Here is a 113,551-nt window from a genome sequence, read left to right as displayed (position 1 = left end):
GAGCAGGTAAATCCAGTCGATGCGAGCCCGTACAGCATCGGCCGCACGGCGGTCGGACGGATGCTCGGAGAACTGCAGCAGCGTGATCAGCGCCAGCCGCCAGGGGCAGGCCGCGGGCTGTCCGACGCGTGCGAACAAGCCAGCGAACTGGATAGCCGGTCAGCCGCTCGAACAGGATGCGCTGTGCCTCGACACCACGGGCAGGCTCGCTCACCACCATCAGAACCCCGCAGTAGTCCACCCGCAGGGTGCCGTGCTCCGGATGCACCGCGAACGGCTCAGGTGCCGTCCGGCCGAGCCGGTGGGCCTCGGCACCGAACTTCTCGCAGAAGGCTATGGCGTTCGTCCGGAGCGCCACCCATCGAGCCGGTAGGAGATACCGGCACAGCGAGGCATGCTCGGACAGATCCTTAAGCGCGCTGCGCCACAGGGCGGCGGCGTCGGGGAGCATGGTGGGTGCCAAACTGGAAGCCATCCCATGGGCTACGGCAAGCTTGACTGCCGGGCTATGCGGCCAGAAGCGAGGTTGCCCAACGTGGATTGGGACGGTTCAGGCGCGCTCCTTGCCCTCTGATCGCTCCGCTTCCTGGCGCGCTACGCTGAGGACCCGGCGACGCCCCTGTGTGTCCGGTATCGAGGACCAAAGGCGCACAAGAGTCAGCAGATCTCCTGCCTCGCCCTCTGCTGGCGCCCGGAGGAACGCCTCAACTGGGACGTTAAGCTCTCGGGCGAGCTGTTTCAGCGTCGCGATGGTGCGAGCGGAGCGACTGGGAATGGCCATGCTTGATAACGCATGGCCCACCGCAGCATTCCAAGCTGCATACATAATTCAGAAGAGGCGTCAGTGTCGGCCTATATCCGGGCTCACGACGCTGAAGCTGTTCCCAGCGACATGCCTAAATAAATCTGCGGCTAAGCTGCAACGCGCGTCGAATGGGCGCATTCCCGATCTATGTCAGGATCGCGCCCCCTCGCCGTGCTCGCCGACGATGACGAATTCACCCGTCTCGTCACTGCTGACATATTGTCTGCGATGGGTTTCGAAGTGCTCGAAGCCGAGCATGCTCAGGGCGCAATCCAGCACATGGAGGCGCACGCAGATGTCGCACTCCTTTACACCGACGTGAACATGCCCGGTGCGATGGACGGCTGTGATCTTGCCCATGCTGCTGGCATGCGATGGCCTGAGACGAAGATAATCGTCTGCTCAGGGTGCAGTCGCGAGGAAGCAGCACTCTTGCCGAACGCCGCCCATTTCATTGCGAAACCGTGCGGAGAAAGGCTGGTGCGTAGGGCGCTGCAGGCTCTGCGATTACATTGAGACGGGGCACCTTAGAAAGGCACAGATCACCCGTCTGACGCGGCTATAGCCACCCTTCAAGCGCAGTCCGTCACGGCTGCTTATCTGCGACATATCGATCAACGAAGGCGCCGCTCAGAACGGCGAGCATGCCTTGTACCTCTAGAACTCGGATGCGTTGGCCTCGTGCGGCCGCCAATAGGTCCTGTTGCGCAACAGGGTCGTTCGAATGCGAAGCACACCGGACCACCTCATCGGCCAATTGGTCTAGTGACTTTGCGCAGATCGACAAGGCGACGATCAACTCGGTCACGGCATCAGGTGACGGAACCGGAAGCCCCTCACCATCACCATCTGCTCTGGAGAAAACGCGCCGGTCCACGTGCAACCCTTTGATGCTTCGCTGGACCGCATCATGATCCGTATCGGTTGCGTACAACCTAGATCAATGGCGCGCGATTTTGGCGTCAGCCCGCGCGATCGTGAGGATGGTGTGCACCGTCGCTTACTCTCGTTCGGCAAGCGGCCTCGGAACGAGCGGTGGCAACGGCGCTTTACCATACGCCGAAGCTTGAGGGTCCGATGATGAAGGTGTTCCAGATCCGTCAGGCCACGACGGGTGCAATCCTCTGGACCGGCTCGGCGTCCGACCCGATCGCCGCTCTCGACGCCATGGCCCACGAGGCCGGGTACTACGACCACGGTGACATCCCTGATCACCTGCGGGCCGGTGGCCTGTCCGCGGAAGAGATCCGCGTCTGACGGCGTAGAGCATGCCGGTGGATGAGCCGCTCACCTGCGAGGTGAAGGTCGACGGGTTATGGCAAGCCGTCAGCTTGAACGAAGCCGCGGTCGCCCACTCTGCCGCGCTGAAGCGCTGCCCCGCCTGTCACGGCCGGGTGATGATCCTGGGCACCTACAGCAGGCCTGATGTTCGCCGGTCGATGTCCCATCGGAAATCGCACGGGGGCTGTCCGCTAAAGCCGGACACCGACACCGGCACGCCGTCGCCGCATCCGCAGGCGCTCACCTGAGGTGGGTAGGACTCGTCCATTGATATGACGATAGAAGTCCGCCCTGGTGTTCCAGGTGCGGGCTTGATGCGACTGCGCCGACGAGGCCGCACCGCAAGACCGTACATCCGGGTCTTGGTGCTGCTCTGCCGACGCTCAACCCCCCAGCCGGTCGCTGGTAGCGACCTCGGCCGTTATGGTTAACAGAAGGTTGCCGAAGCACCTTGGCTTTCGGCCGCAGCGGGATCTGGGTAGCCGCTGAAACTATCGAGCCGACACATCCGTTCTGCGGTGGCGCAGCCGTCTCCGGCGGCGCGATCTCCGGAGCAGTCTGTGGCACGTACCCCGACCCTGATCCTCGCTGCTGGCCTGACGGCAGGCGCCTTCCTCCCAGCGGATGCCGCGACGAAGAAGGTGCAGGTACCGAACCAGTTCGATGGCTCCTGGACCATCGTTGCGACCACGACTGAGGGCCCCTGCTCGGCCAGCACGAGCTACAAGGTGCAGATCAAGGATAGCGACGCGTCGATCCCCGGGGAGGAAGTCGACATCGATGGCGGTGTCTCGGCGGCCGGCGCCGTACAAGCCACAATCACCCAAGCCTCGAACAAGGTGCCGATCGCCGGCAATCTGACCGCGAAGGGCAGCGGCAGCGGCACTTGGCGCACGTCTGGCGGCTTGGTCGAGTGCAGCGGTAGCTGGAGCGCGAAGCGGGCAAGTTGAAGCGCCGCGTCGCCCAATCTAATCACAGGGTGATGCTGGGTTTTGGTCCCTAGTTGTGCGTGGCTTGGCTAGCGCTGCTCTCGGTGCCGGGCGGCGGCAGCCTGTTCTTCACGAGGTACTTCACGCCGTGATCAAATGAGGTGTCGTTGTCGCCTCGGATGTCGACGCTGTAGGCCCGCTCAGGCGTCTTCGACCGTAGGTCCTTCACGTAGACGTTGATGTTGAGGATCAGGTTGGAGACCTTCTGGATCTCTCCCGTGATCGCCACTTCCGCGCCGAGCTTGTGGGCGAAGTCATTGGCGCAGCCGCCGCACGCTCGAAGATCAGCCTTGGCGACATCGGCCTTCACGGGAGCGGTCGAAGCGATCTCGTAGCGGCCGGTATCCTTGAGCTGCTGGCGGAGCAGGTCGCTGATCGGGCCGAGGCGCGCCACGTCAGCTTTTGTAGGCCCTGGGCTCCCAGGTTGGCGAGCTGGAAGTTGAAGACGGCAGCCTTCGGCGGCTCGGCATGCGCGACCGGCGCGAAGCACGACATCGCGACGGCGATCGGCATCCATCGGGCGTAGAGCTTCATGGGTGTTCCTTCCCTGATTGATCAGGCAACCCACGAGCGCTCGCCCTGTCACCGAGCGGCCTGCGCCAGTTGGCAATCTCAGTCCGTCCAAGCAGAAATTGGACGGACCGGCACTCCCCATCGTTCTACATCCTGGCACGTCGGCCGGGAGCCGCAGCATCCTGCTCGAGCAGCCGAGGGATGACGGGCTCAGAGGCGAGGGGCGGTAGCGGCCCATCGTCCAGCCGCACCTGGTCGTGCCTCCGCTGCCAGTCCACGCAGTGGGTTATGCCGCTGATCTCGATCGCGCCCATCGAGAACGCGAGAGCGCCAGTGCCAATGACGGCGCCCACAGCACCGAGCAGGAGCCCTTCGAGAACCGCCTCCCTTCGTACGGAGACGCGCTCCCACTGCGCGGGCACGAACGCCTGCTCGGCGATGAGGATCAGGCAGGACCAAAGCATGGCACTGACCTAAACGCCCGCCGCGGAGCTCGGCACACCATATCGCTAGCTCGTGATCGCCCTGTCCATATCCGGCAACATGACCGCCACAACCAGACGGCAAGGTCGGCGGTATGACCTTGCCAACAGCTCAAGCCCTCGGCGTCATGGCCTGCGCCGTGATCGCATCGGCCATCTACCTGGCGACTCTCGTGCACGGCGTCAGATCCGAGAATAGCGGCCCACGCTAGGCAAGCGCGACTGCGACGGCGAGGCCGCACAAGAGCCGGGACGAGATCGCGCCCTGGCGCTGCTCTGCCGACGCTCGGAGGTCGCGCTCCGGCCGTAGGCGCAACCTGCGACGCGGTGGTGAACAGAGTCTTGCCGTCTGGCTCTTGCCAATACCCTACTCGAGTATACGCTGCTACGCAGTTCGCCACGGGGGGGCGACATGATCCGTATCCGCGTGACTGACGACGGCACGTACACGGTGTACCGGGACGATGCCATTCTGGTGACGGGCTTGACCCGAGATCAGGCGAGCGCGGTTGCTCAGTCCCTGAAGACTACTATTGGCGGTTGAGGGTATGTTTAGGGCACCAGCCCCGTAAGCCCGCAAGCCGCAAAGATCGTCACGAGGGCAGTGAAGGCCGCCAGTGAGCTTGTGCACCCAACGTCCCGCTTGGCCGGGAACATCAGGAGTTGCGCGGCCATGCCGGCAAGATCAGGACGCACCGGCCGGCTGAAGGTCGCCGCACAACTTAGCCGGATGATGCCCCCACTTGTTGGCTCGTTCGCCGGGATGTCGGTCGATTTCTTAGGACGTCGTTTGACAGCACCGATCCAACGGACGGTCCAGTGTTCGCGCCCGCGGCGCGAGGCCGGCGACTGCTCCGGCTTGGACCAGCGTCGAAATGAGCGGCCATTGTCGCGCGGGGCGGAAGACATGCTGTGATGCCCTCGATGCAGCTTCGAGGCACTATCTATAGCGTGGCTGCAAGCTGAGCCGCATCCCCTGTTCCGGGGACGCCGAGAGGCTTATGGGACTGGATTTTAGCTTGGCCCCGTCGCCCGATCTGATCATGGGGCTGGCGAGGCTTGGTGCCTTTTCTGATGGGCAGGCGATCACACCATTGCATGACCGTGACGAAGTTCGCCACGCGCTTCAGAACAAAAGAGGCCACCCCCAAAGGAGTGGCCCGAGTCTAGGGAGGAAACGCCCAAGAAGGGCTACAACTTGGCGACGCTGGCGCTATCGCTCTGCTGCGCCGCAGTAACGAGTGCTGCGCTGCGTTGTTCCGTCCCGCTGAGCTGCTCGATGCCTGAGCCCCACCGGCCCAGCCTATGATTGGGGGGCCATCCGGACCGGGCCGATGGGTGTCCCTTGGGAGGACAACCTATGGTGCAATGCGGCGAACAAAGGGTCAAATTTTGGTTCAACGAGGCGGGCTTCACGACGTTCAAGGCGAGCCTGCGTTTCGACTGCGCGATATGCGGGAACTGGCAAGGTGCCGATGCGGCCGCTCGCCGGGCCCTCGCGCGCGCAAGCTGCGCCATCGTGGTTAACGAGTGGTTAACGGGTCCTACTCTGTTCCCATATGCCCGTGACGGAGGGGCTGACCCACCTGACGTTCTCGATCATCCGCCTAGCTATGTTCGCGCCCCGTTCTATCTGCTCACCGTGCGGGCGGAGCGGCAGAATGGCGAGACGGGGCGTCTTCGTGCGGGCCGAGGAGGTCGCCTTCCTGGAGGAGGCGCGGCGCTGGTGGCAGCGATGCGTCTTGATCCTCACGAGGGCCAAGCCGCAGGGCCCGCTCTACAACGCGACCTCGAAGGTGATCGACGCGATCGACGACGTTGCCGAGGTGGTGACCGGCGACCGGCGGACCTTCTACCAGAGGGATGCGACCACACCGGGCGAGAACCTACCGCCCATGAAGTGGCGCACGGTGGAGTAGAGCAGCGTCGGCTCCGCCTACGTCCGTACGGAGGCTGGCCGGCTAGGCGAGCCGCGACGAGGGTGCTTATTGGGCTTCCGCAAGGGCGTGACGCGCGGGGCCCGCTCGACTGGCGCCGTGACCTCAACATCAGCGAACCGAGCATCAAACCGGCGTGCTGAGATCCACGCGACCGCGAGTCCGACAAGGCCGAAAGCGACCCCGAAGGCGGGCAGTCCGTAGCTGATCCAGAGGTTCGGGTCGGTCACGATCGATCCTCGCTGCGCAGGAAGCGGTAGGCTGCGAGAGCCACGAAGAATAGGACGAGGAAGGCCGCAGGACCAGCCCACCATGAGTGCAGGGCGGGGGATGGGCTGCCGGGCGCTTGGCCGAAGTTCGGGATGATCGTCGCTGCGGCTAACGGGAGGCGCATGGACCACGCGGGGGCTGGTGCGGGCCATGGAGGACGGCGAGATCACCATGGCCGAGTTCGCTCGGCTGCAGCCTAACGCCAGCGAGCGCGAGTTGCGCCTTGCCGAGATCGCGCACGAGCTGCGCAGCGGGGAGCTGTTCGCCCTGGCTCATGCAGATGAGTACCCCGTGGCGTCGGACGAGGACGCACTGGCTCTTCGCACTCCGGATCCTGTTCTCGCGGCCATCGCCGCCAGCCAGAGCGCCGAGGCTGCGATGACGGACTTTGCTGCAACCGTTACCGGTCGCTGCCTGACGGATGCCGAGCGGATCCAAGAGGATGCCATCGAGCAGGATCAGCGGGCCACCCGCGCGGCGGTCTGGGCCGCCGTGCCGACCACTGCCGAGGGCCGTGCCGCGCTCGTCCGGTATGCGGCTTTCCAGGCGGAACTCACCTTCGGCGCAAACTGGCGAGCCAAGGCCAAGCAGGAGTTCTGTGGCGACTTCCTCTTGGCTTCGCTCGCCGCAGTCGAGGCCGAGACGGAGAACGAAGGGGCCTGACCCCTCCACCTCCTTGCGTACCGCGTCCCGCACCGGCCGGGCCTGCCGGCGGACTACCGGTCCCACCAACAACAACCGAGACACCCATGAGCAAAATTGTCCCGTTCCCGCCCCACGGCCGTCAGAAGCTGCCCGCCGCCCATCCGATCCCGCGTGAGGAGTTCGAGCGCCTTGCCGAACTGGCGCTCGATATCGTCGACCGCATCGTGTCCATTCTGGACGAAGGCGACGGCGATCCAGACCGCGAGGACGGAGGTGACGCGGAGCCGAGCCTCGGAGCGCCGGAGAACCATCACGGCAGCCAGGTCGTCTGGCTTCGCGGCTCCGACCGCGACCTTGAGGCATAGCCGTGCCGACGGGACTTCCGCGCCGCCTTCCGACCCCCTGGGGAGGGGTCTGGCTGACCCTCTTGGCGCCTGATCGGCCCCCACGAGGTGGTCCAAGGTCAAAGTTAGTGCAGTGTCGGTCGCTGGACCACGGCGAGCTTGGCCGGTGCAGCCGGCCAAGCGGCTATAGCTGGCACGAACACCTCTGGCGCGGGCGGCCGGTAGCCCAATGCGCCATGCGGCCGAACCGTATTGTAGTGCCGTCGCCAGCCCTCGATCATGATCTGCGCCTCCTTGAGCGTGTAAAAAATCTCGCCATTCAGCAGCTCGTTGCGTATCTGTGCGTTGAAGCTCTCGACATATCCGTTCTCCCACGGCGAGCCAGGGCTGATGTAGGCCGTCCTTACGCCAACGGCCGCAATCCAGGACTGGACCGACTTGGCGATGAACTCCGGACCATTGTCTGACCGAATGTGCGCCGGCACGCCGCGTAGGATGAACAGGTCGGACAGCACATCGATCACGTCGACCGCCTTGAGCTTGCGATCCACCCGGATCGCCAAGCATTCGCGGGTGAACTCGTCGAGGACGTTGAGCATCCGGAACTTGCGCCCGTCGTGGGTGCGCGCCTCGACGAAGTCGTAGGACCAGACGTGATTGCGGTGCTCCGGGCGCAGCCGCATACAGGAACCATCCCCGTCCCACAGCCGTGCGCGCTTGGGCTGCTTGGCCGGGACCTTCAGCCCCTCCTGCCGCCACAGCCGCTCGACCCGCTTGTCGTTGACCAGCCAGCCGGCCGCCTGCAGTAGGGCGGCGACCTTCCGATAGCCGTAGCGCCCGTAGCAACGGGCAAGCTCGATCAGCTCGGCGACGAGCGCCGCCTCGTCATCTTTGCCCCGCGGCGCCTTGCGCTGTGTCGAGCGATGCTGCCCAAGTGCCTTGCAGGCCCGACGCTCGGAGACCTTCAGCACGGTCCGGACATGCTCGATGCAGGCGCGTCGGCGCGCGGGGCTGATCAGTTTCCCCGGGCCGCCTCCTGCAGGATCAACTTGTCCAGGGTGAGATCCGCGATGGCTTTTCTGAGCCGCTGGTTCTCCGTCTCCAGATCCTTCATCCGCCGGACCTGATCCGACTTCAGGCCGCCGTACTCACGCCGCCAGCGGTAGTACGTCACCTCGCTCACGCCGATCGCGCGGATCGCCTCCGCCACGCTCTGGCCTTGGCCGACCAGCACGTCCGCCTGCCGCAGCTTTGCGACAATCTCCTCAGGCTTGGGTCGCTTCCTCGACATCGATCCGTCCTCCAGGCTCGAAAGCCATACCAAAGGGCGGACCACTTCATTGGGGGCGGATCAAGGTGAATAATGGTCAGAATAATCGGTGCCATACAGCTGCCCTTGCTAAATATATGGCGGTCGTCGCTTTGATGGTGCTCTTTATGGGCCGGATGTCCGCTTACCGGAAGGGGCACGGATCATGAGAATGACTTACATGGGTCGCGTGCAGAAGGGCCGTTCAGGGTGGATTTCGGCTGGCTCGCTCTCAGAGTAGCGATCTAGAAGATCAGTCGTCTATCTCTGTAAGTGAACGTGCCAATGTACCCTCCCAATAACGTAAGCAAGACGAGCTTGGCAGGACGTTGGGTTTGATCAAGGGGCACCGACAGCGCCCCGCATTGTGGTGCGACCGAGATCACGCTTCGGCGAGCGGGCCACAATCAGAGCATCTTCTTCGTGATCCTGTACTGCGCCGAGATAGTCATGTACCGTTCGACCGTCAGCGCGAACACGGTCGTGCAATATAAAATTGCATATTTCGTGAATCCATACTCGGCGTCCCATGCGATAGTACCAGCGGATCGCATGCCGTATTTTCGGATCGGCATGCCAGACCCACCGCATGAGCGCCCTCGGACGAAGCTGCGCAGCTGCCTCGATCAGTTTGACCCAAACGAAGAGACGGATTGGTGACATCCGAGTCATGCCTAAGACTTGGTGTTTGTAATCCCACTTAGTTGCATCTTGCTGTACAACGAGGCGGCCTTCGGCGAGCCTGTAGTACGGTGTCCAACGATGGGGAGTTACATACAATGCCTGGATCTGGTCCGCATCGTATGAGATAAGCTGGCGAAGCCCGCGCAAGAGATCTGAGTCAGTCTGATCATCGAAGCCTGCGACCCACGTGGCCATCGAAAGGATGCCGTGCTGCCGCAGGAGGCGAATGGCCTCGCGGTCACTGGCAATAGCGCCACCCTTCCGAATCAATTTCAGTGTCGCCTCATCAGTATTTTCCATGCCCATGAGGAAGCGTTCAAAACCTGCCTTCTTATAGAGATGGAGAATATCGGCATCACGTACGATGTCGTCGGCGCGCGTAGACCCTACCAACGTGATAGAGATATTTTCTTCGATTAGAGCTTCGAGGAAGGCGCGCCAGGGCTTGCGACCGGCGCTTGGATTTTCATCGGCGAAATTGAAAACCTCGACATCATGCTCACGATGCAGGCGCGCAATTTCTTTTGCCAGACGCACAGGATCGCGATGACGCCAACGCGTCCAGAAGCCACGTTGACCGCAGTAGTTACATAGATGCGGGCAGCCGCGAGAAAACTGTATGACAACAGCGCGCTTGCCGCCCCAATAGCTATAATTCGCGTGGTCTATGAGCTCCCAACCGATCCGATAGGAGTCAAGATCGGCGATAATGCTCGCAGCACGGGTCGCGACGGGCTCTCCGTCGCGTATGTACGCGATGCCGTCGACATCATCCAAAACATGCCCGAGACTAATAGCTCTTACGAGACGTCTAATAGTCTCCTCGCCTTCTCCCCGTACGATTGCACGCACATGTGGCTCGCGCGCGAGGATCTCTCGCCAAAAATAGGTCGGATGAACGCCACCGTAGATGATTACGACATCGGGCATAGCTTTGGCAATCATCGCAGAAACTTGAGCAATGATAGGGTGGCCCGACGAGGAGCCTGAATGACCGAACAAGACCGCATCCGGTTTCCGCGCAATAATTTTCGCGGTGAGGTCCTCCAGGGCCATCGGACCCAGCTCCGCATCGATCAACTCGACAGCGTGGCCGTCATCAATCAGTGGGCCACCGACGCAGAGCAGGCCTAACGGGGGTAGCTGCTCCTTGGGGATGCGGCTGCCGATGGCCGGATGTGCCACGTTTGCCAGGACGATCTTCAAGCTCGGGCTCTTCAGCAGACTCGGTCGACCGACCATCGGCGATGCATTGGAAATAAAGGGCAAACGATCCGCGAGGGACACCTCTCAGCCCCGTTATAGGGAGAAGGCGAGCGGCTGCTTTCGGGTATTTCGACAGGCCTAATGTGCGTCCGACTTGGGTCGATAGAAGGCCGTCCGCTTTTCCTGCGTACCTCGTCGGAAGCAGCCATTCTGCTTTCGGCCAATTTAGGTCGGGTTGCCGATGCGCTCCAGGAGCAGCGCTTGGCCAGTCGTCTGACACAAATTGAAGCGGTCTCGGGCAGGATTTAACTTCACGCTGCCAGAGCCGGCATGGACCGCACGTCTGCTGCTGAGAACCGGTGCATGATGCGGGCTGCACGGTGTCTACGATGCGTCGGAAGCAGGCTTCCAGCGTGGGGCACCGGGCGTCAGATCTCGACGTCTGGCACTGCCCACCATTATTGGCGCACCTAGCGGTGCTTGAGGGGTGTAGTTGGCCTCCACCTTGGTAGTCCGCCCCAAGCGAAAGAGAGAGATGGAAAGCGTAACCGTTGTTCTGGCCTTGCTGCTGTCCGTTCTGGTGAGTGGTGCCCTCGGTCGCCTGCTTCCTCTGCCGCTCCCCTTGATCCAGATTGTCATCGGCGTGGCGCTCGCCCTCGGGCCGTTGCCGAGCACATCGCTGGATCCAGAAATTTTCTTCCTCGTCTTTCTGCCGCCGCTCCTATTCCTCGACGGATGGCGCATCCCGAAGCGGGACCTGTTCCGCGACGGCAAGGCCGTGCTGGCGCTGGCGCTCGGACTCGTCGTCCTGACGGTACTCGGCATCGGGACGCTGATTCACGGCATGATCCCCGGTATACCGCTCGCCGTGGCGTTCGCGCTGGCAGCGGTCCTGTCGCCGACCGATCCGATCGCCGTCTCATCGGTCGCAGCTCAGGCACCCGTACCGCGGCGCCTGATGCACATCCTTGAGGGCGAGGCGCTTCTGAACGACGCGACCGGCCTCGTCTGCCTGCGCTTCGCCATCGCCGCCGCCCTCACTGGGACCTTCTCGCTCCCGGAGGCCGCGACCACCTTCGTCTGGCTGGCCCTCGGAGGCCTCGGGATCGGTGCCCTGACGACCTTTGTGCTGATGGCGGCTCAGGACCTCCTGCGGCGGCGTACTGGCGAGGATCCGGGCCTGCAGATCCTGTTCAGCCTGCTCACGCCGTTCGGCGCCTATCTCGCCGCCGAGCACGTGCATGCCTCGGGCATTCTGGCCGCGGTCGCCGCGGGCATTGCCATGACCTATGTCGAGATCCAAGGGCGCAGCCTCGGCACCACCCGCGTCCGCCGGACCGCCGTGTGGGACACCGTCGCGCTCGCTGCCAACGGCTCAATCTTCGTCCTATTGGGAGAGCAGCTTCCGGAAGTGTTCGGCCACGCGGTGAAACAGGCCGACGTGCAGGGGGCGGGCTGGCTCATCGCCTGGACTCTGGTCATCACCGCGGGCCTTATGGCGATCCGGTTCGTCTGGGTTTGGGTCTCCCTCCAATTCACGCTCGTGAAGGCGCGCCGGCGCGGCGACAAGCGCGAGGGGCCGACCTGGCGCCTCGTGGCCGCCACGACCTTGGCCGGCGTGAAGGGCGCCATCACCCTGGCGGGTATCCTCACGCTGCCGTTGACCCTCAAGGACGGCATGCCGTTCCCCGCCCGGGATCTTGCGATCCTGCTGGCGATGGGCGTGATCTTGACCTCCCTCGTCCTGGCGAGCACGGTCCTGCCGCCGCTGCTCCGCGGGCTCCATCTGCCACCCGAGCCCAGCCACGATGCCGAGGAGGATGCGGCCCGCGCCGCGGCGCGCGACGATGCCGTCAAGGCCATCGAAGCACTGCAGCATCGCCTCGTGGAAGAGCAGGAGGATGCATCGATCGCCGTCGAGGCCGGCGCCCGAGCCATGGATCGGTACGAGGGTATCGAGGCGCCGACCTCGGAGCGGCGCAAAGATCTCAGCCGCTCCCGGCAGCTCGCGAATACCGAGAAGCGTTTGCGCCTCGCGGGCATTGAGGCTGAGCGCCAAGCGCTCTACCGCCTGCGGCGCTCGCAGGTCATCGATGACGTGCTCCTGCGTCGACTCGTCCGGGAAATCGACCTGATCGAAGTGCGGCTCGTAATGTAGCCGCCGACCTATAGAAGCGGGATGCGCCAAGTGATGCTGGATTATCCTGGTAGCGCGCCGGATGCTCGTCAGTCTTGGCAGAATTTCTGCTCCAAAGCAGTCATTCCGCTTCCGGCCAGATCCGGTTGCCAACGGTGCCGCCACGAAAGTCTCAGTCGGGTGGTTTTGATATGGTCTGGTTATGGCCTGAGACGCCGTAAAGCCGACATGCGGCGTTCGAAACGAACTGGCCGGATGCGATCTGTCCGCTTCTGGGCGCGGCCGGCGGGAGGCCAACACCCAAACGGCCGGTTCAACTACATCATCTTCCCCGCAGGCTCGTTTCCCCGAACCGGCAGGCGCACCGGGCGTTAGCGCACGCGACGGGAGGACGGACAACCCATGCAGCAGCGCTGGCCGAGCCGGTTGTGGATCGTGCGGCACGGCGAGAGCGCCGGCAACATCGCGGCCGACGCCGCCCACGGTGCGAGGTTGGCGCGGATCGACATCGCCGAACGGGATGTCGATGTGCCGCTCAGCGCACGCGGCGAGCAGCAGGCAGATGCCGTCGGGCGCTGGTTCGAGGACCTTCCTCCGGCCGAGCGCCCGGACACGGTGCTGACCTCACCCTACCTTCGGGCCAAACAGACCGCCGACCGCATCCGCGCTGCCGGAGGCCTGGCACAGGACGCGCAAGATGCGCTCGTCGACGAGCGGCTGCGCGAGAAGGAGCTTGGCATCCTCGACCGGCTGACGCGGATTGGCGTTGAGGAACTGCATCCCGAGCAGGCCGAGATGCGTCGGCGCTTGGGCAAGTTCTACCACCGCCCGCCGTCCGGCGAGAGCTGGTGCGACGTGATCCTGCGTCTCAGGAGCGCCCTGGACACGGTCTCGTTGCACCATGCCGAGAGACGGGTCCTCATCGTCGCGCATCAGGTCGTGGTGCTGTGTCTGCGCTACCTGATCGAGGAGATGTCGGAGGCGGAGATCCTGGCCGTCGACGCCGCTGGCGACGTCGCCAATTGCTCCGTCACCGAGTACGCTTTCCGGCCTGTGGAAGGCACCACAAGCAAGCTTTCGCTGGAGCGCTACAACTTCGTCGCGCCCGTGGTCGAGGCCGGGGCTCCGGTCACTTCCGAGCCCGATGCGGAAGAGGCCGCCAGATGACGCACGAGATCCTCACAGCGGACAGCCTGAAGGCATTCCCGCTTCCCATGCCGCGCGAGGGAAGCAAGGACGAGCGCGGGAGCGCGCTGGTGCTCGCGGGTGCGGCGTCCGTACCGGGCGCCGCCCTGCTCGCCGGAGTCGCGACCTTGCGTGCTGGCGCGGGCAAGCTGAAGATCGCGACGGTACAAAGCGCGGCTCTTGGCATGGGATTGGCCGTGCCCGAGGCGATGGTCGTCGGCCTGCCCGAGACCTCGGCGGGCGGCATGGACGCCGAACGTTCGGCGGAATGCCTGCTCAAGGTGACGAAGGGCTGCGACGCCTTGCTGGTCGGGCCGGGGCTGATCGAAGACGGCCCGACGACCGCGCTGGCAATGCGGCTGCTCAAGGCGCTGCCTGACGCGTCTTTCATCCTCGACGCGGCTGCGGTCTGCGGGCTCGCCCAACACGCTGCCGACGTCCGCCGGCATGGGGGCCGGGTGGTGATCACACCGCATGCCGGCGAGATGGCCCAGCTCCTGGACCGAAGCCGGGAGGCGGTGGAGGCGGACCCGCTCGATGCGGCGCTCGCGGCTACCGACTTGCTCGGGACGGTGGTGGTGATGAAGGGCGCCCAGACTTGGATCGTGGATCCGCGTGGCTCACGCTGGCTCTACGAAGGCGGCGGCGTCGGCTTGGCGACCTCGGGCTCGGGCGACGTCCTGGCGGGTCTCGTCGTCGGCTTACTCGCGCGCGGGCTGGCGCCGATGGCCGCCGCCCTGTGGGGCGTATTCCTGCACGGCGAGGCCGGCAAGCGCTTGGCCGCGTCCGTCGGCCCCGTCGGCTTCCTGGCCCGCGAGCTCTCAAACGAGGTGCCGCGACTGCTCCGCGAGACTGCTGCATAGGGCAGCCGCGCCTTCAGCGCGTTGCGTATCGCTTCCGAAAGCCGGCGAGAGAACTAAGATGCTGAGACTATGCTCCGCTCGGAGCCTCGCTCCCGTGCCGAACAAAAGCGAGAGCGGTCTTGGCGTCTCCGCGCCGGAGCACCCTGAACTCCTTGCCTGCGAGTTAGTTGTAGTGGCCGAAGAACGCCTCAACCTCGTCTAACATGCCCGGGCGCAGGTCATCGAGCCCGTGGACGTGCGCGTGGGTGCGGGCTCACGGCCACGCCGATCAGTCGGTCGTTGCGCTCCCAGGTGCCGTCGCGCTCCTGCTGCTCAGCCTCGATCATGCCCACCAAGCGCGCCTCCAACAGGCAGCCCGGGAAGGCAGGCGCATCCAGGAGAATGAGGATGTCGAGTGGGTCACCGTCGGCCCCCTTGGTGGAGGGGATCATGCCGAAGTCGTACGGGAAGCTCGTGCCCTCCGGCAGGACCATCTTGAACTGGAAAGTCCCGTGCGCCTCGGCGTAGGCGTACTTGTTCGGGCTGCCCTTCAGCGTTTCGACGACGACTTGGACGTGGCCGTCCTGGCCGAACGTCGGCAGTCGGCTTAGGGGCGGGACGGTTTGAGGCAAAATCAGGCTCCAGGGCGCTTCAGCGGCATCGCAGCATGGGCAACCCGGCATGAAACCGCGGGGTCCGTAGGAACGCTCGAGCTTTACCGGAGACTGCCTCTCCGGGGGTCCCATACCGAAGCCCTCCCGAGCTGGAAGCATGGGCAGTGGCTCGTGATGCTCGTTCCCCAGCCAGCCGGTCAGGTCAGGCCAGTCCGGTCCTGCAGCGGCAAGTGCGGCCGCGGTCAGCCATGCCGCTTTCGGCCAAGCTCGGTTGCGATAGGCCGATCAGATCGCCTTCAAGCGAATGTTCCCGAAATTCGCTTTAGGTCAATCTGAGATAACCGACCAAGCCGTATCGAGATTCCGCGTTCGATGCTTCGATCGCCACGAACAGACGAGCCACTTTCGGCCAGCATTGGTATCATCAGCCGGTGCTTGTGAACGACTGGGAAGGGTGGATTTTGGCGGGTCCGCTTCCTGTTCGATTGTCGAAAAAGCTGCCGTTTGCAGCCTTTTCAACGAGGGAGGGCGTCAGGAAGCCGCGGCACCTCACTGATACAAAGTTGCCGAACTAGGCCCGGGCCGGCCGATGGAGGCTCAATGTAGAGGCCCATATGCCCAGCGCGAGGATGCTGAATGCCGCTCCGAGCGCCGAGACCCCGAGCCAGCCGGCATGGGCGTAGGCCGTGGTCGCGCCAATTGCGCCTACGGCGCTGCCGACCGCGTAGAACACCATGTAGCCGCCCACGAGACGGCTGCGAGCCTCAGGGTGCCGGGCGAAGAGGAGGCTCTGATTTGTGACGTGCACCGCCTGCACCGCGAGGTCGAGCAGGACGACACCGACGAGAAGGAGAGGGATCGACTCCGCCAGCAATGCGATCGGCCCCCAAGAGCCCAGCAGGATCGCCAGAGCCAAGCCCGTCGTCCACTGACCAAGGCCGCGATCCGCGAGCCGGCCGGCGACGGTGGCGGCGAGCGCTCCGGCCATGCCGAAGAGGCCGAACAAGCCGATCTGCGTGTGGGAGTAGGCAAAGGGCGCAGCGCTGAGCGGTAGCACCAGCGCCGTCCAGAAGGTGCTGAAGGCCGCGAAGACGAGGAGCGCGAGGATGCCTCGCACGAGCAGGATCGGATCGCGCAAGAATAGGGCGGGTATGGAGCGGAGCGTGGCGGCGTAGCTACCCGCGCGGTCCTGAGCCGGATGCGGCGGCAGGGTGAGGGCAAGGAGACCGAGCATCATGAGCGTGAGCCCGGCGGAGGTCAGGTAGACGGCCCGCCACCCGCCGAGGTCCGCCACCGTCCCCGCCACGAAGCGGGCGGCGAGGATGCCGGTGACGACGCCGCTCGTCACGGTCCCGACCGCCCGACCCTGCTCGGCCGGCCTCGCCAACGTCGCAGCGTAGGCCACCAGCACCTGGACCACGACGGCCAGCAGGCCCACCGCTGCCATGCCGGCAAAGAGCATGACCTCCATCCCCGCCGTGGCCACCACGACCAGCGCGATCGCTGACAGTGCGCCTTGTACGAGAACGAGACGGCGGCGGTCGACGCGGTCGCCGAGCGGTACGATGAGGATCAGGCCCAGCCCGTAGCCGACCTGGGTCATTGTCACGACGAGACCGGCGGCACCGGGTGAAATCCTGAAATCCCGCGCCATCGAGTCGAGAAGGGGTTGGGCGTAGTAGACGTTTGCGACGCTGAGGCCGGCGGCCACCGCCAGGAGCAGCGTCGTGACTCGCGTCAGGCCGGTGTTCACCCGGTTCGGGTTTCGGCACTTATCCGCGTGCAGCATCAGTCCTGTCCTGCATGAGCCCGTTTTGGTTTCATGTTGAGACCACTTGTGCTCGCCATAATCTAGTTCTAATTTAGGACCAGTTTACTCGAGTGGGAGCGGGACGGATGGTTAAGCGGGTCAGCTTCGGCAGCGCGGCATGCCCGGTGGCTCGTGCCCTCGACGTCATCGGCGACTGGTGGTCGCTCCTCATTATCCGCGACGCCTTCGATGGTGTGCGGCGCTTCAGCGAGTTCCAGGCTGGCCTCGGCATCGCGAAGGGCATGCTGGCGGCCCGGCTTCGCGACCTCACGGAGCGCGGTGTCTTGGAGACTGCGGCGGCTTCGGACGGCAGCGCCTACCGCGAGTACGTTCTCACCGAGAAGGGCCGTGGCCTCTTCCTAGTCATAGTCGCCCTTCGGCAGTGGGGCGAGGATCACCTCTACCGTACCGACGAGAGCCGATCCGCCCTTGTGGACACGGCGACGGGCCTCCCAGTTGCGCGGATGGCGTTGCACTCGGCCAAGGGGCGTCCCCTGGCCTGGACCCAGGTGTGTGTGAGGAAGACGAGCGACGATAGAGTTGGAGCCGTACCGGCGAGGGGAGCCGGAACATCCACTTGCAGGTAAAAGGATAGACGCCGGTTTGCCGCGCAAGCCGAAGTTGCCAGCCGACCGATCAATGGCTGCTTTCTGGAAGCGCCGAAATCCGCCTGTACGGCTGGCATGGGGCGATAGGAGGGCGTCCGCTTTTCCCGCGGACCTTCTCCGAAACGGACCGGCGGCTTACGGCCAGCATCAACGGCTCGATCACCGCCCACTCCGCATCCGTCAGATCAAACCGCGCCATCAAGGCCCTCCTGCTCAGAGGGCTAACGACGCCGCGGTTCAACCGTGCCAGCCGTTATGGGTTCGCGACCTAGGCCGGACGACGGAGACAGCTGAGCGCCCGCGCAGCCTGGGTGCTTCGGAGATGGCCGCTCAGGCGGAGCGGTCGCGTCTCAGCCCGGAGCCAAGCCGAGCAGCGTGCCGAGCGGGACCGACAGGGTGAAGCCGCCGTAGAAGCCGTCCTTGGGGCGGCGCGCCGTGTAGGGATTGAAGTAGGAATTGCCGTTCACGAGGTACTGCACGACCGGCTCCACGACCACGCCGCCCGGCATGGCGAAGTGGGCGTTGAGCTCGAACACAAACTTGTCCCGGGAGAAGGGAGCGCCCGTCCCGCCCGAGATGAAGTTCGCGTCGGCGAGGAAGCGCGTGTAGTTCTCGTTGAGACGCTGCCAGTTGATCTTGATGCCGTAGGTGTCGAGGGGGCGGCTCTGATCCGGGGCCTGCAGGAGCAGTCCGACGAAGCTGTTGAAGCGGATCGGGATCGTCGGATCGAAGGCGTAGCCGGTCCCCGTATAGGCCGAGATCGCGGTCGGGTGCGGATTGACCTCGCGCCCGCCGTCGGCCCGCCAGAGGGTCTGCGTGCCGGTCAGCACGATGCCCGAGGTCCCGGATTTCTGGAGGACCGGCGTGCCGGGATTGAGCCCTTTGGACGTTCCGAAGACAGTCTTGAAGTTGTCGTCGTGATCGGCCGAGTTGAAGAAGCCCGTCAAGGAGGCGCGTCCGGGATAGGCTTCCTGCGTGTAATCGGTCACGCGGCCGACCTCGAACATGGCGAGGGCCCCGGACAGGCGCTCGTAGCCCCAGTCGTAGCCCGAGAGGACGTTGGTTCCGGGATTCACGCTGAAGGCGCCGGCCTGGATGTACGTGGTCGGCGAGATCTTGTAGGCGAAATTCGCCCCCCAGACCGCGTAGAGCGGCGAAGTCCAGCCGGCGTTGAGATACAGGATGTCCTGGAAACAGGAGTTGATCGAGTTGCAGGGCGGCAGGGCATAGTAGCGGCCCGGATGGGTGCGGCCGACCTCGATCACGAGGCGGTCGTCGAGCAGCTTCTGCTGATAGGTCAGGAGCGACAGGCGGTTGTCGTTCGGATTGTAGGGCGGCTGATACCCGACCGTCGTATCGCCGATGTCGCCGGCCATGTTGAGGTTGCGCACGAGGCCGAAGAGCGTCTCGGTGAAGTTGATGCTGCCGCCCGCGATGCCGGCGAGTTTCTGCATGTCCGCCGTCATCGACAGGACGAAGTACGCGGAATTCGATTGCTGCCCCGTGCGCAGGCCCGCGGACGGGTTGGCCTGATAGAAGTCGTACATGTTGATGTCGAAGGTGAAGCCGGCCGCGGCCATCTCCGTCGCCCACGGCGCGAGCGGACCGACGCGGACCGGGGACGCCGCCTTGGCGGCGATCTCCGGGTTCGTCCGCGCCTGCGTCTGATCGCTCAAGGTCTCGACCGGTGTCGCGGTCTGCGCGGCGGCCGGATGCGCGGTCAGTGCCGATCCGAGCACGAGCAGGCCCAGGACCGCGCCGGTCCCAGACGGTGAGGCGAAGCGCGACATGTCCCCGATCATCGTGATCTCCGTTCGGGGGCCCGGCCGGCGCGTGCCGGTGCGCGGGCCGGCCGCGGAGCGGCAGGCCGAGCGGCCGGGAGCCGTCGGAACCCATTCGGTGCCGGTGGTGTGACTGGTTCGGCGTTCTGCGCGCCTTCTCGATGACGGGCCGATCACGGTTCGGTCGTCAGCCGAATCCGGTCTCGCCGAAGGACACCGCTACTCTCGCGGGTCCGAACTCATCAATGCCTCAACGTGTCATGAGAGATTCCGCATCGTCAATGGGTCGTGCATGGTTTTTGTGTAGTCTGACCGAGTCGAGATTTTTCGGCCACAGTCGAGCGAGGTAGGGTGATCGGGGCGCGCAATGCTGAGACGGCGGTTTAATCCCACTACTTTTGTTTAAGACACCGAGAAAACATCCACTTCGCGTTGTATAAGTGCAAATTTGGGGCGCAGATTGCCTTGTCACACGGGATTGATGCCGCGTTTGCTCGCTGCACGAGCATCCTCGGCGCCGGGGAGTCGATAATTGGCAGTGCGGTTAGTTCGCGAGCATTGTGCCCGAACTTAGCGCATCCCAGTGCCGCGCGCGCGGCGACGAGCGCCGATTCCGTCCGCTCGCGCGGTTCATGACAGTGGCACGTGGTTTGCTGTGTGGTTTTTGACCGATGTGTGCTGTCGGTTCGAAGGTGGAGGGCGACGGGATGGATCGCAGGCGGTTCCTTCAGCGGCTCGGTGCGATCGCCGCGTGCGCGCAGATCAACCCCGACGTCCTGATCTCCTCGGCCTTCGCCCAGAGCGCGCGGCCTCTGGTCTTCCTGTCGGCGGAGAACATCACCGGGAACTGGGACCCGACGGCCCACACGACACTCTCGCAGAAGAACATCGAGGGGTTCGTGATGGGCTTCCTCACGCGCACACCGATGACGCTCGATGACCCGGGCAAGGTGGTCTACGAACTGGCTACCGACATCAGGCTTCTCGACCCGCACCGCCTGCAGATCACCCGGCGCGACGGGGTCACATTCCACGACGGGAAGCCGTTCAAGGCCGAGGACGTGAAGGCGACCTTCGAGTACGGCGCGCAGCCCGATCGACCGGCGCAATGGTATCCCGGACCGACCGACACGCTCGCGATCACGACGCCCGACGACCGCACGGTGATCGTCGACACGACGAAGGGCGGGTATCCGGCGCACCTCTTCGTCTTCCTGGCCTCGTTCCTGCCGATCATGTCGGCGAAAGACGTGGCCGAGGGGCCCGGCGGCATCCTCGCCAAGCGCCTCAACGGCACGGGCCCGTTCCGCTTCGTCGAGCAGCGCGGCAACACCACGGTACTCAAGGCGAACGAGGGTTACTTCAAGGGGAAGCCGGCGATCCCCGGCATCGACTTCACCTTCACGGCGGATTCGACCACCCGGATGCTCTCCCTGATGAACGGGCAGGCCTCCATCGTCGAGCGCCTGGAGCCCGAGCAGGTCGAGACCGTCAAGGGCAATCCGAAGATCGCCGTCAGCCGGATCGTCTCGGTCGAGAACAAGTACCTGTGGTTCCGGTGCTCCAAGCCGCCGTTCAACGACGTCCGGATGCGCCTCGCCGCCTGCCACGCGATCGACCGGAGCGTCATCCTCGATGTCCTCGGCTCGGCGGGCCACGCCTCGTCGAACTTCGTCTCGCCGGTGAAATTCGGCTACGTCGACCTGAAGAACTATCCCGCCTACGACCCGGACAAGACGCAGGCGCTGCTGGCGGAGGCCGGCTTCCCGAAAGGGAAGGGCTTGCCGCCGCTGGAATACATCACGTCGGTCGGCTTCTACCCGAAGACCAAGGAATACGGTGAGATCATCACCGCGATGCTGACCGAGCAGGGCTTCCCGGTCACCCTCACCGTGCTGGAACCCGCGGCCTGGAACGAGCGCCTCTACCACCGCCCCGGCGGCGGACCGGGCCACATGATCGATTGCGGCTGGTCGACCGGATCGCCCGAGCCCGACCTCGTGCTGCGCACGCATTTCCACGCGTCCTCGCACCGCATCACGGGTCTCGAGGATCCGGAGGTCGACGCGAGCCTCGACAAGGAGCGGAACGCGCCGACCCTGGAGGCGCGCAGGACGATCCTGCAGACCGAGACCATGCCGCTCCTGGCCGCCAAAGCGCCGGCCCTCTCGCTCTTCACCTCGGCGATGATCCACGCGATGCAGGCCGACCTGAAGGGCCTGTTCATCTACCCCGACGGCTCGATCGACGCCGCGCGCACGGCCTGACCGGAACCCACGCCCCGCCGCGTCCGGCGGCGCGCCATCCCATAACCCCATCGTCCGATGTTCGTGCTCAGCTTCCTCGCCCGGCGCCTCGCGCAGGGGGCGATCATCATCACCCTGGTCTCGCTCCTGATCTTCACGCTCCTGCGCGTCGTTCCGGGTGACCCGGTGCGCCTGATGGTCGGCGGGATGGCGCCGGATTCCCTCGTGGAGCAGATCGCCGAGCGGATGGGCCTGCGCGATCCGATCTTGGTCCAGTTCGGCCGCTACGCCGGGCAGGTGGTGCGCGGCGACCTCGGTCACAGCTTCGTGCGGCCCGCGAACGGCGCGGCCACGGGCGGGGCGAACTTCGACGACGCGACCCGGGCCGAGCGGGCGCCCGTCGCCGCCCTCATCGGCGAGGCGCTGCCGATGACGCTGCAGCTCGCGGCCCTGGCACTGACCATCGCCCTGGCCTTCTCGTCGCTCGTCGGCATCGCCGCGGGACTCAGACCGGGCGGACTCGCGGACCGGTTCGCGTTCGCGGTCTCGTCGATCTTCATCTCGCTGCCGAACTTCTGGTTGGCGATCGTGCTCGCGCTCCTGTTCTCGGTGAAGCTCGGCTGGCTCCCGGCGGTCGGCTACGGGGGCTTCTCCTACACGATCCTCCCGGCCATCGTGCTGGCGGTGGAGCTGTCCCCGGTGCTGATCCGGACCCTCTCGGGCGCCGTGGCCGCCCAGATGGGCGAGGCCTACGTCGCGGTCGGCCGCATCCGCGGTCTCACGGAGACGCGGATCGTCGCGGCGCACGTCCTGCGCAACGCCGCCGTGCCGCTGCTCAACCTCCTCGGCGTCCAGTTCTCCAGCCTGCTCGGCGGCGTGATCATCGTCGAGTACATCCTCGACTATCCCGGACTCGGCCTGCTCACCATCAACGCCGTGCTGCAGCGCGACTTCCCGCTGATCCAGGGCATCGCGATCGTCACCAGCGCGATCTTTGTCGTGATCAACATCCTCGTCGATCTGGCCGCCACGATCATCGATCCGAGGCTCGCGTACTGATGGGCGTCGAGACGAGCCTCACCCTCGGGGCCGCCCCGGTCGACACGGGAAGCGCCCGCTCGATCGGGCGCCGCATCCTCGGACGGGCGGCCCGGGCGACCGGCTTCCGCATCGGCCTCGGTCTGCTCGGGATCCTGGTCCTGGCCACGCTCCTCTATCCCGAGTTCAGCGGCCTCGATCCCGGCAAGATGGATGTCCGCGCCCGCCTGCTGCCGCCGCTCCTCGCCGGTCCGCACTGGCGCTGGGCGCACCCGCTCGGCACGGACCAGATCGGCCGCGACATGCTCGTCCGCTGCCTGATCGGCCTGCGCTACTCCTTCCTGATCGGCGTCGCCGCCACCGCGCTGACCCTCGTCATCGGCTGCGCGCTCGGGATGGTCGCGGGCTACCTCGGCGGCCGGACCGACGCGGTGATCATGCGCGTCACCGACGCGCAGCTCTCGATCCCGATGATCATCCTGGCGATCGCGGTGCTCGGCGTCTCCAGGCCGACGATCCCCGCCATCATCCTCGTGCTCGGGCTGTCGAACTGGCCGGTCTACGCCCGCGTGACGCGCTCCGTCGCGATGGCCGAGCGCGGTCGCGAGTACGTCCGGGCGGCGCAGGTCTCGGGCGCGAGCCATGCCCGGATCGTGCTGACGCTGCTGACGCCGCTCGTGGTGCCGCCGATCCTGTTCACGGCGGTGCTCGACATCGCCCGCATGATGATCTTCGAATCGACGCTCGGCTTCCTCGGTCTGGGCGTGCAGCCGCCGACGCCGACCTTCGGGAACATCATCGCGGATGGCCGGAAGTATCTGCTGAACGCGTGGTGGATCGCCACCATGCCGGGCGTGTTCCTCGGCCTCACGCTCGTCGGCCTCAACCTGATCGGCGCGGCGTGCGAGCGGGCGCGCAACGCGATCCACGGAGGCGCCTGATGGACACGCCGCCGGTCCTGTCCGTCCGCAACCTGAGCGTCGACCTCGCCGGGCCCGTCGCCGGGCGGCGGATCCTCGACGGCATCGCGTTCGACGTCGCGCCGCGGGAGATCGTCGGCGTGGTCGGCGCCACCGGCGCGGGCAAGACGGTCCTGGCGAAGGCCCTGGTCAACGGCCTGGAGCCGCCGCTCGCCGCCCGCGGGACGGTGCGCTTCCGCGGGCAGGACATCCTCGGCCTCGCCCCGCGCGCGATGCGGCCCCTGCGCCGGGAGATCGCCTATGTCGGCGCCAACCCGATGGGCGCCCTCGACCCGACGCTGCCCGTCGGCCACCAGATCGCCGAGAAGATGCGGGCCGTGAATTCCGCCGTCGCGGCGGCGGAGGCGCGCCGCCGGGTCGTCGCGCTGCTCGACGCGGTCCGGATACCCTCCGCCGCCCGGCGCTTCCACGATTACCCGTCGCAGTTCTCCGGCGGCATGATGCAGCGCGCGCTGCTGGTGGACGCGATGATCTCGGATCCGGCGCTCCTCGTCGCCGACAACGTCACTCAGCCCCTCGACGTGACCGTGGCCGCCCAGGTCATCCGCCTGATGCGCGAGCTCACAGAGCGCTTCCAGACGGCGATCCTGTTCGTCTCCTCGTCGCTCCCGGTCGCCCGGGAGGCCGCGTCGCGCACGCTCGTCATCGATGCGGGCCGCCTCGTCGAGGAGCAGCCGACCAACGCGCTGATCGCCCGGCCGCGGCACGCCTACACCCGCGACCTGGTCGCCCAGATCCCGACCATCTGGACCCGCTCCCCCGCGCTGCCGCGCACCGGCGAGCCCGCGCGCGACCACTCCGAAGCGCGCCCGGTCATCCGCCTGGAGGACGTGTCGCAGACCTACCGGGTACGGGAGCGGGGGACCTTCGCGGGGACGAGCGCGCTCCGCGCCGTGCGCAACGTGACCGTCGATATCCACAGGGGCGACAGCTTCGCGGTGGTCGGCGAGAGCGGCTGCGGCAAGTCCACTTTGATGCGCCTGCTCAGTCGCCTGGAGCGGCCCAGCGGCGGCCGGATCCTGTGCGACGGGCAGGACATCGCGCCGCTCGCGGGACCGGCGCTGCTCGGGTTCCGCCGCAAGCTCCAGCTCGTGCTGCAGGACCCGTTCAACTCGCTGCCCCCCCGCACCGGCATCGGCGCGATGCTCGAGGCGCCCCTGCGCACCCACGGATGGCGGGATGCCGCCCGCATCCGCGAGCGCGTCCGCGCGGTCATGAACGATGTCGGCCTCAGCACCGCCCTCTACGACGCGCTGCCCGTCGGCCTCTCCGCGGGGCAGCGCCAGCGCATCAACGTCGCCCGCGCAATGGTGCTCGAGCCCGAGATCCTTCTGATGGACGAGACGCTCTCGGCGCTCGACCAGACCGAGCAGTTCCGGCTGCTCGCGCTGTTCGAGAAGCTTCAGCGGGCACACGGCCTCACCTACATCTTCATCAGCCACGATCTCGCGATGGTGCGCAAAGCCTGCAACCGCGTCGCCGTCATGTACCTGGGCGAGGTCGTGGAACTCGCCGACAACGAGCGACTGTTCTTCGATCCGGGCCACCCCTACACGAAGGCCCTGCTGTCGGCGATGCCGACCCTGGAGGAGCGCCGCTACCGCCCCGAGGAGTGCCTCCTCGACGGCGAGCCGCCGAGCCCGATCGACCTTCCGGCCGGCTGCGCCTTCCGTTCGCGCTGTCCCCGGGCCTTCGCGCCCTGCGCGGCCGAGAGTCCGAACCTCGTGATGCGCGGCGCGGGCGCGCTCGCCGCCTGCCACCGCGTCACAGCTCCCGGCGCGCGGCCGGTCCACGTCGAGGCAGCAGGTTAACAGATGACGGAACCCGATGAATTGCGGCCCGTCGAGGACCGTGCCAACCCGTTCCTAGGTTGCGTCCCGTCGCGAGGGATTACAACCCTTGGGAGACGGACGCCGATGAGTATAACCGAGCCGCGCCTGCAACTGATCCTGACGGAGTTGCAGCGCGACGGTCGCGTATCGGTCAACGAGTTGGCGAGCCGCCTCGGAATCAGCACCGAGACGGTCCGGCGCGACCTGCGGGACCTCGAAATGCGCGGGCATGCTCGCCGGGTCTACGGCGGCGCCGTCATCGACCAGAAGAAGGACGATCAGCCCTTCGACGAGCGGGCGCGCGTCGGCATGCGCGAGAAGGCGCGTATCGCGTCGGCCGCCCTGGCCTTGGTGGAGGACGGCATGACCGTCTTCATCGACACCGGCACCACGACCCTGGCTTTCGCCCGGCAGCTGGTCGGCCGGCGAATCACCATCCACACCAACTCTATCGGCATCGCCACCTTGTTCGCCGACGATCCGCAGTCGCAGGTGACCGTGCTCGGCGGCGAGATGAAGCCGCATTACCGCGGGCTGTTCGGCCACCGCACCGTCGCGGCCGTGCGCGAGCACGTCTACGACCTCGCCGTCATGGGCATCGTGACCGTGCATCGCGAGCACGGCTTCATGGATCTCGGCCAAGAGGAGGCGGTCCTGCGCCGCGCCGCCGTCGAGCAGACCCGGCGCTCAGTGATCCTGGCCGACAGCTCGAAATTCGGGCGGCTCGGCACGATCCGGACCCTCGGTCTCGGCGACGTCGACACGCTCGTCACCAACGCGCCCCTGGCGAGCGACTTCGCCGACGCCTTCCGACACCTAAACGTGGATGTGCTCCATGCCTGAGATACCGTCGCCGTCCTCCGTGCAGATCGATGCCGCACGCCTCCACGGGATGATGGACGCCGTATCGCGCTTCGGTGGCGGCGGCGACGGGTCGATGACGCGCCTCGCGCTCTCGGCCCAGGACGGCGCCGCCCGCGACTGGCTCGGCGCCTGGTTCCGGGAGAACGGCTTCACGCCGCAGGTCGACCGAATCGGCAACCAGTTCGGCCGCGTCGACTTCGCCGGGGGCAACGCGCCGACCGTCATGGTCGGCTCTCACCTCGACAGCCAGCCCAACGGCGGCCGCTTCGACGGTGCCCTCGGCGTCGTCGCGGCCTGCGAGGCGATCCGTGCCGTGGGCGCGTCCCTCGCGGAGCGCGGGCTGAGGTCGGCCTGCAACTTCGTCGTGGCCAACTGGACCAACGAGGAGGGCGCCCGCTTCCAGCCGAGCCTCCTCGGCAGCAGCGTGTTCGCCGGCCAGGCCGAGCTGGCCTGGGCCCTGGACCGGCGCGACGGCGCCGGGATCGCGGTCGGCGACGCCCTGGAGGCGATCGGCTACGCCGGGACCGACACGGTCCCGGTCCCGGACGCGTTCATCGAGCTCCACATCGAGGGCGGCCCCGTGCTGGAGCGGGAGGGGAAGCGGTTCGGTGCCTTCACCCGCTACTGGGGAGCCACCAAGTATCGCCTCGCCTTCCTCGGCCGGCAGGCCCATACCGGCCCGACCCCGATGGCCGAGCGCCGCGATGCCCTGCTCGCGGCCGCCTACCTGATCGCCGACCTGAAGGACATGACCGGCGATTACGGGCTCGACCTGCACACCTCGGTCGGACGGCTGGAGGTGTTCCCGAACTCGCCCAACACCGTGCCGAGTGAGGCGGTGCTGTTCATCGAGCTGCGCTCCGGCGCGCCGGCGATCCTCGAGGAGGCCGAGGCCCGGCTCCGGACGTTCATCGCCGCGGCGGCGGCGCGGGCCGGCGTCGACTCGGAGGTCCGCGCCATCGATCTGCGGCCCGCGGGCGCCATGCATCCCGGCCTCGTCCGGCTCGCGGAGCGGGCCGGCGCCCGCAACGACGCGCCGCCGCGGCCCCTCGACACGATCGGCGGCCACGACGCGATCAGCCTCGCCGCCGTCTGCCCCGCGATCGTGCTGGCGGTGCCCTGCCGGGACGGGGTCATGCACCATCCGACCGAGTTCGCGGCCCCGGAGGATCGGGCCTTCGGCACCCAGGTCCTGGCCGACATGCTGATGCTGCTGGCGACGGAGGGGCTCGCGGCCCTCGGCACCGGGGGAGAGGGCCGTTGAAGGCGCCAGGCGCGCCCGACGGCGCTCACGAGCGGCTGGCCGAGGAGGCCCTCGCGGCGATCCCCCTCTTGGCGGACCGGCCGATTCGCTACGGCGTGGCCTGCCCAGGCGCGGCGTCGCCGTCGTACCACGGCGTCGAGTCGGCCACCTTCCTGGTGGCGACGGCGCCGGACGCGGATCCGGACTACTTCCTCAAGGTCACCGAGCCGGCCGCCGCCGCTCTCATCGACCCCGCCGCCTCGTTCGAGGCCGCGACGCGCGTCGCCGCGCTGGGGCTCGGCCCCGAGCCGCTGCATCTGGCGTGGGCGCAGGGGGCGATCCTGTTCCGGCGACTCGGCCCCGAGTGGCGCCCCGCGTCCCTCGACCGCCTGCGCCAGCCCGACGCCATGACGGCGGTGATCGGGGCCTTTGACCGCATCGCCGCCGGCGCGCCGTTCGGCCGCCGGTGGAGCGTCTTCGACGGCATCCGGACCCTGCGCGCGGCGCTCGGCGCCGAGGGCGAGACCCTGCCGGCGGACCTGCCGCCGGACGGGTGGTTCCTCTTCGACTGGGTCGACGCCATCGAGGCGGCGCTCGCCGCCGCCGGGACCGGGTGCCGGCCGGCCCACGCCGACCCGCACGCCTCCAACCTGCTGTTCGCGCCGGACGGCGCACTGCGCCTCGTCGACTTCGACATGGCCTGCGATACCGACCCGCACCATCAGCTCGGCGCCTTCCTCAACGAGGCCTGCCCGTTCGAGAGCGAGATGCGACTTGGCATCGAAATCGCTGAGGGGGCCTGCCGGGCGGACGTGTTCAGCCGCTGCCGCGCCTACGCTGCCGCCGACGACCTGTACTGGGGCCTGCGGGCGCTGACGATGGACCGCGCCTCGCCCCGGCGGAGCCTGGAGTTCCGGAAATATGCGAGCTGGCGCCTGCTGCGCTGCCGAGCGCGGGTCGGCCGCCCGGACTTCGAGGAAACCCTGAGGACGCTTTGAGGAGCGCGGCATGATCCCTCTCGGAGGCGGACGCACAGAGGCCGAGCGGGCCTTCGAGGCGACCCTTCACCGGGTCGCCCCGTGGCAGGGTCGGCCCATGCACTATCGGCCGGTGCTCGGCGGCATCAGCAACACGAACTGGCGCGTCGAGGTCGCCGGCGAGGCGCACCCGTACTTCGTGAAGATGCCCGGGCGCGGCACCGAGATGTTCATAGACCGGGCCGCCGCCCGCGCCGCGAGCCGGCAGGCGGAGGCGATCGGCCTCGGCCCGCGCACCTTCGACTATCTCGACGCGGAAGACGTGGAGATCGCGGAGTTCGTGGAGGGCCGCCGCCCCTCGACCAACCGCGACTTCGCCGACGCGGCCGTGCGCAACGAGGCGATCGCCCTCTATCGCCGCTTCCACGGCGCCCCCCTGCTGCCGCTCACCAAGACAGTGTTCGACATGATCGACGAGCACGACCGGCAGGCCGTCGATCTCGGCGCGCTGCTGCCGCCCGACCAGGCGTGGCTGACCCGTCAGACGCGCCTCGCCCGGGCCGCCCTGGAGGCGTCCGGCATCGACCTCGTGCCGTGTTTCAACGACCCGATGCCCGGCAACTTCCTGATCGGGGAGGACGGCTCGATCCTGCTGATAGACTTCGAGTACGCCTCCAACAACGATCGCCTCTACGATCTCGCGATCTGGAGCGGCGAGATGTTCTTCTCCGAGGACGTCGATCGCGCGATCATCGAGGCGTATTTCGGCCGGTACAGCGACCAGCTCTTCGCCCGGTTGATGGTGCACAAGGCCCTGGCCGACGTGAAATGGTCGACCTGGGCGATGGTGCAGAACCGCATCTCGGACCTCGACTTCGATTTCTACAAGTACGGCATCTGGAAGCACATGCGCGCCCGATCGATCATGAACGACACGCGGTGGCCGGCCTTCCTGAAAGCGCTCTGAGCGTGCCGGACATGCTTCCCCCCGCGGGCGAGATCCTGGCCTTCGCGACCGGCCTCGCCGACGCGGCCCGACCGGTGGCGATGCGCCACTTCCGCACGGACCTCGACATCGTCGCCAAGGCGGACGCGAGCCCCGTCACCCTGGCGGACCGGGCGATCGAGGCGCTGCTGCGCGAGCGGATCGCGGCGCGCTTCCCGGAGCACGGCATCGTCGGCGAGGAGATGGGCGTGACGCCGGGCCGGGGTCCGGTCTGGATCATCGACCCGATCGACGGCACCAAGAGCTTCGTGACCGGGCTGCCGCTGTTCGGAACCCTGATCGCCCTCCTCGACGGCGGACGGCCGACCATCGGCGTCATCGACATGCCGGCCCTCGGCGAGCGCTGGACGGGCATGCCGGGCGCGGCCACGTTCAACGGGGCGCCGGCCCGGGCCAGCGCCTGCCGGACCCTCGCCGCCGCACGGTTCTTCACGACCACGCCGGACGGCTTCTCCGGGGCGGACGCGGCGCGCTACCGACGCCTCGTCGACCGCGTCGGCATCCGGCGGTTCTGCGGCGACTGCTACGCCTACGGCCTGCTGGCTTCCGGCCACTGCGATCTGGTCGCGGAGACCGGCCTGCAGCCCTACGATTACCTCGCCCTCGTCCCGGTGATCGAGGCGGCCGGCGGCGTGATCACCGACTGGGCGGGCTCCGCGCTGACCCTCGACTCGGACGGGCGGGTGCTCGCCGCCGCCACACCCGACCTGCACGAGGCCGCCCTCGACATCCTGCAGGATCGGGTTCCCTGAGATCTGACAGCGCGCCGGGAGCGCCCGTATGGCCTACGCGACGACGATCGAAGGCACACGCTTCACCTTCCCCGACCTGCGCAGCCTGCTCGCCAAGGCCACGCCGGAGCGCTCGGGCGACCAGCTCNGACCAGCTCGCCGGGCTCTGCGCCGACGGGCCGGTCGAGCGCCTGGCCGCGCAGATCGCCCTCGCCGACCTGCCGCTCAAGACCTTCCTGGCCGAGGAACTGATCCCCTCGGACGAGGACGAGGTCTCCGACCTGATCGCCCGCCGGCACGACGCGCAAGCCTTCGCGCCGGTCGCCTCGCTCACGGTCGGCGCCTTCCGCGAGTGGCTGCTCGCCCCCGCCGCCGACGCCGACGCCCTCGCCGCCCTCGCGCCCGGCCTCACGCCCGAGATGGTCGCGGCGGTCTCCAAGATCTGCCGCCTGCAGGACCTCGTCGCGGTCGCCGCCAAGCGGCCGGTGGTGACCCGCTTCCGCTCGACCCTCGGCCTGCCCGGGCGCCTCGCCACCCGCAACCAGCCCAACCACCCGACCGACTCGTCCGAGGGCATCCTGATCTCGGCCCTCGACGGCCTGCTGATGGGCTCGGGCGACGCGGTCATCGGCGTCAACCCGGCGACCGATTCCCTGCCGGACTACATCCGCATCGTCGAGCTGCTCGAGACCCTGCGCTTGCGCCTCGACGTGCCGACCCAGCACTGCTGCCTCGGCCACGTCACCGTTGCGATCGAGGCCATGGCCCGCGGCGCGCCCGTCGACCTCGTGTTCCAATCGATAGCCGGCTCGCAGAAGGCCAATGCCGGCTTCGGCGTCGACCTCGCCGTCCTGCGCGAGGCCTCGGACGCGGCGCGCGCCCTCGGCCGCTGCCCGGCGGGCGGGCAGGTCATGTACTTCGAGACCGGCCAGGGCTCGGCGCTCTCGGCCGACGCCCACTGGGGCGTCGACCAGCAGACCATGGAGGCGCGCGCCTACGCGGTGGCGNCTCATGTACTTCGAGACCGGCCAGGGCTCGGCGCTCTCGGCCGACGCCCACTGGGGCGTCGACCAGCAGACCATGGAGGCGCGCGCCTACGCGGTGGCGCGGGAGTTCGACCCGCTGCTGGTCAACACGGTCGTGGGCTTCATCGGTCCCGAGTACCTCTACGACGGCAAGCAGATCATCCGCGCCGGGCTGGAGGACCACTTCTGCGGCAAGCTGCTCGGCCTGCCGATGGGCGTGGACGTCTGCTACACCAACCACGCCGATGCCGACGGCGAGGACATGGACGCGCTCCTGACCCTGCTGTGCGCGGCCGGGGTCAACTTCGTCATCACGGTGCCGGGGGCGGACGACGTGATGCTGAACTACCAGTCATTGTCGCACCACGACGCGGTCTACGCCCGCGAGACCCTGGGTCGCCGTCCGGCCCCGGAATTCGAGGCGTGGCTGCGGGCCGTGGGCATCACGGACGGGCAGGGCCGGCTGGCCAGCGCGACGGGCGCGCTGCCCCCGGCCCTGGCGGAGGCGTCCCGGCTCCTGCCCGGGCGGGCGGCGTGAGCGGCGAGCCGGCCGGGCCGGCCGGGCCGGCTCGTCCGGGCCCGCCGACGCTGCGCGACCTGCGCGGGCTGACCCAGGCGCGCGTCGCGCTGGGCGCGCACGGGGCCGGCCTGCCGACCGGCGCGGCGCTGGCCTTCGGGCTCGACCATGCCCGCGCCCGCGAGGCGGTGTGGACGCCCCTGGACGCGGCCGCGATCCGCGAAGGGCTGCGGGCGCAGGGCCTGGACTCGGTCGAGGTCCGCTCGGCCGCGTCCGACCGGGCCGAGTACCTGCGCCGTCCGGACCGGGGCCGCAGCCTCGATCCGGGGACCGCGTCCGCGCTCGACGGGCACGGCGGGCCGGGCTTCGACGTGGCGATCGTGATCGCGGACGGGCTGTCGGCGACGGCGGTCGCGCTGAACGCGGTGCCGGCGGCGGCGGCGCTGGCGGCGCGGGTGCGGCGGGCCGGCTGGAGTCTGGCGCCCGTGGTGGTCGCCAGCCAGGGGCGCGTGGCGATCGGCGACCCGATCGGGGCGCGGCTCGGGGCGCGCTGCGTGGTCGTGCTGATCGGGGAGCGCCCGGGCCTGTCGGCCTCGGACAGCCTGGGCTGCTACGTCACGTACGGCCCGGCGCCGGGTCTGCCCGACGCGCGGCGCAACTGCATCTCGAACATCCGGGAGGGCGGCCTGGCGGTCGAGGCGGCCGCCGGGCAGATGGAGGCGCTGCTTCGGGCGATGCTGGCCCAGGGCACCAGCGGCGTCGCGCTGCGCCGGGACGATCCCGCCGATCCGGAGGCTCTCCCGGACGGATAGCTCCCGCCGGGTTCGCGGCGGGAGCTATCGCTTCAAGCCCTGAGGTCGGGGGCCTGGCGGTAGCGGGTCGCCTGCTCGTAATCGTGGGCGAGCCCGAGGAGGTCAGCCTCGCTCCAGAGCGGTCCGACGAAGATCAGGCAAAAGGGCGAGCCCGAGGCGTAGCGGCCGGCTGGCACGACCACGCCCGGCAGCCCGGCGATGTTGATCTCGCACACGGTCGTCTCGTGGATCGTCTCCGACCCGTGCAGGGCCGGCACCGCGTCGCGGGTCTGCGGGAAGACCAGGGCGTCGAGACCGTGCTCCGCCATGACCGTCGTGAAGACGTCGAGATACCGCTCGCGTGCCGCCAGGAAATCCGAGAGATCCGGCGGGGCGAGGGGATCGGCGCGGCAGGCCGCGAAGGCCGGCACCTGATTCATCCAGTCGAGGACGCCGCCCGGTGCGAGGGGATCTTCCGCCTTCGTGGCGGCGTCGAATTCGGCGAGGGTCCGGTAGGCCGCCTGCGGACCGAGCCGTTGCAGATAGTGATGGAGGTCGTAGAGCACGCTCTCGATGCCCCGGGCATCGTAGTGATCGAGGCCGGCGACGGGCTGGCCGAGGTCCGCGAAGCCGCTTCCGGCGAAGGGGTCAGCCACCAGGGCGGCGCCCCGTTCGGCGATCTCGGCCTGGGCCCGGGCGTAGAGCTGGATCGTCTCCGCCGAGAGGGCCCGGTCGCGCCAGCCCGGCCCGTAGAGCCCGAGGCGTCTGCCCCGCAGGGCCGTGTCGGACAGCTTGGCGGCGTAGCCGCCCTTCGGACGGCGGCCGATCCCGGCCACGGTCTTCGGGTCGGCGGCAGTGTAGCCGGCCAGGGCATCGAGGGTCAGCGCGGCGTCGCGCACGCAGCGGGCGATCGGCCCGACCACGTCGCGCGTGCTGCCGGCGAGCGGGACCACCCCGGTGTTGGGCACGAGCGCGAAGGTGGGCTTGATGCCGACGAGCCCCTGCGCCGAGGCGGGATTCTGGATCGAGCCGCCGGTTTCCTCGGCGAGTCCGAGGACCGCGAGACTGGCCGCGACGGCCGTGGCGGTGCCGGCGCTCGACCCGCCGGGCAGGAGGTCGGGCGCCGCGGCGTTGAGCGTCGGACCGGCCCAGCTGTCGTTGGCGTGGCTGCCGGTGGCGCTCAGCACGGGCACGTTGGTCTTGCCGAGGACGACGCAGCCGGCCGCCCGCATGCGCTCCACTACGGGCGCGTCCGTGGCCGGCACGAGGTCCACTCCCCCGGCCTCGGCGCAGAGGAAGTGCCAGCCGGCCGTGGTGGGCAGGCCGGCAACGTCCATCGTGTCCTTGATCACGACCGGAACGCCCGCCAGCGGCCCGAGGGCTTCGCCGGCGGCCCTGCGGCGGTCGATCGCTCGCGCCTCGTCGAGGGCGTGCGGATTGAGGAAGATGATCGCGTTGTAGCGGGGATTGTAGGTCTCGATCCGCGCCAGGAAGGCTTCGATCAGCGCCACGGCCGTCACGCCGCGGGCGTAGGCGGCCTGGACGTCGGCGACGGTCATCTCGGTCAGCATCCCGGCAAGGTCGGGCGCGTCGATCGGGGCAGCATCCATGGGGAACTCCGGACTGGCGAAGGGGAGGGGATCCGGCGGCGGCTCAGGCCATGCCGACGAACTCGTCGATCAGCGACCGGTTGCGCGCGACCTCGGGCGGGACCTCGCGGGTGATGACGCCCTTCTGAAGGATCAGGATGCGTTCCGAGAGGCCGGTGATGCAGGTCAGGTTCTGCTCGACGAGGAGCAGCGCGATGCCGCGCTCGCGCCCGATCCGCAGGAGGCTCTCGATGATCTCCTCGATGATCGAGGGCTGGATGCCCTCCGTCGGCTCGTCCAGCAGGAGGATGGTCGGGCCGCCGCAGAGGCAGCGGGCCAGCGCCAGCAACTGCTGCTCGCCGCCCGACAGGGCACCCCCGGGCCGGTCGAGATAGGCCTTCAGCCGGGGGAAGGTGGCGAGGATGCCCCCGATGGTCTCGTCCTCGTCCCGCTTCGCGAGCAGGCAGCCCATGCGCAGATTCTCGCGCACGCTGAGCGCGGGGAAGATCTCACGCCCCTGGGGCACGTAGCCGAGGCCCATGCGCGCCCGGGCCGTCGGGCTGCGCCGGGTGATGTCGGTCCCGTCGAACCGGACCTGCCCGGCTGTGGCCGGCAGGTAGCCCATCAGGGTGCGCAGCAGCGTGGTCTTGCCCATGCCGTTGTGGCCGAGGATGCCGACGAACTCGCCGGGGCGCACCGCGAGGGCCACGCCGCCGAGGATCGGGATGCGGCCGTAGCCGGAATGCAGGCCCTCGACGGAGAGGAGCGGCGGGCTGGCAGGGTCGGTCATGTCAGGCGGCCTGCTTGCCGAGATAGACGTCGCGCACGCGGCTGTCGGCCAGGACGGCGTCCACCGTATCCTCCATGAGGATCCGGCCCTGGTTGAACACCGTCACGGTCTTGGCGATCATCCGGATGAACGGCATGTCGTGTTCCACCACGATCAGGGCGTGGGTGCGGTTGATCTCGCGGATCAGCGCGGCGGTGCGGTGGACCTCCTCGTGGGTCATGCCGGCGGCGGGCTCGTCGAGGAGGATCAGCTCGGGCTCCTGGGCGAGCACGGTGGCGATCTCGACCCATTGCCGCTGGCCGTGCGCGAGCTGGCCGACGATGCGTCCGGCGATCCCGGTGAGGTCGAGGCGCGTCAGGGTCTCGTCGACGATGGCGCGGGTGCGGGCGATGGACTTGCGCCGCCCGGCCGCCACGAACACGTTCTCGTGGACCGAGAGGCCGTTGAAGACGTTCGGCACCTGCGTCTTGATGCCGACGCCGAGCCGCGCGATGGCGTGGGGCTCGGCCCCGGTGATGTCCGTGTCGCGCAGGCGGATCCGGCCCTCGGTGGGCTTCAGCTGACCGGTCAGGATCTTGAAGAAGGTGCTCTTCCCGGCGCCGTTGGGCCCGATCAGGCAGCGCAGCTCGACCTCGCCGAGGGTGAAATCGACGTCGGCCACCGCCGTCACCCCGCCGAACCGCATGGTGACGCCGCGGGCCTCGACGAGCGGGCGCAGGGGCGCCCCGTGGGCGCCGGTGAGGGGGGTGGGAGCGTTCATCGCGCGCCTCCCGCGGCGAGCGCGTCCTTCGCCTTCCCGCCCGAGGCCCGGGGCGCCCGGGCCCGCTCCAGCAGGCGGAGGCCGAGGCCGCGGGCGACCGGGATCAGCCCCTGCGGCACGAGCAGGACGAAGCCGACGAGGACGACACCGAGCCCGAGGTTGGAATCGACCGCGCTCTGGCTGCCGGCGGCGATGATCAGCGCCTGGATCAGCACCGCGCCGAGCATCGGCCCGACGAGGGTGCCGAGGCCGCCGACCAGGACGTAGATGATGACCTGCGCCGACATCGGCAGCCCGAACACGGTCGGGCTGATGAAGCCGCCCCAGTTGGCGTAGAGACAGCCGGCGAGGCCCGCGACCCCCGCGGCGATCATGAAGGCGATGAGCTTGTAGAGGCGCGGGTCGTAGCCGATCAGCTGGGCCCGGGTCTCGTTCTCGCGGATCGCCACCACCACGCGGCCGAGGCGGCTCGCCAGGATCCCCCGCAGCAGCGCGTAGACGAGAATCAGGGCCCCCATCGCGGCGTACCAGATCCCCTCGATGTCCAGGGGCTCGTCGGGATGGCCGGGCGCGTTAAGGGCGGGGATCGCCGGGATGCCGTTGAAGCCGCCCAGCTCCGCCGCGCCGATCCGGTACTGGCTGCCGGAGGTGGCGTTGACGAGCTGGAACAGGATCACCGACACGGTCAGCGTGATGACGCCGATATAGGCGTCGCTGATCCGCCCGTAGAACATGAAGTAGCCGAGCAGGCCGGCGAAGAGCATCGGCACCAGGATCGACAGCAGGACGGGCACGGTGCTGTCGCCCATGTTGAGGACCGCGACGGCGTAGGCGTAGCCGCCGAGACCCAGGAAGGCGGCCTGCCCGAAGGACATCACCCCCGCGAAGCCCCAGACGAAGCCCTGCGAGAGGCCGAACATCGCGAGCGCCGCGAAGCCGGTGCACTGAACGAGGCCGAACGTGTCGAGGGCGTGCGGTGCCCCGAACAGGATGGCGAGGCCGAGGGCCAGCGTCGCCAGGAAGCCCGCGGCGGAGAGCCGGCGGGCGGGAGCTGCGGAGGTCATAGGCTGCGCCTCAGGTAGCGGCCGGTGATGCCTTGCGGGAGGACGCGGATCAGCAGGATCGCCGCGACGAGTAGGGCGACGTCGCCGATGACCGGCGTCGTCTTGAACGAGACGAGTTCGTTGATGACGCCGAACAGGCTGGAGGCCAGACCGGTGCCGGTGACGATGGCGGGGCCGCCGCCGAGAACCGTGATGAAGGCGCGGGCGATGTAGGCCGCGCCCATGGCCGGGGAGACGCCCGAGATCGGGGCCAGGACGCCGCCGGCGAGGCCCGCCAGGGCCGCGCCGAGGGCGAAGGTCGCCATGTAGACGCGGTTCGGCTGCACCCCCAGCGCCGCGGCCATGCGCGGGTTCTGCATGGTCGCGCGCAGGATCAGGCCGAACTTGGTGAAGCGCAGCACCAGGAACATCGCCGCCAGGGCGGTCAGCGCCGTCGCCACGATGACGAGGCTGTAGAGGCTCGCCCCGTAGCGCCCGATGTCGAAGCTGCCGACGGGCGTCGAGACGCCGCGCACGACGTTGCCGTAGAGCGTGGTGATCAGCCCGATCAAGCCCAGGCTGATGCCCCAGGTGGCGAGCATCGTGTCCATCATCCGCCCGTAGAGGAAGCGGATGACGGTGCGCTCCAGGATCAGCCCGATCACGCCGACCACCAGGGGCGGCAGGACGAGCATCGCGATCCAGATGTTGACCCCGGCCCCGCTCGCCATCACCGCCGTGTAGGCGCCGAGCATCATGAACTCGCCGTGGGCGAGGTTGATGATGCGCATCATCCCGTAGATCACCCCGAGGCCGAGGGTGATCAGGACCAGGGTGGCGATGCCGGTGACGACGTTGAAGGCGAGCAGCCCGGCGAGATCCATCGCCCTCAGCCCTTCAGGTCCGGCGTGAACTGCTTGTTGGTGCGCGGATTCTTGATCAGGTCGCAGGCACCGCCGGTGTCGGCCGGGAACGAGTTCGGGAAGGTGGCGAGGATCTCCCACTTCCGGTCCTTCGGGCGGGCCAGATAGGTGTTGCGGATGGTGTGGTGGGTGGCACCGTCCATGGTGACCGTGCCGGTCGGGGACTCGATGCTGAGGCCGCTCTCCAGGGCGGCGATGACCTTGTCGCGCTCGATCGAGCCGGCCTTCTTCACCGCCTCGGCCCAGAACAGGATGCCCTCGTAGGTGGCGGTGTCGAGCTCGCTGAGATCGGTGACGTCGGCGCCGAACTTCGCCTGCATGCCGGCGACGAAGGCCTTGCTCGCGGGCGTGTCGAGGTCGTTGTACCAGCCGTAGCAGGTGATGATCCCGTTCGTCGTGGAGGGATCCATCGTCGTCAGCTCGTCGCCGAGCCCGAACACGCTCGACCCGACCGGGATCTTGGACTTCATGCCCGCCGCGTCCCACTGGCGATAGAAGCCCGAATGGTTGGCGCCGACCAGCGCCGAGAGGACGAGATCGGGCTGCGCCTGCTGGATGCGGCTGATCGCGGACGAGAAGTTGGTGACGTCGAGGGGGAAGAAGTCGGTGCCGAGCACCGATCCGCCGCCATCCTTCATGAACTTCGTCATCCAGCTCGCGGTGATGTGCCCGTAATTGTAGTCTGCCGCGACGATGTAGGCCTTCTTGCCCCAGTTCTTGAGGGCGTAGTCGACGATGTGGTTGACGGTCTGCGCGGGGGTCGACCCGGTGCAGAACACGTTGCGGTCGCAGACGCCGCCCTCGTACTGCGTGTTGTAGAAGTAGAGGGTCCGCGCGCGGTCGAAGATGGGCCGGATCGCCTCGCGCGACGCCGAGGTGATGCCGCCCTGGATGACGTCGACCTTGTCCTTGAGGGCGAGCTGCTGGGCATACTGGGTGTAGAGCTGCATCGACGATTGCGTGTCGTAGGCGATGAGCTGGATCGGCCGCCCGAGGAGCCCGCCGGCCTTGTTGAGTTGCTCGACCGCGTACTCGGTGGTCTCGATCATCCGCTTGCCTTCGAGGCCCAGCGCGCCGGAGCCGTCGAGCAGGCTGCCGAGCTTGATCGGCTCGGCGGCGAGCCCCTTCCGCGCGACGAACGGCATCGCGACGGTGCCGGCCGCGGCCGCCATCGACAGTTTCAGCACCTTCCGGCGGTCCATTGCACCCATCCCCCGAACTCCTCTCCGCCTCGCGCTTCAGGTCCGGAGACCGGAAGCGGGTGAGCGAAGGGTTCGCAAAGTCGATGCCAACCAATCTCACAGATCGGTCAGAAATCGGAGCGGCGACCGGGAGTGCACCGAGCGTCAGCGGTACTGTCCGCCTGTCGCGGCCGTGGAAATGCCACACAACGATCACGAGTCAGCGACAGCGACCCGGCCGATGGCGCGCGAGAATCTCGGCATGTCGTGACCAGCTGCCTCCCGACCGGGCTGATCGAGAGGATCAGCCAAGCTCGAAGGGGTCGGTCATGCGGTGAGATCAGAAGAGGAGCGCGGAGTAGATCGTGCTGAAGTTGCACCAGATCGAGGTGCGGACGGCGCAAGGCGAGATTTTCGCGCTGCCATGCAAGAAGGCGGACGGCGGCCGTCCCATCGACCGGATGACGCGCTAGGAACCTGTCCGAGTAAGAGCGCACGCACTGGATAACCTGCAGAGTTCTGTAAGGGACATGTCCGAGTGCATATAGCGGATGAAGGTTGGTGTGCCGCTTTGAGCTGAAGTTGTCGAAGGGCGGAGGAACGGCCGCTTTGGAGAAGCTGCGACAGAGGTCTGAGCGTCCGAGTTGGGTCGCCAGCGGAACGTCCGCATATGCCCCCATCTTCAGAGCCTCGGTTCGGGTGTCTCCTCGCCTCGCTGGCATGAGCCGGCGAGGAGACAGATGATGGGACACTCTGCACACGATCCGGCCACGAAAGGGCGGCCAGCCTGGAACGCTGGCCGCAAGCTCGGGGCCAAACGAGCCCTCAAACCTCAGCAAGTCTGGGCCATCCGGTTCTGGCTCGATCGCGAGCGGCGCACACGCGACCGGGCGATGTTCGATCTCGCCATCGACAGCAAGCTGCGCGGCTGCGACATCGTCAAGCTCAAGATCGGCGACCTCGTCAGCGGGGGTCGGGTCCGTAGCCGGGCAATCGTCATCCAGCGCAAGACCGGTCGGCCGGTGCAGTTCAAACTGCTCGAACCTGCCCGCACCAGCATCCTCGCATGGCTTGAGGCCAGGGGTGGAACGATCGACGACTATGCCTTCCCGAGCCGGCTTGACGGCGTCACGCACATCAGTACCCGGCAGTATGCGCGCCTGGTCGATGAATGGGTCACGGGTATCGGGTTGCGCAGCGAGGACTACGGAACCCATTCCCTCCGCCGCACGAAGGCGTCGCTGATCTACAAGCGGACCGGCAACCTGCGTGCCGTCCAGATCCTACTCGGCCATACCAAGATCGAAAGCACGGTCAGATACCTCGGTGTGGACGTCGAAGATGCTCTGACCCTAGCCGAAGGTACTGAAATTTGAGCGCCTTGCCCCTCGGCTCCATTGTCGAGGGGCTTTCAAGCCAGCTCGGCAGCAAAGCGCCCAGTGCAGCCGTACGGTCGTCCGCGACCGCATCCACGAAGCGGACGTTAAGCGAAGACAGGCACTGGGCCCGATCACGCCATGGGCGGACCCCGGCCTCGGTCTGAGCAGCGTACGTCAGCGAGACGGGAGTCCCTCGTCCATCGCCGTAATGCTCGAACACGCGGACGCGGTGGGATCTCGCACCGCGGTTTTAATGAATAGCGAGGTTTACGCCATCGACCGTTCGATTCTCCGGGCGCCCCCGCGCGAGCCCTCGAGCCGGTCGTCCAAACTAGCGCGTCGGCCCGGCGGTTCTGCACCTCTTGGTCGCGGTCTCGAGCTGCATCCGGTCCCGACTTACGGCTGCCTCAGGATTTCCGATCCATAGGCTTCTGGAAATCGTGCTTGATGAGCGGGTGCGGCCATTTAGCCTTTCCTGTCGAGATACGCCTCCACTGACGGATAAACCGCCCCGCCAGCGACGGTGACAGGACCTCCTGCATGAGCGCGACGCAGAACCTTGATGGTGGCGCGAGGCGCGCCTCCGGAGAGGAGTGCCAGGGATAGACGCCAGTATTCCTAGCGACCGTTATCGAGGGGGGCTACGATGGCGGATTGATGTGGACAGATCGAAACAGCCTTTCGACAAAGAAAATCTCGATCGAGAGCTGAAAACGTATCCAAATCGAGACGACCTATTGGCATCAGATTTGCCTGACAGGCGAGACTACAGAGAAAGGAACTGTCGACGTGATGCGTCTCCTGACCCCGCTCCTTGCTGCCTCCGCCCTCATCGCATCCATCATTCCAGTACAGGCGGCCGAGAAGCTCGTCGTCAGCACCTGGGGCGGCAGCTTCCGCGATCTGATCGACGAGGCCATCGCCACTAAGTTCAAGGCGGAGACCGGTGCCGAGGTCGAGTACATCACCGGCGGTACCATCGATCGGCTCAACAAGGCCAAGCTCGCCAAGGACGCGCCCGAGAGCGATGTGACCTTCACGACTGCCCATGTCGGCTGGCTGTACGTCAACGACGGCCTGTTCGAGACGCTCGACCTGGCCAAAATCCCGAACGCGACGAACCTTGTCGAGCAGGCCCGGGTCAGCCCCGCGCATCTCGGCACGTGGGGCTACGTCTACACGATCGGCTATCGCGCAGACCTCGTGCCCAAGGGCATGACCTTCGGCTCCTGGGCCGATCTCTGGGACCCGAAGCTCAAGAACAGCCTCGCCGCGCCCGATTTCGACCCGAGCCACATCATCGCCGTCTCGGCGCTGCTCTCGGGCGGCGATCCGGCGACCTGGGAGAAGGGTCAGGCCAAGCTCGAGGCGCTGAAACCGAACTTCCGGGCATTCTATACCAACGACGCCAACAGCCAGCAGCTGATCGCCACCGGCGAGACGCCCGTTCAGGTCGTGCTGACCATGAACGCCTACTACATGAAGGGCCAGGACGTGCCGATCACCGTCGTGATCCCGAAGGAGGGTGGCGTTCTCGGCATCGACACGGTCGCGATCAACAAGGGGTCCAAGAAGGCAGAACTCGCTTATAAGTTCATCAATATCGCTCTCGACCCCGAGGTCCAGGCCAAGATCGCGCAGCTGAAGAAGGGCAGCCCGACCGTCACCAACGCCAAGGTCGATCCCGAGATCGCCAAGCTCCCGGGTGTGTTCACCTCCGCCGATCAGTGGAAGAGCCAGGCTATCAATATCGACCCGAAGCTCCGGGCCGAGAAGACCGCTCTCTGGCGCAAGTGGTTCGCAGAGAACATCATGGCACGCTAGGGCCCGCGTCATGCGCCTCGCTCGACCGGAAGCCTTATGACACCCGCGATCCGCCGCCGGCCCTTCCTGCCACTGTTCGTGACGCCGGCGGTGCTGATCGCCGCCGCGATCGTGGCCGCCATGGCGGCGATCCTACGCTACAGCCTGCACGCCTACGTGCCGGGCTCCCTCGACGTCGGCGGGCTCACGCTGGAAAACTTCTCCGATCTCAACCGCCCGATCGTGCTCCGGGCGCTGCGCGATACGGTGCTGATCTGCTTCGAGACGGCGCTGATCACCCTGGTCGTCGGCTACCCCGTCGCCTACGCCCTGGTGCGAACCCGCTCGCTCCTGCTGAAGTCCGTCATCCTGATCGTCGCAGTGACCCCGCTCTTCCTTGGCGAGGTGGTGCGCACCTATGCCTGGACGGTGGTGCTCGGCAATTCCGGCTTCGTGAACGCCACCTTGCGCCAGCTCGGCCTGATCGAGCGGCCGATCCAGCTCATGTTCACCGAGCTCGGGGTGATCATCGCCCTCGTCCACGTCACGCTGCCGGTGATGGTCATCATGCTGGCAGCGGCCCTCGCGCATATCGACCGCGACTACGAGCGCGCGGCCCAGAGTCTCGGCGCCGGGCCGGTGCGTGCGTTCCTCACCGTGACGCTGCCGCTCTCGATGCCCGGCGTGGTGGCGGGCTTCACCACCGCCTTCGCCTGGACCTTCAGCGCCTTCGCGACGCCCCAGGTGATCGGCGGCGGAAAGGTTGGGGTTGTCTCGACGCTAGTCTACCAGCTCGGCCTGTCCTCCTTCAATTTCCCGGTCGCGGCGTCCCTGAGCCTCGCCGGTCTCGTCCTGGCGCTCGGAACGATGTGGCTCGTGCGCCGCTGCGCCCGCCCGCTCGAAGCGCTCGGAGGCCACTGATGCGCCGCGGCCTCCGCACCCGGCTTCTCGGGATCTCCGGAAAGGTCCTCGTCGGGCTGATCCTCGCCTTCATCGTGCTGCCAGCCTTCGTGGTGACGCTCGCCGCGTTCAACGACCGTGCGATCCTGAGCTTCCCGCCGGCCAAGTACTCGACGCGCTGGTTCACCCGGGCCCTGACCTACCGGGATTTCCAGACGGGCCTGTGGAACAGCCTCGTCGTCACCGCCTGGGCCTCCACGATCGCGCTCGCCGTGGGCACCGGCTTCGCGATCGCCTTGAAGCGATACGCATTCCGCTTCAAGGCGGCGCTGGAGGGCGTGCTGCTCTCGCCGCTGATCGTGCCGCACTTCACCATCGGCCTCGGCCTCCTGGTCCTGGCCACCGGCATCGGCGCGGCGCGGGGCTTCTCCGTCGTGGTCCTCACCCACGTCGTGGTGGTGCTGCCCTTCGTGATCCGCTCGGTCTACATCTCGCTGCAGAACATCGACGAGCGGCTGGAGCTGGCCGCCGCGAGCCTCGGCGCCCGGCCGGGCCGCGTGCTCACCACCGTAACCCTGCCGCTCCTCGCGCCTGGCCTCGCCAGCGGCTGGCTGTTCGCGGCGATCCTGTCCTTCAACGAGTTCACCGCCTCGCTCTTCGTGACGGGGCAGGCGACCCAGACCTTGCCGGTGGCGATGTACGGCTACGTCCGCGAATTCGCGGACCCGACGCTCGCGGCCGTCTCGGTGATCTACATCGCGGTCACGGCCCTTGCCCTGATCATCGCCAACACGTTTCTCGGGCTCGGCAAGGTTCTGAATGTTGAGCAAGGCTCTTGATCACACCGCGGCGGCACCCCGGCCCCCCACGGCCGCGGCGCCCCGGGCAAGACCGGCGGTCCGCCTCGACGGCGTGGTCAAACGCTTCGGCGCGGTCACCGCGCTGGAGGAGAGTTGGCTGCAGGTGGAGCAGGGCGAGTTCCTGACGCTGCTCGGACCCTCGGGCTGCGGCAAGACCACCCTGCTCAACCTGATGGCGGGCTTCCTGGAGGCGGATGCGGGCGAGATCTTCATCGGGGACGACCTCGTGACCGCCACCCCGCCCTACGAGCGCGAGGTCGGCATCGTCTTCCAGAACTACGCCCTGTTCCCGCACATGAGCGTCGCGAAGAACGTCGGCTACGGTCTGCGCGTGCGCGGCGTGCCGAGACGGGAGATCGCCGCGCGCGTGGAGGAGGCCCTTGCCCTCGTGAAGCTCTCGGGCTTCGCGGACCGCTCGCCGCGGCAACTCTCCGGCGGGCAGCAGCAGCGCGTCGCGCTCGCCCGCGCCATCGTCATCCGCCCGAAGGTCCTCCTCCTCGACGAGCCGTTCTCGGCGCTCGACAAGAACTTGCGCGGGGCGATGCAGGTCGAACTGAAAGAGATCCAGCGCCGGCTCGGCGTGACGACGGTCTTCGTCACGCACGACCAGGGCGAGGCGCTGAGCATGTCGGACCGGATCGTCGTGATGTCGGCCGGTCGCGTCCGGCAGATCGGCACGCCGGATCAGGTGTACCGTCATCCACAGGACCGCTTCGTGGCGGGCTTCATCGGCGACGTGAACCTCCTGCTCGGCCACCTCGAAGCGCGGGCCGGCGAGCGCGCGACGGTCGCGATCGGTGACCTGCGCCGCGAGGTCGAGGCCGACACCCTGCGGGACTGTGCGACCGGCGCCGCGGTCGACGTGTTCGTGCGGCCGGATCACCTCGGCGTTCGCCCGGCGGGCGAGAGCGGCACCCTGCCGGCCCGGGTTGCGGCCCTCGTCTACCAGGGCTCGCACATCGACCTGCATATCGACCTGCACGCCGACCTCCGTTCCGGTCCCATCAGCGGGGGGCGGGTGGTGGTGCGGATGCCGGGGCACGGGGCGCTCGCCACCTACGCCCCCGGATCCCCGGTGGCCCTGCTCGTGCCGCAGGCGGGCCTCGTCGCCTTCCCGGCCGAGCCGGGGAGCCCGAATGGACAAGCGGGCCGGACGGGCTCGGGACAGGACGATCCAGCCCGATGAAGCTCCTCTACGCGCGAACCTCGCCTTATGTCCGAAAGGTCATGGTCCTGGCCCACGAAACCGGTCAGGCCGAGGCGATCGAGATCGTTCCGGTCACGGCCTCGCCGACAGAACGCAACCCCGGGACGGTGGGCCACAACCCGCTCGGCAAGATCCCGGCCCTAGTGCTGGCCGATGGAACCGCGCTGTTCGACAGCCGGGTGATCTGCGAATACCTCGACGCCCGCTCCGCCGGTCCTCGCTTCTTCCCGGAGGGGGAGGCCCGTTGGGACGCGCTCGCCCGCCAAGCCCTCGCCGATGGGCTGCTCGATGCCGCGCTGCTGCTCCGCTACGAGCGCATGATCCGGCCGGCCTCCTCGCGCTGGGACGCCTGGGAGGTGGGGCAGATCGCGAAGGTCGCCGGCGCCCTCGACCGGATCGAGGCGACTCGCGTCGGGCCTGCGGGCGCGCTCGACATCGGCACGGTCGCCACGGCCTGCGCCCTCGGCTACCTTGATTTCCGCTTCCCCGACCTCGGCTGGCGCACCGGACGGCCCGCCGCTGCCGCGTGGTACGCGGCGTTCAGCCGGCGGCCGTCGATGCAGCGCACGAAGCCCGAGGATTAATGCGTGGCCCCAGTACGAGGCGGCGAACGATGCGCGCTGACGCACTTGAAGTCGACGACCCGATCCGGCGTTTCGGCCCGCATCCGGGATGCCGTGACAGGGGTGGCGCGCGGTGGATCACCCATCTCGCTGGACCAACCGGACCGTCGCGTCGGCTCGCAGCCCGAGGCAACCCGAAGCGCGGCGCTCGCCTCCGGGCCCTCGGCGGCTTCGGATTTTCCGAACTACGACCCCAGCAAGTGATTGTTGTTGCGACCGACCGGATTGTTATCCTCGTCGTGCTCAAATCTGAAGGCGGGCGCCACCGTTCGATCCCGATGCGTCGCGCGGCCGGCTGCGTGCCCTCTGCCTGCCACGGCGGGCCGCCCTGTTCTCGGGGCGCCCCCCGGCGCCGCAGCGACAGGCAGCCTGCGCTCTTGCCCGAGGTAGGAACGACCCGATGACCGTCCACAAGCGGATCCGTCCCTTCAACACCCGCGACACCTATCCGGAGCAGCAGCTCGACAACGATCTCTGCCAGACCGTGGTGGCCCGGGGCCAAATGGTCTTCGTGCGCGGGCAGATCGGTCAAGACCTCGACAGCTCCGCGAGCGTCGCGATCGGCGACGCCGCCGGTCAGACCGAGCAGGCGATGGCCAATATCGCGATGTTGCTGGACGAGGCGGGATCTCGGCTCGAGCACATCTGCAAGATCACGATCTACCTCGTCGACCCGCGCTACCGCGAGCCGGTCTACCGCACGGTCGGCCGCTGGCTGAAGGGCGTCCATCCGGTCTCGACCGGGATCGTGGTCTCCGCGCTCGCCCGGCCGGAGTGGCTGGTCGAGATCGACGCCATCGCGGTCATCCCGGAGGCGGCATGACGTTCTCGATCGTGGCGCGCTGCGCGTCGACCGGCATGTTCGGCGTCGCGGTCTCGTCCTCTTCACCCGCCGTCGCGGCGCGCTGCGCCCATGCCCGTGCGGGGATCGGTGCGGTCGCGAGCCAGAACGTGACCGACCCGCGGCTCGGCCGGCAAGCTCTCGATCTGATGGCGCTCGGGGCCGACGCAGCGGAGACCGTCGCCGTCCTGCGGCGGACCGGCGGCCCGATGGCGTACCGCCAAGTGCTCGTCGTGGACGCGGCCGGCGGCACGGCGATCCATTCCGGGCCCAAGGCGCTCGGGACCTGGGCCCAGGCGCGCGCCGAGAACGTCGCCTGCGGCGGCAACCTTCTGGCCGATGCGCGCGTGCCCGCCGCCATGGTCGAGGCCTTTCTCGGCACCTCCGGCCATCTCGGCGACCGTCTGCTCGTCGCGATGCGGGCGGCGCTCGCCGCCGGCGGGGAGGCTGGCCCGGTGCGGTCGGCCGGCCTGATGCTGGTGCGCGAGGTCGCGTGGCCCGTTGCGGACCTGCGCGTCGACTGGACGGAGGATTGCCCGATCGCCAGCCTCGCCGCGCTGTGGGACGTCTACCGGCCGCAGCTCGACGCCTACGTCACCCGCGCCCTCGACCCGGTCTCCGCCCCGAGCTACGGAGTCCCGGGCGACCTATGATCGAGGACGGGACGCGAAGCGGCATCGAGGTCGACCGGCCGCGCGCTGAAGGCAGCGAATGCGGTTCACTCTGCGCCAGCTCGAATACTTCATCGCCGCCGGGCAGACCGGCAGCATCACGCTCGCCTCCGAGCGCATCCACATCTCGCAGCCCTCGATCTCGACAGCCATCGCGCATCTGGAGCGGGAACTCTCCGTGCAGCTCTTCGTCCGTCACCACGCGCAGGGGCTCACGCTGACGCCGATCGGCCGCGAGGTGCTGCGCGAAGCCAAGGCCCTCGTGGAACAGGCCGAGGGGCTCTACACCCTGGCCTCGGAGGCGGGGGGACAGGTGCGGGGCCCCCTCTCGCTCGGCTGCATGGTGACGCTCGCGCCGATGCTCGTGCCCGAACTCGCCCACGCCTTCACCACCGCCTTCCCGGCCACGCAGATCCGCTACGTCGAGGGCGACCAGGAACAGCTCATCGTCGGCCTGCGCCGTTCCGAGACCGAGGTCGTGCTGACCTACGACCTGCACGTGCCGGACGACATTCACTTCACCCCCCTCGTCGACCTGCCGCCGCACGTCCTTGTGGCGGAGGGGCACCCGCTGGCGGAGCAAACCGCCGTCGCGATGGCCGACATCGTGGACGAGCCGATGATCCTCCTCGACCTGCCGCTGAGCCGCGAATACTTCCTCGCCCTCTTCATGGCCGAGGGTTTGCAGCCGAAGATCGCCGCGCGCTCCGCGCACCAGGAGGTGGTGCGCACAATGGTGGCCAACGGCCACGGTTACACCCTGTTCAACGTGCGCCCGCGCTCCGACCTCGCGCTCGACGGGAAGCGGCTCCGGCGCGTGCGGCTCGCCGGCACGCACCGCCCGATGCGCATCGGCCTCGCGCGCCTGAAGCAGCTCAACCGCTCGCGCCTCGTGGAGGCCTTCGAGACCCATTGCCGGGCCTTCATCTCGGACGCCTACATCCCCGGCATGGTCGCGCCCGCCATCGAGCGGCGGGTGCCGCGCTGAAGCCGTGCCCGGCGCCGCGAGCCCCTGAGGAAAGCCCCGAGGAAAGCTCCATGACCGCGCCGATCCCGATCCTCTTCCTGAACGGTCCGAACGCCAACCTGTACGGGCTCGACCCGAGCGGCACCTACGGCACGGAGAGCTTCCCCGCGCTCAAGGCGCGCTGCGAGCGGCACGCCGAGAGCGTCGGGGTCGGCCTCGACTTCCGGCAGTCGAACCACGAGGGCGTGCTCGTGGACTGGATCCAGGAGGCGCGGGGCACGGCCGCGGGCCTCGCCGTCAACGCGGCCGGGCTCACCTACACCTCCGTGGCGATCCTCGACGCGCTGCTGGCCTTTCCCGGACCCATCGTCGAGGTTCACATGAGCAACATCTGGAAGCGGGAGCCCTTCCGTCACCATTCCTACGTCTCGCGGGCGGCGACCGGCGTGGTCGCGGGGCTCGGCGGCCTCGGCTACGAGTTGGCCATCACCGCCCTCGCCACCCTGGTGCGGGAGGTCCGCGCGTGACCGAGACCCTCGTCTTCGCGAGCGCCGTCGATCCGATCGAGCCCTGGCGCGCGGCGCTGGAGGCGCTGCTGCCAGACGTGCGCGTCAGGGCACCGGACGAGATCCGGCCTGGGGACGATGTCCGCTACGCGCTGGTCTGGAAGCCACCGACCGGCTTCTTCGCGCGGCATCCGGGCTTGCGGCTCGTCACCATCTTGGGCGCGGGCGCCGACGCGCTCGTCGGCCGGGACGACCTGCCCGACGTGCCGATCACCCGCCTGTCCGACCCCGAGATGGCACGGATGATGACCCACTACGTGCTGTTCGCGGTGCTGCGCTACGCCCGCGACATCCCGGCCTTCGAGGCGGCCCAGCGGGCCGGCCGCTGGCACTACGTCCATCCGCGCGAGGCCCGGGAAATCCGGGTCGGCGTGCTGGGCCTCGGAGAGCTCGGCGGCGCGGCGGCGCTCGAACTCGCGCGGCAGGGGTTCTCCGTCGCCGGCTGGTCGCGCACGCCGAAGGCGCTTCCCGGAGTCGACTGCCACGCGGGATCGGACGCGCTGATCCCGTTCCTCGCGCGGAGCGAGATCCTGGTGGTGATGCTGCCGCTGACCCCTGAGACCCGGCGCCTGATCGGGGCGGACGAGCTCGCCGCGCTGCCGCGGGGCGCCGCGCTCGTCAACGTGTCGCGCGGGGCCGTGATCGACGAGGCGGCGCTCGTCGCGGCTCTGGCGGCCGGCCACCTCGGCGGGGCGACGCTCGACGTGTTCGAGACCGAGCCGCTCGCGGCGGGACACCCGCTCTGGGGGATGGAGAGCGTCCTCGTCACGCCGCACCTCGCCTCGGTGGCGATCCCAGCCTCTGCGGCCCGGCAGATCGCCGAGAACATCCACCGGGTGCGCGCGGGCCGCGCGCCCGAGCACCGCGTGGACCTGAAGCGGGGCTACTGAGAGGCTGGCACAGGCGATCTCACGGCCAACGGCCGTTTCCTGCGACGCCTCCGGCCCAATTCCGGCCCGTCAGGCCCGGGTATAGGCGTCGTAGTTGCGCTGGATCACGATGTGGTCGGCGATGTGCTTCGCATCCTGCCAGCAGCCGTAGATGAAGGCGGAGGCGCGGTTGGTCAGGTCGGGGAGGCCGAGGAAGTAGATGCCGTTCTCCGCGGAGACGCCGCGCTTGTGCAGGGGCATGCCCTGCTCGTCGAACGCGTCGACGTCGAGCCAGCTGAAATCGTACCTGAAACCGGTCGCCCACAGGATGGTGCCGATGCCGGCTCTGCCCAAGTCGAGGCTGAGGATCGGCTCCTTGAGGCAGTCCGGGTCCTCGTAGCGCTGCCACGCCTCGGGCTCGGGCGGCAGGTTCATGCCCTTGCGCGCGATATAGGCGTCGGCGTCCCGGAGGACCTCGAAATAGGCCTCGTCGCCCTCGGCGATGTTCCGCACGAGGTCGTCCGCGAAGTGGAGCGTGCCGTTCTCGTAAGCGCGGGTCACGCCGACCAGCGTGACGCCCATATGCGCCAGGCGCCGGAAATCGACGGTCCGGCCGCCCTCGTAGCCGCTCACCGCGAAGGCGACGTGGCGCTTCTTGCGCTTCGACTTGACTTCGTCCCAGAGGCCGAGCGCGCCCAGCCACCAACAGTAGTCCCGCTGGCGATAGGCGCGGGGCGGCCGGTAGTGCTCGCCGACGGACAAGTAGACTCGCCGTCCAGCCTTGCAGAGCTCCTCCGCGATCTGCGAGCCGGACGCGCCGCATCCGACGACCAGCACGGCGCCGTCCGCCAGCTGGCCGGGATTCTTGTATGCTGAGGAGTGTAACTGATGGACTGCCGCGTCCCTGGGAACGATGTCCGGGAACGAAGGCACTTGGAACGGTCCGGTCGCCGCAACGACGCGCCGCGCCTCGAAGATGCCGTCCGACGTGGTCACGGTGTAGCCGGGGCGACCCTGGCTGTGCCTGACGTGCCTGACCTCCACGCCGGTCCGAATGGGAGCCTCGATCATCGCAGCGTAATCGTTGAAGTATTTCGCGACGCGATCTTTGCTCGGAAATGCGTCCGGATGCACATCCTCGAACTTGAGGTTCGGGAAGCGATCGTGCCAGGCCGGCCCGTTGGCCACGAGAGAGTCCCAGCGCATGGAGCTCCAGTTCTCCGCGATACGCCCCCGCTCCAGCACGATGTGCGGGATCTTCAATGCGCTGAGATGCTCGCTCATCGCGATACCCGACTGGCCCGCTCCCACGACCAGGGTGTCTGTGGTCTCGACTGCCATGTCAGCTCCCGAAAACTTGCAGACGCTTCAATCACGAGATCCGCCGGCGGGGTGAGAACAGGCGATTTCGACCTGTCGTACGCGGGGCCGGTGACGGTGATTGGTGAGTTGGGTCTGCTAGAACGGACCGCAGATGAGAAGTACGATTATCTTATGGTGTGCTTCGGAAAATGCGAATTGCCGGATCCTGGCTGAAGGCTGCGGTGCGCGGTCGTTCCGCCAACGCGGGCTTACGCGTCGACGCATAGATAGAGCTGCCCCCGATGGCTCGTCGAAACTGCGTGATCGCCCACCAGACTCTGACCAGCCTCACTTCGCCGCGTCCGCTCGTGAGCATCCAGAACTACCCAGCTCATCCGCGCCCGATCGAGAGGTTCGATAGTCGCCTCTGGCAGTTCCGAAGCCGATATCAGCTCTGCATGCTATGCCGGATGTCAATCTCCGTTCATTTCGCCTTCGGATGCTACGAGGGTCCGATCCGACCCTGATGCGAGAGCAGGTCTGAAACAGGCCATTGCTGCTGTTCCTGCCGCGCGGCCCAGATCGAACAGACCGCGCCTCATCACGCTGATCCGCAGGCTGAACATTTGAGCGCCCATGGCGCACAAAGAGGCGCCGTGTGGCGCCTTTCTCCGCCGCCACGGTTTGACAAAGCTCTGATTCGCTAATGATATACCGATATATCGCGGGGCATCGGCACGGACCGGACAGTCTCGACCACTCATTTGGGTGAGTCCGCCAGCCTTCAGATGGTGGAGAATAAATCTCGGCTCCGACAAGGCAAGATCAAATAAAATACTTACGACATCGATTTTCCGCGCATGCAATGTCAGTGTACGAGGCTTCCATGTCGCACATCCTTCGAGTCTTGCTCACGATCGCGGCTCTCGCCGCACCGTCCGCCGGTCAGGCGCAGCCCGTCCCGGGCGGTCGCGCCAACCTGATCGTCCAGCCGGAACCGCCCAGCCTGATGCTGGGCCTCGTGACCAACGCGCCGACGCAGCTCGTGGCCGGGCAGATCTACGAGGGGTTGCTGCGCTACGACGACAAGCTCAAGCCACTGCCGTCCCTCGCGAAGAGCTGGGAGATCTCTCCCGACGGGCTGCGCTACACGTTCCACCTCAATGAAGGGGTGACGTGGCACGACGGCAAGCCGTTTACCGCGGCCGACGTTCTGTTCTCGGTCAACGACTTCCTCGTGAAGACGCAGCCGCGGCACAGGAACACGATGACCCGCGTGGCCGGTGTCGCCGCGCCGGACGATCACACGGTGGTCTTCACCCTCAAGGAACCCTTCGAGCCCTTCATCCGCAGCTTCGCCTTCTGGGTGATGCCGATGGTGCCCAAACACATCTACGAGGGCACCGACTACGCGTCGAACCCGGCGAACGACCGGCCGATCGGCACCGGGCCGTTCAAGTTCGAGAGCTGGCGGAAGGGCAGCGCAATCCACCTCGTCAAGAACGAGACTTACTATCTCACCGGCAAGCCTTATCTTCAGGACATCTACTACCACGTCATCCCGGACGGCGCCTCGCGCGCCGTGGCTTACGAGACCGGCAAGGTCGACGTGCTGCCGGGCGGGTCCGTCGAGAATTTCGACGTGCCGCGGCTGACGACCCTGAAGAACACCTGCGTCTCGCAGAAGGGACAGGAGTTCGACTCGCCCCTGTCGTTTCTCTGGCTGAACAACCGCAAGCCGCCGATGAACGACGTGCGGTTTCGCCAGGCGGTCATGTACGCCATGGACCGGCAGTTCGCCCTCGACGTCCTGTGGAACGGGATCGGCAAGGTCGCCACCGGTCCGATCGCCGGGACGACACCGTTCTACAAGGCCGTCCAGCCGCAGTATCCGCACGATCCGAAGAAGGCCAAGGCGCTGCTCGCCGAGATGCACTACGACGGCAAGCCGCTGAAGCTGCTGCCGCTCCCCTACGGCGAGACGTGGCAGCGCTGGGCGGAGGCCGTGAAGCAGAATCTCGGCGATGTCGGCATCCCGGTCGAGATCCAGGCCACCGACGTGGCGGGCTGGAACCAGCGCGTGTCCCAGTGGGACTACGACATGGCCTTCACCTTCCTGTTCCAGAACGGCGACCCGGCCCTCGGCGTCGAGCGGAACTACATCAGCTCGCAGATTTCCAAGGGCAATCCCTGGAACAACGTCGAGGGCTACGCGAACCCGGCCGTGGACGCGCTGTTCGCCAAGGCGGCCCTGGCGACGCCGGCCGGGAAGCGCCAGGACCTCTACGACGAGGTCCAGAAGGCGGTTCAGGCGGACGTGCCCGTGGCGTGGCTGCTCGATCTGCGCTTCCCGGTCATCTACCGGTGCAATTTCCAGGACCTGATCACCACCGCCAACGGTCTCAACGACTCGCTGCGGGATACGTGGATCAAGCGCTGACGGCGCCGGACCGACACGCCGCCCCCCATGCCCCGGCCTCGATCGCGGGGCCCCGTCCGACACCGAGCCACCGGCCGCCCCGGCCGGGCTCTCGCGCGCGGAGGACCCTTCCCGTCATGCCCCGCTTCATCGCCTCGCGCCTGGGCAAGATGGCGCTCATCCTCGTCGGGATCGTCATCCTCAACTTCGCGCTGATCCACGCAGCGCCGGGGGATCCGGCCTCCGTGATGGCGGGCGAGGCCGGCGATGCCGACGCCGCTTTCCTGCAGCAGCTGCGCGAGCGCTTCGGCCTCGACAAGCCGCTGCCGATCCAGCTCCTGACCTACCTCGCGAACGTCCTGCGGCTCGACTTCGGCTATTCCTACCGCCAGGGCATGCCGGTGATCGACCTGATCACCGACCGGCTGCCCGCCACCCTGCTCCTGTCGGGCTCGGCCTTCCTGATCTCCCTCGTCCTCGGCGTAGCGGCGGGGGCGCTGGCGGCCTCGCGCCAGGGCAAGGTCTCCGACTCGGTCATCTCGACCCTCGCCCTCCTGTTCTACGCCACGCCGCTGTTCTGGCTGGCGCTGATGGCGGTGCTGCTGTTCTCGGTGCAGCTCGGCTGGTTTCCCGGCTTCGGCTACGAGAGCGTCGGGTCGGGCTACAGCGGCCTCGACCGGGCGGCCGACATCCTCCACCACCTCGTGCTGCCGGCCCTGACCCTCGGCCTGTTCTTCATGGCGGTCTACGCCCGCATGACCCGGGCCTCGGTGCTGGAGGTGAGCCGGCTCGACTTCGTGCGGACCGCCCGCGCCAAGGGGCTGCGCCCCCGCGCCGTGCTGGTCCGCCACATCCTGCGCAACGCCATCCTGCCGGTCGTGACGCTGGCGGGCCTCCAGGCGGGCCAGCTCGTGGGCGGCGCCGTGCTGATCGAGACCGTGTTCGCGTGGCCGGGCATCGGCCGGCTGATGTTCGAGGCCCTGGAGCAGCGCGACTACAACCTCCTCCTCGGCATCTTCGTCGTCTCCGCCGCCCTGGTGCTGGCCTTCAACCTCATCACCGACATCCTCTACCGGCTGGTGGATCCCCGTATCGGAGCTGCGGCATGACGGCGTTCTGGGTCCGATACGCCCGCAACCGCGGCGCGGTGGCGGGGATCGTCATCCTCGTCCTGGTGCTGGTCCTGGCGATGGCGGCGCCGGCGCTCTACCCGCGCTCCCCCTGGGCGATGGTGCAGCGCCCGTTCCTGCCGCCCTTCACCAACAGCGGCTTCCCGCTGGGCACCGACACGATGGGCCGGGACATCGCCTCCGCGGTCGCCCACGGGGCCGGGGTGTCGCTGCTGGTCGGCTTCGTCTCGACGCTCGCGGCCCTGCTGATCGGCATCCCGATCGGGGCCGTCGCGGGCTATTTCGGCGGCCGGGTCGACGACCTGCTGATGCGCTTCACCGAGTTCTTCCAGAGCGTGCCGAACTTCGCCCTCGCGGTGGTGCTGGTGGCGATCTTCCGGCCGAGCCTCGTCTCCATCGTGGCGGCGATCGCGATCGTGAGCTGGCCGCCGGTGGCCCGGCTCCTGCGGGGCGAGGTGATGGCGCTGCGCGGCCGGGAATTCGTGCAGGCCGCGGTGCTGTCGGGCCAGCGCAGCGGCCCGATCATCCTGCGGCAGATCCTGCCTAACACGCTCTCGCCGGTCATCGTCCTCGGGACCATGATGGTGGCGGCCGCCATCCTGCTCGAGAGCGCCCTATCGTTCATGGGGCTCGGCGACCCCAACATCATGTCGTGGGGCTACGTCATCGGCGCCGGGCGCACAGTGATCCGGCAGGCGTGGTGGGTGAGCCTGTTTCCCGGCGTCGCGATTCTCCTGACGGTGCTCGCCCTGAACCTCGTCGGCGAGGGGCTGAACGACGCCCTCAACCCGCGCCTGTCGCGCAAGACGCGATGAGGGCCGCAGCCATGACCGTCGCCCCGCAAACTCACGCCGCCGGCGAGCCGGTCCTCGTCGTCGAGAAGCTCGCCATCGCCCTGCCGCCCGGCGCGGACCGCCCTTACGCGGTGGACAGAGTGAGCTTCACGCTGAGGGCCGGCGAGATCCTCTGCATCGTCGGCGAGAGCGGGTCGGGCAAGTCGATGTCGGCCAACGCCGCGATGGGTCTCCTGCCGGAGACGGTGCGGCCGGTCGGCGGGCGGATCCTCCTCGGCGGGACCGACCTGCTCACCCTCGACGAGGCGGACCTCTACGCGGTGCGCGGGCGGCGCATCGCGATGATCTTCCAGGAGCCGATGACGGCCCTCAACCCGCTGATGCGGATCGAGGCGCAGATCGCCGAGGTCTTCGCGGCGCACGGCCTGCTGACGCCGCGGACGCGCCGGAGCCGGGCCCTCGAGCTGCTGGCCGAGGTCGGCCTGCCCGACCCCGCCCGCGCCGCCGCCGCGTACCCGTTCCAGCTCTCGGGCGGCCAGCGGCAGCGCGTGATGATCGCCATGGCGCTGGCGCTCGAACCGCAGGTGCTGATCGCCGACGAGCCGACCACCGCCCTCGACGTCACCACCCAGGCGCAGATCCTGCGCCTGATCCGCGATCTCCAGGCCCGGCGCGGCATGGCGGTGATGTTCATCACCCACGATTTCGGCGTGGTCGCCGAGATCGCCGACCGGGTGGCGGTGATGCAGCACGGCCGGATCGTCGAGGAGGGCCGCGCCGTCGACATCCTCGAGCGGCCGCGCCACCCCTATACCGCCAAGCTGATCGCCGCGATCCCCGACATGGAGGCCGGGGCCGGGGTCGGGGCCGGTCGGGCGGCGCGGGCGGCACCCCGGGCTCCCGTCCTCGACGTCGAGGGACTGACCAAGACCTACACGCTCGGCGGCGGCCTGTTCCGGGCGCCCCGGACCGTCGCGGCGGTGCGCGACGTCTCGTTCACCCTCGGCCGCGGCGAGACCCTGGGCATCGTCGGCGAGAGCGGGTCGGGCAAGTCCTCGGTGGGGCGGTGCCTCGTGCGGCTCCAGGACCCGGACGGCGGACGGGTGCGCCTCGGCGGCGTCGACATGGCCGGCCTGTCGGGCGAGGCCCTGCGGCAGGCGCGGCGGCGGATCCAGATGGTCTTCCAGGATCCCTACGGCTCGCTGAACCCGCGGGTGCGCGTCGGGCGGGCCATCGCCGACGGCCCGATCGCCTACGGCGAGGATGTCGGGACCGCCCTGAAAGCCGCGTCCGCGCTGCTCGAGCGCGTCGGCCTCGACGGCTCGGCGGCGGACCGCTACCCCCACGAGTTCTCCGGGGGGCAGCGCCAGCGCATCGGCATCGCCCGGTCCCTGGCGCTCAAGCCCGAGATCATCGTGGCCGACGAGGCGGTCAGCGCCCTCGACGTCTCGATCCAGGCCCAGATCCTCGACCTCCTCGACGAGTTGAAGCGGGAGCTGCACCTCTCGCTCCTGTTCATCACCCACGACCTGCGGGTTGCGGCCAAGATCTGCGACCGCGTGATGGTGATGGAGAAGGGCTCGGTCGTGGAGATCGGGCCGGGGCCCGAGATCTTCTCGAACCCGCGCGAGCCCTACACGCGCAGCCTCGTGGCGGCGATCCCCGGCCGCAGGCCCCGCACGACCCCGCCGGAGGCCCCCGCCTTCGCTCTCCCTGCCGCCGCGATCAGGACACCCGTCTGATGACCTTCATGCCCAACTCCGTCGAGGCGCGCGACATCGCCTACCAGCTCCATCCGCTGGTCGACCTGCGCAACTACGACAAGACCGGTGCGCTCGTGATCGAGCGGGGGGAGGGGATCTACGTCTACGACAATGCCGGCCGGCGCTACATCGAGGGGCTGGCGGGTCTCTGGTCGGTCGCCGTGGGCTTTGGCGAGCGGCGCCTGTCAGACGCCGCCAAGCGGCAGATGGACCAGCTCTCGTACTACCACATCTTCGCGCACAAGACGCACGGCCCCTCGGTCGACCTCGCCGAGAAGCTGATCAGCCTGGCGCCGGTCCCGATGTCGAAGGTGCACTTCACCTCCTCCGGATCCGAGGCCAACGACCTCGTCGTCAAGCTGGCGTGGTACCGCTCGAACGCGCTGGGCAAGCCGGAGAAGAAGAAGATCATCGGCCGCCTGAAGGGCTATCACGGCGTCACCATCGCGGCGGGCTCGATCACCGGCCTTCCGCGCAACCACGAGAGCTTCGACCTGCCGCTCGACCGGATGCGGCACGTCTCCTGCCCCGACTACGCCGGGTCGGCCCTGCCGGGCGAGAGCGAGGCCGCGTTCTCCCGGCGCATGGCGGACGAACTCGAAGCATTGATCCTGGCCGAGGGGCCGGACACCGTGGCGGCCTTCTTCGGCGAGCCGGTGATGGCCTCAGGCGGGGTCTACGTCCCGCCGGAGAACTACTGGGCGGAGATCCAGGCGGTGCTGCGCCGCTACGACGTGCTGCTGGTGGCCGACGAGGTGATCTGCGGCTTCGGGCGCACAGGGGCAATGTTCGGCTGCGAGACCTTCGGCATCGAGCCGGACGTGATGGTCCTCTCGAAGCAGATCTCCTCCTCGTACATGCCGCTCTCGGCGATCCTGATGAACGCGAACTTCTACGAGCCGATCGCCGACGAATCCGCCCGGCTCGGCGTGCTCGGCCACGGCTACACGGCCTCGGGCCATCCCGTCGCCACCGCGGTCGGCCTGGAGAACATCCGGATCATCGAGGAGCGCGACCTCGTGGGGAATTGCCGGCGCCTCAGCCCGCTCTTCCTCGACCGGCTGGCCGGGCTCGCCGAGCACCCCCTGGTGAAGACGTGGCGCGGCGTCGGCCTGATCGGGGCCCTCGAGCTGAAGCCCGCGACGGCACCCGGGGCGAAGCCCGGCGCGGCCGGCGCCGCGCTCCAGGCCGCCGCCCTCGAACAGGGGGTGATCGCCCGCGCCATCGGCGATTCCCTGTGCTTCTGCCCGCCGCTGATCATCACCGCGGAGCAGATCGGCGCGATGTTCGACGCCGTCGGCCGCGCCCTCGACACGATCGCCGCGTGAGCCCGATGGACCAGATCCGCACGACGACCCGGACCGATCTCGGCGCAATGGACGCGGTGGAACTCGGGGCGCTGTTCGCGTCCGGCCGGGCCTCGCCGGTCGAGGCCGCGCAGGCGGCGCTTGCGCGCATCGAGCGTTTCAATCCGCAGGTGAATGCCTTCGCGTATGTCGCGCCCGACCTCGCAATCGAGGCCGCGCGGGCCTCGGAGGCGCGCTGGGCGAAGGGCGAGGCCCTCGGCCCGATCGACGGGGTGCCGACGACGATCAAGGAACTGACCGCCGTCAAGGGCATCCCGTGGCGGCGGGGCTCGAAGCTCACCGGCGAGGCCCCGGCCACCGACGAGATCCTGGTGATGCGGCGCCTGCGCGCCGCCGGGGCGGTCATCCTCGGCACGACCACGTCGCCGGAATTCGGCTGGAAGGGCGTGACCCACGGCCCGGCCTTCGGCAACACCGTCAATCCCTGGGGCGCCGACCGGGCCTCGGGGGGCTCCTCGGGCGGGGCCGGCGTCGCCGCCGCCCTGAACATGGGCGTGCTGCACGAGGGATCCGACGGGGCGGGCTCGATCCGCATCCCGTCGTCGTTCTGCGGCGTCTTCGGGATCAAGCCGACCTTCGGCTGGCTGGCTACCGACGCGCCGACGCCGCTGCGGGACATGGCCCATCGCGGCCCGCTCACCCGGACGGTGGCGGATTCCGCCCTGTTCCTGAACGCCGTCACGGGCCCGTCCCCGGACGGTCTGTACGGCGACTGCCCGAGCCCCGTCCCGGACTGGACGGAGGCCGCCCGCGGCGGCGTCGCGGGCCTGCGCATCGGCTACAGCCGGACCTTCGGCTACGCCCGCGTCGATCCCGAGGTCGCCGCCGCGGTGGACCGGGCCGCCGCCCGCCTCGCCGCGATGGGCGCCGTCGTCGAGGAGGCCGATCCCGGCTTCGCCTCGCCCCTGGAGGCGCTGCGGGTGATCTGGTTCTCCGCCATGGCGGTCCTCGTGGATCGCTGCGCCCCCACCGAGACGGATCGCGCGCGCATGGATCCCGGATTCGTCGCCGTCGCCGCGATCGGTCGCCGCACCAGCGCGACGGACCTCCTGGCGGCGGAGCAGGTCCGGGCCGAGCTGAAGGTCACGATGGCGCGCTTCCACGCGCGCTACGACCTGCTCCTCTCCCCGACCATGCCGGTCACCGCGATCCCGGCGGGCATCGACTTCCCCGAGGGGCAGGGCATGACCGACTGGACCGACTGGAGCCCCTTCACCTACCCGTTCAACATGACCGGCCAGGCCGCGCTCTCGGTGCCCTGCGGCTTCGATTCGGGCGGCCTGCCGATCGGGCTGCAGATGGTCGCCGCCCGGTTCCGGGACGACCTCGTCCTGCGGGCCGCCGCGGCCTACCAAGCCGCCTACCCGGAGGCGTTCCCGGACGCCCCTGTGGTCCGGCCCGCCTGAGGGCGCAGGGCGCGCCGGTCTCGAAGCACCTGTCTGGATCCCCGATGTCCCATCCCACGATCGACGCCCCCGAGAGCGGCATCGGCGCCGGCCTGTCGGTCGTGGCCGAGCCCGTCGATGCCCGCACCGCCGAAGGCATCGCCGCCGCGCATTACGGCATCGCCGGCGCGGCGACGTGGCTCGCCGGCGAGAAGGATTCGAACTTCCGCCTCGATGCGGGGGCGGGAACCGCCTACTTCCTGAAGATCCTGAGCCCCGGCGAGGATCCCGCGGTGTCCCGCCTGCACAGCAACGCCCTGATCCACGTCGCGCGGGCCGCGCCCGACCTGCCGCTGCCGCGGATCGTGCCGACCCGCGCGGGCGAGCCGGACCTGCGCATCACCGTCGCGCCGGAGGATCGCCGCACCGTGCGGCTCACCACCTTCACGCCGGGGCGCTCGCAGGCCGCCGGCCCCCGGACCGACGGGCAGCGCCGGGCGGCCGGGGCGCTGCTGGCCCGCCTCCAGGGCGCGCTTAAGAGCTTCACGGACCCGGCGGCGGACCACGTCTCCTCCTGGGACCTGCGGCATGCCGGGCGGCTGCGCGCCGTGCTCGACGTCTTCCCCGAGGGCTGGCAGCGCGACCGCCTCGCCGGCATCCTCGACGTGTTCGCCGCGCGGATCGTGCCCGCCCTGCCGGACCTGCCGCACCAGGTGGTCCACAACGACCTCGGCGGCGACAACATCCTCGTCGACCCCGACGATCCGGACCGGATCACCGGGGTGATCGATTTCGGCGACACGGTCCGCACCGCCCGGATGTTCGACGTGGCGATCGCGGCGGCCTACCAGCTCGGCCTCGACGCCGATCCCCTCGGGCCGGCCCTGGCCTTCCTGCGGGGCTACGCCTCGGTCGCCCGGCTGTCGGAGGCCGAGATCGCGCTGCTGCCGACGGCGATCCGGACGCGGATGGCCCTGCGCGTCCTGATCCCGGAATGGCGCGCCCGCCGCTTCCCCGAGCGCCGGGACTACCTCACCCGCAACAGCGCCGGCGTCTGGACGCAGTTCCGGCACCTCGACGCCCTGGCGCCGGCGGCGATCGACGCGGCGATCGCCGAGGCCTGCCGTCCCTGAGGCCACGCCATGACCGCTTCGTCCAGCTCCGCCCCGCCCGCTTCCGCCGAGGCGCTGATCGCCCGGCGCCGCGGCCTCCTCGGCGCCTCGTACCGGCTGTTCTACGAGCGGCCGGTCCACATCGTGCGCGGCGAGGATGTCTGGCTGTACGACGCCGAGGGGCGCCGCTACCTCGACGCCTACAACAACGTGCCCTGCGTCGGCCATTGCCACCCGCGGGTGGTGGAGGCGGTGGCGCGCCAGATGGCCACCCTCAACACCCACACCCGCTACCTGCACGAGGCGGTGCTCGACTATTCCGAGCGGCTGCTGTCCACCTATCCGGCCGCCTTCGGCCACGTCATGTACACCTGCACGGGGTCCGAGGCGGTGGACCTCGCCCTGCGGATCGCGCGCTACCAGACCGGCGGCACCGGTCTGGTGATCACGCGGAACGCCTATCACGGGACCACCGAGGCCACGGCGGGGATCTCCCCCTCGCTCGGCCCCAACGTGTCCCTCGGCCGCGACGTCTGGACGGTGCCGGCACCGGACGCCTACCGCAACCCCGGCATCGATGTCGGCGCGCGGCTGGCCGAGGACGTCCGGGCGGCCTTCGCCGACATGCGCCGCCACGGCGTGCGGCCCGCGGCGTTCATCGCCGACGGCATCTTCTCGACGGACGGGACCCTGGCCGAGCCCGCGGGCTTCCTCCGCCCGGCCCGGGAGGCGGTGCGGGAGGTCGGCGCGCTCTACATCGCCGACGAGGTGCAGCCGGGCTTCGGCCGGACCGGGGCTGGCATGTGGGGCTTCGCCCGCCACGGCATCGTCCCCGACATGGCCGTGATGGGCAAGCCGATGGGCAACGGCCTGCCCATCGCCGGGGTCGCGATGCGGCCCGAGGTGGCGGAAAAATTCGGCCGGGACGTGCGCTACTTCAACACCTTCGGCGCCAACACGGTCTCGATCGCGGCGGCCGGGGCGGTGCTCGACATTCTGGCGGATCAGGACCTCGTGGCGAATGCCGCCGACACCGGCGGCCTGATGCTGGAGGGGATGCGGGCGCTGATGGCGCGGATCCCGTCCATCGGCGACGTGCGGGGCGCGGGCCTGTTCCTCGGCCTCGACCTCGTCGCCTGCCGCGCGAGCCGCGCCCCCGACGCGGCGCTGGCGAAGCGGGTCGTCAACGCCCTGCGCGAAGAGGGCGTCCTGATCAGCGCGTCCGGCCCCCACGACAACGTGCTGAAAATCCGCCCGCCGCTGACGTTCTCCGCCGAGCACGCCGCACTCTTTCTTGAGGTCCTGGGAAAAACCCTGGACGGTGCGGCCTGACAAGAAGAACGCGCAACCTGGCAGGAGACGACCCATGCATCCGGCGGAAGTCCTGGATCCGAGTCCGACGGCGGGACCGGCCCTGCGCGCCGATCTGCCGAAGGCGGCGCGGGTCTACGCGACCCTGCGCGAGGCCATCATCGCCATGCAGCTGAAGCCGGGCGCGCGCCTCGTGGAGAAGGATCTCTGCGACGAGCTCGGAGTGTCGCGCACGCCCCTGCGGGACGCGATCCTGAGGCTCGCGCAGCAGCGGCTGGTGACCGTGGTCCCGAGCGACGCCACCTTCGTCAACAAGATCATCCTGGACGAGGTGATCGAGGGCCAGCTCGTGCGTGAGAGCCTGGAACTGCGGATGGTGGCCCTGGCGGCCGAGCGCTTCGAGCCCGCCCGCCGGTCCGCCTTCGAGCTCGTCCTCTTCCGTGAGGCGGACGCGGCCCGGCGCGGCGACAACGCCGAGTCCTTCGCCCTGGACAACGACTTCCACCGGCTCCTGTGCGCCTGCGCCGGCTTTCCCCGCGTCTGGGACACGATCCATCTCGCCACCGGCCAGCTCGACCGCGTGCGGCGCAACGCCTTCCCGCTGCAGAACTACCATGTGGAGGTGCTCGACGAGCACAGGGCGATCTTCGAGGCGCTGTGCCGCCGGGACGCGCAGACCGCGGTTTCGCTCCTGCGCACGCATCTGGGCGGGACGCTGAACTCGTTGCGGATCCTGCTGGCGCGGGAGCCCGATCTCGTCGCGTTCGACCCCGCATCGCCGGCCTTTGCCCTTCTGAGGCAGTCCGAGCAGGCCGGGTCCCCCGCGCTGCCCAATGGCGCCGAAGGAGCGCCGAGGCGGGGCGCCCGACGCCGCGTCGCGGGCCGCCGGACTGCACCGGGAGCCGTGTAGGGGGATGGCGATCCCCGTCGTTCTCAAGACCGTACCGGAGCACGCCCGCGTCTGGCATGACGTGTTCGCCCGGGAGGCGCCGGAGCTGAGCCTGATCGACTGGGCGCACGGAACGCGGTTTCCCGGCGTGAGCGCCTTCGCCGGGTGGAAGCCGCCCGCGGACCTGGCCGCCCGGATGCCGGACCTGCGCCTCGTGTTCTCCGTCGGGGCCGGGATCGATCACCTGCCGCTCGAGGCCCTGCCGGAGCACGTGGACATCGTCCGCATGGTCGCCCCCGACGTCACGCGCTCGATGGTCGAGTACGTCACGCTCGGCGTGCTGGCTCTGCACCGGGACCTCGTCCTCTACGCGGACGAGACCCGCCGGGGCCTCTGGAACCCGCGCGCGATCCGCACGGCGCGGAGCACCCGTGTCGGGATCCTCGGCCTGGGCGTGCTCGGGAGCGCGGCGGCCGCGGCCCTGGCCGGGTTCGGCTTCGAGGTCCGCGGCTGGGCGAGAAGCCCCAGGACGCTGGAGCGCGTCGCGTGCTTCGCCGGCCGCGCGGCGCTCCCCGACTTCCTGTCCGGCTGCGACATCCTCGTGTGCCTGCTGCCCCTGACGCCGGAGACGCGCGGACTGCTCGACAGGGACCTGTTCCGGCATCTCCCGGTCGGGGCGGCGCTCCTGAATGCGGGGCGGGGGGCCCATGTCGTCGAGGGCGACCTGATCGCGGCGCTGGACACGGGCCAGCTCCGGGCGGCCATTCTCGACGTGCTGTCGGAGGAACCGCCGCCCGCGGATCATCCGCTCCTCGGACACCCGCGGATCCTCGTGACGCCCCACAGCGCCAGCGCGAGCCAGCCGGACGACGCCGCCCGCCAGATGATCGCGGCGGTCCGGGCCTGCCGGGACGGGCAGCCGCTTCTCAACCGGGTCGACCGCGGCCGCGGTTTCTGAGCGCCGTCGACGATTTCCGGATTAAATTGGTCCGGCCGACATCCGCACCGTGTGACGAGGAGAAGCGGCCGGCAGGGCCCGGTCGTCAGAGTTTCTTCCGCGATATCGTCATCTGGGATACATTCGGGAACAGGGCCGCCCGGCGATATTTGCGACTCACGAAGGACTCATAACCGTCTAGGCCGCGGAAGCGACTTGTACGCTGGCTCACAGGACTGTCTATCAAAAAATCTAGGTAACCCAATAGGGCCGATGAGCAAAAATCCGCTCCGCCGACAGCCTTGCTCGGTATCGGACCGACGGCCTCTTCCATGCCTCGCTATAGCGTAGCAGGTGGCGGAGTGTCTCAGACGGGTGGGATGCAGATGGTCCTGTGTGGATGGCTCCCGCATTGCAAGTAGCGAATTGAGCTTCTGACGCGTTGGTCGGGTGCAGTCTTGTGTCCGGCCTGTCGATGCAGTCGTTCATGTTGACCGCTGGCCCTGATGGTATCCGCGAGCTGGGTCCCACTCTGCTTCGCGGGCTATGACGCCCTGGACAGGCCGCGGCGTGTCCCGGCTCCCGGTCTGACCGGTTCGCCATCAACTCTCATCGTCCTCGCAACCTGGAAACGTCTCCTTCGCGTGCTGTCAGGCGGCCGTGGCCGCCGGTGCGCGGTAGGTGCCGCCGCGGGTCATGATCGCCCAGGCGACCCGCGCCGTGCGATTGGCCGCCGCCACGGTCACCACGCGCACCGGCTTGCGCTGCAGCAGCGCCGGCAGCCGCGGGTCGACCGAGGTCGGTGTCGTCTTCGCACGCCGGACCAGAGAGGTCATGCCGACCACGAGCAACCCGGTCACCACGCGCTGGGCTAACGGCGGCACCTCGGCTGCGTCTCCGGCCGAGAGTCGGGTCGCCAGTTCGAGCGCGTGCCGCAGGCCCCGCGCCATCTCGATCCCGAACTCGGCGAGCAGGCCGCGGATCATGTTCACCAACTGCGTGCGTTGCTTGACCAGCAGGTCGCGCGTCCGGTGCAGCGCCAGCGCCGCCTGCTGCTCGGTCGACTTCACCGGCACGAAGCGCATGCTCGGGCGCGTCACCGCCTCACAGATGGCTGCGGCATCGTTCGCATCGGTCTTACCGCGCTTCACGTACGGCTTCACGTAAGCCGGCGGCATCAGCCGCACGTCGTGGCCGAGGCTCATGAGCTCCCGGGCCCAGTGGTGCGCTCTATCACGCTTGGCGGCAGCGCACGCCCTCCGTCCGTGCCGTGGCGGATGCCGCGTTGTTGAAGCAGATCCGCACCGCTAACGCTGGGTCGGGCGAAATCTACGCTGCGCCGCGCGGGCACGCTACGCTGGCAGCGCAGGGCGCACGACACGGACGCAAGCGCATTGCGCGGCTGATGCGCGAGGCGGGCCTTGTCGGCGTCAGCCGCCAGCGCGGAGGCGTCGTGACCACTCGACGCGACCGGGAGGCTCGCCCCGCGCCCGATCTCGTGGACCGCACCTTCTCGGCCGAGGCCCCCAACCAGCTCTGGGTAGGTGACATCACCTTCGTGCCGACCGCCGCGGGCTTCCTCTACCTCGCCGTGGTGGTCGACGCCTGGAGCCGGCGCGTCGTGGGCTGGTCGATGCCCGGCGGGCCCAAGACGAAGCAGCTCGTCGACGCCTTCACGACGGCTGGGGGCCTATTGATCGACCCCTCGGACGCGGATCTCCGTGTCTTCGTCGCTCTGCGCGACCTGCACACGCGGGCGCAAGAGGAGGGCGCGTCCGATCGGTTCGAGCGTTGGATCCGTGCCGAGCAGCCGCTCGTGAGCACGGCGTTCTTCCGGAATGCGGGTCTCGCCCATGCGGCGACAGTCGGCCAAGTTCAGGTGAAGGATCAAGCGGTGGGGGAGGGGGCTGCGGTTCCGGTCCACTCGCCGGTCCTCGACGTTCAAGCCGCCCCCGAGAACTCGCTCGTCGCGAAAGGATCCGCTTCGCCCGTAGCAGCTCGCACCGAAGCGGATGCGATACCGGTCGGGCGTCGGCTCACCCCTGGCGCGCCCGGCGTGAGCCTGCCGCTGCGGCTTCTGCCTCGCCACACCGCAATCATCGCGGGCTCCGGTTCCGGCAAGACCGTGCTCTTGCGCCGCCTCGTGGAGGAGGCCGCTCTCGCCGGGCTTCCGGCCATCGTGATTGACCCCAACATACGCGAGGCCGGGAGGAAGGGGAACGGATCGTCCGCCCATGGCAACCGACGTCTGGCGGCGTTCGAGGCTTGGATCGTCGAGGCGAAGGCGAGCGGCATCCGAGCCGCGCAGACGTTCGCCAGCGGGCTCGTCGTTGATGCGGCCGCGGTAAGGGCGGCGTTGACGATGCCGTGGAGCAACGCTCAGTCCGAAGGCCAGATTACGAAACTGAAGCTGATCAAGCGACTGATGTACGGCCGGGCCGGCTTCGACCTCCTACGCCGTCGCGTGCTTCTGGCTCCTTGACCCACACGAAATGACGAAGAGCCACTTATGCGGAGCAAGTCCAAATTCTAGCTCAGTCGGCGCCGGTAAAGGTGCCGGATCGCGAGTAGGGGAGGGGGCGGAGGACAACTAGTATATCGGAGATCGACCAAACTCCTTGTTGCAGTGATGATCCCGGCGGGTTATCCGACTGAATTGGTTTGCGATACTGTAATTCGCATAACAAACATTATGGAATGCGGCGATGAACTCCGCATAACAGGCACTTATACTACGATCTGACCCCCGGCGTCATCGCGAATCATCGCGAAGGACGGCTGCAGCCCGCGACCAGGGCGGCGAGACCGCTCCGGGCGCCGGCCAGAGGGATCCGCTGCGTGTCGCCAGAGAGCGTCACGCGAAGGGTCTTGCCGGACAGGATGCGCACCCAGTCTTGCGTCAACGTTGTCGTGGTCTGGAGCACGATCTGGTCGTCGAGTTCCAGCTGTTTCGCCCGCATCGGCAGCGAGAGCGTGCCGCCCTCCGAGGCGAACTCGACCTCGGCCCGGGTGCCGTCCCGAGCGCGGTCTCTGTCGTCGTAGTAGTCGACACTCAGCTGTCCGCCCCGCGTGTCGCAGGTGAGCGCGAGGCTCTGCGCGCCGCTGTCCGGAATCTCGTAGGCAAGATGGACGCGACCGTCCCCTTCCCGCTTCTGCCAGCGCATCTCCTGCGCCATTGCAGGGACTCCAAGACAAGACCCTAGAATTGCCACGGTAAGAAAAGTGATCTCACGGCGCATGGCCTTCGATGTCCTCACGCTTCGTCCATGGAGATGCTGCATGATGGGTGGATTCTGTTCCGAGCGTGTATCCGGCCGGTGGCGCGTGCTCGATGATGCTGCGTGCCAGGACGGAAGGCCGTGGAAGCCCCCGGCGCTGTCGGGCGGCCTGTCGTCGCCCGACATGTGACCGTCTTCGTCGACGCCGGGTCGAGCGCCAGCCCTTGTCCGCATGGTCGAAGGCGTGTGCCTCGGGCGATCCGGGGGCCGCCGTCGATCGCGCGGAGCGCCAGAGCCGTCACGATCGCGTCCGGGAATGCGCCGAACCCGTCTTCATTCCTCTCACACGCGCCCTGCGGCCGTACGGCTGCGCGCCGGCGTTGCCTCACGGTGGCGCTCCCTCTGTCATGCGAACCGCAGCCAGCAGAACAGAGCCACGGTGCCCAAACCTGTCCGATGGCATCGTCGGAGCCGGTGGCCCTGTCCAGAGGACTAGCTCATCGCCGCGCCGTGACGTTCGCTGCAGCGCGGGGTACCATACGAGGGCGCTAGACATGGACAAGCCCCGTGCTCTTCCGGCGCAACACCGGCCGGACCCGGAGCCGACGGCACGGATGCTGCCGGCGCGCTGTGCGAGATGGATGAAGTCTTTGGGAAGCGTCCGGGACGCGTCGGCGGGATCTCGACAACGGTGCAGGACCGGCTCGACCGCCCGCCCCTCGATCCGTGCGAGGCACGGGGAGATGCGGGTCACAGCGCCCTCCCCTCTCCGCGGCCATCGGGCGTCTCCGGAGGGCGGCGTGCCCGCCGACCGAACGTTCCGGCGCTGACGAGGATCGTGCATGCCCCGTTTGGCGATCACCGGCACTGAGCAGCGATACAACACGGTCGCGGCCGTCGAAGACGGCGGGCGGTGGCGCATGATCCTGCCCTTTCCGCAGGACTCGATCCGGGCCGCCGCCCTGGTCGGCGTCGCGGGGCTGGTCTGCCTGTCCGATGACGGGGAACTCTGCCTGATCGACTGGCGGGCGGGCCGGGATCGCGTGCGGCGCCGCCTGCCGGGCGAGGGACCCTTCAATCACAAGCTGTTCGTCACCCGCGATGCCGACCGGATCGCGGTCTATCGGAGCCATGGACCGAAGAACGACGAGCAGTACCTCGACGACATCGTCGTCCTGCGGGCGTCGGATCTCGAGATCCTGCAGCACGGGCGCGGACTCGTCTGGCATGCCGATGGCCCTGTCGGGTCCCTGTCGCCCGAGGAGGCCTATCCACCGCGCCCGGACGGGCCGGCCATCCTGACCATTCACGGCGACCTGTTCGAGGATCCCGGAGGGCGACTGGCCTTCATCGGCTTCCGGTGCGGGCCGGGCGGGTCGGCCTACGGGTTGTGTCGGCTCGAACGGGCCGGCGCGACGCTGCGCTACGACCCGCTGCCGGACGCGGTGAAGCCCTACTGGTTCAGCCCCAGCGGCCGCTACGCCGTCACGCCGCACTCCGATCCCGCGCGCGGGGGCCCACCGGAGGCAGCGGCCGATACGGGGGACGCCGGCCCTCCCCGCCTCGGACAGGCCGTCGAACTCTGGACAACCGGGCCCGTCGCCCGCGCGGCGACGCTCGTCGCGCGGCCCGGCTCCGAGCCTCCGCGCGCGATCACGGAGGTGGCCTGGGAGCCCGACGAGCGGGCGTTCTGGATCAAGTCGGGGTATTTCTGGGATCGGACCACGGACTTCCAGCGCATCGGCCTGGACGGCACGCGCTCGCCCGTCTTCTCCTTCGCGCGCTACGACGGCGCGAAGGCCGTCTCCGCCTTCGCCGACGTGGCGGATGCGGAGCGGGTCGAGATCCGCTTCTTCAGCGACTCCGTCTACATCCCGCGCGCTCGGTGCGCCGACGCGGCGCCCGCCCGGACGATCACCCCGGAGGAGGACGGCTATCGATCCCGGCCGTCGGCAGGCCCGAGCGCGTCGGCGGTCCGGCGCTTCCTGGCGCGCTCGCAGCCGGTGGTCACCGTCGCGGCGTTCTCGGCCGCCGCCATCGCCGAAACCCTGGACGCGCTCACCGGCCGGATCCGAGCGGATCTGGGGGGACTCCTGCGGGGCGACGTGCTCGCGTTGACCTTCGAGGTCGGCGGGCGGGCGATGACGGAATCGGCCTTCTTCGCGCGCATCGCCCGCGAGCGCGTTGCCGTGGTCCCGGCGCTGCGCGCACTCCTCACGACTTATCTCGCGGTCCAGCCGGGGGTGGTGGAGGCCAGGAAGCTGTATCGCCAGCTCTGGGGGCCCGAGGACGATCAGGGTGCGCTGGCACCGGCCATGCAGGCGCTGCTCCACCTCGATCCGACGGCCCACGACGTCTTCCGCGACTACCTCGCCCAGCGCGACGGGGAGCACGAGGTCTACTCCACCGACGTGATGATGAGGACCTACATCGCCGAGGCGGGCTGGCGCGACCGGGCCATGATCCGGTTCGGTGTCTATTTCGCGCTGATCCGGTACAGGGATGGCCTGATCACCCTGAGTGGCGGATTCCTGGAGGAGTACGGCGTCCTCGATGCCGCCGAGGGCCTGCTGGAGCCCGCCGACTTCGCCGCGCTCATCCTCGAGGAACTCGACGGGTTCGCGGCGCACCCCGATCTCGACTGTCGCCTCGGGAGGGACGACCTCTACCGCGAGCTCCGCGCGAGCCTCGCGACCACCGCTTACGGGCGGACGGTCCTGACGGCGCTCGCGGCCCGATCCGCCGCGCCGTCCCGCCTCGCGTGAACGACCCGCGCGCATCGCGCGGCGGTCCAGCACCCGCGGGGCTGCCGGCCGAACCGACCTGTCCCCACTGACGTCCGGGCCGACAATCGATACGGTGGCGGGCGATGTACAAGCTCCCGCCCGGCAGCCTCTACCGGCTCCGCACCCTCGCGCAGACCGGCGCCCGCTTCTATCAGGTCAGCGGCTACATGCGGCGCATGGAGGTCCTGGGACTGGTTCTCGCGACGGGTCGGACGGATCCGGACACGAAGACCGTCGAGTACCGCATCACCGAAGCCGGCCGAGCCGAACTCGAGGAGCGTCACGGTCCGGCCTGGCCCGGCTCGGCCGAGGACGAGGCCTGACGCGCGGCGACGGCGCGACCCGAGCGCGATGGCCGGTGTCGCAGCCGCCGCGCGGCGCGAGCGGTTCAGGGAGAGGCCGCCGGCAACGGGGCCGTGACCGGGGCCGTGCCGGCGGATCGTCGACGGCTATCGGCTGCTGCCACCGCTGCCGCCCTGCGGCGACGGGCGCTCCGGCTGGTTGGCGTTGCCCGCGGCTGAGGAGCTGTTGGAACGCGTGTCGGCGGCTTGCCCGGTCGGCGACCCCGTCACCGCGCCCGGCGCGCCGGTCGCGCCCGATTGAGGCGTGACGACGCCCGAGGAGGTCGGCGGCGCGCCCGGCGCGGTGGCCGGCGCCTGCGCGTAGGCCGTCCCGGCGAGGACGGCCGCCAGCGGCGCAGCGGCAGAGAGAGTACGCAAGAGAGTACGGTGTTTCATCGGGACCTCAATCATGGATTGAAGTCTTCAACGCCGGATGCGGGAAGAAGGTTCAGGGCGGACGAGAGCCGCCTTCGCGGATCTCGGTCCTGAAACGGCCCCGTCCGGCGATGAGCCGGACGGGGGCTCGCGGGTCGCCCCCGGATCAGGCGGCTCGGACGGTGGCCATGAAGCGCCCCACCTCGGCAGCGAGATGCTCGGATTGGCGCGACAGCTCGGAAGCCGCTCCCAGAACCTGGCTCGCCGCCGCGCCCGTCTCCTCGGCCGCGCCGGCCACGCCGGCGATGTTGCTGGTCACTTCGCCGGTGCCCATCGCGGCCTGGCTGACGTTGCGGACGATCTCCTGCGTCGCCGCGCCCTGCTGCTCCACGGCCGCGGCGATCGAGGTGGCCACGTGGCTGATCTCCTGGATCCGCACGGTGATCGACCCGATGGCCGATACGGCCTGACCGGTGGAGGCCTGAACCCGGGCGATCTGCCCGGTGATCTCCTCGGTGGCCTTGGCGGTCTGCTCGGCCAGAGCCTTCACCTCCGTCGCCACGACCGCGAAGCCGCGGCCGGCGGCACCCGCGCGGGCCGCCTCGATGGTGGCATTCAGGGCGAGCAGGTTGGTCTGTCCCGCGATGGTCGAGATCATGCCGACGACGTCGCCGATGCGCGCGACCGACGCGCTCAGTTCCTGCACCAGCGCGCCGGTCTGGTCGGCCTCGCTGACCGCCACCCGCGCCATGTCGGCGGAGCCGTCGACCTGCCGGCCGATCTCCTGAACCGAGGAGCCGAGTTCCTCGGCGGCGGCGGCGACCGTGTTGACGTTGCTGGCGGCCTCCTCGGCCGCGGCCGCCACGGTGGTCGACCGGCCAGCCGTCTCGGTGGCCGTCGCCGTCATCGTCTGCGCCGTGGCCTGGAGCTCGGTGGCCGAGGACGAGACCATGCCGATGATCCCGCCGACCGCGCGCTCGAAACCGTCGGCGAGCTCGACCATCGTCCGCTTGCGTTCGACGGCCGCCGCCGCGTCGGCAATGCGCCGGATCTCGGCCTGCTCGGCGGCCTTCTGGGCCACCATGGCCTTGATGCCCTCGACCGCCTTGCCGACGGCACCGATCTCGTCGCCGCGAGCGGCCTCCTCGATCTCGGCGTCGACCTCGCCCCTGGCCATCCGCTGCAGCACGCCGACGAGGCTGGCCAGCGGCCGGTTGATCCCGAACAGCACGATCCCGCCGAGGATCCCGAATGCGACGAGAAGGCCCGACGCGGCGACGACCGTGAGCGTCAGCTTGATCTGCTCGGCGACGGCGACGGCGTGGTCCCTGGAGGCTCTGAGCTCCCTGGCGTTCGTCTCGGTCCGCATCTGGACGCCTTCCAGCACTTTGGCCCGCGCGGGGCGGCCCTCGTCGACCGAGATCGTCCGGGCCCCTTCGGCATCGTTCTTCATGCCCAGGGCGATGGCGCGGTCGGCCGCCGCGAAATACGCGCCCATATCGACCTTGATGGCTGCGTTCGCCGAATGCCGAGCCGGGGTGTCCGCGAGGGCGATGAGGCGGTCGATCGCCTCGTAGGCGAGCGTCCGCTCGCGCTGGAAGTGCTGACGCTCGGCAGCCATCGTGGCCGCATCGGTCTGTATGATGATGTTCTTCTCGGAGATCGTCGCGTTGCTCATGGCCAGCGCCATCTGCAGCGCTGTGACGGCGCGAACGGCGGCCACGTCGACGATCTGCTGGGTGTTCTTCTCGAGCTCGTCGATCGCCGACCGCGCGAAGAAGACGATGCCGACGGCGGTCGCGAGCAGTAGGGCGGCCGGTATCGCGATCTTGGTGCCCAATCGCAAATTGCGAAACCGACCCATGACATCCCCTCCAGTGTTCAGGATCGCAGAGAGCTCCGCAGCTTGCTCAATGCGGAAGGCGTTGAGCCAAGATGCGGGTGCGAAACTAAATGCAGGTTAATGATCGCGGTCTTCTTTCCCGGGATATCCAATAGTGATTTGAGGTTGCGCGCTCGGCGTCAGAGCATGATCAATAAAAACCGCGATCGTCCGGGATTAAAGTTCCGCGGCGTGCTTCACAACCACTGGATGAACTTCCGTCGAGCGCGTGACCGCACGCACGGACACCTCCCGCGGCGGTGTTCCAACGTCGCGACCCTTGCGCAGCGACGCTGTCGGAGGGTGACCATCCGGACGAACCGGAGAAGCACTGCCGGCGGGCCGGGCGGCTGGCTCGGACCGTTGGCGGACCGTCTGCCCGGATGCGGAGGCGATGGGGCGCCACCCCGATCCGATCACACGGTTCCGATGGACGCTCCGACTCGCCGCGGCGGGTGATGCCGGGCCGCAGGTCCGCGCGATCGCGCGCCGTTCCCGACCTGCCGCGGAGCGGGAACGTCCCGTCCGCGCGTGGACCGTTCGCGAGGCACGCAGCCCACCCTCCTCCACGTAGCGGGGAGGCCCGGGCCGCGCCGCATCGGTCAGCGTCTGATAACCCTTTCTTATCAGACGTAGCGTCACGCTCAGGCGCGACCGAGGGAGAGAGAGAGCCATGACGCTGCCCGCCACGCTTGCCGCCCGCGCCCGCGCCTTCGCCGACGAGGCGCTCTCGGAGAATTCCCGTCGGGCCTACCGCGCCGACTGGCAGCACTACGCGCGCTGGTGCGGCGGCCACGATCTCGCGCCCCTGCCCGCGGGTCCCGAGCAGGTGGCGAGCTACCTCACCTCCATGGCCGAGACCCACAAGCGCGCGACGATCGAGCGTCGGCTCGTCACGATCGGTCAGGCGCACAAGCTCCAGGGGTTGCCGTGGATCCCGGCCCATCCGGCCGTCCGGGCGGCGCTGCGCGGGATGTTCCGGCGCTACGGCAGGCCGAAGAAGCAGGCCGCCGCGCTCGGCGTGCCCGAAACGCGCCGGATCGTCGCCGCCTGTGAAGGGACGGTGGCCGCGCTCCGGGACCGCGCCCTGTTCCTGTTGAGCTTCGCCGGCGCGTTCCGGCGCTCCGAGGTCGCGCGGATCCGCCGCGAAGATCTCGCGTTCCGGGACGGCGCCGTCGATGTCTTCCTGCCGCATTCGAAAGGTGATCAGGACGGCGAGGGCACGGTCGTGACCGTCCTGGCGGGCGGGAGCCCCGCGACCTGTCCGGTTGCCGCGCTCCGGCGCTGGCTGCAGGCGGCGCCGGCCGACGGCTACGTCTTCCGGGCCGTCCGGGCGGACGGCACCGTGATGGACGACGGGCTGCATCCGGACTCGGTGGGCCGCATCGTTCAGAAGCGCGCGGCGGAAGCCGGCCTCGTCGCCGGACCCCGCGAGCGCATCTCCGCCCACGGGTTCCGCGCGGGCTTCATCACCGAGGCGTACAGGCGCGGATCGCGCGACGAGGAGATCATGGCGCATTCCCGCCACCGGGATCTCAAGACGATGCGGGGCTACGTCCGCCGGGCCAAGCTCGCCGACGCGCATCCGGGCCGCAACCTCGGCCTCTAGCGCCGGGGCGGCGCTTCGGGCCTTCGGGAAGCCCGCGGTCGCCGCCGCGGCGGCCGTCGACCGTTTCACGGCAGGGAATGGTGAATTGCGACGACTCGCTGTTCCGGAGCGCGCCGCGTCCCTGCATCATGGTCGCGCCGTCGGGTTCGCGCGTCCGGGCCGCGGCCCGGTCAGGCCGATCGCCGTCCCGCACGGCGGCCACGCCGTCCGACCCGGCGGTGACGATCCCGACGCATGCCGTCCCGCCAGGATGAGGCGCGCCATGACGCGACACACGCACGGAGACGAGATGACGGGGCGCGGACCGGCCCGCGCGACGCGGCGGCGTGTGCTCGCCGGCGGCGTGCTGGCGACGGGCGCGGCGGCGTCGGGCACCGTGCGGGCGGAGGTCCACCCCGCGCGGGCCGGAGAGGTCCGCCACGGCACGGTCCGGGCCGACGGCGTGGACGTCTTCTACCGGGAGGCCGGTCGCCCCGACGCCCCGGTCATCCTGCTGCTGCACGGCTTCGCCAACTCGTCCTTCTACTTCCGGCACCTCATGCCTAGGCTGGCCGATCGCTTCCGCCTGATCGCGCCGGACCTGCCCTCCTTCGGGTTCACGCACGTCCCGGAGGATCGCGCCTACGTCTACGACTTCGCGTCGCTGTCGCGCACGACGGAGGCGTTCGTCGGCGCGCTCGGCCTCGACCGCTACATCCTCTACACGTTCGATTACGGGGCGCCGGTCGGATGGGATCTGGCGCTCGCCCATCCCGATCGCGTCGCCGGCATCGTGTCCCAGAACGGCAACGCCTATCTCGACGGGCTCGGCGACGCGGCCTGGGCGCCGTTGCGGGCCTACTGGGCCGCGCCGAACGCGGCCGCCGTCGCGGCGATCCGCGCCCGCATGACCCTCGACGGCGTCAGGGCCGCCTACGTCCAGGGTGTGCCCGACCCGTCCCGCATCGAGCCCGAGGCCTACACGCTCGACGCGGCCATCCTGGCGCGGCCGGGCAATGCCGACCGGCAGGTCACGCTCAAGCTCGACTACAAGCGCAATCTCGAGCGTTACCCGCTGATCCAGGCCTTCTTCCGCGCGCGCCGCCCGAAGCTCCTCGCCGTCTGGGGGCGCAACGACGCGTTCTTCATCCCGCCCGGCGCCGAGGCGTTCCGGCGCGACATCCCGAAGGCGCGCGTCACCTTCCTCGACACCGGGCACTTCGCCCTGGAGACGGACGGCGACGCGATCGCGGAGGAGATTCGGCGCTTCTTCTGACCCTCTCCACCGGGCATGGCGCGGACCGGATCCGACCGCCGCATCCGACACTATCCCCGGCCTGATCGTGACCCTACGGTCGCGGACCTGGATCACGGAGATCGGGCGGGTCGCGCCCGTCGCAAGGGAGATCGCGGTGCCGCAACCCCAGTCCGCCTCGTCGGCCATGCTGTTCCACATGGTCTCCGGAGGGCCGCAGCCGGTCGCCCCCTTCAGCCACGCGGTCGAGGTCGACGGCTTCGTCTTCGTCACGGGTCAGATGCCCGACACGCCGGACAGGCCCGGCGTCCTGCCCGACGGGATCGAGGCGCAGACCCGCAACGTGATGGCCAATCTCGCGACGGTCCTGGCCGGCCTCGGCCTCGGCCTCGAGAACGTCGTCGTCGCGCGCGCGTTCCTGACCGAGTTCAAGCGCGACTACGCCGCCTTCAACGCCACCTACAGATCCTTCTTCCCGCCCGACCGGCTGCCGGCCCGCACCTGCGTGGGCACGACCGGGCTCGCCTACGACGCCCTGGTCGAGATCGACCTGATCGCCCACCGCGGCGGCGCGACGTCGCCGTCGTCGGACGCGCGATCGGGCTGAGCCGCGTCCTCCGCGCCCGGGCCGATCGGACGCGTCCGCGCTCAGCCTCGCAGCTGGCCGCCGCCGCGCACGACCAGGCCCAGGCCGACACACGCCGCGGTCAGGCCGAACACGACGACGTAGAGATGGTCGACCTGCAGTCCGGCAGCCGGGTAGTAGGCCGACCTCATCCATTCCGCGACCTGCAGGGCCGGATTGAACTTGGCCCAGTAGTACAGCCGTTCCGGCAAGTAGCTCGGCAGGAAGAGGACGCCGCTGGACACGTACAGGATGATGCTGAACAGGGCGTAGCCGATCAGCCATCCGGGGAAGAAGCCGATGATCGCGACGTTGATCGTGCCGATCCCGATCCCGAGCGCGATCGCGGCGAGATAGCCGCCCACCGCCGTCAGCGGGTCCGCCGGGACCGGGTTCGTGCCGAGCGCGACCAGGACACCGCTCACGACCAGCAGGGCCAGGAAGCCGGTGACGATCTCGACGAGCACGCGGGAGAACACCAGGTCGAACAGCCTGACCTGCGGGTAGTAGGTCAGCGGCCGGTTGACGATCACGGACTTCATGACTTCACGCGAGATGTACTGGAAGACGAGCACGGGCACGGCGCCCGTGGCGAAGAACAGGGCCCTGTCGTCGCCGAGCGGCGCGGGCAGCTTCTGAACCGTGTAGATCGTGATCAGCACGAAGACGTGCACGCACGGCCAGAGAACGACGACCCCGTAGCCCCACATCGACGCGCCGAAGCGGGTGCGCATGTCGCGCAGCATCAGCGCGTGCAGGACGTGGAGGTAGGCCTCGACCGCGTTCCTCCGCGGCTTCACGCTCGTTCGCGCGCCCATGGAGCATGGCCTCTGCTGTCCGACGGCGGTCGGGAGGGGACGACGGTGCGGATGTCCGGAGGGGCCGGGGCGATGATCGAGGTCGGATCCGCCCGGCCGCACCGGCGCCTAGGCGGCGCGGGCCCGCGACGCGTCCCGCATGCGCGTCGCCGTCAGCCAGGCCGCGGAGACGAGGAAGTAGAAGGCGCCGAACGCCGCGTAGGGCGCGACATCCACGATCCCGGGGACCGCGGCGCCGGCCGCCTGCCGGATGAAGAAGCCGCCGGCGAGCGCCGATTGCGCGCCGCTCAGGACCATGGTCCACTGGGCGCCGGCCCGCCAGCGGCGCGCGCCGGAGAGAAGCTGGAGCAGTCCCGAGAGGATGGCCCAGGCGCCGAACACCGCGAGCACCGCGTTCGGGCCCCGTCCGAGGGCGACCGCGACCGCGATCGCGGTCGCCGCGCTGATCGCCGCGTTGAGGGCCTGGCTGGGACTGCCCGCGAGGCCGCCGTTGCGCCGGGCGTCGGCCAGGTTGGCGAGCGCGTCCCAGGCGGGATAGGCGACCAGGAGCGTCGCGGCGACCGCCGGCATGCCTCGCCCGAGGCCGAGCGCGGCGGCCACCCAGGCGGCGGCGGCGCCGGCACGCACGAAGTAGTAGGCGGTGAGCCAGGGCAAGGCAGGACCGCGATCGCGCTGCGGGTCGGTTCTCATCGTCGGCTCCTTCGTGTACTGAGCGCGGCTCGACGGACCGGATCTATTCGTGAACAAGGCAGATGGACACGATAGATTCCGATTTATAGCTTCGTAGATCCGGACGCGCCGAGCGAATACGCGCTTCGATGGGCCCACGTTTAGGATCGGGAGCCGGGGCCAGCCATGTCGGAAACGCTGGAAAACTTGACCGATCTTCCGGAGGGCGGGCCGCGCAGCGCCGCCTCCGGCGACCTGCTGTCCCACGTGCTCGCGCAGATCCGCCTCACCGGGGACCGCGTCGAGTCCCGGCCGGTCGCGCCGGGCGAGCGCCTGGATCTGGATGCCGGCGCAGGCCACGTCCTCGTGGTGATCGCGGGCGCCCTCATACTCGAAGGCGACGGCGAGTCCCTCGCGGTCGGCGCCGGCGACCTGCTGTTCCTGCCTCGCGGCCTCGGAACCGGGCGGTTGGTCGCCGCCGAGGGCGCGGACGTCGTCGCCTGCCGGTTCTGGTTCGATCCCTACACGCTCCGCAGCATGATCGCGCTCCTGCCGAAGCAGATCTGCATCCGGCGCGAGGAGGGCGCCGGATGGCTCGACGGCCTCGTGCACTTCCTGCTGGTCGAGACGACCGACGCCGAACCCGGCGCGGCCCTGATGATCTCGCGCATCATCGACCTCGCGGTCATACGCACGCTGCGGACCTGGGTTCATCTCGGCCGGACGTCGGGGTGGCTGGCCGGCCTGGCCGATCCCCGCATCGCCCGCGCCCTCAAGGTCATGCACGAGAGGCCGCTGCAGCGCTGGAGCGTGGAGGCCCTGTCGGACGTCGCCGGCATGTCGCGGTCGAGCTTCTGCGAGCGGTTCAACGCGCTCGTCGGTCGCTCACCCCTGCGCTACCAGAACGAGTGGCGCCTGAACCTCGCGCGGGACATGCTCGCCGCGGGCGACGCCCGCGTCGGCGAGATCGGGCTGCGCGTCGGATACGAGTCGGAGGCGGCGTTCAGCCGGGCCTACAAGGCGCTGTTCGGCCACTCGCCCCGGGAGGCGACCGGTCGCGCCGCCGGGGCGCGGCCGGAAAGCTGAGTTCCGGCGCTCCGGCAGGCTCCGCCCGGGCCGATGCCGGCCGATCCCGTGTCAGCTCCCGCGATAGGTGGAGTAGCTCCACGGCGTGATGAGCAGCGGGACGTGATACTTGGCGTCCGGGTCCGAGACGCAGAAGCGCACCGGCACGCGGTCGAGGAACGGCCGCTCGGCGCCGGCACCCGTCCCGGCGAAATAGGCGCCGACGGCGAAGACGAGCTCGTAGGTCCCGGGCGTCAGGGCGTCGCCCGCGAGCAGGGGGGCGTCGGTCCGTCCGTCGCCGTTGGTCGTGGCCGACGCGACGGTCTCCCCGGTGCCGTCCCCGCTGCCGTCCCCGGCGAGGCGCCGGAGCTCGACGGTGACCCCGGCCGCCGGCTTGCCGGCGGCCGTGTCGAGGACGTGTGTCGAAAGATGGCCCATCGGCGTCCTCCCGGACGGAAAGGCCCGCGCCCGCGGCCCGAGGCGGGCGAAGGTCTGTCGGGCCGAAGGAGACGGTGGAGACGAGCACGGGGCGGGGGGCTCGGACAACCCGAAAAGCGTCCGGCATTTCCCGAATGATTTTGAAGGTCCTTGGCGCCGCGGCGGGTCGCTGCCGGCCGCGGTTCGGGGCACACCCGGGGTCGCGGCTCGGGCCGAACCACGAGCCGACATCGAGGCCGAACCCGGCCCCACGACAGATCGCGGAGGATCCGTCCCATGTATCCGATCCTGCACGAATGGGGCGGGTTCCTCATTCGATGGACCCACGTCGTCGCCGCGATCGCCTGGATCGGCGCGTCGTTCTACTTCATGCATCTCGACGCCAGCTTGCGCGCCATTCCGGCAATCCCGACCGGCAAGGGCGGCGAGGCCTGGGAGGTGCACGGCGGCGGCTTCTACCAGGTGCGCAAGTATCTCGTCGCGCCCGACCGGATGCCGGAGCACCTGATCTGGCACAAATGGCAATCCTACGCGACCTGGCTGTCGGGCTTCTCGCTGCTGTGCTGGGTCTATTACGGTCAGGCCGACCTCTACCTGATCGATCCGGCGGTCCGCGTGATCACGCCGATGACCGGGGCGGCCATCGGCCTCGGCGCCCTCGCCCTCGGCTGGCTGATCTATGACGGGCTCAACCGCTCGCCCCTGGCCAACCGGCCGCCGCTGCTCGCGGCCGCCGTGTTCCTCACGGTCGTCGCCTTCGCGTACGGCTTCCAGCAGGTCTTCTCGGGCCGGGCCGCGATGCTGCACACGGGCGCGGTGATCGCGACCTGGATGACCGGCAACGTGTTCTTCGTCATCATGCCCAACCAGCGCAAGGCGATCGCCGAGCTGGTCGCGGGCCGGGTCCCGAACCCCGCCTGGGGCAAGCAGGCGAAGAACCGCTCGTCCCACAACAACTACCTGACGCTGCCGGTGCTGTTCTTCATGCTGTCCGGCCACTACCCGATGGCGTGGTCCTCGCCCTACAGCTGGACCATCGTCGGCCTCGTGGTGATCGCGGGCGGCGTCGTCCGCCACTACTTCAACGTGCGCAATGCCGGCGGGGGCGACCGCTGGTGGACCTGGGGCGTCGCGACGGCCTGCGTGGCGGTGGCGGTCGCGATCAGCGTCGCCTCGTCGCCGGGCGCCCGCGAGCGGATCGGCCTGTCGGCCGCCGCCGAGGCAGCCCCGGCCCCGGCTCTGGCCCCGGCGATCAGCCTCGCGGCGGCCGGGACGGGCGCGCTCGAGGGCCCCGCGGTCGACGACGCCGTGATGGCCGTGGTCGGGACGCGCTGCGCCATGTGCCACGCCGCCGAGCCCCTGTGGCCGGGCCTGACGAGCCCGCCCAAGGGCGTGCTCCTCGACAGCCCCGAGCACGTCGCGCGCTTCGCGCCGGCCATCCGCCTGCAGGCCGTCCTGACCCACGCGATGCCGCCGAACAACATCACCGACATGCAGCCCGAGGAGCGCGCGGCGCTCGCCCGCTGGCTCGCCGCGCGATAACCGTCGGACCCCGTCTATTCGCGCCAACGCAGGATCCCGCCCGTGACCGCACCGGATACAGACGGCCCCCCGCGCGACTTCGTCGGCTACGGCGAGGCGCCGCCCGACGCCCGCTGGCCCGGCGGCGCCCGCGTCGCCGTCCAGTTCGTGCTGAACTACGAGGAGGGCGGCGAGCGCTCCGTCCTCGACGGCGACCCCCACGCCGAGATCTTCCTCTCCGAGATCGCCGGGGCCACGCCCTTCCCCGCGCGGCACATGAGCATGGAGAGCCTCTACGAGTACGGCGCGCGCGCGGGCGTCTGGCGGATCCTGCGCCTGTTCCGCGAGCGCGGCGTTCCCCTCACGGTCTTCGGCGTCGCGCAGGCGCTCGCCCGCAATCCGGCCGCCGTGGAGGCCTTTCTCCGCGACGGCCACGAGATCGCCGGCCACGGCTGGCGCTGGCTGCCCTACCAGGACGTCCCGGAGGCGATCGAGCGGGAGCACCTCGCCCGCGCGGTCGAGACGATCCGGAGCCTGACCGGCGAGACGCCGCTCGGCTGGTACACCGGCCGCGACAGCCCGAACACCCGGCGGCTCGTGGTCGAGCAGGGCGGCTTCCTCTACGATTCGGACAGCTACGCCGACGACCTGCCCTACTGGGTCCGCGTCGCCGGCCGGGACCACCTCGTGGTGCCCTACACCCTCGACACCAACGACATGCGCTTCTCGATCCCCGGCGGCTTCCCGTCGGGCGAGCAGTTCTTCGCGCACCTGCGCGACGCCTTCGACTGCCTCTACGAGGAGGGGGCGAGCGCCCCGAAGATGCTGTCGATCGGGCTGCATTGCCGCCTCGTCGGACGTCCCGCCCGCCTGCCGGCCCTCGCCCGGTTCCTCGACCACGTCCTGGCCCGTCCCGACGTCTGGGTGACCCGGCGGATCGACATCGCCCGGCACTGGGCGGCCCACCATCCTCCCGGCGCCCCGGCGGCGGGACCGACCCCGGAGAGGACAGGTTCGTGATCACCATCGCCGCGCTCAACGCGCTCGCGCGCGACGCCTTCGTGGACCTCCTCGCCGAGGTCTACGAGCACTCCCCCTGGGTCCCCGAGGCGGCCTTCGACCGCGGGCCCTTCGCGGCGTGCGCGGACCTGCACGCGGCGATGGAGGCGACGGTGGCGGGCGCCGACCGGGTCCGCCAGCTCGCCCTGCTGCGGGCGCATCCCGAACTTGCCGGGCGGGCCGCCCAGCGCGGCGAGCTCACCGCGCATTCCAGCCGCGAGCAGGCGGGAAGCGGATTGCTGGGCGGCCCCTCCCCCGCGGTGACGCGGCTGCAGGACCTCAACCGGGCCTACGCCGAGCGCTTCGGCTTCCCGTTCATCATCGCCGTCCGGGGCCTCGACCGCGACGCGATCCTCGCCCGGCTGGAGCAGCGGCTCGGCAACCCGCCGGAGACCGAGCGGGCCGAGGCCCTGCGGCAGGTCGGACGGATCGCCGCCCTGCGCCTGGAGGCCCTCGTCGCGGCCTGAGGCGGCCGCCTCAGACCGCCCGGCCGCCGACCAGGGCGAGCTGCTCGCTCACGTGCTGGCGCAGGGCCTCGTGCGTCATGTCGACGAAGGTCTTGGTCCGGGCCGACAGCATCTTGCGGGACGGGTAGAGCAGGCCGAGCGTCACGCTGGTCGGCGGGGTGTGCTCCAGGACCGGGACGAGCCGACCCTCGGCGAGGTGCGCCGCGACCTCGAACAGCGGCTTCAGGACGATGCCCTCGCCGGCCAGCGCCCAGGCGGTGAGCGTGTCGCCGTCGTCGGCGTCGATGTGCCCCGAGACCGGCAGGGTCACGGTCTCCTGCCCGTCGACCAGGGTCCAGCGGAACTGCTCGGCGCCGGGATAGCGCAGCAGCAGGCAATCGTGCTGCAGCAGGTCCGCCGGCTCGGCGGGCGCGGGGTGCTCGGCCAGGTAGGCCGGCGCCGCGCACAGGACCCGCTCGATCTCCGCGACCTTCCGCAGGGTGAAGGTGGAATCGCGCATCTGCGACAGGCGGACCGCGACGTCGACCGCCTCCTGCACGAGGTCGAGGAGGTGCTCCGACAGGCGCAGCCGGACATCGGTCTCGCCGTGGCGGTCGCGGAAGCGCGGCACGAGCGGCGCGACGACCCGGCGGCCGAGACCGAGCGGCGCCGTCACCTTCAGCACCCCGCGGGGCACCGCGCCCGCGGTCTCGACGCTCTTCTCCGCCTGCTCGACCGCCGCGGTGATGTCGAGGCAGCGGTCGTAGAAGATCCGGCCGGCCTCCGTGAGGCTCATGCGCCGCGTCGTCCGGGTGAGCAGGAGGCAGCCGAGATGCTCCTCCAGGGTCTGGATCCGGTAGCTCACCACCGACGGTGACAGCCGCAGCGAGCGGCCGGCGGCCGAGAAGCTCCCCGTCTCCGCCGAGCGCAGGAAGATGCGGATGCTTTCCAGGGAAATCATGAGCGGGGATCGTCAGGAGCAGTTCGGACCTGTCAACGGACTGTCCCGACAATGTGAACTCGGCGTCCGACCCGATCATCCTCCGCGGCGTGACGCTTCGGTCGGTGCAGCCCGCTCCGTCATTGCGAGCGCAGCGAAGCAACCCAGGGCTGCGGGACATCGGGGAACGTGGTGCCGGCTGGATTGCTTCGCTCCGCTCGCAACGACGGCGGAACCGATCTGATCGACCGAAACGGCATCAGAAGACGTGGAACGCGACGCCGGCGAGGAAGCTCTTCTCCTCGGTGCCCTTGAAGGTCGCGGTCTCGACGTTCCCGAACTTGTTGTGCCAGTACTGGAACCCGACGAAGACATCGACCTGGTTGGGCTGATCGTAGACGAGCTTGCCGAGATCGAGCACGAGGTTGGTGCGCGACAGGAATTCGAGCCCGCGGGGCGGGTTGAAGGCGAAGGCGGCCGGGTTGCTCACGCCCCGCCCCTTCGGCAGCACGATGTTGTTGAAGCCGACGAGGCTGAGCGGCAGCCCCGTGAAGGTCAGGGGAAAGTTGTAGACCAGCTCGAATTCCGGGACCGTGTCGAAGCTCTGGTCGCGGTCCGGCTGGAGATTGAACCCGTTCCGGTTCCACTCCTTGTAGGCTTGCACGGAGAGGTTGAGAAAGCCCGCCGGCACGTCGAAGGCGAAGTTCAGGCCGCCGACGATGTCGCGCTTCTTCGAGCCGAAGGCGTCGTTCTGGGCGTTGGCGTCGAAGCCGAAGGCGAGCGACACCTCCTTGACGAGGCCGGGAACGGTGAAGGCCTTCGTGCCCGTGAGCGCGTTGAGGCTCAGCGTGCCGCGATACAGCCCGTAGGCTTCGGTGTTGCCGTAATCGGCGAAGAACGGGGCGGCGACGGAGCCCGGCGCGTTGGTGGTGCCGGCCGGGAACTGGGAGCCGGACTTGAGGATGTCGAGGGAGAAGAAGTTCGTCCCGTAGGCCCAGGCATCGGCGTGGGAGATGTTCAGGATGTGCTTGGGCGCCGCGCGGGAGACGAAGCTGCCGTCGGGGCGCTGGATCTGGATTCCGGGCGAGACGGTGGGGAACTGGTAGCGGTAGCTGATCTGGGTGTCGGCGAAGAGGAAGAACGGGCCGTCCTCCACCACCGTCGTGGTCTCGGGCGCCACCGGCGCCGAGGAGGCCGTCCCGAGGTCTTGCGCCCCCGCCGCGCACGTCATCCCGAGCGGCAGCAGCGCGGCCGCGATCCGACAAGCCATGGTCATGTCCGCCCCCTCCTCCCGGCCGCCTTCAGTGCGAAGCGTCGGCCCGCAAACCCGCGCGCTGGCGCGCGACCTCGTCCGGCGTGACCGCCTGACCCTGCCCGCCCCACTCGGCCCGCATCCAGGTCGCGAGGTCGGCGAGCGCCGCGTCGTCGATCAGGGCGGCGAAGGGCGGCATGGCCTCCATCCGCTCGTTGCCCGGGAAGCGCTGCGCCGGGAGCCCGACGAGGATCGCCCGCAGGAGACCGCCCGCGCCCGCGACCCGCATCGCGGTGTTCGTCCGCAGCGGCACGGAGACGTGGGGGATCCCCTCCCCCGCCCCGCCGTGGCAGCCGGCGCAGAGGCCGGCGTAGCTGGCCCGACCCTGGGCCGCGACCGCCGCCGGGATCGCCGCGGGGGTGGCGGCGACCGGCGTCTCGGGCTCGGCCGGCAGGGCGTCACGGTCGAACAGGTAGGCGGAGAGCGCCGTGAGGTCGGCCTCGTCCATGTGCTGCGTCGAGAAATGCACGACGTCGAACATCTGGTGCGTCGCGCCGCCCTGGGCCGAGAGCCCCGTGCGCATGAAGTCGCGCAGGCCGTGCGGGGTGAAGCCCATCCGCGCGAGGCCCGCGGGCGTGATGTCGGGCGCCTCGACGCCCTCGATCGTGGCGCCGCGATAGACGGCGTCCGGGCGCATGGCCTGGATCACGGTGCGCGGCGTGTGGCACTCGCCGCAATGGCCGAGGGCGTCGGCGACGTAGCGGCCCCGGTTCCACAGGGGGGAGCGGCCCGGGTCGGGCGCGGCGACCGTGGCCGGCAGGCTCAGGAGGTTCCAGGCCGCCAGGGTCCAGCGCTGGTCGAACGGGAAGGCGAGGGTGTTGGCCCTGTTCTCCACCGCGACCGGCGCGCGGGTCATCAGGTAGGCGTAGAGGGCGTCGACATCCTCCGGCGTCAGGCCGCGATACGACGTGTAGGGCATCGCCGGGTAGAGGTGGCGGCCGCCCGGCGCGATCCCGTCGCGCAGGGCCCGGTGGAAGTCGGCGCGGCTCCAGCCGCCGATGCCCTGCGGGCTCGGCGAGATGTTGGTGGCGTGGATCGTGCCGAAGGGCGTCTCCAGGGGCAGTCCCCCCGCCCAGGAGGCGCCGCCCCGGGCGGTGTGGCAGGCGAAGCAGTCGGCCGCGGCGGCGACCTTGGCGCCGCGGGGGGCGAGGCCGCGCACGGCCTCCGCGCTCAGCGGGGTCTCGACGTCGCGCGCGACGACGCTGCGCTCCAGGGCGCCGGAGGCGACGAGGCCGGCCGCCGAGACGGCCACCGCGAGGGCGGCGGCGAGCCCGGCGCCGACGCGCCGCGCGGGGGTGGTGAGGGACGGGATCCGCACGGCGCGCCTCAGGCGGTCACGAGACCGGGGGTCGCCAGCACGAGGTCGCGCACCGCCTGATGGTAGCGGACGTAGCCCGTGCAGCGGCAGATGTGGCGGTCGAGCGCCTCGGTGACGACCCGCTCGACCTCGTCGCGGCGGATCGGCTCGCGGCGCAGGCGCTCGATCAGCACGCTCGCCCCGGTGACGAAGCCCGGCGTGCAGTAGCCGCACTGGAAGGCGAAATTCTCGATGAAGGCCTGCTGGACCGGCGAGAGCACGACGGTGCCGTCCGGCGCGGTGCGGGCATGGCCCTCGACGGTGCGGATGCTCCGCCCCTCGAACCAGTGCGCGCCGGTGATGCAGGCGCGGATCTCCCGCGGGCCGGCCGCCTCCTCCAGCATCACCGTGCAGGCGTGGCAGATGCCCTGCCCGCAGCCCATGCGGCTGCCGGTGAGGCCCAGCCACTCGTGCAGGACGTCGAGCAGGCTCGTGCCGACGGGGACGGGGATCGGACCGACCGCCGCGCCGTTCACGCGGAGCGAGAGGTCCTTGATCTCGATGGCGGCGCTCATGCCAGTGCCTCGCGGATGCGCTCGGGCCGGATGGGGAGTTCGTGGAAGCGGTGGCCGATCGCGTGCGCGACGGCGTTGGCCAGCGCCGGGACGACGGCGATCATCACGACCTCGGCGATGCCCTTGGGCGGGTCGGTCTCGGAGAGCGGCGGCAGGATCTCCACCGTCTGGTTCCACGGGGCCACGTCGCGGGCGCGCGGGAGCTCGTAGCGGTTCCAGTTCCACGTGCCGTCGCCGGGGCCGTCCTCGTAGAGGGGCAGCACCTCCTTGAGGGCGTGGCCGATCCCCATGGCGAGGCCGCCCTGCACCTGGCCGGAGACCAGCTCGGGCACGATCTGGCGGCCGCACTCGAGGATCGAGTGGTGGGACAGGATCGTCACGTCGCCGCTGGCGGTGTCGACCGCGACCTCCGCCAGGGTGGCCATCGGCGCGTAGTAGGTCGTGCCGACATTGTTGCGCTGGGTCGGCGGGTAGAAGACCGCCGCCCGGGGCACGAAGTGCCAGCCCGCATCCGCCATCAGGGCGCGGCGCTCGGGCGGGGCCCCGGCGCCGTAGCGCACCGCCAGGGCGTCGATCGGCAGGCGCGTCCGGCCCGTTGCGGGCAGGTCGAACTCGGCCTCGGCCCATTGCCAGCGGTTGAAGGTGTGGAGGGTCACGCCCACCGGCAGCCCGAGCCGGTGCGCCTCGGCGGCCACCGCCTCCAGGGACAGCGGCGGCAGGCCGCCGCCCAGCACTTGCCCGTCCACCAGCCGCAGCTCGTCGCGGGCGACCACGTGGTAGGAAGCCAGCGCCCCGCCGCCGCCGCCCCGCGCCCAGAGCGCGCGGGCGGCGGGCCAGACGGCGTGGTCGACGAGGAACCGCGCGGCCGTCCGGGTGGCGTGGCCGAGGTAGTAGGCGGAGTTGGTCGCGCTCATCGGCGAGGTGAAGCGCGGGGTCCAGCGGGGGTTCTGCGCCCGGCGGTCCTCCTCTTCCTGGGGCGTCGTGTAGGGCTGGTCGGAGGTCTCCAGCGGCATCTCGGGCCAGCGCACCACGCCGAACGCGGTCTCCGAAGGCACTCGGCCGAGGATCTCGGCCACCATGACCGCCTGCGAGGTGGTGACGCCCGGGCCCATCTCGTGGGCGACGTGGCGCAGGCTCAGGCGGCCCTGCGGGTCGAGCTCCAGCGACGCGACCGCCGCCTCGGCGCCCGTGCCGTAATCCTTGTGCACCTGCGCGAAGCCGACGCCGTAGCGGCGGCCGGGATGGGCGGCCTCGTAGGCGGCCTTGCGCGTCGCCCGGTCCCGCCAGAGCGGGTGCGCGGCGGCCTTCGTCAGGATCTCCGCGTTGCGCAGCGCCCCGGCCGGGACCGCGCCCTGGCTGTTGCGCTGGCCCGAGCGGAGCACGTTGCGCAGGCGCAGCTCGATCGCGTCGATGTCGAGGAGCGCTGCCGCCTCGTCGACCATCATCTCGGTGGCCGACATCGTCTGGAGCGTGCCGAAGCCCCGGGTCGATCCGGCCTCCACGGCCCGCGAGGCCAGGGCGATCGCCTGGAAGTCGCTCTTCGGCAGGTAGTAGATCGACTGCGCCGCGGTGGCGCCGACGAAGGAGACCGCGACGGAGTAGTTGGGGCGCCCGCCGCCGTCGCAGGCGAAGCGCCCGGTCATGGCCCGGAACCGGCCGCTGGCCCGGTCCACCAGCAGGACGTTGTCCATGCGGAAGGCGTGGCGCTTCAGCCCGTTCTGGAACTGCTCGAACCGGTCGTTGGCGAGGCGCACCGGCCGGCCGCCCGCGTAGAGCGCGGCCACGACGCAGAGGAACGGGAAGATGTGGTGGTCCTTCGTCCCGTACCCGACCGTGTAGCCGACCTTGAGATCGACCTCCCTGAGCGGGAACCGGGATTTCGAGACCAGCGCGGCGGCGGCCTCGGCCACGTCGTAGGGCGACTGCGTCGCCATCATCAGGCGCAGCGTGCCGGCGGCCGGATCGTACCAGACGTTGCCGTTGTCGGCCTCCATGGCCGAGGCGTCCGTCGACTGCGACCGGTAGGTCCGCCGCATCACCAGGGCGTCCGCGCCGGCGCCGTCGATCTCGGCCGCGATGGCGGCGGCCGCCGCCATGCCCCGGGCGAAGGGGCCGTCGTCGCCGGCCTTCGGCCAGGCGGGCTCGTCCCCGGAGAAGCCGGCGAAGATCGGGGACTGCGCGAACGGCGAGAACCGGTCGGGCGCGTCCGGCGCGTCGCCCTCGATCCGCACCCAGCGCGAGGCGCCGTAGTGGGCCGGCGGCCTGGGACCGGTCTCGGCGCCGTACTGCACGACGTCGTCGGCGAAGCGCAGGGCGCGCTTGGCCGCGGCGAAGCGCGGGAAGTCGGCGTAGATCAGGATCGCCACCGGCTGCCCGAGCAGGCGCGGCGTCTCGCCCTGCGGCACGAGGAACCAGTCGCCGAAGAAGTCGGCGTGCGGGACCGAGACCCCGTCCGCCACCAGGTCCTCGTGCCGGACGATCCGGTCCGGCCGCAGGGCGGCCGGGAGCCGCGACAGGTCGAGGCCGGTGAAGCGGCGGTCGGCGCGGGTCGCCGCGACGAGGAAGGCGTGGGCTTGGCCGTCGGGCCAGCCGGCGAGGTCGCGGGCCCGGTAGTCGCGGGAGAAGGTCTTGGTGCCCGTGACCTTGGCGACGGCGTCGAGGCGGTAGCGGGGCCGGCCCGGCGCGGCCCACGGGGAGCCGGCGGACAGGCCGGTCTCGGCGAGCTGCGCCCGGGCCGGGGGCGCCAGGAAGGAGACCTTCACGGCGACGCCCGCCGCCGCGCCGGCCTTCAGGAAGTGGCGCCGCGAGAGCGCCTTGATGGTCTCGGCCGACATGGCTTCTCCCCTCAGGCCCGGTCCAGGACGGCCGCGTGCGGGAAGGCGGGCTCCGCGTCGGCGACGCGGTGCTCGGCCCCGGCACCGAGACGGTCCGAGTTCAGCAGCAGGTTGAGGACGATCGCCCCGATGGCGCCGAGGGTGATCCCGCTGTGCAGGATCGGCCCGGCCCAGTCCGGCGCCGTGGCGGCGAAGAGCTTGGGCGCCGCCATCGGGATCAGGCTCAGGCCGATGCTGACCGCGACGACGATCTGGTTCCGGCGATCCCCGAGATCGGCGCCGCCCACGATCTTGAGGCCCGCCGCCGCGACCATGCCGAAGATCACGATGCCGGCGCCGCCGAGCACGGCCGGCGGGATCGACGCCACCGCGAAGGCGACCTTGGGCAGGAGGCTGACGCCCAGGATGATGAAGCCCGCCGCGACCGTGACGTAGCGGCTGCGCACCCGCGTCATGTTCACGAGGCCGACGTTCTGGGAGAACGAGGTGTGCGGAAAGGTGTTGAGGCAGCCCGCGATCAGCGTCGAGAGCGAGTCCGCCATCAGGCCGCGGGTCAGGGTCCGCTTGTCCACCGGGCGCCCGACGATGTCGCCCACCGCCAGGAACATGCCGGTCGACTCGACCAGCGTGACCATCATGACGATGCACATCGCCGCCACGGCCGTCAGGTGGAAGGTCGGCCAGCCGAAGTGGAACGGCGTGACGAGGGCGATGAGCGGGCGCTCGGCCAGCCCGTCGAGGCGGAACAGGCCGAGCGGCCAGGCGAGGCACAGGCCCGCGACGAGGCCTATTAGCACGGCGACGTTGGCGACGAAGCCGGTGGCGAAGCGGCTGACCACCAGGATCACCGCCAGGACGAAGGCCGCGACGCCGAGATGGACCGGGGCGCCGAAATCGGCGGCCCCGAAGCCGCCGCCCGCCCAGTTGATCCCGACCGGCAGCAGCGTGACGCCGATGATCAGGATGACCGTGCCGGTGACCAGCGGCGGGAAGAAGCTCGCGAGCCTGGAGAAGAACGGCCGGAGCAGCAGGCCGAACACGCCCGCCCCGATGGTCGCGCCGAAGATGCCCGGCAGGCCGATCGTCGGATCCTGCGCCATCGCCACCATCGGGCCGACCGCCGCGAAGCTGACGCCCATGATGACCGGCAGGCGGATGCCGAAGATCCCCAGGCCGAGGGACTGGATCAGGATCGCGATGCCCGTCACCAGCAGGTCGCAGTTGATCAGGTAGGCGACCGTCTCGGTCGGCAGGTTCATCGCCGCGCCGAGGATGAGCGGCGGCGCGACCGCCCCCGCGCTCATCACGAGCACGTGCTGCATGCCGTAGGCGAGGAGCCTGGGAAGGGGCGGGATCGCGTCGACCGCGTCCACCTCGCGCGTTGTCCTGTCGTGAGACGTCATGGGCGTGTCCTCCGCCAGCCGGGACCTGTCGAGGCGTCGTCCCGTGATGGTGTCGTCGGGGACCCGGCAGCGGTGGCCGGACCTCTTCCGGGTCCGGGCCGCCAGGAGCGGGTGTGGGGCCAGTCGCAGGGTGGGCCGTGGCGGCACGCCCGGGGGCGGGGGAGCGGGCTCTCGGCGGCCGCTCCGGGGTCATGCGCTGCCGACTTGGCTGGCTCTCAAACCTTGCATGGCTGGCCGCGAATGCCATGCCGGGATTTCGGAAGCAGTTTGCGAAAAATCGCCAAGGTGACCGGTGGCGGCTGCCGTATGCTGCGGCCCGCTGACGGCCCCGAGACGGTGCGCCCGGCACGGCGTTCCTGCTGCCAGAGGGCGGCATCTGGCCGTGGGGAGGCGTCGCGGCCCGTCCGGCGCGACCTCCAGGGCGCACCCGGAGAGACGCAATGACCTCCCTGCTGCTGACGAACGCCGACATCCTGGTGACGATGGACGCGCAGCGCCGGGAGATTCCCGGCGGCGCGGTCTACGTGGAGGACAACCGCATCGTCGCCGTCGGCCCCGCCGCCGAGGTGCCGCAGCGGGCCGACACCGTCCTCGACATGCGCGGCCACGCGGTGATGCCGGGCCTCGTGAACACCCACCACCACATGTACCAGACGCTCACCCGCGCGGTGCCGGCCGCGCAGGACGCCGAGCTGTTCGGCTGGCTGAAGGCGCTCTACCCAATCTGGGCCCGGCTCACGCCCGAGATGGTCCGCGTCTCGACGCAGACCGCGATGGCGGAGCTGATCCTCTCGGGCTGCACCACGTCGAGCGACCACCTCTACATCTACCCGAACGGCTGCCGGCTCGACGATTCCATCGAGGGTGCCGAGGAGATCGGCATGCGCTTCCACGCCGCCCGCGGCGCGATGAGCGTCGGGGAGAGCGCGGGCGGACTCCCGCCGGACTCGGTCGTCGAGGACGAGGCGGCGATCCTCGAAGACACGCGCCGTCTGATCGAGCGCTGGCACGATCCGGAGCGCTTCGCCATGCGCCGGATCGTGGTGGCGCCCTGCTCACCGTTCTCGGTCAGTCGCGGCCTGATGCGCGATGCCGCCGAGCTGGCCCGGCACTACGGCGTCTCGCTCCACACCCACCTCGCGGAGAACGACGACGACGTCCGCTACAGCCTGGAAAAATTCGGGATGACGCCGGCGGAGTACGCCGCCGACCTGGGCTGGACGGGCCCCGACGTGTGGCACGCCCACTGCGTCAAGCTCGACCGCGCCGGCATCGCGCTGTTCGGCCGGACCGGGACCGGGGTGGCGCACTGCCCCTGCTCCAACATGCGCCTCGCCTCGGGCATCGCGCCCATCCGGCAGATGCGGTGCGAGGGCGTGCCGGTCGGGCTCGGCGTCGACGGCTCGGCCTCCAACGACGGGTCGCACATGCTGGGCGAGGCGCGGCAGGCCATGCTGCTCGCCCGCGTCGGCTTCGGGCCGGCGGCCATGACCGCGCGGGAGGCGCTGGAGATCGCGACGCTGGGCGGCGCGAAGGTGCTGAACCGGGACGATATCGGCGCGCTGGCCCCCGGCATGGCGGCCGACATCGTCGCCTTCGACCTGCGCGGCCTCGGTATGGCGGGGGCGCTGCACGACCCCGTCGCCGCCCTCACCTTCTGCGCGCCGCAGACGGTGGCCTGGAGCGTCATCAACGGGAAGATCGTGGTCCGCGAGGGCCGCCTGACGACCCTCGACACCGGGGCGCTGGCCGCCCGCCACAACGCCCTCGCGGCGGCCCTGGTGCGCGGCGAGGCTTAGGCCGGCCCATCCTCCCCGGCCGAGGAGCTCGTGGATTCGAACATCGGGGTCGGCGGCGCAGCTTCAGGATCGGGCGCGCGTCCCGATCAGCGTCAATGTCCGCTGGAGATTTGAGAAGATCCTGGCACGCAGAGATGGAGGCTGGATTAATGCCCTCTTATAATCTCTTCGATTGATAATTCATGCGCGGCCGTCTTTGCGAGCGGAGCGAAGCAACACAGAGCCGCGCAATGTCTGTAAAGGTCGCGCGACCCTGGGTCACTTCGCTTTGCTCGTGATGACGGCGAGGAATGCGTCGATCGCAGCATCCGGCCGGAAAATGTATTACCTTCGGGTCGAGCCTGTCAGACATCCACCTCCGTCGCCAGCCCCTTGGCCACCGCGCGGTCGACCGCCACCGCGGCGACCGCGAGGTCCTGCAGCCCGACCCCGGTGCCGTCGAACAGGGTGATCTCGGACTCCGAGACGCGGCCGGGGTGATCGCCGTTGATCACCGCCCCGATCTCCACGATGGAATCCGCGGCGAGGAGCCCCCGCGTGACGGCGTGCTGCGCCTCGCCGATGCTGACCGACTGCGCGACCTCGTCGGTGAAGACCGTCGCGCCCGCGAGCAGTTCGGCCTCCACCTCCTGCTTGCCGCGCGTGTCCGTCCCCATGCAGGCGAGGTGCGTGCCCGGCCGGACCTGCGCGGCCTTCAGGATCGGCGCGAACGAGGACGTGATCGTCACGACGACGTCGGCCTCGGCCCCGAGCCGGTCGAGGTCGACCGCCTCGAACGGCACGCCGTGCTCCCGCGCCACCGCCTCCATCCGGCCGAACATGCCGGGATGCAGGTTCCACGCGAGGACCCGCTCGAACGGCCGCTGCGCCAGCGCGGCGCGCAGCTGGAACGCCGACTGGTGGCCCGCGCCGATCATGCCCAGCACCCGCGCATCTTTGCGGGCGAGGTGCCGGACGGAGATGGCGCAGGCCGCGGCCGTGCGCAGCGCGGTGAGGAGGTTCCCTCCGACGACGGCCCGGCAGCGGCCGGTATCGGCGTCGAACAGGAACACCGTCGACTGGTGGTTGGTCAGGCCCTTCGCGGCGTTGCCGGGCCAGAAGCCGCCGGCCTTGAGGCCGAGCGCGAGGCTGTCCCGGTCGAAGCCCGACTTGAAGCCGTAGAGCGCGTCGGCGTGGCCGATGGCTTCCCGGACGACCGGGAAGTTTCCGGCTCGCCGCCGCGCCATGGAGGCGAAGACCTGTTCGACGGCGGTAAAGCACTCCGCCTCGGTCAACAGCCCGTCGATCGCGTGCTCGGGAACGATGATCATCGCGGATGTGTCCTCAATTCGTGAGCCGGCATGTCGCCCCCGTCATCGCGGGCGTCGCGAAGCGACCCAGGGCAGCGGGCCCCGTCGAGGCGCGTCCCCGGATCGCTGCGCCGCGCTCGCGATGACGGACGGTGTGCAGGGTGCGTCAGTAGGCCTTGCCGCGGGCCGAGACCGGCCAGAGCGTCTCGACCCGGCCGTTGCGGACGCCGACATACCAGTCGTGGACGTTGCAGGTCGGATCGCAGTGGCCGGGGACGAGGCGCAGACGGTCGTTGACCTTCAGCCGGCCCTCGGGATCCTCGATCACCCCGTGCTCGTCCGAGCACTTGATGTATTTCACGTCGTCGCGGCCGAAGACGAAGGGCAGGCCGGAATCGACCGACTGCACCTTCAGGCCCGCGTCGCAGATCGCCTTGTCGGCCTTGGCGTGGCTCATCACGCTGGTGAGGATGAACAGGGCGTTCTGCCACTCGCCCGCGTCGATGCGCTTTCCGTCCCGGTCGCGGATACGCCCGTAATCGGCGTCCATGAACGCGTAGCTGCCGCATTGCAGCTCGTTGTAGACGCCGGATCCCGCCTCGAAATAGTAGCTGCCGGTGCCGCCGCCGCTGACGAGTTCCGGCTCGAGGCCCTCCCGGTTCAGCGCCGCGACGGCGTCGCGCACCTGGGCGATGGCCGCGTCGAGCTTGGCCCGCCGCTCCTCGTAGCCGTCGATGTGCTGCATGGCGCCCTGGTAGGCCTGGAGGCCCGCGAAGCGCAGGTTCGGCGCGGCCGCGACGGCCTGGGCGATCGCCACCACCTCGGGGGTCGTCCGCACGCCGCAGCGGCCGGCGCCGCAATCGATCTCGACGAAGCAGTCGAGCTGCGTGCCGTGCCGCTGCGCCGCCGCCGAGAGGTCGGCGACGTTCGCCACGTCGTCGAGGCAGACGATGATGCGGGCGCCGTGCAGCGGCAGCCGCGCCAGCCGGTCGATCTTGCCGGGGTCGCGCACTTGGTTCGAGACCAGGATATCCTTGATGCCCGCTCGGGCGAAGACTTCCGCCTCCGAGACCTTCTGGCAGCAGACGCCGCAGGCGCCGCCGAGGCTCTGCTGAAGCTTCAGGATATCGACGGACTTGTGCATCTTGCCGTGGGCGCGGTGGCGCATCCCGTGCGCCTTGGCGTAGTCGCCCATCTTGCGGATGTTGCCTTCCAGCGCGTCGAGATCGACGATCAGGCAGGGCGTCTGGATCTCGTCCTCGCGCATACCGGGCAGCGCGGGGACGTCGAAGCCGACTTCGAGATCGGCGGATCGGGCGTTCATGTGCATCGTGGGCCTCCCGTTATTGCCAGGGCAGCGCGTCGAGATCGACGTTCCCGCCCGTGATGATCACGCCCACCCGCTTGTTCGCGAAGACGGGGCGATTCTTCAGCACTGCCGCCAGGGCGACGGCGCTGGACGGCTCCATGACGATCTTCAGCCGCTTCCAGATCAGCTGCATCGCCGCGACGATCTCGGCCTCGGAGACCGTGAGGATATCCGCGACGTGGTGGCGGACGAAGTGCCAGGTGAGGTCCTTCAGCGGCACCTTGAGCCCGTCCGCGACCGTCACCGGCGCGTCGTCGGCGATGATCCGCCCGGCCTTCAGGCTGCGATGGGCGTCGTCGGCCTGCTCGGGCTCCGCCGCGTAGACGGCGATGTGCGGGGCGAGCCCGGCCAGCGTCAGGCAGGTGCCCGACACCATGCCGCCGCCGCCGATCGGGGCGATCACCGCGTCGAGATCCGGGACCTGCGCGATCAGCTCGCGGGCGCAGGTCGCCTGCCCGGCGATGACGCGGGGATCGTTGTAGGGATGCACGAACTCCGCGCCGGTCTCGGCGACGACCTCGGCGAACACGGCCTCGCGCGATGAGGTGGACGGCTCGCACTCCACCACCCGGCCGCCGTAGCCGCGCACGGCGTCCTTCTTCGCCTGGGGCGCGGTGCGCGGCATCACCACCGTGCAGGGGATGCCGCGCCGGCCCGCCGCGTAGGACAGGCAGGTGCCGTGGTTGCCCGACGAGTGGGTCGCCACGCCCCGGGCAGCCTGCGCGTCGGTGAGGCTGAAGACGGCGTTCGAGGCGCCCCGCGCCTTGAAGGCGCCGGCCTTCTGCAGGTTCTCGCACTTGAAGAACAGCTGCGCGCCGGCCGCTTCGTCGATGATCCGCGAGGTCAGGACCGGCGTCTCGTGGATGTAGGGCCGGATGCGCTCGTGGGCGGCCAGGACGTCGTCGAGGGTGGGCGTGATCAGGGCGCTTTCCATGGCGCGCCCCCTCAGGCGGCGGCGCGCAGGGCGGCGGCCGGGGCGCGGCGGTACACCGCCTGCGCGGCCGCGACCCCCGATCCCAGCGCGATGCGCAGGCCGAGATCGGCCATCGCCATCTCGGCGGCGGCGATCCCCGACAGCGCCATCACATCCGTGAGGCTGCCGAGGTGGCCGATGCGGAAGACCTTCCCGGCGACCTCGCCGAGGCCCACCCCGAAGGCGACGTCGTAGTGGCGCGCCGCGTGGGTGACGATCCGCGTGGCGTCGAAGCCCTCCGGGGTGCGGATCGCGCTCACCGTGTCCGAGTAGAGGTCCGGGCGCGCGGCGCAGAGTTCCAGGCCCCAGGCGGCGACGGCGGCGCGGATCCCGTCCGCGATGCGGCGGTGCCGGGCGAAGACGGTCTCGAGCCCCTCGGCCAGGAGCAGCTCCGTCGACAGCTTCAGGCCGTTCAGGAGCCCGACCGCCGGCGTGTAGGGATAGGCGCCATTGGGGTAGCCCTTCGCCATGTCGCGGATGTCGAAATAGGTCCGCGGCAGCGTCGCCGTCGCCGTGGCGGCCATGGCCTTGGGCGAGAACGCCACGATGGCGAGGCCCGCGGGCAGCATGAAGCCCTTCTGCGAGCCCGTCACGGCGACATCGACGCCCCACTCGTCCATGCGGAAATCCATGGACGCGATCGAGCTGACGCCGTCGACCAGCAGCAGAGCCGGGTGGTTGCTGGCATCCAGCGCGCGGCGCACGGCGGCGACGTCCGAGCGGACGCCGGTCGCCGTCTCGTTGTGCGTGACGAGCACGGCCCGGATGCGGTGCGCCTTGTCGGCCGCGAGGGCCTCGGCGAAGCGATCTGCCGGAAGCCCCTCGCCCCACGGGGCTTCGATCATCCGGACATCAAGGCCGTGGCGGCGCGTCATGTCGATCCAGCGGTGGCTGAACATGCCGTGGCGCGCCGCCAGCACCGTGTCGCCGGCGCTGAGCGTGTTGGAGAGCGCGGTCTCCCAGCCGCCCGTCGCCGTCGACGGGAAGATGAACACCTCGGCGTCCTCGCTCTTCAGGACCTTCTTCACGCCGGCGAGCGCCGGATGAAGGATCTGCGCGAACAGCGGCGACCGGTGATCCAGCGTCGGCATGTCGGCCGCGCGGCGAAGCACTTCCGGCATATTGGTCGGGCCGGGAATGAAGACGGGATTCTGTGCGAACATCGGCGGCGCTCTCCTCCAATACGGGAACGATAGCACCGCCGACACCGTATTGATATTTTCTTGAAAAACTTTTTCATCGACGAGTGAAGCGCAAAAAGACACGCTGTGGCAACGTCTTACCTTTTTCCGTTGTGAGAAAAATTTTTCCATCCTAGGAATCGCGCGGGATCGGCGAAGGCGAGGACGCCATGGATTCGGGAAACCGGCGGCGCGGGCGGCCGAAGGGGTTCGGAGGCGCCAAGCCGGCGGCGACCATCCAGGCGCTTGACCGCGCCCTCGATGTCCTCGACGTCCTGGCGGGCGGCGACGGGCTGACGCTCTCGGAACTAGCCGGCAGGCTCGAGCAATCCGTGGCGACCATGCACCGGGTCCTCGCGACGCTCGAGCGCCGCGGCCTCGTCGAGATCAGCGCCGACAAGCAGGAGTGGCACGTCGGTGCGGAGGCCTACCGGCTCGGATCGGCGTTCCTGCGCCGCCACAACGTCGTCGAGCGGAGCCGGTCGATGATGTGGACGCTGATGCAGGAGACGGGCGAGACCTCCAATCTCGGCGTCGAGAAGGACGGCAACGTCCTGTTCGTCAGCCAGGTGGAGACCCACGAGACGATCCGCGCCTTCTTCCCGCCGGGCTCCCTGTCGCCGTTGCACGCGTCGGGCATCGGGAAGGCTCTGCTGAGCACCTACGCGCCGGCCCGGACCGAGCGCCTGTTCCGGGGAAAGACCTTCGCGCGGTTCACCGACAAGACCATCGGCTCACTGGACCAGCTGCGCGACGACGTCGAGGCGACCCGCCGCCGGGGCTACGCGATCGACGACGAGGAGCGGAGCATCGGGATGCGCTGCGTCGCCGCCCCGATCCTCAACGTCCACGGCGAGGCTATCGCGGGGATCTCGGTGTCGGGGCCGACGCACCGGCTGTCCGACGAGAAGCTGCGCGCGATCGGCGAGCGGGTGCGGAGAGGCGCCGCCGCGGTCTCGCGCGCCCTCGGCGCGCCCGCCGCGACGATGACCGCGACGCCCGACGCGCCGGGCGAGCCTGACCAGGACTGACCAGCGGTGCGGCGAGGCGCGCCCTAGCGCCCGGGATGCGGGCGGCGCGGATCGACGGTGCCGACCGCCGACGGGGGCCTGCCGTCGCCGTCGAGGATACCGGCGCGCCCGTCCGGCGCCGTCCGCGGATCCGCGAGCGTCGCGCGGCCCTGGAGGCCGCCGGGGGCGGTGACGGCCGGGATGCCGGCGGGGGCGGTGAAGCTCTGCGCCAGGGCGGGCCCGGACAGGCCGATCCCGATCACGGCGCCGATCAGAAGACGAGAGGTCATGGCGGAGGTCCAGCTCAGGTCTGTCGCCGGGATCATCCCGGCCGCGTTACGCCTCGATGTGGGATCCGCGACCCCGGGGTCCAACACGCGGGATGAGCCCCCGTGCGCCCGCGCACTGCGCCGCGTGCCGCGCCGCCCGGGCGGTGCCGCCCCGCGGCCCGCGTCCGCCCCGCAGGGCTCCGTGACCGTGGCGGGCGAAAGTCCGGAACGGAGAAGCCGAGCTTCGAGTTGAGGGGCCGCTGAATCAGGGGCCATCCGTGAGACCGTCTCTCCTCGCCACGCTCGGGCTTCTGCTCGTCGCCTACCCGCACGCGTCCGGGGCGCAGGGCGTTCCAGACTCGCGAGGCGTCCAGAGCGTCCAAGACGTGCAGGATGTCCGAGACCTGCCGGCCGCGACCGTCGAGCCGGGCGAGCCTCGCCCGGGACCGCCCCCGCCGCTCCCGGACATCTCGGACCCGAACGGCCGGGCCGGCGAGGCCCTGAACGAGCCCGGCGAGCGCTCCGGCATCCCGAAGGCCCTGCGCTCCTCCGGATCGAAGGCGGGCGGGCCGGCCAACGATCTCAACCCGAGCGGGCAGGCAGAGGCGCCGGCACCGCCGAAGGGCGACCTGGGCCGGGTCATCGCCGGCAAGGAGCTGTTCCACGGCAATTACTGCGGCACGGGTCAGCGCGGCGAGGGGCTGCCGCCGACCGACGCCCTCGATGCCGCGTGCATGCGCCACGACGCCTGCTACGACGCGGCGGGCTACCGTTCGTGCGCCTGCGACGCGACGCTGAGGCGCGAGGCTTCCACCGTGTCGGACAGCCCGGACGCGGCGCTGGAGGTGCGGCGCCGGGCGCTGAGCGTGATCGAGGCTACCGCCGCGATGGCGTGCCGCGCGCCCTGAGCGCCCGCCGCGATGCGGGGATCTCGCCCCGGTGACGCCACCATGGACTTGCATCCCGGCGCATGCCTGCTTTCACGGGCCGCAGTCGAAGTCCGGTCTCGCCCCTTGTCCCACCGCACCGCATCGCAGGGTCCTGTCGCGCCCGCCGCCCGCCGCGGGGCGGGCGCGGCGCGCTGGATCCCGCCCGCGATCCTGGCCGCCGGCCTCCTCGCGACCGGGCTGAGCACGGCCCTCACCTGGCAGGCGGCGGCGCTGCGCGACCGCATGACCTTCGAGCACGCCACCGAGATCGAGCTGCGCACGGTCGAGGACCAGTTCCGCACCTACACCGCCCTCCTGCGCGGCGCCGCCGGCCTGTTCGCCGCCGAAGGCGCCACCGTCACGCTGGCCCAGTTCCGGGCCTACGTGCAGCGGATCGAGCTGCAGCGCCTCTATCCCGGGTTCCTCGGCATCGGCTTCACGCCGACCCTGCCCGCCTCCGCGCGGGAGACGTTCGCCGCGCGCGCCGCGGCCCTGGGCGTCGAGAATGCCCGGGTCCGGCCGCCGACCGACAACCCGATGATCAGCCCGGTCCTGTTCGCCGAGCCGCCGAACCCGCGCAACCTCGCCGCCATCGGCTACGACGTGATGTCGGACCCGGTGCGGCGCGACATGGTCGAGCGGGCCCGCGACACCGGCCAGCCGGCCGCCTCGGCGCGGATCCAGCTCGTGCAGGAGATCGACGCGAACAAGCAGGCGGGCTTCCTCGTCGCCATGCCGGTCTATGCCGGCGGCGCCGTGCCGCCGGACCTCGAGGACCGGCGGCGGCGCTTCCTGGGCTTCGTGTTCGGCGCCTTCCGGGCCGACGACCTGTTCAACAGCATCGTGGCGGCGGAGGCCGAGGAGGACGCGGCCTTCGCCATCTACGACGGCGCGCCGAGCGAGGCGAACCTGCTGCACCGGTCCGCGCGGGCCTCCGCCGCCGGGGCGGGGCGCCTCACCCGCGAGGCGCATCTCGAGCTCGGCGGCCGCACCTGGACCGTGGCGTTCGCGCAGCGCGTCTCGCCCCGGCGCGGCTCGGCGCTGCCGGAGATCTGGCTCGTCTGCGGCGGCGGCCTGTTCGCCACCGCCCTGCTGGCCTTCGCGGCCTACCGGCAGCGCCGCACGCAGGACGAGATCCGCCAGCTCAACGCGTCGCTGGAGGCCCGCGTCGAGGAGCGGACGCGCGATCTCCGGGCGGCGGCCGACCGTCTGCGGCAGGCCGGGGAGGAGCGGGCGCGCATGGAGGAGGCGCTGCGCCAGTCGCAGAAGATGGAGGCGGTGGGCCAGCTCACCGGCGGGCTGGCGCACGACTTCAACAACCTTCTGGCGGGCATCTCGGGCTCGCTGGAGCTCATCGAGGCCCGCATCGCCCAGGGGCGGTCGAAGGATGTCGGCAAGTACATCGCCGCCGCCCAGGGCGCCGCCCGGCGGGCCGCGGCCCTCACCCACCGCCTGCTCGCGTTCTCGCGCCGCCAGACGCTGGCGCCCAGGGCGATCGACGCCGATCGGCTGGTCCGCGGGATGCTCGACCTGATCCAGCGCACGGTCGGGCCGAGCGTCGAGGTGCGGCACGTCGGGGCGGACGGGCTCTGGGCCGCGCTCGCGGACCCGTCCCAGCTGGAGAACGCGCTCCTGAACCTCTGCATCAACGCGCGGGACGCGATGCCCGGGGGCGGCCGGATCACCATCGAGACCGACAACCGCTGGATCGACCGGCAGCAGGCCGACGCCCAGGACATGCCGGAGGGGCCGTACCTGTCGCTGTGCGTGTCCGATACCGGCACCGGCATGCCCCCGGAGGTCGTCGCCCGGGCCTTCGACCCGTTCTTCACCACCAAGCCGATGGGCGAGGGCACCGGCCTCGGCCTGTCGATGATCTACGGCTTCGCCAAGCAATCCGGCGGGCAGGTCCGGATCACCTCGACGGTCGGCCGGGGCACGAACGTGTGCATCTACCTGCCGCGGCACTTCGGCGAGGCGGACGCGGACGGGCCCGACCCGGGCAGGGGCCTGATGGCGCAGGCCGAGGCGGGCGAGACCGTGCTGATCGTGGACGACGAGCCGACGGTGCGCATGCTGGTGACGGACGTGCTGAGCGACCTCGGCTACACGGCGATCGAGGCCGCGGACGGCGCGGGCGGGCTCAGCGTGCTGCAATCGGGCGCGCGGATCGACCTGCTCGTCACGGATGTCGGCCTGCCCGGCGGCATGAACGGGCGCCAGATGGCCGACGCCGCCCGGGTCGGCCGACCGGAGCTGAAGGTGCTGTTCATCACCGGCTTCTCCGAGACCGCGCTGCCGGGCGACGGGCGTCTCGAGCCCGGCATGGCGGTGCTGACGAAGCCCTTCGCCGTGGAGGCCCTGGCCGCCCGCATCCGCGAGCTGATCGCGCGCTGAGCCGGGCCGGCCGCGACGGCGGCGCATCGCCTGTCTCGAGGTGCGCCGGATCGGCGCAGGGCGCCCTCGGGCGGCACGGCCGCGGCCACCGCCGCCCTGCCATTCGTTGAGATCGCGGCCCCGGAGGCCTATGCAGGGACACCATGGAACTCCAAGCGTCCACCGTCCGTCCCCTGGCGCCCCCCGTCCGCACGCCGTCGCCGCGCGGGCCCGCTGCGCCGTTCCTGCCCATGAGCCGCGCCGAGATGGCGGCCCTGGGATGGGAGTCCTGCGACATCGTGCTGGTGACCGGTGACGCCTACGTGGACCACCCGAGCTTCGGCATGGCCATCATCGGCCGGCTGCTCGAATCGCAGGGCTTCCGGGTCGGCATCATCGCCCAGCCCGACTGGCACTCGGCGGAGCCGTTCAAGGCGCTCGGCAAGCCGAACCTGTTCTTCGGCGTCACCGGCGGCAACCTCGATTCGATGGTGAACCGCTACACGGCGGACCGGCGGTTGCGCCACGACGACGCCTACACGGCCGGCGGCGAGGGCGGCCGGCGCCCGGACCGCTGCACCATCGTCTACACGCAGCGCTGCCGCGAGGCCTTCAAGGACGTCCCGGTCGTGCTCGGCGGCATCGAGGCGTCGCTGCGCCGGATCGCGCACTACGATTACTGGTCCGACAAGGTGCGCCGCTCGATCCTGGCCGACGCCAAGGCGGACCTGCTGATCTACGGCAACGCCGAGCGCGCCGTGGTCGAGGTGGCGAACCGCCTCGCGGCCGGCGAGGCGCCGCACCAGCTCGACGCGATCCGGGGCGTCGCCCTGTTCCGCCGCGTGCCCGCCCACTACACCGAGCTGCCCGCCGACGACCTCGACTCGACGGACGAGGCCGCCACCCGCCGGCCCGGCGAGACCGTGATCCGGCTGCCCGCCTACGACGAGGTCAAGGACGACAAGGAGGCCTACGCCCGCGCCTCGCGCGTGCTGCACCGGGAGGCCAATCCCGGCAACGCGCGCCCCCTCGTCCAGCGCCACGGCGACCGCGACCTGTGGCTCAACCCGCCGCCGATCCCGCTGACCAGCGACGAGATGGACGCGGTCTACGACCTCCCCTACGCCCGCGCCCCGCACCCGTCCTACGGCGACGCGAAGATCCCCGCCTGGGACATGATCAAGTTCTCGGTGACGATCATGCGCGGCTGCTTCGGTGGCTGCACCTTCTGCTCGATCACCGAGCACGAGGGCCGCGTCATCCAGAACCGCTCGGAGGGCTCGATCCTGCGCGAGATCGAGCGGATCCGCGACAAGACCCCGGGCTTCACGGGCGTGATCTCGGATGTCGGCGGGCCGACGGCGAACATGTACCGGATGGCCTGCAAGGACCCGAAGATCGAGGCGGCGTGCCGGCTGCCCTCCTGCGTCTTCCCGGACGTCTGCCCGAACCTGAACACCTCGCATGACGACCTGATCCGGCTCTACCGGAAGGTCCGCGAGGTGAAGGGCGTCAAGAAGGTGATGGTCGCCTCGGGCGTGCGCTACGACCTCGCGGTGAAGAGCCCCGAATACATCAAGGAGCTCGTCACCCACCATGTCGGCGGGCGCCTGAAGATCGCGCCCGAGCACACCGAGCGCGGCCCCCTCGACAAGATGATGAAGCCAGGGATCGGCACCTACGACCGGTTCAAGGAGATGTTCGACGCCGCCGCCAAGGAGGCGGGTAAGAAGTACTACCTGATCCCGTACTTCATCGCGGCGCATCCGGGCACGACCGACGAGGACATGATGCACCTCGCGCTCTGGCTCAAGAAGAACAACTACCGCGCCGACCAAGTCCAGACGTTCCTGCCCTCGCCGATGGCGACCGCAACCGCGATGTACCACACCGAGATCAACACGCTGCGGGGCGTGAAACGCGGCGGCAGCGAGTCGGTCGAGGCGATCAAGGGCCTGCGCCAGCGCCGGCTGCACAAGGCGTTCCTGCGCTACCACGACCCCGAGAACTGGCCCCTGCTGCGCGAGGCGCTGCGGGAGATGGGCCGCGCCGATCTCATCGGGCCGCGGCCGGACCAGCTGGTGCCGTTCTCGCAGCCGCCGGGGACCGGCGCCGGGGCGGGCCGGACGGGCGGCCAGCCGCGACCCCGCTACACGGGCGGCGGCCAGCGCTTCACCACGAAGGGCGTGCCGCTGCGCAAGTGACGGTTCGTGACGGGTCCGGCGCGCCGTAACGAATTGATACGCGCCGGCCATATTGCCGCGCGGCCGGCCGGTCAGCCTCACCGGCGATCGACACGGAGGTCGCGATGGCTGTCGCCTGCCCTGTTCTGACGCCCGAAGAGCGCAAGGCGTCCGAGATCCTGGACGCCGCGCAGCGCGCGATGATGGAGACGGTGCAGGCGGCGGTGGCGGAGGCCGCCGCGCGGGTGCGCCAGCAGAACCTCGATGCCGGCCTCGACCTCGCCCCGCCGCCCCGGGCCTATTTCGAGTCCGTGGTGCACCAGCGGATGTACCTGACGCTCTGCGGGGCGGCGGTCGGCACGTTCGCGGGCGGCGACGCCAGGACGGCGATCGGCCTCATCCGGAATCAGCAGCTGATCGCCAACCGCTACTGGGGGGCCGGGATCGCGGTGACGCCGAGGGCGCCGTGACGGCGGCGCCCGAGAGCGCCGCCGGGATCGTCCTGGCGCGCGTCGACCGGCTCGCCGGGATCAGCGCCTACCCGTGGACCCTGACGCGGCGCGTCTTCAGCCCGCAGCAGGCCGAGGCCGAGGCGCTCGTCCTCGGCTGGATGGCGGAGGCCGGCCTGTCGGCCCGGCGCGATCCCGCCGGCAACCTCGTCGGCCGGATTGAGGGCGCGGTTCCGGGCGGCCCGGCCGTCGTCGTCGGGGGCCACGTCGACACGCGCGAGGATGCCGGCCGCTACGACGGGACGCTCGGCGTGCTGATCGGCATCGCCGCCGTCGAGCGCCTGATCCGGCACGGACCGCCGCCGCGCCACGCGGTCGAGGTCGTCGCCTTCGTCGCGGACGCGGCCGGCCGGTTCGGTCCCCGGCAGCTCGGCAGCCGGGCCGTGGTCGGGCGGCTCGCCCCGGACGCGCTGGACTGGGACGACGCCTACGGCGTCACCCTGCGTCGCGCCCTGGAGGCGCACGGGCTCGACCCGGCGCGCCTCGCGAGCGCGCGCCGGGCCTCGGACGCGATCCTGGCCTATCTCGAGGTCGCCGCCGAGGCCGGCCCCGTGCTGGAGCGATCGGGAGCGCCGGTCGGGATCGTGCCGGCCCTGTCGGAATCGACGATGCTCCGGGTCACGCTGACGGGCGCCGCCGTCGACGCGGCGGCGAACCCGATGCCGGGCCGGTGGGACGCCCTCGCCGGGGCGGCCGAATGCGTCCTCGCCGCCGAGCGCGTCGGCCTGGCGCGGGAGGGGGTCACCGTCACGGTCATGCGCCTCGACGTCGCGCCGGTGCCGACCTTCGTGGTCGCGGGGGCGGCGACACTGGGCGTCCGCGTCGATTCCGCCGACGACGGCGCGCGGCGCGCGGCCCTGGCGGAACTCGCCGCGGCGCTCGAGGCGGTCGCGGCGCGGCGCTGGCTGGGGATCACCGTCGAGCGCAGCGTCGATCCCGACGCCACCCGGTGCGATCCCGGTCTGGTCCGCCTGTTCGAGGAGGCCGTCGAGGCCGCGGGACACCGCGCCGTGCGGCTGGCGCAGGGTGTGACCACCGACGCGTCCCACATGGCCCTGCTCGGACCGATCGGCCTCGCGCTGATCCGCTGTCGGGGCGGCGTCGGCTGGGGGGCGGCGGGGACCGTCGACCCGGCGGACGTCGCGGTCGGCCTCGACGTGCTCGCCGGCGTTGTCGGCGCGCTCGCGGGCGGCGCGCCCTCCCCGCGCGAGCCGCGGGACGGGCACCTCAGCCCGCCTTGGCCGGCAGGGTGAAGAGGTCGATGAAGGACCGCGCCAGGTCGGCGGGGCCCGCGACGGCGAGCGTCCCGCCGGCGCCGTCCCGGTCCAGCGGCGCCTTGCCGTAGACCGTGCGGCGCATCGCCATCGTGTCGCCGGTGAAGGCGAGGTCGGGCGCCTCGGCGACGCCCCGCCGCACGCGGATCTCGCCGCCGGCCACCGTCGCGACGAAGTCCTCGCCTGGGAAGTGGAAAGCGACCGTCGCCGACAGCGCCGACGCCCGCCCGCGGTCGACCAGGGCCTCGAGCGACATCATGGCCGACGCCCCCGACATGAACAGGCTCGGATCGTGCCGCGGCGAGCGGGCGGCCCAGCGGCCCAGATCGCGCATCAGCGGCGCGGCCTCGCGGCCCCAGTCGGTGAGATCGTAGACCTGCACGTTGGCCGGCGACGGCAGCCGGTAGCGCAGGGCGATGCCCGCCGCTGCCAAGCTCTCCAGCCGCTGCGTCAGCACGTTCGCGCTGATCCCCGGGAGGTTTGCCCGGATCTCGCTGAACCGCCGGGGACCGTAGACCAGCTCGCGCATGATCAGCAGCGACCAGCGCTCGCCGATGAACTCCAGCGCGAGGGCCGTGCCGCAGGCGTCGTCGTACAGGCGCTCGCGAGGCCGGGATGCTAGATCGGTTATTTTTTCTGACTTCATGGTTGCTTTGTGTAACCGAGAATGCGAGCCTGGGCAAAGCGGGGCCGGAGGGGGCGCCGCGCAGCGGCCGCAGCGCCGATTGTCACGGAGGAGCGCCCGATGCCACCCGCCGAGGGGACACCCATCTGGTTCGAGCTGAACGCGTCCGACCCGGACGCCGCGCAGGCCTTCTACGAGGCGGTCGCCGGCTGGCGCGTCGCGCCGTCGCCGATGCCCGAGCACGGCGGCTACCGGATCGCGGAGGCCGACGGGGCGCCCGTGGCCGGAATCCGGCGGCCGATGCCCGAGGCCCCCGGCCTCCCCGGCTGGGCGGTCTACCTCGCGACCTCGGACGTCGACGCCCTGGCTTCCCGCGCGGTCGATCTCGGCGGCGCGGTCCGGTTCGGGCCCGTCGACATCCCCCATGTCGGCCGCTTCGCCATGGTGAGCGACCCGCAGGGCGTGGTCTTCGCCGCGATGAATCCGGCCCGTCCCGGCGCGAGCCGGGCCTTCGGGCCGGTGCCGCTCGAGACGGAGCGGACGCGCGGCCACGGCGTCTGGATCGAGCTCGCCACCCCCGATCCCGCGGCGGCCCTCGCCTTCTACGGGGCGCTGTTCGGCTGGGAGAAGCTCGGTGCCATGCCGATGGGCGACTTGGGCGAGTACGCCTTCATCGGGCGGGGCGACCTGCGCCCCGGCGCGGTGATGTCGAGCGCGGCCACCGGCGCGCCGGCCCGCTGGAACTGGTACATCCACGTCGCCGACATCGACGCCGCGCTCGCGACCGTCCGGGCGGCGGGCGGCACGGTCCTCCAGGGACCCGACCCGATCCCCGGCGGCAGCTACGCGGCCAACATCGCCGATCCGGCGGGCCACCAGCTCGGCCTCGCCGGCCCGCGGCAAGCCACGTGAGGAGCGTCCGGCCATGACGAGCGACAAGCTGACGACCTGCCTGTGGTTCGATCGCGGCGAGGCCCGCAAGGCCGCGGACTTCTACGCCGCGACCTTCCCCGACAGCCATGTCGGCGCGCCCATGAACGCCCCCTCGGATTTCCCCGGCGGGTCCGCGGGCGACGAACTCACGGTCGCGTTCACCGTCCTCGGCCGTCCGTTCGTCGGCCTGAACGGCGGCCCGGCCTTCCGGGCCAACCAGGCGGTCAGCTTCATGGTGCTGACCGACGATCAAGCGGAGACCGACCGCTACTGGGACGCCGTCGTGGGCCACGGCGGCGCGGAGAGCGCGTGCGGCTGGTGCACGGACCGCTGGGGCTTCTCCTGGCAGATCACGCCGCGCGCGCTCCTGCACGCCAACAGCCACCCCGACCGGGCTGCGGCCCGGCGCGCGTTCGAGGCCATGATGACCATGCGCAAGATCGACATCGCCCGGATCGAGGCTGCCCTCCGCGGGGACTCCGCCCATGCGTAAGATCACCGGCTCCCTCTTCCAGTCCCTCGACGGCGTGATCCAGGCACCGGGCGGTCCGGAGGAGGATCAGACCGGCTTCGCGCACGGCGGCTGGACCTTCCCGTACTTCGACGCGTCGCTCGCCGGGCCGATGGGCAAGCTGCTCGGCGGCGATTACGAGCTGCTGCTCGGCCGGCGCACCTACGAGATCTTCGCCGCCTACTGGCCGCACAACGCCGAGCAGCCGATCGGCGCGACCTTCAACGCGATCCGCAAGCATGTCGTGACCGGAAGCGACGCCGCCCTCGGCTGGAACAACAGCCGGCACCTCACCGGCGACCCCGTCGCGGCGGTCACCCGCCTCAAGGAGAGCGCGGGCCCCGACCTCCTCATCCAGGGCAGCAGCAGGCTCTATCCGGCGCTGCTTCCGGCGGGCCTCATCGACCGGCTCGTCCTGATCACATTCCCGGTCATGCTCGGCCGCGGCAAGCGCTGGTACGCGGACGACCCGGCGGCGGCCCGCACCTGGACGCTGGTCGAGCAGAGCCACTCGCCGAAGGGCGTCCACGTCGCGGTGTTCGCGCGGGACGGGGCGGTCCAGACCGGCAGTTTCGCCAGCAAACCACCCAGCGCGGACGAGATCGCGCTCCGCGAGCGCCAGGCGGCGGGTCGCTGGTAGACCGCCGCCTGCGGCAGCGACCGGCCGGCCGCGCGCACGGCACGGGGTCGTGACCCGTCGGAAGCCGGCAGGTCCCGTGTCAGCCTTCCCTCAAACCTCTTGGCGGCCGCGCCGCGGCCGGGGTAGCCTGCCGCCAGGCCGATGCGGCCTGCCGCTCGCCCCGGAACCGGGATGGTGAACGCATCGCGGACGACCCACCCCCACCGTGTCCCTGACCGGCGCCGGGTCGGCAATGCGGGCACCGACGGACCGACGCCGGCTCGGGGAGAGGACCATGACGACCGTCGATCAGGCCAAGACCATGGCCAAGCGGCTGCGCGCCGCGCTGGCAGCCCGCGACCTCGCCGTCCCGCACGCGGCCGCCCTCGAACTCGTCGCCGCCGGGCTGGGCTACGACGACTGGAACACCGCCTGCGCCGTCCTGGACCGGGACGCGGATGACGGCCCCCGTTTCCTGGAAGCGGTGCCGGTTCTGCGCATCTTCGACGAGGCCAAGGCGCGCGCGTTCTACTGCGGCTTTCTCGGCTTCACGCCCGGGTTCGAGCACCGGTTCGAGCCGGGTCTGCCGCTCTACATGGAGGTCGCCCGCGCGGGATTGCGATTGCACCTGACCGAGCACCACGGCGACGCCACCCCCGGCTCGACCGTGTTCGTGCCGATGCGCGGCATCCGGGCCTATCACCGGGCGCTCACCGACCAGCGCTACGGCTATGCCCGGCCCGGCATCGAGCAGGCGCCCTGGGGCGAGGTGCTGGAGGTGGCGGATCCGTTCGGGAACCGGTTGCGATTCTGCGAGCGCCGAACCGGGTGACCGGTCGGGCGGGCGGTCCGATCCGCCGCCGACCCAGCATCTGGACTCGATCGGCACCTGACGGCGACGACGGCGTTCAGAGCGACGCCCGAGGCGTGGTGTTGCCCTCGATCGCGAAGGCGGCCTGTGGGGAAAGGCCGATCCCGGGCGCATCCCCATCGCCGGCCGGGTCCCGATGCCGCCGGCGTGCTGGGCCCGCCTCCAGTCCGAAAGCGGATCGTAGGTGCCGGCCCGGAGCCCGTGCTGCAGCGCTCTCACCGCGACGGAGCCGCACGCTCGTATGGGTGCTCCCATAACGACCTTGATGTGGGTTAATAGGGGCGATCTCAAAAAACTTATTGAACATAGACACTAGGTCTAATATCTGACAATTTTTAGATCAATATTGAGAGAGCCGGCCACATCGCTTTGGTGCGCGCCTGCCTTTCTGGAATCGATTGAATTGCGTTGGAGGGAGCGATGACTGATTTTTTCAAGCAAATCATTCATGCGCCACAGTTGCTTATTACCTGGACAATGTTTTTCGGGTTCGGACTGGCATTTTATGTAGCTTATATTGCAAAGAACCGCGCGAAATTCTCATTCCGTGGACTTGCGAAGCACTGCGTGCCGTTCAATGTCCTCACGGAAAAAAGCTTCCACACAGATGTAAAAATATACATCATTGGAAAATTGACAGGCAGTTTCATCGTGATACCTGCCATATTTCTCACTGCTGTTTGCTGCAATGCATATAGTTCTCTCGCGCATCTACTTTTCCCGGATTTCAAGAACCTCGAGTTTAGTATTTTTTATGCCAGCATTTGCACGATCGTCGTGTTCGTTGTCGTGGAATTCTCGGATTTTATCTGCCATTATGTTGAGCATAAAGTGCCGTTCCTGTGGGAGCTTCATAAAGTCCATCATTCGGCGCAAACTCTGAACCCTCTGACATCGAAGCGAGGCCATCCCGTGGGGATGGCGCTCGAAGCCATCGTTCGAGGGCTTCTGACTGCCGTGCCCGGTGGCTTGTTCATGTTCCTGTTCGGTCTCAGCGTCGTTGAAGCAACGTCACTATCTTGGGTCGCATCGAAAGTTTTCATTCTTCTCACTCTCGATCCGCTGAAGCATTCGCATCTTCCGATAAGCTTGGGTTTCTTCGATAAATTCCTGATCAGCCCGCATATGCACCAGATACATCACAGCAAGGTGCAGGCGCATTGGGACAAAAATTTCGGTACAAATTTGTCTATATTCGATTGGATGTTCGGGACTGCCTACAGACCGAGTCGGAACGAGATGCCGGTATTCGGCATCTCTGGCCTCAAAGACGAAACGTTGATGAAATACAACTCTCTGTACGGGTCCTATGTCGCGCCTCTGACCAGGAGCTACAGAAAGATCCGGAAAATGTTCAATCATGAAACAGGCTCAACCGAGCGATCGGCATCCTAGCTGGGGGCTCATTCAGGCCCATGCGATGACACGGGAGACGAGCGCGACGGCGGCGAGATGATCATGGGTCAAGCGATCGTGGTGGGTCGTGACGGGCCGCCAGTTTCTGAGGTGTCCGCAAAGGCACGCGACTCGATTGCGTCGCCGGTCGGCGATCCGGCTGTGCTTGTAGGGCACCGTCCGCGTGGCCGTGGACGGGATGGTGGCGATCAGTTCGGTGGCTCTTGAGCCAATCCCCCAGGCTCTGCGCGTCGCAGGCTCTGTCGGCCGTCAGAGCCCGTGATGAGCCACCTGTTGTAGCGGTTGTGGATCGTCGTGTGGGTGCCGTGGGCGGAGGGCGTGTCCTGCCAGCGGCAGCCGACCTTCGGGACGTGCCGGATGCCGCTGATCACCCGCCTGTCGTCGATCCGAGGTTTGCCCGGTTGGCCATGCGGCAGAAGCGGCTCGATCCGCGCCCAGGCGTCGTCTGAGAGCCAGAACAACCGCGCCATCGCGATCCTCTCGCGCGGAGAACTCCACAATCAGGAAGCGGACGCGAGCGGACGCAGATCGTTGTATGAGTGCCCGAACTAGAGCGGTTTCGGTTTAATCGGGGTCGTATCCTGCCGCGACGAAGAAGTTTGCGGCCTCGTCGGGCGTAACGGCATCGACGAGCCGCCCGATTGTGGTCCAGAGCCCTTCGCGCGTGCGCGCGGCGGCCTTGCGCAGCCCCGCCTTCAACTTCGAGAACGCCATCTCGATCGGATTGAAGTCCGGCGAGTAGGGCGGGAGGAACAGGAGCCGCGCGCCCGCCGCCTCGATCGCCGCGCGCACGGCCGGGCCTTTGTGGCTGCTGAGATTGTCCATGATCACGATGTCCCCGGGTGCGAGTTCGGGCACCAGGACCTGATCGACGTAGACTTGGAAGGCGTCGCGGTTGATCGGCCCGTCGAGCACGAACGGCGCGGCGATCCCGGACAGGCGCAGGCCCGCCACCAGGGTCGTGGTCTTCCAATGACCGTGCGGGACGGGGGAGCGCAGCCACTGGCCGCGGGGACAGCGCCCGCGGGTGCGGGCCATGTTGGTGGCGGTCCACGTCTCGTCGAGGAACACCAGCCGGTCCGGGTCGAGATCGGGCTGGCTCTCGAACCACGCTTCCCGGGCGGCCTTCACGTCCGGCCGATCCTGCTCTGCGGCGTGGGCCGTCTTTTTTTGTACGTCAGGTCGCGCGCGTCGAGGAAGGCCCACAACGTGCCGAGCCCGACGGTGAGGCCATGCTCGTCCTGCAACCGGGCGCGCATCTCCTCCAGGGTGATGTCGACCGTCTGTAATTACCCACGCCCTTGCGCGGGACGGATTTCGCTGATTCTCTCGTGCGATGGGCCGCAGCGACCTTGAACGGCTGAGCCGCGAAGAGCTGATCGAGGGTAATTACCCACGCCCTTGCGCGGGACGGATTTCGCTGATTCTCTCGTGCGATGGGCCGCAGCGACCTTGAACGGCTGAGCCGCGAAGAGCTGATCGAGCTGGTGCTGCGGCTGCAGCGGCCAGAGAAGACCTCACGCACCTCGTCCAAGCCGCCCGCGACCGATCGCAAGGAGCAGCGGGAGCACTCCAAGCCCGGCGGCGCCAAGCCGGGTCACGAGGGTCACAGCCGCGTCGTGAGCGACGATCCCGATGCTGTCGTCGAGCATCGTCCCGAGGCGTGCGCGTGCNGGGCGTAGGCCCACTGGGTGATCGTGCCGGCGCCGAGGCACACCACGTAGCGGGAGCACTCCAAGCCCGGCGGCGCCAAGCCGGGTCACGAGGGTCACAGCCGCGTCGTGAGCGACGATCCCGATGCTGTCGTCGAGCATCGTCCCGAGGCGTGCGCGTGCTGCGGCGCCGGCCTGCACGTCACTCTTCCGGCAGAGGTCGTCAGCGTCGCCGAGCAGATCGAGCTGCCCGCGGTGGCGCCGATCGTGACGCAGCACCAGCGTCTCGCGGTCCGCTGCCCGCGCTGTGGGGAGCGGATGGTCGCACCGGTGCCGGAGGCAGCGCGCGGCACGCCGTTCGGCCCACGGCTGCATGCGGTGGCGACGTACCTTAAGACCTTTCAGGCGCTCTCATACGAACGGTTGCAGGCGGCGCTCTCCGACCTGTTTGGCCTCACCCTCAGCCAGGGCGGGCTGATGAACCTGCTCCGCCGCGCGCAGGGCTGCTTCCACCCGGGCCGCGACGCGGCCATCGCGACCCTGCGCCGGGCTGAGGTCGTCGCCTGCGACGAGACCGGCGTGCGCATCGAGGGCTCGAACGCTTACCACTGGCTGTTCCACTCGGCGCAAGCCGTGGTGCACACGCCGTCCCCGACGCGTGGCGCTGTCGTGGTGCGGGAGATGATGGACGGGCACCGACCGGCGGTGTGGATCTCGGATCGCTACACGGCCCAACAAGGCCACGCGGATGAGCACCAGACCTGCCTGGCGCATCTGGCCCGCGATGTTGCCTACGCTGTCGAGGTCAGCGACGATCCCGTGCCCTGGCGCCTGCAACTCTGGCTACAGAGCGTGTTCGCTCTGGCCGAGCGCGTCACAGACTTGGCTGCCGCGACGCTCTCGGCCAAGCGCCGGAGCCTGGATCGGCAACTCGGTGCCATCCTGGCCACGCCGAGCCGCTGTGACCTGACCCGCGACCTGCAGGCCAAGATCAGCCGCGCGCGCGATCAGCTCCTGGTGTTCCTCGCCTATCCCGGAAAGGTCGAGCCGACCAATAACGGCTCCGAGCGGCTGCTTCGTCCGGCCGTCGTGCAGCGGAAGGTGACCAACGGCTACCGCGCCATGTGGGCCGCCGAGGGCGAGGCCGCCATCCGCACCGTCGTCGACACCGCCCGCATCACAGGCAGCAGCCCCTTCAGCACCGTCCTCAAAACCATCGGCGCCTGAACCCCGCCATCACAGG

Annotated in this window: 98 protein-coding genes and 9 pseudogenes (1 of these 107 cut by a window edge); 71 read left to right on the top strand and 36 right to left on the bottom strand. The window is 69.6% G+C overall.

The features are described 5' to 3' along the window. Window positions 1-138 carry the 5' portion of a transposase gene (locus tag ASG32_RS35260; protein WP_244492094.1) on the bottom strand. The gene continues 828 nt to the left of window position 1, outside the view, so only the first 138 of its 966 coding nucleotides appear in the window; it begins with the start codon at window positions 136-138; the stop codon falls past the left edge of the window. 814 nt (window positions 139-952) lie between these two features. On the opposite strand from ASG32_RS35260, the gene ASG32_RS32760 reads away from it, so the two are divergent. The 4 genes from ASG32_RS32760 to ASG32_RS21240 all read left to right on the top strand — a co-directional run bounded on the left by ASG32_RS32760 (window position 953) and on the right by ASG32_RS21240 (window position 3,036). Then, window positions 953-1,321 carry a response regulator gene (locus tag ASG32_RS32760; RefSeq protein ID WP_082557990.1) on the top strand — a complete coding sequence of 123 codons (369 nt, stop codon included), beginning with the start codon at window positions 953-955 and terminating at the stop codon, window positions 1,319-1,321. 561 nt (window positions 1,322-1,882) lie between these two features. After that, the gene (locus ASG32_RS21250; RefSeq protein ID WP_020094814.1) at window positions 1,883-2,062 is read left to right on the top strand and encodes a hypothetical protein; all 180 of its coding nucleotides are present in this window, start codon (window positions 1,883-1,885) and stop codon (window positions 2,060-2,062) included. A gap of 17 nt (window positions 2,063-2,079) precedes the next feature. Next, window positions 2,080-2,334 carry a hypothetical protein gene (locus ASG32_RS21245; protein WP_244492092.1) on the top strand — a complete coding sequence of 85 codons (255 nt, stop codon included), beginning with the start codon at window positions 2,080-2,082 and terminating at the stop codon, window positions 2,332-2,334. Window positions 2,335-2,646: 312 nt separating this feature from the next. Next, window positions 2,647-3,036, top strand: coding sequence for a hypothetical protein (locus ASG32_RS21240; protein ID WP_020094812.1), 390 nt, complete (start codon window positions 2,647-2,649; stop codon window positions 3,034-3,036). Window positions 3,037-3,085: 49 nt separating this feature from the next. Here ASG32_RS21240 and ASG32_RS21235 read toward each other — a convergent pair. Both ASG32_RS21235 and ASG32_RS21230 read right to left on the bottom strand, forming a co-directional pair. Further along, window positions 3,086-3,588: pseudogene (locus tag ASG32_RS21235) on the bottom strand (DUF3280 domain-containing protein). 146 nt (window positions 3,589-3,734) lie between these two features. Beyond that, complete coding sequence (locus ASG32_RS21230) at window positions 3,735-4,052, bottom strand: hypothetical protein (protein ID WP_056530402.1); 318 nt, start codon at window positions 4,050-4,052, stop codon at window positions 3,735-3,737. 1,679 nt (window positions 4,053-5,731) lie between these two features. On the opposite strand from ASG32_RS21230, the gene ASG32_RS21225 reads away from it, so the two are divergent. From ASG32_RS21225 to ASG32_RS21215, 3 genes are all read left to right on the top strand, one after another. Next, on the top strand, window positions 5,732-5,989 hold the full coding sequence (locus tag ASG32_RS21225; RefSeq protein ID WP_056530398.1) for a hypothetical protein: 258 nt from the start codon (window positions 5,732-5,734) through the stop codon (window positions 5,987-5,989). 438 nt (window positions 5,990-6,427) lie between these two features. Further along, entirely contained in the window at window positions 6,428-6,940 is a 513-nt protein-coding gene (locus tag ASG32_RS21220; protein ID WP_056530391.1) for a hypothetical protein, read from the top strand. Window positions 6,941-7,026: 86 nt separating this feature from the next. Continuing rightward, window positions 7,027-7,287 carry a hypothetical protein gene (locus tag ASG32_RS21215; protein ID WP_056530388.1) on the top strand — a complete coding sequence of 87 codons (261 nt, stop codon included), beginning with the start codon at window positions 7,027-7,029 and terminating at the stop codon, window positions 7,285-7,287. A 104-nt stretch (window positions 7,288-7,391) separates the two neighbouring features. Here ASG32_RS21215 and ASG32_RS21210 read toward each other — a convergent pair. Both ASG32_RS21210 and bchE read right to left on the bottom strand, forming a co-directional pair. Continuing rightward, window positions 7,392-8,557, bottom strand: a protein-coding gene (locus ASG32_RS21210) for an IS3 family transposase (RefSeq protein WP_107351982.1) whose coding sequence is annotated in 2 segments (ribosomal slippage) — window positions 7,392-8,293 and window positions 8,293-8,557 — 1,167 coding nt in all. Because the reading frame shifts where the segments join, the coding sequence is not laid out codon by codon here. A 357-nt stretch (window positions 8,558-8,914) separates the two neighbouring features. Beyond that, window positions 8,915-10,465, bottom strand: coding sequence for a magnesium-protoporphyrin IX monomethyl ester anaerobic oxidative cyclase (gene bchE, locus ASG32_RS32755; RefSeq protein ID WP_082558000.1), 1,551 nt, complete (start codon window positions 10,463-10,465; stop codon window positions 8,915-8,917). A 535-nt stretch (window positions 10,466-11,000) separates the two neighbouring features. Here bchE and ASG32_RS21200 point away from each other — a divergent pair. The 3 genes from ASG32_RS21200 (at window position 11,001) to ASG32_RS21190 (ending at window position 14,650) form a co-directional block, all read left to right on the top strand. Continuing rightward, a complete protein-coding gene (locus ASG32_RS21200; RefSeq protein WP_056530385.1) occupies window positions 11,001-12,623 on the top strand; it encodes a Na+/H+ antiporter in 1,623 nt (540 codons plus the stop codon). Between the two features lie 381 nt (window positions 12,624-13,004). Further along, on the top strand, window positions 13,005-13,769 hold the full coding sequence (locus ASG32_RS21195) for a histidine phosphatase family protein (RefSeq protein WP_056530384.1): 765 nt from the start codon (window positions 13,005-13,007) through the stop codon (window positions 13,767-13,769). Further along, window positions 13,766-14,650 carry an NAD(P)H-hydrate dehydratase gene (locus tag ASG32_RS21190; protein ID WP_056530380.1) on the top strand — a complete coding sequence of 295 codons (885 nt, stop codon included), beginning with the start codon at window positions 13,766-13,768 and terminating at the stop codon, window positions 14,648-14,650. The genes ASG32_RS21195 and ASG32_RS21190 overlap by 4 nt, the downstream gene beginning before the upstream one ends. 218 nt (window positions 14,651-14,868) lie before the next feature. Here ASG32_RS21190 and ASG32_RS21185 read toward each other — a convergent pair whose 3' ends face one another. Beyond that, on the bottom strand, window positions 14,869-15,261 hold the full coding sequence (locus ASG32_RS21185) for an inorganic diphosphatase (protein ID WP_244492091.1): 393 nt from the start codon (window positions 15,259-15,261) through the stop codon (window positions 14,869-14,871). A gap of 553 nt (window positions 15,262-15,814) precedes the next feature. Beyond that, the gene (locus ASG32_RS21180) at window positions 15,815-17,032 is read right to left on the bottom strand and encodes an MFS transporter (protein ID WP_056530377.1); all 1,218 of its coding nucleotides are present in this window, start codon (window positions 17,030-17,032) and stop codon (window positions 15,815-15,817) included. A 107-nt stretch (window positions 17,033-17,139) separates the two neighbouring features. Between ASG32_RS21180 and ASG32_RS21175 the strand changes: the two genes are divergently transcribed. Then, window positions 17,140-17,640 carry a helix-turn-helix domain-containing protein gene (locus ASG32_RS21175; protein ID WP_056530373.1) on the top strand — a complete coding sequence of 167 codons (501 nt, stop codon included), beginning with the start codon at window positions 17,140-17,142 and terminating at the stop codon, window positions 17,638-17,640. A gap of 371 nt (window positions 17,641-18,011) precedes the next feature. Here ASG32_RS21175 and ASG32_RS21170 read toward each other — a convergent pair whose 3' ends face one another. Further along, a complete protein-coding gene (locus tag ASG32_RS21170) occupies window positions 18,012-19,463 on the bottom strand; it encodes a carbohydrate porin (RefSeq protein WP_056530370.1) in 1,452 nt (483 codons plus the stop codon). Between ASG32_RS21170 and ASG32_RS35665 the strand changes: the two genes are divergently transcribed. From ASG32_RS35665 to eutC, 13 genes and pseudogenes are all read left to right on the top strand, one after another. Then, window positions 19,450-19,575 (top strand): hypothetical protein, encoded by a 126-nt coding sequence (locus ASG32_RS35665; RefSeq protein ID WP_280141595.1) that lies wholly within the window; start codon window positions 19,450-19,452, stop codon window positions 19,573-19,575. The genes ASG32_RS21170 and ASG32_RS35665 overlap by 14 nt on opposite strands. A 574-nt stretch (window positions 19,576-20,149) precedes the next feature. Then, window positions 20,150-21,709 (top strand): ABC transporter substrate-binding protein, encoded by a 1,560-nt coding sequence (locus tag ASG32_RS21165; RefSeq protein WP_056530367.1) that lies wholly within the window; start codon window positions 20,150-20,152, stop codon window positions 21,707-21,709. A gap of 57 nt (window positions 21,710-21,766) precedes the next feature. Then, window positions 21,767-22,747: an ABC transporter permease gene (locus ASG32_RS21160; RefSeq protein ID WP_056530364.1), complete on the top strand. Its 981-nt coding sequence runs from the start codon at window positions 21,767-21,769 to the stop codon at window positions 22,745-22,747. Continuing rightward, window positions 22,747-23,667 carry an ABC transporter permease gene (locus tag ASG32_RS21155; RefSeq protein WP_056530361.1) on the top strand — a complete coding sequence of 307 codons (921 nt, stop codon included), beginning with the start codon at window positions 22,747-22,749 and terminating at the stop codon, window positions 23,665-23,667. The genes ASG32_RS21160 and ASG32_RS21155 overlap by 1 nt, the downstream gene beginning before the upstream one ends. Next, the gene (locus tag ASG32_RS21150) at window positions 23,667-25,517 is read left to right on the top strand and encodes an ABC transporter ATP-binding protein (protein WP_056530358.1); all 1,851 of its coding nucleotides are present in this window, start codon (window positions 23,667-23,669) and stop codon (window positions 25,515-25,517) included. The genes ASG32_RS21155 and ASG32_RS21150 overlap by 1 nt, the downstream gene beginning before the upstream one ends. A 105-nt stretch (window positions 25,518-25,622) precedes the next feature. Then, entirely contained in the window at window positions 25,623-26,381 is a 759-nt protein-coding gene (locus ASG32_RS21145; RefSeq protein ID WP_056530356.1) for a DeoR/GlpR family DNA-binding transcription regulator, read from the top strand. After that, window positions 26,374-27,666 (top strand): Zn-dependent hydrolase, encoded by a 1,293-nt coding sequence (locus tag ASG32_RS21140; RefSeq protein WP_056530353.1) that lies wholly within the window; start codon window positions 26,374-26,376, stop codon window positions 27,664-27,666. The genes ASG32_RS21145 and ASG32_RS21140 overlap by 8 nt, the downstream gene beginning before the upstream one ends. Beyond that, the gene (locus ASG32_RS21135) at window positions 27,663-28,643 is read left to right on the top strand and encodes a phosphotransferase (RefSeq protein ID WP_056530350.1); all 981 of its coding nucleotides are present in this window, start codon (window positions 27,663-27,665) and stop codon (window positions 28,641-28,643) included. Before ASG32_RS21140 ends, ASG32_RS21135 begins: the two co-directional genes overlap by 4 nt. Window positions 28,644-28,653: 10 nt before the next feature. Then, window positions 28,654-29,589 carry a phosphotransferase gene (locus ASG32_RS21130; RefSeq protein ID WP_056530347.1) on the top strand — a complete coding sequence of 312 codons (936 nt, stop codon included), beginning with the start codon at window positions 28,654-28,656 and terminating at the stop codon, window positions 29,587-29,589. A gap of 11 nt (window positions 29,590-29,600) precedes the next feature. After that, window positions 29,601-30,380 (top strand): histidinol-phosphatase, encoded by a 780-nt coding sequence (hisN, locus tag ASG32_RS21125; protein ID WP_056530916.1) that lies wholly within the window; start codon window positions 29,601-29,603, stop codon window positions 30,378-30,380. Between the two features lie 128 nt (window positions 30,381-30,508). Then, window positions 30,509-31,366, top strand: a pseudogene (eutB, locus tag ASG32_RS35255) (ethanolamine ammonia-lyase subunit EutB); the annotation flags it as partial. 1 nt (window position 31,367) lies between these two features. Further along, window positions 31,368-31,922, top strand: a 555-nt coding sequence (gene eutB, locus ASG32_RS35250; protein WP_244492090.1) for an ethanolamine ammonia-lyase subunit EutB, incomplete at its 5' end; no start/stop codon positions are given. Further along, window positions 31,919-32,713 (top strand): ethanolamine ammonia-lyase subunit EutC, encoded by a 795-nt coding sequence (gene eutC / locus ASG32_RS21115; protein WP_082557989.1) that lies wholly within the window; start codon window positions 31,919-31,921, stop codon window positions 32,711-32,713. The genes eutB (ASG32_RS35250) and eutC, both read left to right, overlap by 4 nt. A 32-nt stretch (window positions 32,714-32,745) precedes the next feature. Here eutC and ASG32_RS21110 read toward each other — a convergent pair whose 3' ends face one another. From ASG32_RS21110 to ASG32_RS21085, 6 genes are read right to left on the bottom strand one after another with little or no spacing between them, the layout of a single operon-like run. Beyond that, on the bottom strand, window positions 32,746-34,302 hold the full coding sequence (locus ASG32_RS21110) for an amidase (protein ID WP_056530344.1): 1,557 nt from the start codon (window positions 34,300-34,302) through the stop codon (window positions 32,746-32,748). 43 nt (window positions 34,303-34,345) lie between these two features. Then, window positions 34,346-35,071: an ABC transporter ATP-binding protein gene (locus tag ASG32_RS21105; protein WP_056530341.1), complete on the bottom strand. Its 726-nt coding sequence runs from the start codon at window positions 35,069-35,071 to the stop codon at window positions 34,346-34,348. 1 nt (window position 35,072) lies between these two features. Next, a complete protein-coding gene (locus ASG32_RS21100) occupies window positions 35,073-35,831 on the bottom strand; it encodes an ATP-binding cassette domain-containing protein (RefSeq protein WP_056530338.1) in 759 nt (252 codons plus the stop codon). Beyond that, window positions 35,828-36,895, bottom strand: a complete 1,068-nt coding sequence (locus tag ASG32_RS21095) for an urea ABC transporter (RefSeq protein ID WP_056530335.1) — start codon at window positions 36,893-36,895, stop codon at window positions 35,828-35,830. The genes ASG32_RS21100 and ASG32_RS21095 overlap by 4 nt, the downstream gene beginning before the upstream one ends. Further along, window positions 36,892-37,758 (bottom strand): branched-chain amino acid ABC transporter permease, encoded by an 867-nt coding sequence (locus ASG32_RS21090; RefSeq protein ID WP_056530332.1) that lies wholly within the window; start codon window positions 37,756-37,758, stop codon window positions 36,892-36,894. The genes ASG32_RS21095 and ASG32_RS21090 overlap by 4 nt, the downstream gene beginning before the upstream one ends. Window positions 37,759-37,763: 5 nt before the next feature. Next, window positions 37,764-38,999 (bottom strand): ABC transporter substrate-binding protein, encoded by a 1,236-nt coding sequence (locus tag ASG32_RS21085; protein ID WP_056530329.1) that lies wholly within the window; start codon window positions 38,997-38,999, stop codon window positions 37,764-37,766. Window positions 39,000-39,721: 722 nt separating this feature from the next. On the opposite strand from ASG32_RS21085, the gene ASG32_RS21080 reads away from it, so the two are divergent. From ASG32_RS21080 to ASG32_RS21030, 11 genes are all read left to right on the top strand, one after another. Beyond that, window positions 39,722-40,354, top strand: a complete 633-nt coding sequence (locus ASG32_RS21080) for a tyrosine-type recombinase/integrase (protein WP_056530909.1) — start codon at window positions 39,722-39,724, stop codon at window positions 40,352-40,354. Window positions 40,355-41,149: 795 nt separating this feature from the next. Continuing rightward, the gene (locus ASG32_RS21075; protein WP_107351981.1) at window positions 41,150-42,181 is read left to right on the top strand and encodes an ABC transporter substrate-binding protein; all 1,032 of its coding nucleotides are present in this window, start codon (window positions 41,150-41,152) and stop codon (window positions 42,179-42,181) included. 36 nt (window positions 42,182-42,217) lie between these two features. Continuing rightward, the gene (locus tag ASG32_RS21070; RefSeq protein ID WP_082557988.1) at window positions 42,218-43,081 is read left to right on the top strand and encodes an ABC transporter permease; all 864 of its coding nucleotides are present in this window, start codon (window positions 42,218-42,220) and stop codon (window positions 43,079-43,081) included. Next, a complete protein-coding gene (locus ASG32_RS21065) occupies window positions 43,081-43,899 on the top strand; it encodes an ABC transporter permease (protein ID WP_056530326.1) in 819 nt (272 codons plus the stop codon). The genes ASG32_RS21070 and ASG32_RS21065 overlap by 1 nt, the downstream gene beginning before the upstream one ends. Window positions 43,900-43,972: 73 nt before the next feature. After that, entirely contained in the window at window positions 43,973-45,106 is a 1,134-nt protein-coding gene (locus ASG32_RS21060; RefSeq protein WP_348271896.1) for an ABC transporter ATP-binding protein, read from the top strand. After that, window positions 45,103-45,711: a glutathione S-transferase N-terminal domain-containing protein gene (locus tag ASG32_RS21055; protein ID WP_056530320.1), complete on the top strand. Its 609-nt coding sequence runs from the start codon at window positions 45,103-45,105 to the stop codon at window positions 45,709-45,711. Before ASG32_RS21060 ends, ASG32_RS21055 begins: the two co-directional genes overlap by 4 nt. Window positions 45,712-46,150: 439 nt before the next feature. Beyond that, window positions 46,151-46,573, top strand: a complete 423-nt coding sequence (locus ASG32_RS21050) for a RidA family protein (RefSeq protein ID WP_056530317.1) — start codon at window positions 46,151-46,153, stop codon at window positions 46,571-46,573. Further along, window positions 46,570-47,244, top strand: a complete 675-nt coding sequence (locus ASG32_RS21045; protein WP_056530314.1) for a DUF1028 domain-containing protein — start codon at window positions 46,570-46,572, stop codon at window positions 47,242-47,244. Before ASG32_RS21050 ends, ASG32_RS21045 begins: the two co-directional genes overlap by 4 nt. 58 nt (window positions 47,245-47,302) lie before the next feature. Beyond that, window positions 47,303-48,250, top strand: coding sequence for a LysR family transcriptional regulator (locus ASG32_RS21040; RefSeq protein WP_056530311.1), 948 nt, complete (start codon window positions 47,303-47,305; stop codon window positions 48,248-48,250). Between the two features lie 50 nt (window positions 48,251-48,300). Next, complete coding sequence (locus ASG32_RS21035; RefSeq protein WP_056530308.1) at window positions 48,301-48,756, top strand: type II 3-dehydroquinate dehydratase; 456 nt, start codon at window positions 48,301-48,303, stop codon at window positions 48,754-48,756. Further along, entirely contained in the window at window positions 48,753-49,685 is a 933-nt protein-coding gene (locus tag ASG32_RS21030; protein ID WP_082557987.1) for a glyoxylate/hydroxypyruvate reductase A, read from the top strand. Before ASG32_RS21035 ends, ASG32_RS21030 begins: the two co-directional genes overlap by 4 nt. A gap of 69 nt (window positions 49,686-49,754) precedes the next feature. On the opposite strand, the gene ASG32_RS21025 is transcribed toward ASG32_RS21030, so the two are convergent. After that, window positions 49,755-51,005, bottom strand: a complete 1,251-nt coding sequence (locus ASG32_RS21025; protein ID WP_056530306.1) for an NAD(P)/FAD-dependent oxidoreductase — start codon at window positions 51,003-51,005, stop codon at window positions 49,755-49,757. 847 nt (window positions 51,006-51,852) lie between these two features. On the opposite strand from ASG32_RS21025, the gene ASG32_RS21020 reads away from it, so the two are divergent. The 10 genes from ASG32_RS21020 (at window position 51,853) to ASG32_RS20975 (ending at window position 64,094) form a co-directional block, all read left to right on the top strand. Further along, window positions 51,853-53,406 (top strand): ABC transporter substrate-binding protein, encoded by a 1,554-nt coding sequence (locus ASG32_RS21020; RefSeq protein WP_056530303.1) that lies wholly within the window; start codon window positions 51,853-51,855, stop codon window positions 53,404-53,406. A gap of 116 nt (window positions 53,407-53,522) precedes the next feature. Next, on the top strand, window positions 53,523-54,494 hold the full coding sequence (locus ASG32_RS21015; protein ID WP_056530300.1) for an ABC transporter permease: 972 nt from the start codon (window positions 53,523-53,525) through the stop codon (window positions 54,492-54,494). Then, a complete protein-coding gene (locus ASG32_RS21010) occupies window positions 54,491-55,330 on the top strand; it encodes an ABC transporter permease (RefSeq protein ID WP_056530297.1) in 840 nt (279 codons plus the stop codon). Before ASG32_RS21015 ends, ASG32_RS21010 begins: the two co-directional genes overlap by 4 nt. 11 nt (window positions 55,331-55,341) lie before the next feature. Continuing rightward, window positions 55,342-57,051, top strand: coding sequence for an ABC transporter ATP-binding protein (locus ASG32_RS21005; RefSeq protein WP_056530294.1), 1,710 nt, complete (start codon window positions 55,342-55,344; stop codon window positions 57,049-57,051). Next, window positions 57,051-58,400 (top strand): aspartate aminotransferase family protein, encoded by a 1,350-nt coding sequence (locus ASG32_RS21000; protein WP_056530291.1) that lies wholly within the window; start codon window positions 57,051-57,053, stop codon window positions 58,398-58,400. Before ASG32_RS21005 ends, ASG32_RS21000 begins: the two co-directional genes overlap by 1 nt. A gap of 5 nt (window positions 58,401-58,405) precedes the next feature. Then, window positions 58,406-59,845: an amidase gene (locus ASG32_RS20995; protein WP_175556399.1), complete on the top strand. Its 1,440-nt coding sequence runs from the start codon at window positions 58,406-58,408 to the stop codon at window positions 59,843-59,845. 44 nt (window positions 59,846-59,889) lie between these two features. Further along, window positions 59,890-60,957 (top strand): phosphotransferase, encoded by a 1,068-nt coding sequence (locus ASG32_RS20990; RefSeq protein ID WP_082557985.1) that lies wholly within the window; start codon window positions 59,890-59,892, stop codon window positions 60,955-60,957. Between the two features lie 9 nt (window positions 60,958-60,966). Next, window positions 60,967-62,268 (top strand): aminotransferase class III-fold pyridoxal phosphate-dependent enzyme, encoded by a 1,302-nt coding sequence (locus ASG32_RS20985; protein WP_056530288.1) that lies wholly within the window; start codon window positions 60,967-60,969, stop codon window positions 62,266-62,268. 34 nt (window positions 62,269-62,302) lie between these two features. Continuing rightward, window positions 62,303-63,157, top strand: coding sequence for a GntR family transcriptional regulator (locus ASG32_RS20980; protein WP_056530285.1), 855 nt, complete (start codon window positions 62,303-62,305; stop codon window positions 63,155-63,157). A 4-nt stretch (window positions 63,158-63,161) separates the two neighbouring features. Continuing rightward, the gene (locus ASG32_RS20975) at window positions 63,162-64,094 is read left to right on the top strand and encodes a glyoxylate/hydroxypyruvate reductase A (protein ID WP_056530282.1); all 933 of its coding nucleotides are present in this window, start codon (window positions 63,162-63,164) and stop codon (window positions 64,092-64,094) included. 629 nt (window positions 64,095-64,723) lie between these two features. Here the strand turns inward: ASG32_RS20975 and ASG32_RS20970 are convergent. Further along, window positions 64,724-65,302: pseudogene (locus ASG32_RS20970) on the bottom strand (transposase); the annotation flags it as partial. Between the two features lie 2 nt (window positions 65,303-65,304). On the opposite strand from ASG32_RS20970, the pseudogene ASG32_RS35245 reads away from it, so the two are divergent. The 3 genes and pseudogenes from ASG32_RS35245 to ASG32_RS35660 all read left to right on the top strand — a co-directional run. After that, window positions 65,305-65,745, top strand: a pseudogene (locus tag ASG32_RS35245) (IS3 family transposase); the annotation flags it as partial. 144 nt (window positions 65,746-65,889) lie between these two features. Then, a pseudogene (locus tag ASG32_RS35240) lies at window positions 65,890-66,255 on the top strand (DUF87 domain-containing protein); the annotation flags it as partial. Further along, a complete protein-coding gene (locus ASG32_RS35660; RefSeq protein WP_280141601.1) occupies window positions 66,253-66,555 on the top strand; it encodes a transposase in 303 nt (100 codons plus the stop codon). The pseudogene ASG32_RS35240 and the gene ASG32_RS35660, both read left to right, overlap by 3 nt. A 280-nt stretch (window positions 66,556-66,835) precedes the next feature. Here ASG32_RS35660 and ASG32_RS20960 read toward each other — a convergent pair whose 3' ends face one another. Then, window positions 66,836-67,249 (bottom strand): hypothetical protein, encoded by a 414-nt coding sequence (locus ASG32_RS20960; RefSeq protein WP_082557983.1) that lies wholly within the window; start codon window positions 67,247-67,249, stop codon window positions 66,836-66,838. A gap of 884 nt (window positions 67,250-68,133) precedes the next feature. Between ASG32_RS20960 and ASG32_RS20955 the strand changes: the two genes are divergently transcribed. Next, window positions 68,134-70,056, top strand: coding sequence for a hypothetical protein (locus ASG32_RS20955; RefSeq protein ID WP_244492089.1), 1,923 nt, complete (start codon window positions 68,134-68,136; stop codon window positions 70,054-70,056). 104 nt (window positions 70,057-70,160) lie between these two features. Beyond that, on the top strand, window positions 70,161-70,400 hold the full coding sequence (locus ASG32_RS20950) for a hypothetical protein (RefSeq protein ID WP_042674370.1): 240 nt from the start codon (window positions 70,161-70,163) through the stop codon (window positions 70,398-70,400). 126 nt (window positions 70,401-70,526) lie between these two features. On the opposite strand, the gene ASG32_RS32750 is transcribed toward ASG32_RS20950, so the two are convergent. Then, on the bottom strand, window positions 70,527-70,829 hold the full coding sequence (locus tag ASG32_RS32750) for a hypothetical protein (protein ID WP_234083300.1): 303 nt from the start codon (window positions 70,827-70,829) through the stop codon (window positions 70,527-70,529). A 130-nt stretch (window positions 70,830-70,959) separates the two neighbouring features. After that, complete coding sequence (locus ASG32_RS20945; RefSeq protein ID WP_056530271.1) at window positions 70,960-72,657, bottom strand: methyl-accepting chemotaxis protein; 1,698 nt, start codon at window positions 72,655-72,657, stop codon at window positions 70,960-70,962. A 691-nt stretch (window positions 72,658-73,348) separates the two neighbouring features. Here ASG32_RS20945 and ASG32_RS20940 point away from each other — a divergent pair. The 3 genes from ASG32_RS20940 to ASG32_RS20930 all read left to right on the top strand — a co-directional run bounded on the left by ASG32_RS20940 (window position 73,349) and on the right by ASG32_RS20930 (window position 76,125). Further along, window positions 73,349-74,284, top strand: a complete 936-nt coding sequence (locus ASG32_RS20940) for a site-specific integrase (RefSeq protein WP_056530268.1) — start codon at window positions 73,349-73,351, stop codon at window positions 74,282-74,284. 289 nt (window positions 74,285-74,573) lie between these two features. Further along, entirely contained in the window at window positions 74,574-75,539 is a 966-nt protein-coding gene (locus tag ASG32_RS20935) for an alpha/beta hydrolase (protein WP_199866143.1), read from the top strand. A gap of 166 nt (window positions 75,540-75,705) precedes the next feature. Beyond that, complete coding sequence (locus ASG32_RS20930) at window positions 75,706-76,125, top strand: RidA family protein (protein WP_026605155.1); 420 nt, start codon at window positions 75,706-75,708, stop codon at window positions 76,123-76,125. Between the two features lie 41 nt (window positions 76,126-76,166). On the opposite strand, the gene ASG32_RS20925 is transcribed toward ASG32_RS20930, so the two are convergent. Together ASG32_RS20925 and ASG32_RS20920 are read right to left on the bottom strand one after the other, a co-directional pair. Next, window positions 76,167-76,961, bottom strand: a complete 795-nt coding sequence (locus tag ASG32_RS20925; protein ID WP_020094533.1) for an ABC transporter permease — start codon at window positions 76,959-76,961, stop codon at window positions 76,167-76,169. A gap of 108 nt (window positions 76,962-77,069) precedes the next feature. Further along, on the bottom strand, window positions 77,070-77,651 hold the full coding sequence (locus ASG32_RS20920; protein WP_056530265.1) for a DUF308 domain-containing protein: 582 nt from the start codon (window positions 77,649-77,651) through the stop codon (window positions 77,070-77,072). 165 nt (window positions 77,652-77,816) lie between these two features. On the opposite strand from ASG32_RS20920, the gene ASG32_RS20915 reads away from it, so the two are divergent. Next, on the top strand, window positions 77,817-78,716 hold the full coding sequence (locus ASG32_RS20915) for an AraC family transcriptional regulator (RefSeq protein WP_056530262.1): 900 nt from the start codon (window positions 77,817-77,819) through the stop codon (window positions 78,714-78,716). Window positions 78,717-78,767: 51 nt separating this feature from the next. On the opposite strand, the gene uraH is transcribed toward ASG32_RS20915, so the two are convergent. Next, on the bottom strand, window positions 78,768-79,133 hold the full coding sequence (uraH, locus tag ASG32_RS20910; RefSeq protein ID WP_020094530.1) for a hydroxyisourate hydrolase: 366 nt from the start codon (window positions 79,131-79,133) through the stop codon (window positions 78,768-78,770). A gap of 276 nt (window positions 79,134-79,409) precedes the next feature. Between uraH and ASG32_RS20905 the strand changes: the two genes are divergently transcribed. From ASG32_RS20905 to uraD, 3 genes are read left to right on the top strand one after another with little or no spacing between them, the layout of a single operon-like run. Beyond that, window positions 79,410-80,675, top strand: a complete 1,266-nt coding sequence (locus ASG32_RS20905) for a urate hydroxylase PuuD (protein ID WP_056530259.1) — start codon at window positions 79,410-79,412, stop codon at window positions 80,673-80,675. A gap of 42 nt (window positions 80,676-80,717) precedes the next feature. Further along, window positions 80,718-81,674 (top strand): allantoinase PuuE, encoded by a 957-nt coding sequence (gene puuE, locus ASG32_RS20900; RefSeq protein WP_056530255.1) that lies wholly within the window; start codon window positions 80,718-80,720, stop codon window positions 81,672-81,674. Then, complete coding sequence (uraD, locus tag ASG32_RS20895; RefSeq protein WP_056530252.1) at window positions 81,671-82,180, top strand: 2-oxo-4-hydroxy-4-carboxy-5-ureidoimidazoline decarboxylase; 510 nt, start codon at window positions 81,671-81,673, stop codon at window positions 82,178-82,180. The genes puuE and uraD overlap by 4 nt, the downstream gene beginning before the upstream one ends. Window positions 82,181-82,190: 10 nt before the next feature. On the opposite strand, the gene ASG32_RS20890 is transcribed toward uraD, so the two are convergent. The 6 genes from ASG32_RS20890 to ASG32_RS20865 all read right to left on the bottom strand — a co-directional run bounded on the left by ASG32_RS20890 (window position 82,191) and on the right by ASG32_RS20865 (window position 90,520). After that, window positions 82,191-83,120, bottom strand: a complete 930-nt coding sequence (locus ASG32_RS20890; RefSeq protein WP_056530249.1) for a LysR family transcriptional regulator — start codon at window positions 83,118-83,120, stop codon at window positions 82,191-82,193. Between the two features lie 238 nt (window positions 83,121-83,358). Beyond that, window positions 83,359-84,375 (bottom strand): hypothetical protein, encoded by a 1,017-nt coding sequence (locus ASG32_RS20885; protein ID WP_107351980.1) that lies wholly within the window; start codon window positions 84,373-84,375, stop codon window positions 83,359-83,361. A 25-nt stretch (window positions 84,376-84,400) separates the two neighbouring features. Next, window positions 84,401-85,729, bottom strand: coding sequence for a c-type cytochrome (locus ASG32_RS20880; RefSeq protein ID WP_056530246.1), 1,329 nt, complete (start codon window positions 85,727-85,729; stop codon window positions 84,401-84,403). Window positions 85,730-85,737: 8 nt separating this feature from the next. Next, a complete protein-coding gene (locus ASG32_RS20875; protein WP_020094523.1) occupies window positions 85,738-86,283 on the bottom strand; it encodes a 2Fe-2S iron-sulfur cluster-binding protein in 546 nt (181 codons plus the stop codon). Next, entirely contained in the window at window positions 86,280-89,117 is a 2,838-nt protein-coding gene (locus ASG32_RS20870) for a molybdopterin cofactor-binding domain-containing protein (RefSeq protein WP_056530243.1), read from the bottom strand. Before ASG32_RS20870 ends, ASG32_RS20875 begins: the two co-directional genes overlap by 4 nt. An 11-nt stretch (window positions 89,118-89,128) precedes the next feature. Continuing rightward, the gene (locus ASG32_RS20865) at window positions 89,129-90,520 is read right to left on the bottom strand and encodes a nucleobase:cation symporter-2 family protein (RefSeq protein WP_056530240.1); all 1,392 of its coding nucleotides are present in this window, start codon (window positions 90,518-90,520) and stop codon (window positions 89,129-89,131) included. Window positions 90,521-90,960: 440 nt separating this feature from the next. Here ASG32_RS20865 and ASG32_RS20860 point away from each other — a divergent pair, with 440 nt between their 5' ends. Further along, window positions 90,961-92,319: an 8-oxoguanine deaminase gene (locus ASG32_RS20860; RefSeq protein ID WP_056530235.1), complete on the top strand. Its 1,359-nt coding sequence runs from the start codon at window positions 90,961-90,963 to the stop codon at window positions 92,317-92,319. Window positions 92,320-92,663: 344 nt separating this feature from the next. Here ASG32_RS20860 and bhcD read toward each other — a convergent pair whose 3' ends face one another. From bhcD to bhcA, 4 genes are all read right to left on the bottom strand, one after another. After that, a complete protein-coding gene (gene bhcD / locus ASG32_RS20855) occupies window positions 92,664-93,629 on the bottom strand; it encodes an iminosuccinate reductase BhcD (RefSeq protein WP_056530232.1) in 966 nt (321 codons plus the stop codon). Window positions 93,630-93,774: 145 nt separating this feature from the next. Further along, the gene (gene bhcC / locus ASG32_RS20850; protein WP_026605150.1) at window positions 93,775-94,938 is read right to left on the bottom strand and encodes a 3-hydroxy-D-aspartate aldolase BhcC; all 1,164 of its coding nucleotides are present in this window, start codon (window positions 94,936-94,938) and stop codon (window positions 93,775-93,777) included. Between the two features lie 13 nt (window positions 94,939-94,951). After that, entirely contained in the window at window positions 94,952-95,911 is a 960-nt protein-coding gene (gene bhcB / locus ASG32_RS20845; protein WP_056530229.1) for a beta-hydroxyaspartate dehydratase BhcB, read from the bottom strand. 11 nt (window positions 95,912-95,922) lie between these two features. After that, window positions 95,923-97,113, bottom strand: coding sequence for an L-aspartate--glyoxylate aminotransferase BhcA (gene bhcA / locus ASG32_RS20840; RefSeq protein WP_056530226.1), 1,191 nt, complete (start codon window positions 97,111-97,113; stop codon window positions 95,923-95,925). A 188-nt stretch (window positions 97,114-97,301) separates the two neighbouring features. Between bhcA and bhcR the strand changes: the two genes are divergently transcribed. Next, window positions 97,302-98,162: an HTH-type transcriptional regulator BhcR gene (gene bhcR, locus ASG32_RS20835; RefSeq protein WP_020094515.1), complete on the top strand. Its 861-nt coding sequence runs from the start codon at window positions 97,302-97,304 to the stop codon at window positions 98,160-98,162. A 23-nt stretch (window positions 98,163-98,185) separates the two neighbouring features. Here bhcR and ASG32_RS20830 read toward each other — a convergent pair whose 3' ends face one another. Then, complete coding sequence (locus ASG32_RS20830) at window positions 98,186-98,431, bottom strand: hypothetical protein (RefSeq protein ID WP_056530886.1); 246 nt, start codon at window positions 98,429-98,431, stop codon at window positions 98,186-98,188. A 257-nt stretch (window positions 98,432-98,688) separates the two neighbouring features. Here ASG32_RS20830 and ASG32_RS20825 point away from each other — a divergent pair, with 257 nt between their 5' ends. The 5 genes from ASG32_RS20825 to ASG32_RS20805 all read left to right on the top strand — a co-directional run bounded on the left by ASG32_RS20825 (window position 98,689) and on the right by ASG32_RS20805 (window position 105,660). After that, window positions 98,689-99,318 (top strand): phospholipase A2 family protein, encoded by a 630-nt coding sequence (locus ASG32_RS20825; RefSeq protein ID WP_026605148.1) that lies wholly within the window; start codon window positions 98,689-98,691, stop codon window positions 99,316-99,318. Window positions 99,319-99,423: 105 nt separating this feature from the next. Beyond that, window positions 99,424-101,736, top strand: a complete 2,313-nt coding sequence (locus tag ASG32_RS20820) for a CHASE domain-containing protein (protein ID WP_056530223.1) — start codon at window positions 99,424-99,426, stop codon at window positions 101,734-101,736. A 143-nt stretch (window positions 101,737-101,879) separates the two neighbouring features. After that, on the top strand, window positions 101,880-103,919 hold the full coding sequence (locus ASG32_RS20815; RefSeq protein ID WP_056530220.1) for a YgiQ family radical SAM protein: 2,040 nt from the start codon (window positions 101,880-101,882) through the stop codon (window positions 103,917-103,919). Between the two features lie 104 nt (window positions 103,920-104,023). Then, the gene (locus ASG32_RS34040) at window positions 104,024-104,368 is read left to right on the top strand and encodes a hypothetical protein (protein WP_020094510.1); all 345 of its coding nucleotides are present in this window, start codon (window positions 104,024-104,026) and stop codon (window positions 104,366-104,368) included. Continuing rightward, window positions 104,365-105,660 (top strand): hydantoinase/carbamoylase family amidase, encoded by a 1,296-nt coding sequence (locus ASG32_RS20805; RefSeq protein WP_056530217.1) that lies wholly within the window; start codon window positions 104,365-104,367, stop codon window positions 105,658-105,660. Before ASG32_RS34040 ends, ASG32_RS20805 begins: the two co-directional genes overlap by 4 nt. Here the strand turns inward: ASG32_RS20805 and ASG32_RS20800 are convergent. Further along, window positions 105,635-106,327 carry a helix-turn-helix domain-containing protein gene (locus ASG32_RS20800; protein ID WP_056530214.1) on the bottom strand — a complete coding sequence of 231 codons (693 nt, stop codon included), beginning with the start codon at window positions 106,325-106,327 and terminating at the stop codon, window positions 105,635-105,637. The two genes, ASG32_RS20805 and ASG32_RS20800, sit on opposite strands and share 26 nt — an antisense overlap. A 99-nt stretch (window positions 106,328-106,426) precedes the next feature. Between ASG32_RS20800 and ASG32_RS20795 the strand changes: the two genes are divergently transcribed. The 5 genes from ASG32_RS20795 to ASG32_RS32745 all read left to right on the top strand — a co-directional run bounded on the left by ASG32_RS20795 (window position 106,427) and on the right by ASG32_RS32745 (window position 110,635). Next, entirely contained in the window at window positions 106,427-107,218 is a 792-nt protein-coding gene (locus ASG32_RS20795; RefSeq protein WP_056530210.1) for a VOC family protein, read from the top strand. Window positions 107,219-107,231: 13 nt separating this feature from the next. Next, complete coding sequence (locus ASG32_RS20790; protein ID WP_020094506.1) at window positions 107,232-107,732, top strand: VOC family protein; 501 nt, start codon at window positions 107,232-107,234, stop codon at window positions 107,730-107,732. Continuing rightward, window positions 107,725-108,390, top strand: coding sequence for a dihydrofolate reductase family protein (locus tag ASG32_RS20785; RefSeq protein ID WP_056530206.1), 666 nt, complete (start codon window positions 107,725-107,727; stop codon window positions 108,388-108,390). Before ASG32_RS20790 ends, ASG32_RS20785 begins: the two co-directional genes overlap by 8 nt. 274 nt (window positions 108,391-108,664) lie before the next feature. Next, on the top strand, window positions 108,665-109,201 hold the full coding sequence (locus ASG32_RS20780; protein WP_042670241.1) for a glyoxalase superfamily protein: 537 nt from the start codon (window positions 108,665-108,667) through the stop codon (window positions 109,199-109,201). A gap of 459 nt (window positions 109,202-109,660) precedes the next feature. Further along, on the top strand, window positions 109,661-110,635 hold the full coding sequence (locus ASG32_RS32745; RefSeq protein WP_082557980.1) for a sterol desaturase family protein: 975 nt from the start codon (window positions 109,661-109,663) through the stop codon (window positions 110,633-110,635). A gap of 287 nt (window positions 110,636-110,922) precedes the next feature. Here ASG32_RS32745 and ASG32_RS35230 read toward each other — a convergent pair. Then, window positions 110,923-111,126, bottom strand: a pseudogene (locus ASG32_RS35230) (transposase); the annotation flags it as partial. Window positions 111,127-111,220: 94 nt separating this feature from the next. Further along, window positions 111,221-111,933: pseudogene (locus ASG32_RS20770) on the bottom strand (IS630 family transposase); the annotation flags it as partial. A 159-nt stretch (window positions 111,934-112,092) separates the two neighbouring features. Between ASG32_RS20770 and ASG32_RS32740 the strand changes: the two are divergent. Together ASG32_RS32740 and ASG32_RS20760 are read left to right on the top strand one after the other, a co-directional pair. Next, window positions 112,093-112,329 (top strand): annotated as a pseudogene (locus ASG32_RS32740) (IS66 family transposase); the annotation flags it as partial. Window positions 112,330-112,380: 51 nt separating this feature from the next. Further along, window positions 112,381-113,535 (top strand): annotated as a pseudogene (locus tag ASG32_RS20760) (IS66 family transposase); the annotation flags it as partial. Window positions 113,536-113,551: the final 16 nt, after the last annotated feature.

Source organism: Methylobacterium sp. Leaf361 (assembly GCF_001424445.1).
Classification (GTDB): Bacteria; Pseudomonadota; Alphaproteobacteria; order Rhizobiales; family Beijerinckiaceae; genus Methylobacterium.
Note: the sequence above shows the minus strand (reverse complement) of the source record. Positions and strands in the feature narration are given on the sequence as shown.

Bases quoted from the DNA above. Each gene is read 5' to 3' on its own strand.
- ASG32_RS32760 (WP_082557990.1), top strand. From the start codon at position 953: ATGTCAGGATCGCGCCCCCTCGCCGTGCTCGCCGACGATGACGAATTC.
- ASG32_RS21250 (WP_020094814.1), top strand. From the start codon at position 1,883: ATGATGAAGGTGTTCCAGATCCGTCAGGCCACGACGGGTGCAATCCTC.
- ASG32_RS21230 (WP_056530402.1), bottom strand. From the start codon at position 4,052: ATGCTTTGGTCCTGCCTGATCCTCATCGCCGAGCAGGCGTTCGTGCCC.
- ASG32_RS21225 (WP_056530398.1), top strand. From the start codon at position 5,732: ATGGCGAGACGGGGCGTCTTCGTGCGGGCCGAGGAGGTCGCCTTCCTG.
- ASG32_RS21220 (WP_056530391.1), top strand. From the start codon at position 6,428: ATGGAGGACGGCGAGATCACCATGGCCGAGTTCGCTCGGCTGCAGCCT.
- ASG32_RS21215 (WP_056530388.1), top strand. From the start codon at position 7,027: ATGAGCAAAATTGTCCCGTTCCCGCCCCACGGCCGTCAGAAGCTGCCC.
- ASG32_RS21200 (WP_056530385.1), top strand. From the start codon at position 11,001: ATGGAAAGCGTAACCGTTGTTCTGGCCTTGCTGCTGTCCGTTCTGGTG.
- ASG32_RS21195 (WP_056530384.1), top strand. From the start codon at position 13,005: ATGCAGCAGCGCTGGCCGAGCCGGTTGTGGATCGTGCGGCACGGCGAG.
- ASG32_RS21190 (WP_056530380.1), top strand. From the start codon at position 13,766: ATGACGCACGAGATCCTCACAGCGGACAGCCTGAAGGCATTCCCGCTT.
- ASG32_RS21180 (WP_056530377.1), bottom strand. From the start codon at position 17,032: ATGCTGCACGCGGATAAGTGCCGAAACCCGAACCGGGTGAACACCGGC.
- ASG32_RS21175 (WP_056530373.1), top strand. From the start codon at position 17,140: ATGGTTAAGCGGGTCAGCTTCGGCAGCGCGGCATGCCCGGTGGCTCGT.
- ASG32_RS35665 (WP_280141595.1), top strand. From the start codon at position 19,450: ATGTCCCCGATCATCGTGATCTCCGTTCGGGGGCCCGGCCGGCGCGTG.
- ASG32_RS21170 (WP_056530370.1), bottom strand. From the start codon at position 19,463: ATGATCGGGGACATGTCGCGCTTCGCCTCACCGTCTGGGACCGGCGCG.
- ASG32_RS21165 (WP_056530367.1), top strand. From the start codon at position 20,150: ATGGATCGCAGGCGGTTCCTTCAGCGGCTCGGTGCGATCGCCGCGTGC.
- ASG32_RS21160 (WP_056530364.1), top strand. From the start codon at position 21,767: ATGTTCGTGCTCAGCTTCCTCGCCCGGCGCCTCGCGCAGGGGGCGATC.
- ASG32_RS21155 (WP_056530361.1), top strand. From the start codon at position 22,747: ATGGGCGTCGAGACGAGCCTCACCCTCGGGGCCGCCCCGGTCGACACG.
- ASG32_RS21150 (WP_056530358.1), top strand. From the start codon at position 23,667: ATGGACACGCCGCCGGTCCTGTCCGTCCGCAACCTGAGCGTCGACCTC.
- ASG32_RS21145 (WP_056530356.1), top strand. From the start codon at position 25,623: ATGAGTATAACCGAGCCGCGCCTGCAACTGATCCTGACGGAGTTGCAG.
- ASG32_RS21140 (WP_056530353.1), top strand. From the start codon at position 26,374: ATGCCTGAGATACCGTCGCCGTCCTCCGTGCAGATCGATGCCGCACGC.
- ASG32_RS21130 (WP_056530347.1), top strand. From the start codon at position 28,654: ATGATCCCTCTCGGAGGCGGACGCACAGAGGCCGAGCGGGCCTTCGAG.
- hisN (WP_056530916.1), top strand. From the start codon at position 29,601: ATGCTTCCCCCCGCGGGCGAGATCCTGGCCTTCGCGACCGGCCTCGCC.
- ASG32_RS21110 (WP_056530344.1), bottom strand. From the start codon at position 34,302: ATGGATGCTGCCCCGATCGACGCGCCCGACCTTGCCGGGATGCTGACC.
- ASG32_RS21105 (WP_056530341.1), bottom strand. From the start codon at position 35,071: ATGACCGACCCTGCCAGCCCGCCGCTCCTCTCCGTCGAGGGCCTGCAT.
- ASG32_RS21100 (WP_056530338.1), bottom strand. From the start codon at position 35,831: ATGAACGCTCCCACCCCCCTCACCGGCGCCCACGGGGCGCCCCTGCGC.
- ASG32_RS21095 (WP_056530335.1), bottom strand. From the start codon at position 36,895: ATGACCTCCGCAGCTCCCGCCCGCCGGCTCTCCGCCGCGGGCTTCCTG.
- ASG32_RS21090 (WP_056530332.1), bottom strand. From the start codon at position 37,758: ATGGATCTCGCCGGGCTGCTCGCCTTCAACGTCGTCACCGGCATCGCC.
- ASG32_RS21085 (WP_056530329.1), bottom strand. From the start codon at position 38,999: ATGGACCGCCGGAAGGTGCTGAAACTGTCGATGGCGGCCGCGGCCGGC.
- ASG32_RS21080 (WP_056530909.1), top strand. From the start codon at position 39,722: ATGGGACACTCTGCACACGATCCGGCCACGAAAGGGCGGCCAGCCTGG.
- ASG32_RS21075 (WP_107351981.1), top strand. From the start codon at position 41,150: ATGCGTCTCCTGACCCCGCTCCTTGCTGCCTCCGCCCTCATCGCATCC.
- ASG32_RS21070 (WP_082557988.1), top strand. From the start codon at position 42,218: ATGACACCCGCGATCCGCCGCCGGCCCTTCCTGCCACTGTTCGTGACG.
- ASG32_RS21065 (WP_056530326.1), top strand. From the start codon at position 43,081: ATGCGCCGCGGCCTCCGCACCCGGCTTCTCGGGATCTCCGGAAAGGTC.
- ASG32_RS21055 (WP_056530320.1), top strand. From the start codon at position 45,103: ATGAAGCTCCTCTACGCGCGAACCTCGCCTTATGTCCGAAAGGTCATG.
- ASG32_RS21050 (WP_056530317.1), top strand. From the start codon at position 46,151: ATGACCGTCCACAAGCGGATCCGTCCCTTCAACACCCGCGACACCTAT.
- ASG32_RS21045 (WP_056530314.1), top strand. From the start codon at position 46,570: ATGACGTTCTCGATCGTGGCGCGCTGCGCGTCGACCGGCATGTTCGGC.
- ASG32_RS21040 (WP_056530311.1), top strand. From the start codon at position 47,303: ATGCGGTTCACTCTGCGCCAGCTCGAATACTTCATCGCCGCCGGGCAG.
- ASG32_RS21035 (WP_056530308.1), top strand. From the start codon at position 48,301: ATGACCGCGCCGATCCCGATCCTCTTCCTGAACGGTCCGAACGCCAAC.
- ASG32_RS21025 (WP_056530306.1), bottom strand. From the start codon at position 51,005: ATGGCAGTCGAGACCACAGACACCCTGGTCGTGGGAGCGGGCCAGTCG.
- ASG32_RS21020 (WP_056530303.1), top strand. From the start codon at position 51,853: ATGTCGCACATCCTTCGAGTCTTGCTCACGATCGCGGCTCTCGCCGCA.
- ASG32_RS21015 (WP_056530300.1), top strand. From the start codon at position 53,523: ATGCCCCGCTTCATCGCCTCGCGCCTGGGCAAGATGGCGCTCATCCTC.
- ASG32_RS21010 (WP_056530297.1), top strand. From the start codon at position 54,491: ATGACGGCGTTCTGGGTCCGATACGCCCGCAACCGCGGCGCGGTGGCG.
- ASG32_RS21005 (WP_056530294.1), top strand. From the start codon at position 55,342: ATGACCGTCGCCCCGCAAACTCACGCCGCCGGCGAGCCGGTCCTCGTC.
- ASG32_RS21000 (WP_056530291.1), top strand. From the start codon at position 57,051: ATGACCTTCATGCCCAACTCCGTCGAGGCGCGCGACATCGCCTACCAG.
- ASG32_RS20995 (WP_175556399.1), top strand. From the start codon at position 58,406: ATGGACCAGATCCGCACGACGACCCGGACCGATCTCGGCGCAATGGAC.
- ASG32_RS20990 (WP_082557985.1), top strand. From the start codon at position 59,890: ATGTCCCATCCCACGATCGACGCCCCCGAGAGCGGCATCGGCGCCGGC.
- ASG32_RS20985 (WP_056530288.1), top strand. From the start codon at position 60,967: ATGACCGCTTCGTCCAGCTCCGCCCCGCCCGCTTCCGCCGAGGCGCTG.
- ASG32_RS20980 (WP_056530285.1), top strand. From the start codon at position 62,303: ATGCATCCGGCGGAAGTCCTGGATCCGAGTCCGACGGCGGGACCGGCC.
- ASG32_RS20975 (WP_056530282.1), top strand. From the start codon at position 63,162: ATGGCGATCCCCGTCGTTCTCAAGACCGTACCGGAGCACGCCCGCGTC.
- ASG32_RS20960 (WP_082557983.1), bottom strand. From the start codon at position 67,249: ATGGCGCAGGAGATGCGCTGGCAGAAGCGGGAAGGGGACGGTCGCGTC.
- ASG32_RS20955 (WP_244492089.1), top strand. From the start codon at position 68,134: ATGCCCCGTTTGGCGATCACCGGCACTGAGCAGCGATACAACACGGTC.
- ASG32_RS20950 (WP_042674370.1), top strand. From the start codon at position 70,161: ATGTACAAGCTCCCGCCCGGCAGCCTCTACCGGCTCCGCACCCTCGCG.
- ASG32_RS32750 (WP_234083300.1), bottom strand. From the start codon at position 70,829: ATGATTGAGGTCCCGATGAAACACCGTACTCTCTTGCGTACTCTCTCT.
- ASG32_RS20945 (WP_056530271.1), bottom strand. From the start codon at position 72,657: ATGGGTCGGTTTCGCAATTTGCGATTGGGCACCAAGATCGCGATACCG.
- ASG32_RS20940 (WP_056530268.1), top strand. From the start codon at position 73,349: ATGACGCTGCCCGCCACGCTTGCCGCCCGCGCCCGCGCCTTCGCCGAC.
- ASG32_RS20935 (WP_199866143.1), top strand. From the start codon at position 74,574: ATGACGGGGCGCGGACCGGCCCGCGCGACGCGGCGGCGTGTGCTCGCC.
- ASG32_RS20930 (WP_026605155.1), top strand. From the start codon at position 75,706: ATGCTGTTCCACATGGTCTCCGGAGGGCCGCAGCCGGTCGCCCCCTTC.
- ASG32_RS20925 (WP_020094533.1), bottom strand. From the start codon at position 76,961: ATGGGCGCGCGAACGAGCGTGAAGCCGCGGAGGAACGCGGTCGAGGCC.
- ASG32_RS20920 (WP_056530265.1), bottom strand. From the start codon at position 77,651: ATGAGAACCGACCCGCAGCGCGATCGCGGTCCTGCCTTGCCCTGGCTC.
- ASG32_RS20915 (WP_056530262.1), top strand. From the start codon at position 77,817: ATGTCGGAAACGCTGGAAAACTTGACCGATCTTCCGGAGGGCGGGCCG.
- uraH (WP_020094530.1), bottom strand. From the start codon at position 79,133: ATGGGCCATCTTTCGACACACGTCCTCGACACGGCCGCCGGCAAGCCG.
- ASG32_RS20905 (WP_056530259.1), top strand. From the start codon at position 79,410: ATGTATCCGATCCTGCACGAATGGGGCGGGTTCCTCATTCGATGGACC.
- ASG32_RS20890 (WP_056530249.1), bottom strand. From the start codon at position 83,120: ATGATTTCCCTGGAAAGCATCCGCATCTTCCTGCGCTCGGCGGAGACG.
- ASG32_RS20885 (WP_107351980.1), bottom strand. From the start codon at position 84,375: ATGACCATGGCTTGTCGGATCGCGGCCGCGCTGCTGCCGCTCGGGATG.
- ASG32_RS20875 (WP_020094523.1), bottom strand. From the start codon at position 86,283: ATGAGCGCCGCCATCGAGATCAAGGACCTCTCGCTCCGCGTGAACGGC.
- ASG32_RS20870 (WP_056530243.1), bottom strand. From the start codon at position 89,117: ATGTCGGCCGAGACCATCAAGGCGCTCTCGCGGCGCCACTTCCTGAAG.
- ASG32_RS20865 (WP_056530240.1), bottom strand. From the start codon at position 90,520: ATGACGTCTCACGACAGGACAACGCGCGAGGTGGACGCGGTCGACGCG.
- ASG32_RS20860 (WP_056530235.1), top strand. From the start codon at position 90,961: ATGACCTCCCTGCTGCTGACGAACGCCGACATCCTGGTGACGATGGAC.
- bhcD (WP_056530232.1), bottom strand. From the start codon at position 93,629: ATGATCATCGTTCCCGAGCACGCGATCGACGGGCTGTTGACCGAGGCG.
- bhcC (WP_026605150.1), bottom strand. From the start codon at position 94,938: ATGCACATGAACGCCCGATCCGCCGATCTCGAAGTCGGCTTCGACGTC.
- bhcB (WP_056530229.1), bottom strand. From the start codon at position 95,911: ATGGAAAGCGCCCTGATCACGCCCACCCTCGACGACGTCCTGGCCGCC.
- bhcA (WP_056530226.1), bottom strand. From the start codon at position 97,113: ATGTTCGCACAGAATCCCGTCTTCATTCCCGGCCCGACCAATATGCCG.
- bhcR (WP_020094515.1), top strand. From the start codon at position 97,302: ATGGATTCGGGAAACCGGCGGCGCGGGCGGCCGAAGGGGTTCGGAGGC.
- ASG32_RS20830 (WP_056530886.1), bottom strand. From the start codon at position 98,431: ATGACCTCTCGTCTTCTGATCGGCGCCGTGATCGGGATCGGCCTGTCC.
- ASG32_RS20815 (WP_056530220.1), top strand. From the start codon at position 101,880: ATGGAACTCCAAGCGTCCACCGTCCGTCCCCTGGCGCCCCCCGTCCGC.
- ASG32_RS34040 (WP_020094510.1), top strand. From the start codon at position 104,024: ATGGCTGTCGCCTGCCCTGTTCTGACGCCCGAAGAGCGCAAGGCGTCC.
- ASG32_RS20800 (WP_056530214.1), bottom strand. From the start codon at position 106,327: ATGAAGTCAGAAAAAATAACCGATCTAGCATCCCGGCCTCGCGAGCGC.
- ASG32_RS20795 (WP_056530210.1), top strand. From the start codon at position 106,427: ATGCCACCCGCCGAGGGGACACCCATCTGGTTCGAGCTGAACGCGTCC.
- ASG32_RS20790 (WP_020094506.1), top strand. From the start codon at position 107,232: ATGACGAGCGACAAGCTGACGACCTGCCTGTGGTTCGATCGCGGCGAG.
- ASG32_RS20785 (WP_056530206.1), top strand. From the start codon at position 107,725: ATGCGTAAGATCACCGGCTCCCTCTTCCAGTCCCTCGACGGCGTGATC.
- ASG32_RS20780 (WP_042670241.1), top strand. From the start codon at position 108,665: ATGACGACCGTCGATCAGGCCAAGACCATGGCCAAGCGGCTGCGCGCC.
- ASG32_RS32745 (WP_082557980.1), top strand. From the start codon at position 109,661: ATGACTGATTTTTTCAAGCAAATCATTCATGCGCCACAGTTGCTTATT.